The organism is Parasaccharibacter sp. TMW2.1882 (assembly GCF_023337635.1).
GTDB classification, from domain to species: domain Bacteria; phylum Pseudomonadota; class Alphaproteobacteria; order Acetobacterales; family Acetobacteraceae; genus Bombella; species Bombella apis.
This window is the reverse complement of the sequence record NZ_NWUT01000003.1, coordinates 1-111,900: the sequence shown is the minus strand read 5'-3', so window position 1 is coordinate 111,900 and position 111,900 is coordinate 1. Positions and strand designations below refer to the sequence as shown.

The 111,900-nt window shown below is 59.8% G+C and carries 112 protein-coding genes and 5 tRNA genes (1 of these 117 only partly in view); 64 read left to right on the top strand and 53 right to left on the bottom strand.

Features of this window, described 5'->3' with window-relative positions:
* A protein-coding gene (locus tag CO583_RS08105) for an energy transducer TonB (RefSeq protein ID WP_227449735.1) crosses the window boundary here: on the bottom strand, positions 1 to 567 show its start. Its footprint begins 597 nt before the window's first position; only the first 567 of its 1,164 coding nucleotides appear in the window; its start codon is at positions 565 to 567; the stop codon falls past the left edge of the window.
* On the opposite strand from CO583_RS08105, the gene CO583_RS08100 reads away from it, so the two are divergent.
* From CO583_RS08100 to CO583_RS08070, 7 genes are all read left to right on the top strand, one after another.
* A complete protein-coding gene (locus tag CO583_RS08100) occupies positions 566 to 1,225 on the top strand; it encodes a DNA-3-methyladenine glycosylase (RefSeq protein WP_248630737.1) in 660 nt (219 codons plus the stop codon). The genes CO583_RS08105 and CO583_RS08100 overlap by 2 nt on opposite strands.
* 116 nt (positions 1,226 to 1,341) lie before the next feature.
* The gene (infA, locus tag CO583_RS08095) at positions 1,342 to 1,560 is read left to right on the top strand and encodes a translation initiation factor IF-1 (protein WP_043559458.1); all 219 of its coding nucleotides are present in this window, start codon (positions 1,342 to 1,344) and stop codon (positions 1,558 to 1,560) included.
* Positions 1,561 to 1,591: 31 nt separating this feature from the next.
* Positions 1,592 to 2,212 (top strand): nucleoside triphosphate pyrophosphatase, encoded by a 621-nt coding sequence (locus tag CO583_RS08090; RefSeq protein ID WP_248630736.1) that lies wholly within the window; start codon positions 1,592 to 1,594, stop codon positions 2,210 to 2,212.
* Positions 2,213 to 2,218: 6 nt separating this feature from the next.
* Positions 2,219 to 3,277, top strand: a complete 1,059-nt coding sequence (locus CO583_RS08085) for a ribonuclease E/G (protein WP_103765658.1) — start codon at positions 2,219 to 2,221, stop codon at positions 3,275 to 3,277.
* Positions 3,274 to 3,471: a DNA gyrase inhibitor YacG gene (locus tag CO583_RS08080; protein WP_043559082.1), complete on the top strand. Its 198-nt coding sequence runs from the start codon at positions 3,274 to 3,276 to the stop codon at positions 3,469 to 3,471. Before CO583_RS08085 ends, CO583_RS08080 begins: the two co-directional genes overlap by 4 nt.
* A 131-nt stretch (positions 3,472 to 3,602) precedes the next feature.
* Positions 3,603 to 3,678, top strand: a tRNA-Phe gene (locus CO583_RS08075).
* 163 nt (positions 3,679 to 3,841) lie between these two features.
* Complete coding sequence (locus CO583_RS08070) at positions 3,842 to 4,702, top strand: aldo/keto reductase (RefSeq protein ID WP_192848685.1); 861 nt, start codon at positions 3,842 to 3,844, stop codon at positions 4,700 to 4,702.
* Between the two features lie 57 nt (positions 4,703 to 4,759).
* On the opposite strand, the gene CO583_RS08065 is transcribed toward CO583_RS08070, so the two are convergent.
* Positions 4,760 to 6,658, bottom strand: coding sequence for a glycoside hydrolase family 32 protein (locus CO583_RS08065; protein WP_081562421.1), 1,899 nt, complete (start codon positions 6,656 to 6,658; stop codon positions 4,760 to 4,762).
* A 243-nt stretch (positions 6,659 to 6,901) separates the two neighbouring features.
* Between CO583_RS08065 and CO583_RS08060 the strand changes: the two genes are divergently transcribed.
* Both CO583_RS08060 and CO583_RS08055 read left to right on the top strand, forming a co-directional pair.
* Positions 6,902 to 7,882, top strand: a complete 981-nt coding sequence (locus tag CO583_RS08060) for a bile acid:sodium symporter family protein (protein WP_043559087.1) — start codon at positions 6,902 to 6,904, stop codon at positions 7,880 to 7,882.
* A gap of 20 nt (positions 7,883 to 7,902) precedes the next feature.
* Positions 7,903 to 8,466, top strand: coding sequence for a DUF892 family protein (locus tag CO583_RS08055; RefSeq protein WP_249103348.1), 564 nt, complete (start codon positions 7,903 to 7,905; stop codon positions 8,464 to 8,466).
* Positions 8,467 to 8,537: 71 nt separating this feature from the next.
* Here CO583_RS08055 and htpG read toward each other — a convergent pair whose 3' ends face one another.
* The 6 genes from htpG to CO583_RS08025 form a co-directional block, all read right to left on the bottom strand.
* Positions 8,538 to 10,412 carry a molecular chaperone HtpG gene (gene htpG / locus CO583_RS08050; RefSeq protein WP_043559091.1) on the bottom strand — a complete coding sequence of 625 codons (1,875 nt, stop codon included), beginning with the start codon at positions 10,410 to 10,412 and terminating at the stop codon, positions 8,538 to 8,540.
* 173 nt (positions 10,413 to 10,585) lie between these two features.
* Complete coding sequence (locus CO583_RS08045; RefSeq protein ID WP_043559094.1) at positions 10,586 to 11,383, bottom strand: SDR family NAD(P)-dependent oxidoreductase; 798 nt, start codon at positions 11,381 to 11,383, stop codon at positions 10,586 to 10,588.
* 112 nt (positions 11,384 to 11,495) lie between these two features.
* Positions 11,496 to 13,241 (bottom strand): Hint domain-containing protein, encoded by a 1,746-nt coding sequence (locus CO583_RS08040; protein ID WP_248630734.1) that lies wholly within the window; start codon positions 13,239 to 13,241, stop codon positions 11,496 to 11,498.
* 282 nt (positions 13,242 to 13,523) lie between these two features.
* Positions 13,524 to 14,303 (bottom strand): copper resistance protein B, encoded by a 780-nt coding sequence (locus tag CO583_RS08035; RefSeq protein ID WP_408734682.1) that lies wholly within the window; start codon positions 14,301 to 14,303, stop codon positions 13,524 to 13,526.
* Between the two features lie 161 nt (positions 14,304 to 14,464).
* Positions 14,465 to 16,177 (bottom strand): copper resistance system multicopper oxidase, encoded by a 1,713-nt coding sequence (locus CO583_RS08030; RefSeq protein WP_248630732.1) that lies wholly within the window; start codon positions 16,175 to 16,177, stop codon positions 14,465 to 14,467.
* A 63-nt stretch (positions 16,178 to 16,240) separates the two neighbouring features.
* On the bottom strand, positions 16,241 to 16,627 hold the full coding sequence (locus tag CO583_RS08025) for a hypothetical protein (protein ID WP_152332651.1): 387 nt from the start codon (positions 16,625 to 16,627) through the stop codon (positions 16,241 to 16,243).
* 126 nt (positions 16,628 to 16,753) lie between these two features.
* Here CO583_RS08025 and CO583_RS08020 point away from each other — a divergent pair, with 126 nt between their 5' ends.
* Positions 16,754 to 16,963, top strand: a complete 210-nt coding sequence (locus CO583_RS08020; protein WP_043559101.1) for a heavy-metal-associated domain-containing protein — start codon at positions 16,754 to 16,756, stop codon at positions 16,961 to 16,963.
* Positions 16,964 to 17,049: 86 nt separating this feature from the next.
* Here CO583_RS08020 and CO583_RS08015 read toward each other — a convergent pair whose 3' ends face one another.
* Complete coding sequence (locus CO583_RS08015) at positions 17,050 to 17,352, bottom strand: hypothetical protein (RefSeq protein ID WP_152332652.1); 303 nt, start codon at positions 17,350 to 17,352, stop codon at positions 17,050 to 17,052.
* Positions 17,353 to 17,699: 347 nt separating this feature from the next.
* Here CO583_RS08015 and CO583_RS08010 point away from each other — a divergent pair, with 347 nt between their 5' ends.
* Positions 17,700 to 18,110 carry a hypothetical protein gene (locus CO583_RS08010; protein WP_193699497.1) on the top strand — a complete coding sequence of 137 codons (411 nt, stop codon included), beginning with the start codon at positions 17,700 to 17,702 and terminating at the stop codon, positions 18,108 to 18,110.
* A gap of 341 nt (positions 18,111 to 18,451) precedes the next feature.
* On the opposite strand, the gene CO583_RS09235 is transcribed toward CO583_RS08010, so the two are convergent.
* Both CO583_RS09235 and CO583_RS08000 read right to left on the bottom strand, forming a co-directional pair.
* Positions 18,452 to 20,641, bottom strand: a complete 2,190-nt coding sequence (locus tag CO583_RS09235) for a peptidase domain-containing ABC transporter (protein WP_103765666.1) — start codon at positions 20,639 to 20,641, stop codon at positions 18,452 to 18,454.
* Positions 20,638 to 22,038, bottom strand: a complete 1,401-nt coding sequence (locus CO583_RS08000) for an HlyD family efflux transporter periplasmic adaptor subunit (protein WP_081562429.1) — start codon at positions 22,036 to 22,038, stop codon at positions 20,638 to 20,640. The genes CO583_RS09235 and CO583_RS08000 overlap by 4 nt, the downstream gene beginning before the upstream one ends.
* Positions 22,039 to 22,252: 214 nt before the next feature.
* On the opposite strand from CO583_RS08000, the gene CO583_RS07995 reads away from it, so the two are divergent.
* A complete protein-coding gene (locus CO583_RS07995) occupies positions 22,253 to 23,596 on the top strand; it encodes a TolC family outer membrane protein (protein ID WP_043559475.1) in 1,344 nt (447 codons plus the stop codon).
* 87 nt (positions 23,597 to 23,683) lie between these two features.
* Positions 23,684 to 25,120, top strand: coding sequence for an MATE family efflux transporter (locus CO583_RS07990; protein ID WP_248630731.1), 1,437 nt, complete (start codon positions 23,684 to 23,686; stop codon positions 25,118 to 25,120).
* On the opposite strand, the gene CO583_RS07985 is transcribed toward CO583_RS07990, so the two are convergent.
* A complete protein-coding gene (locus CO583_RS07985) occupies positions 25,117 to 27,063 on the bottom strand; it encodes a prolyl oligopeptidase family serine peptidase (protein ID WP_248630730.1) in 1,947 nt (648 codons plus the stop codon). The two genes, CO583_RS07990 and CO583_RS07985, sit on opposite strands and share 4 nt — an antisense overlap.
* A 112-nt stretch (positions 27,064 to 27,175) precedes the next feature.
* Between CO583_RS07985 and CO583_RS07980 the strand changes: the two genes are divergently transcribed.
* Positions 27,176 to 27,880 (top strand): DedA family protein, encoded by a 705-nt coding sequence (locus CO583_RS07980; RefSeq protein WP_227449746.1) that lies wholly within the window; start codon positions 27,176 to 27,178, stop codon positions 27,878 to 27,880.
* Positions 27,881 to 28,028: 148 nt separating this feature from the next.
* Here CO583_RS07980 and hemJ read toward each other — a convergent pair whose 3' ends face one another.
* From hemJ to hemE, 3 genes are all read right to left on the bottom strand, one after another.
* Positions 28,029 to 28,475: a protoporphyrinogen oxidase HemJ gene (hemJ, locus tag CO583_RS07975; RefSeq protein WP_043559109.1), complete on the bottom strand. Its 447-nt coding sequence runs from the start codon at positions 28,473 to 28,475 to the stop codon at positions 28,029 to 28,031.
* An 80-nt stretch (positions 28,476 to 28,555) separates the two neighbouring features.
* Positions 28,556 to 29,245 carry an HAD family phosphatase gene (locus CO583_RS07970; protein ID WP_248630729.1) on the bottom strand — a complete coding sequence of 230 codons (690 nt, stop codon included), beginning with the start codon at positions 29,243 to 29,245 and terminating at the stop codon, positions 28,556 to 28,558.
* Positions 29,242 to 30,279: a uroporphyrinogen decarboxylase gene (gene hemE, locus CO583_RS07965; protein WP_154981108.1), complete on the bottom strand. Its 1,038-nt coding sequence runs from the start codon at positions 30,277 to 30,279 to the stop codon at positions 29,242 to 29,244. The genes CO583_RS07970 and hemE overlap by 4 nt, the downstream gene beginning before the upstream one ends.
* A 223-nt stretch (positions 30,280 to 30,502) precedes the next feature.
* On the opposite strand from hemE, the gene CO583_RS07960 reads away from it, so the two are divergent.
* The 8 genes from CO583_RS07960 (at position 30,503) to CO583_RS07925 (ending at position 37,103) form a co-directional block, all read left to right on the top strand.
* Positions 30,503 to 31,093 (top strand): nucleoside triphosphate pyrophosphatase, encoded by a 591-nt coding sequence (locus tag CO583_RS07960; protein WP_043559116.1) that lies wholly within the window; start codon positions 30,503 to 30,505, stop codon positions 31,091 to 31,093.
* A 120-nt stretch (positions 31,094 to 31,213) separates the two neighbouring features.
* Positions 31,214 to 31,289, top strand: a tRNA-Ala gene (locus CO583_RS07955).
* A 135-nt stretch (positions 31,290 to 31,424) separates the two neighbouring features.
* Positions 31,425 to 33,446 (top strand): FUSC family protein, encoded by a 2,022-nt coding sequence (locus CO583_RS07950; RefSeq protein ID WP_248630728.1) that lies wholly within the window; start codon positions 31,425 to 31,427, stop codon positions 33,444 to 33,446.
* Entirely contained in the window at positions 33,440 to 33,643 is a 204-nt protein-coding gene (locus CO583_RS07945) for a DUF1656 domain-containing protein (RefSeq protein ID WP_043559119.1), read from the top strand. Before CO583_RS07950 ends, CO583_RS07945 begins: the two co-directional genes overlap by 7 nt.
* 8 nt (positions 33,644 to 33,651) lie before the next feature.
* The gene (locus CO583_RS07940) at positions 33,652 to 34,602 is read left to right on the top strand and encodes an HlyD family secretion protein (RefSeq protein ID WP_043559122.1); all 951 of its coding nucleotides are present in this window, start codon (positions 33,652 to 33,654) and stop codon (positions 34,600 to 34,602) included.
* An 89-nt stretch (positions 34,603 to 34,691) separates the two neighbouring features.
* A complete protein-coding gene (locus tag CO583_RS07935) occupies positions 34,692 to 35,618 on the top strand; it encodes a metal ABC transporter solute-binding protein, Zn/Mn family (protein WP_248630727.1) in 927 nt (308 codons plus the stop codon).
* Positions 35,615 to 36,274 carry a metal ABC transporter ATP-binding protein gene (locus CO583_RS07930; protein WP_086431606.1) on the top strand — a complete coding sequence of 220 codons (660 nt, stop codon included), beginning with the start codon at positions 35,615 to 35,617 and terminating at the stop codon, positions 36,272 to 36,274. Before CO583_RS07935 ends, CO583_RS07930 begins: the two co-directional genes overlap by 4 nt.
* Entirely contained in the window at positions 36,267 to 37,103 is an 837-nt protein-coding gene (locus CO583_RS07925; RefSeq protein WP_043559127.1) for a metal ABC transporter permease, read from the top strand. Before CO583_RS07930 ends, CO583_RS07925 begins: the two co-directional genes overlap by 8 nt.
* On the opposite strand, the gene CO583_RS07920 is transcribed toward CO583_RS07925, so the two are convergent.
* Positions 37,090 to 37,275, bottom strand: coding sequence for a hypothetical protein (locus CO583_RS07920; RefSeq protein WP_043559129.1), 186 nt, complete (start codon positions 37,273 to 37,275; stop codon positions 37,090 to 37,092). The genes CO583_RS07925 and CO583_RS07920 overlap by 14 nt on opposite strands.
* 254 nt (positions 37,276 to 37,529) lie before the next feature.
* On the opposite strand from CO583_RS07920, the gene CO583_RS07915 reads away from it, so the two are divergent.
* Genes CO583_RS07915 through CO583_RS07905 form a run of 3 tightly spaced genes read left to right on the top strand, consistent with a single transcriptional unit; the run spans position 37,530 to position 40,481 of the window.
* On the top strand, positions 37,530 to 38,225 hold the full coding sequence (locus CO583_RS07915) for a histidine phosphatase family protein (RefSeq protein WP_333645380.1): 696 nt from the start codon (positions 37,530 to 37,532) through the stop codon (positions 38,223 to 38,225).
* The gene (locus CO583_RS07910; protein ID WP_052348979.1) at positions 38,222 to 39,589 is read left to right on the top strand and encodes a lipopolysaccharide biosynthesis protein; all 1,368 of its coding nucleotides are present in this window, start codon (positions 38,222 to 38,224) and stop codon (positions 39,587 to 39,589) included. Before CO583_RS07915 ends, CO583_RS07910 begins: the two co-directional genes overlap by 4 nt.
* Complete coding sequence (locus CO583_RS07905; RefSeq protein WP_227656487.1) at positions 39,537 to 40,481, top strand: hypothetical protein; 945 nt, start codon at positions 39,537 to 39,539, stop codon at positions 40,479 to 40,481. The genes CO583_RS07910 and CO583_RS07905 overlap by 53 nt, the downstream gene beginning before the upstream one ends.
* A gap of 54 nt (positions 40,482 to 40,535) precedes the next feature.
* Here CO583_RS07905 and CO583_RS07900 read toward each other — a convergent pair whose 3' ends face one another.
* From CO583_RS07900 to mnmE, 9 genes are all read right to left on the bottom strand, one after another.
* Entirely contained in the window at positions 40,536 to 41,963 is a 1,428-nt protein-coding gene (locus CO583_RS07900) for a hypothetical protein (RefSeq protein ID WP_219811865.1), read from the bottom strand.
* A 245-nt stretch (positions 41,964 to 42,208) separates the two neighbouring features.
* Positions 42,209 to 42,625 (bottom strand): DUF805 domain-containing protein, encoded by a 417-nt coding sequence (locus tag CO583_RS07895; protein WP_249103346.1) that lies wholly within the window; start codon positions 42,623 to 42,625, stop codon positions 42,209 to 42,211.
* Between the two features lie 163 nt (positions 42,626 to 42,788).
* Complete coding sequence (locus tag CO583_RS07890) at positions 42,789 to 43,139, bottom strand: DUF3147 family protein (RefSeq protein ID WP_283163488.1); 351 nt, start codon at positions 43,137 to 43,139, stop codon at positions 42,789 to 42,791.
* Between the two features lie 88 nt (positions 43,140 to 43,227).
* Positions 43,228 to 43,303: transfer RNA gene (locus CO583_RS07885), tRNA-Lys, on the bottom strand.
* An 80-nt stretch (positions 43,304 to 43,383) separates the two neighbouring features.
* A complete protein-coding gene (locus CO583_RS07880; RefSeq protein WP_103765673.1) occupies positions 43,384 to 44,283 on the bottom strand; it encodes a ParB/RepB/Spo0J family partition protein in 900 nt (299 codons plus the stop codon).
* A gap of 5 nt (positions 44,284 to 44,288) precedes the next feature.
* The gene (locus CO583_RS07875) at positions 44,289 to 45,089 is read right to left on the bottom strand and encodes a ParA family protein (protein ID WP_408887850.1); all 801 of its coding nucleotides are present in this window, start codon (positions 45,087 to 45,089) and stop codon (positions 44,289 to 44,291) included.
* Positions 45,073 to 45,651, bottom strand: coding sequence for a 16S rRNA (guanine(527)-N(7))-methyltransferase RsmG (gene rsmG / locus CO583_RS07870; protein ID WP_043559506.1), 579 nt, complete (start codon positions 45,649 to 45,651; stop codon positions 45,073 to 45,075). Before rsmG ends, CO583_RS07875 begins: the two co-directional genes overlap by 17 nt.
* A complete protein-coding gene (gene mnmG, locus CO583_RS07865; RefSeq protein WP_248630724.1) occupies positions 45,651 to 47,522 on the bottom strand; it encodes a tRNA uridine-5-carboxymethylaminomethyl(34) synthesis enzyme MnmG in 1,872 nt (623 codons plus the stop codon). The genes rsmG and mnmG overlap by 1 nt, the downstream gene beginning before the upstream one ends.
* Before the next feature lie 10 nt (positions 47,523 to 47,532).
* Positions 47,533 to 48,825, bottom strand: coding sequence for a tRNA uridine-5-carboxymethylaminomethyl(34) synthesis GTPase MnmE (gene mnmE / locus CO583_RS07860; RefSeq protein ID WP_248630777.1), 1,293 nt, complete (start codon positions 48,823 to 48,825; stop codon positions 47,533 to 47,535).
* An 88-nt stretch (positions 48,826 to 48,913) separates the two neighbouring features.
* Between mnmE and CO583_RS07855 the strand changes: the two genes are divergently transcribed.
* The 3 genes from CO583_RS07855 (at position 48,914) to cydB (ending at position 52,051) form a co-directional block, all read left to right on the top strand.
* The gene (locus CO583_RS07855; protein ID WP_081562444.1) at positions 48,914 to 49,375 is read left to right on the top strand and encodes a methylated-DNA--[protein]-cysteine S-methyltransferase; all 462 of its coding nucleotides are present in this window, start codon (positions 48,914 to 48,916) and stop codon (positions 49,373 to 49,375) included.
* A gap of 239 nt (positions 49,376 to 49,614) precedes the next feature.
* Positions 49,615 to 51,030, top strand: coding sequence for a cytochrome ubiquinol oxidase subunit I (locus CO583_RS07850; RefSeq protein ID WP_248630723.1), 1,416 nt, complete (start codon positions 49,615 to 49,617; stop codon positions 51,028 to 51,030).
* A gap of 1 nt (position 51,031) precedes the next feature.
* Entirely contained in the window at positions 51,032 to 52,051 is a 1,020-nt protein-coding gene (cydB, locus tag CO583_RS07845) for a cytochrome d ubiquinol oxidase subunit II (RefSeq protein WP_043559149.1), read from the top strand.
* A 228-nt stretch (positions 52,052 to 52,279) separates the two neighbouring features.
* Here cydB and rho read toward each other — a convergent pair whose 3' ends face one another.
* From rho to CO583_RS07830, 3 genes are all read right to left on the bottom strand, one after another.
* The gene (gene rho, locus CO583_RS07840; RefSeq protein ID WP_043559152.1) at positions 52,280 to 53,590 is read right to left on the bottom strand and encodes a transcription termination factor Rho; all 1,311 of its coding nucleotides are present in this window, start codon (positions 53,588 to 53,590) and stop codon (positions 52,280 to 52,282) included.
* A 289-nt stretch (positions 53,591 to 53,879) separates the two neighbouring features.
* Complete coding sequence (locus tag CO583_RS07835; protein ID WP_227431473.1) at positions 53,880 to 55,424, bottom strand: GMC family oxidoreductase; 1,545 nt, start codon at positions 55,422 to 55,424, stop codon at positions 53,880 to 53,882.
* A 437-nt stretch (positions 55,425 to 55,861) separates the two neighbouring features.
* Complete coding sequence (locus CO583_RS07830) at positions 55,862 to 56,488, bottom strand: gluconate 2-dehydrogenase subunit 3 family protein (RefSeq protein ID WP_248630722.1); 627 nt, start codon at positions 56,486 to 56,488, stop codon at positions 55,862 to 55,864.
* A gap of 151 nt (positions 56,489 to 56,639) precedes the next feature.
* On the opposite strand from CO583_RS07830, the gene sucB reads away from it, so the two are divergent.
* A complete protein-coding gene (gene sucB, locus CO583_RS07825; protein ID WP_248630721.1) occupies positions 56,640 to 57,758 on the top strand; it encodes a dihydrolipoyllysine-residue succinyltransferase in 1,119 nt (372 codons plus the stop codon).
* A 93-nt stretch (positions 57,759 to 57,851) separates the two neighbouring features.
* Here sucB and CO583_RS07820 read toward each other — a convergent pair whose 3' ends face one another.
* Positions 57,852 to 58,232: a DUF3597 domain-containing protein gene (locus CO583_RS07820; protein WP_086431613.1), complete on the bottom strand. Its 381-nt coding sequence runs from the start codon at positions 58,230 to 58,232 to the stop codon at positions 57,852 to 57,854.
* Between the two features lie 87 nt (positions 58,233 to 58,319).
* Entirely contained in the window at positions 58,320 to 59,618 is a 1,299-nt protein-coding gene (gene ahcY / locus CO583_RS07815) for an adenosylhomocysteinase (RefSeq protein ID WP_043559515.1), read from the bottom strand.
* 358 nt (positions 59,619 to 59,976) lie between these two features.
* Between ahcY and CO583_RS07810 the strand changes: the two genes are divergently transcribed.
* Both CO583_RS07810 and CO583_RS07805 read left to right on the top strand, forming a co-directional pair.
* A complete protein-coding gene (locus CO583_RS07810; RefSeq protein WP_154981076.1) occupies positions 59,977 to 60,990 on the top strand; it encodes a CorA family divalent cation transporter in 1,014 nt (337 codons plus the stop codon).
* A 292-nt stretch (positions 60,991 to 61,282) separates the two neighbouring features.
* The gene (locus CO583_RS07805; protein WP_043559164.1) at positions 61,283 to 62,722 is read left to right on the top strand and encodes a catalase; all 1,440 of its coding nucleotides are present in this window, start codon (positions 61,283 to 61,285) and stop codon (positions 62,720 to 62,722) included.
* A gap of 94 nt (positions 62,723 to 62,816) precedes the next feature.
* On the opposite strand, the gene CO583_RS07800 is transcribed toward CO583_RS07805, so the two are convergent.
* Together CO583_RS07800 and CO583_RS07795 are read right to left on the bottom strand one after the other, a co-directional pair.
* Positions 62,817 to 63,452, bottom strand: a complete 636-nt coding sequence (locus tag CO583_RS07800; protein ID WP_043559167.1) for a hypothetical protein — start codon at positions 63,450 to 63,452, stop codon at positions 62,817 to 62,819.
* Between the two features lie 98 nt (positions 63,453 to 63,550).
* On the bottom strand, positions 63,551 to 64,252 hold the full coding sequence (locus CO583_RS07795) for a pirin family protein (RefSeq protein WP_192848669.1): 702 nt from the start codon (positions 64,250 to 64,252) through the stop codon (positions 63,551 to 63,553).
* Positions 64,253 to 64,395: 143 nt separating this feature from the next.
* Here CO583_RS07795 and CO583_RS07790 point away from each other — a divergent pair, with 143 nt between their 5' ends.
* Both CO583_RS07790 and wrbA read left to right on the top strand, forming a co-directional pair.
* Positions 64,396 to 65,313, top strand: coding sequence for a LysR family transcriptional regulator (locus tag CO583_RS07790; RefSeq protein WP_248630719.1), 918 nt, complete (start codon positions 64,396 to 64,398; stop codon positions 65,311 to 65,313).
* A 134-nt stretch (positions 65,314 to 65,447) separates the two neighbouring features.
* Positions 65,448 to 66,044 (top strand): NAD(P)H:quinone oxidoreductase, encoded by a 597-nt coding sequence (gene wrbA / locus CO583_RS07785; protein WP_154981079.1) that lies wholly within the window; start codon positions 65,448 to 65,450, stop codon positions 66,042 to 66,044.
* Positions 66,045 to 66,141: 97 nt separating this feature from the next.
* Here wrbA and CO583_RS07780 read toward each other — a convergent pair whose 3' ends face one another.
* Positions 66,142 to 67,227, bottom strand: coding sequence for an A/G-specific adenine glycosylase (locus CO583_RS07780; protein WP_249103344.1), 1,086 nt, complete (start codon positions 67,225 to 67,227; stop codon positions 66,142 to 66,144).
* 137 nt (positions 67,228 to 67,364) lie between these two features.
* Here CO583_RS07780 and CO583_RS07775 point away from each other — a divergent pair, with 137 nt between their 5' ends.
* Positions 67,365 to 67,901 (top strand): DUF721 domain-containing protein, encoded by a 537-nt coding sequence (locus tag CO583_RS07775; RefSeq protein WP_249103343.1) that lies wholly within the window; start codon positions 67,365 to 67,367, stop codon positions 67,899 to 67,901.
* Positions 67,902 to 67,966: 65 nt separating this feature from the next.
* Here the strand turns inward: CO583_RS07775 and serB are convergent, their stop codons facing one another.
* Complete coding sequence (gene serB / locus CO583_RS07770) at positions 67,967 to 68,860, bottom strand: phosphoserine phosphatase SerB (protein WP_043559182.1); 894 nt, start codon at positions 68,858 to 68,860, stop codon at positions 67,967 to 67,969.
* Positions 68,861 to 68,904: 44 nt separating this feature from the next.
* Between serB and miaA the strand changes: the two genes are divergently transcribed.
* The 9 genes from miaA to CO583_RS07725 all read left to right on the top strand — a co-directional run bounded on the left by miaA (position 68,905) and on the right by CO583_RS07725 (position 78,196).
* Positions 68,905 to 69,888: a tRNA (adenosine(37)-N6)-dimethylallyltransferase MiaA gene (gene miaA, locus CO583_RS07765; RefSeq protein WP_248630715.1), complete on the top strand. Its 984-nt coding sequence runs from the start codon at positions 68,905 to 68,907 to the stop codon at positions 69,886 to 69,888.
* Positions 69,889 to 69,927: 39 nt separating this feature from the next.
* A complete protein-coding gene (ilvB, locus tag CO583_RS07760; protein WP_248630713.1) occupies positions 69,928 to 71,706 on the top strand; it encodes a biosynthetic-type acetolactate synthase large subunit in 1,779 nt (592 codons plus the stop codon).
* Positions 71,707 to 71,843: 137 nt separating this feature from the next.
* Positions 71,844 to 72,863, top strand: coding sequence for a ketol-acid reductoisomerase (gene ilvC / locus CO583_RS07755; RefSeq protein ID WP_043559191.1), 1,020 nt, complete (start codon positions 71,844 to 71,846; stop codon positions 72,861 to 72,863).
* A 188-nt stretch (positions 72,864 to 73,051) separates the two neighbouring features.
* Positions 73,052 to 73,531, top strand: a complete 480-nt coding sequence (gene speD / locus CO583_RS07750) for an adenosylmethionine decarboxylase (RefSeq protein WP_043559194.1) — start codon at positions 73,052 to 73,054, stop codon at positions 73,529 to 73,531.
* 178 nt (positions 73,532 to 73,709) lie between these two features.
* Entirely contained in the window at positions 73,710 to 74,585 is an 876-nt protein-coding gene (speE, locus tag CO583_RS07745; RefSeq protein ID WP_081562455.1) for a polyamine aminopropyltransferase, read from the top strand.
* A gap of 23 nt (positions 74,586 to 74,608) precedes the next feature.
* A complete protein-coding gene (panB, locus tag CO583_RS07740; RefSeq protein ID WP_043559201.1) occupies positions 74,609 to 75,442 on the top strand; it encodes a 3-methyl-2-oxobutanoate hydroxymethyltransferase in 834 nt (277 codons plus the stop codon).
* A gap of 112 nt (positions 75,443 to 75,554) precedes the next feature.
* Positions 75,555 to 76,697, top strand: coding sequence for a glycine cleavage T C-terminal barrel domain-containing protein (locus CO583_RS07735; protein WP_043559203.1), 1,143 nt, complete (start codon positions 75,555 to 75,557; stop codon positions 76,695 to 76,697).
* A 212-nt stretch (positions 76,698 to 76,909) separates the two neighbouring features.
* Positions 76,910 to 77,212: a putative quinol monooxygenase gene (locus CO583_RS07730; protein WP_043559206.1), complete on the top strand. Its 303-nt coding sequence runs from the start codon at positions 76,910 to 76,912 to the stop codon at positions 77,210 to 77,212.
* A gap of 24 nt (positions 77,213 to 77,236) precedes the next feature.
* Positions 77,237 to 78,196: an ROK family protein gene (locus tag CO583_RS07725; RefSeq protein ID WP_052348982.1), complete on the top strand. Its 960-nt coding sequence runs from the start codon at positions 77,237 to 77,239 to the stop codon at positions 78,194 to 78,196.
* Positions 78,197 to 78,376: 180 nt separating this feature from the next.
* On the opposite strand, the gene glnA is transcribed toward CO583_RS07725, so the two are convergent.
* Positions 78,377 to 79,837, bottom strand: coding sequence for a type I glutamate--ammonia ligase (gene glnA, locus CO583_RS07720; RefSeq protein WP_043559209.1), 1,461 nt, complete (start codon positions 79,835 to 79,837; stop codon positions 78,377 to 78,379).
* Between the two features lie 161 nt (positions 79,838 to 79,998).
* Between glnA and tldD the strand changes: the two genes are divergently transcribed.
* Complete coding sequence (tldD, locus tag CO583_RS07715; protein ID WP_248630711.1) at positions 79,999 to 81,486, top strand: metalloprotease TldD; 1,488 nt, start codon at positions 79,999 to 80,001, stop codon at positions 81,484 to 81,486.
* Between the two features lie 171 nt (positions 81,487 to 81,657).
* The gene (locus CO583_RS07710) at positions 81,658 to 82,797 is read left to right on the top strand and encodes a hypothetical protein (protein WP_373364559.1); all 1,140 of its coding nucleotides are present in this window, start codon (positions 81,658 to 81,660) and stop codon (positions 82,795 to 82,797) included.
* Positions 82,798 to 82,858: 61 nt separating this feature from the next.
* Here the strand turns inward: CO583_RS07710 and CO583_RS07705 are convergent, their stop codons facing one another.
* Positions 82,859 to 83,182, bottom strand: a complete 324-nt coding sequence (locus CO583_RS07705) for a YggT family protein (protein ID WP_227431471.1) — start codon at positions 83,180 to 83,182, stop codon at positions 82,859 to 82,861.
* A 140-nt stretch (positions 83,183 to 83,322) separates the two neighbouring features.
* On the opposite strand from CO583_RS07705, the gene CO583_RS07700 reads away from it, so the two are divergent.
* Positions 83,323 to 83,398, top strand: a tRNA-Ala gene (locus CO583_RS07700).
* A gap of 86 nt (positions 83,399 to 83,484) precedes the next feature.
* Here CO583_RS07700 and CO583_RS07695 read toward each other — a convergent pair.
* The 12 genes from CO583_RS07695 to CO583_RS07640 form a co-directional block, all read right to left on the bottom strand.
* Positions 83,485 to 84,075 carry a membrane integrity-associated transporter subunit PqiC gene (locus CO583_RS07695; RefSeq protein ID WP_086441836.1) on the bottom strand — a complete coding sequence of 197 codons (591 nt, stop codon included), beginning with the start codon at positions 84,073 to 84,075 and terminating at the stop codon, positions 83,485 to 83,487.
* Positions 84,072 to 85,028, bottom strand: coding sequence for an MlaD family protein (locus CO583_RS07690; RefSeq protein ID WP_043559217.1), 957 nt, complete (start codon positions 85,026 to 85,028; stop codon positions 84,072 to 84,074). The genes CO583_RS07695 and CO583_RS07690 overlap by 4 nt, the downstream gene beginning before the upstream one ends.
* Positions 85,021 to 85,815, bottom strand: a complete 795-nt coding sequence (locus CO583_RS07685) for an ABC transporter ATP-binding protein (RefSeq protein ID WP_373364560.1) — start codon at positions 85,813 to 85,815, stop codon at positions 85,021 to 85,023. The genes CO583_RS07690 and CO583_RS07685 overlap by 8 nt, the downstream gene beginning before the upstream one ends.
* 2 nt (positions 85,816 to 85,817) lie before the next feature.
* Positions 85,818 to 86,981 carry an ABC transporter permease gene (locus CO583_RS07680; RefSeq protein WP_081562456.1) on the bottom strand — a complete coding sequence of 388 codons (1,164 nt, stop codon included), beginning with the start codon at positions 86,979 to 86,981 and terminating at the stop codon, positions 85,818 to 85,820.
* A 160-nt stretch (positions 86,982 to 87,141) separates the two neighbouring features.
* Positions 87,142 to 88,815: a glycosyltransferase family 39 protein gene (locus CO583_RS07675; RefSeq protein ID WP_154981084.1), complete on the bottom strand. Its 1,674-nt coding sequence runs from the start codon at positions 88,813 to 88,815 to the stop codon at positions 87,142 to 87,144.
* 90 nt (positions 88,816 to 88,905) lie between these two features.
* On the bottom strand, positions 88,906 to 89,640 hold the full coding sequence (locus CO583_RS07670) for a glycosyltransferase family 2 protein (RefSeq protein WP_408902083.1): 735 nt from the start codon (positions 89,638 to 89,640) through the stop codon (positions 88,906 to 88,908).
* A 21-nt stretch (positions 89,641 to 89,661) separates the two neighbouring features.
* Positions 89,662 to 90,162: an ATP synthase F0 subunit B gene (locus CO583_RS07665; RefSeq protein WP_081562458.1), complete on the bottom strand. Its 501-nt coding sequence runs from the start codon at positions 90,160 to 90,162 to the stop codon at positions 89,662 to 89,664.
* A 2-nt stretch (positions 90,163 to 90,164) separates the two neighbouring features.
* The gene (locus CO583_RS07660; protein WP_081562459.1) at positions 90,165 to 90,737 is read right to left on the bottom strand and encodes a hypothetical protein; all 573 of its coding nucleotides are present in this window, start codon (positions 90,735 to 90,737) and stop codon (positions 90,165 to 90,167) included.
* A gap of 11 nt (positions 90,738 to 90,748) precedes the next feature.
* Positions 90,749 to 90,976: an ATP synthase subunit C family protein gene (locus CO583_RS07655; protein ID WP_018979931.1), complete on the bottom strand. Its 228-nt coding sequence runs from the start codon at positions 90,974 to 90,976 to the stop codon at positions 90,749 to 90,751.
* A gap of 54 nt (positions 90,977 to 91,030) precedes the next feature.
* Positions 91,031 to 91,780, bottom strand: coding sequence for a F0F1 ATP synthase subunit A (locus CO583_RS07650; protein ID WP_043559242.1), 750 nt, complete (start codon positions 91,778 to 91,780; stop codon positions 91,031 to 91,033).
* On the bottom strand, positions 91,758 to 92,117 hold the full coding sequence (locus CO583_RS07645; protein WP_043559245.1) for an AtpZ/AtpI family protein: 360 nt from the start codon (positions 92,115 to 92,117) through the stop codon (positions 91,758 to 91,760). Before CO583_RS07645 ends, CO583_RS07650 begins: the two co-directional genes overlap by 23 nt.
* Before the next feature lie 162 nt (positions 92,118 to 92,279).
* Positions 92,280 to 93,779, bottom strand: coding sequence for a vitamin B12-dependent ribonucleotide reductase (locus CO583_RS07640; protein ID WP_227656489.1), 1,500 nt, complete (start codon positions 93,777 to 93,779; stop codon positions 92,280 to 92,282).
* Positions 93,780 to 94,040: 261 nt separating this feature from the next.
* Between CO583_RS07640 and mlaD the strand changes: the two genes are divergently transcribed.
* The 6 genes from mlaD to CO583_RS07610 all read left to right on the top strand — a co-directional run bounded on the left by mlaD (position 94,041) and on the right by CO583_RS07610 (position 99,396).
* Positions 94,041 to 94,616 carry an outer membrane lipid asymmetry maintenance protein MlaD gene (mlaD, locus tag CO583_RS07635; RefSeq protein WP_249103339.1) on the top strand — a complete coding sequence of 192 codons (576 nt, stop codon included), beginning with the start codon at positions 94,041 to 94,043 and terminating at the stop codon, positions 94,614 to 94,616.
* Positions 94,613 to 94,861, top strand: coding sequence for a hypothetical protein (locus CO583_RS07630; protein ID WP_248461201.1), 249 nt, complete (start codon positions 94,613 to 94,615; stop codon positions 94,859 to 94,861). The genes mlaD and CO583_RS07630 overlap by 4 nt, the downstream gene beginning before the upstream one ends.
* Positions 94,858 to 95,514 carry a DUF2155 domain-containing protein gene (locus tag CO583_RS07625; RefSeq protein WP_249103337.1) on the top strand — a complete coding sequence of 219 codons (657 nt, stop codon included), beginning with the start codon at positions 94,858 to 94,860 and terminating at the stop codon, positions 95,512 to 95,514. The genes CO583_RS07630 and CO583_RS07625 overlap by 4 nt, the downstream gene beginning before the upstream one ends.
* 33 nt (positions 95,515 to 95,547) lie before the next feature.
* Positions 95,548 to 96,081 carry a disulfide bond formation protein B gene (locus CO583_RS07620; protein WP_043559250.1) on the top strand — a complete coding sequence of 178 codons (534 nt, stop codon included), beginning with the start codon at positions 95,548 to 95,550 and terminating at the stop codon, positions 96,079 to 96,081.
* A 47-nt stretch (positions 96,082 to 96,128) separates the two neighbouring features.
* The gene (locus tag CO583_RS07615) at positions 96,129 to 98,159 is read left to right on the top strand and encodes an NAD(+) synthase (RefSeq protein WP_249103363.1); all 2,031 of its coding nucleotides are present in this window, start codon (positions 96,129 to 96,131) and stop codon (positions 98,157 to 98,159) included.
* Positions 98,160 to 98,550: 391 nt separating this feature from the next.
* Positions 98,551 to 99,396, top strand: coding sequence for a hypothetical protein (locus tag CO583_RS07610; protein ID WP_052348986.1), 846 nt, complete (start codon positions 98,551 to 98,553; stop codon positions 99,394 to 99,396).
* 120 nt (positions 99,397 to 99,516) lie between these two features.
* On the opposite strand, the gene CO583_RS07605 is transcribed toward CO583_RS07610, so the two are convergent.
* From CO583_RS07605 to CO583_RS07590, 4 genes are all read right to left on the bottom strand, one after another.
* Positions 99,517 to 99,591 (bottom strand) — tRNA-Gln (locus tag CO583_RS07605).
* Between the two features lie 70 nt (positions 99,592 to 99,661).
* Positions 99,662 to 100,327: a TetR family transcriptional regulator gene (locus CO583_RS07600; protein WP_081562465.1), complete on the bottom strand. Its 666-nt coding sequence runs from the start codon at positions 100,325 to 100,327 to the stop codon at positions 99,662 to 99,664.
* Positions 100,328 to 100,392: 65 nt separating this feature from the next.
* Positions 100,393 to 101,205: a pyrroline-5-carboxylate reductase gene (gene proC, locus CO583_RS07595; protein ID WP_043559257.1), complete on the bottom strand. Its 813-nt coding sequence runs from the start codon at positions 101,203 to 101,205 to the stop codon at positions 100,393 to 100,395.
* Positions 101,206 to 101,238: 33 nt separating this feature from the next.
* Positions 101,239 to 101,523: an accessory factor UbiK family protein gene (locus tag CO583_RS07590; RefSeq protein ID WP_043559260.1), complete on the bottom strand. Its 285-nt coding sequence runs from the start codon at positions 101,521 to 101,523 to the stop codon at positions 101,239 to 101,241.
* A 147-nt stretch (positions 101,524 to 101,670) separates the two neighbouring features.
* Here CO583_RS07590 and rfaD point away from each other — a divergent pair, with 147 nt between their 5' ends.
* The 9 genes from rfaD (at position 101,671) to CO583_RS07545 (ending at position 108,299) form a co-directional block, all read left to right on the top strand.
* Positions 101,671 to 102,651, top strand: a complete 981-nt coding sequence (gene rfaD, locus CO583_RS07585) for an ADP-glyceromanno-heptose 6-epimerase (protein WP_043559263.1) — start codon at positions 101,671 to 101,673, stop codon at positions 102,649 to 102,651.
* A complete protein-coding gene (gene lgt / locus CO583_RS07580) occupies positions 102,648 to 103,475 on the top strand; it encodes a prolipoprotein diacylglyceryl transferase (RefSeq protein ID WP_181005229.1) in 828 nt (275 codons plus the stop codon). Before rfaD ends, lgt begins: the two co-directional genes overlap by 4 nt.
* Entirely contained in the window at positions 103,472 to 104,254 is a 783-nt protein-coding gene (pgeF, locus tag CO583_RS07575) for a peptidoglycan editing factor PgeF (RefSeq protein WP_249103334.1), read from the top strand. Before lgt ends, pgeF begins: the two co-directional genes overlap by 4 nt.
* 105 nt (positions 104,255 to 104,359) lie before the next feature.
* On the top strand, positions 104,360 to 104,974 hold the full coding sequence (locus CO583_RS07570) for a 50S ribosomal protein L25/general stress protein Ctc (protein WP_043559269.1): 615 nt from the start codon (positions 104,360 to 104,362) through the stop codon (positions 104,972 to 104,974).
* A gap of 14 nt (positions 104,975 to 104,988) precedes the next feature.
* Positions 104,989 to 105,558 carry an aminoacyl-tRNA hydrolase gene (pth, locus tag CO583_RS07565; protein WP_043559272.1) on the top strand — a complete coding sequence of 190 codons (570 nt, stop codon included), beginning with the start codon at positions 104,989 to 104,991 and terminating at the stop codon, positions 105,556 to 105,558.
* 75 nt (positions 105,559 to 105,633) lie between these two features.
* Positions 105,634 to 106,728 carry a redox-regulated ATPase YchF gene (gene ychF / locus CO583_RS07560; RefSeq protein ID WP_043559276.1) on the top strand — a complete coding sequence of 365 codons (1,095 nt, stop codon included), beginning with the start codon at positions 105,634 to 105,636 and terminating at the stop codon, positions 106,726 to 106,728.
* Between the two features lie 87 nt (positions 106,729 to 106,815).
* Complete coding sequence (locus CO583_RS07555; protein ID WP_043559278.1) at positions 106,816 to 107,406, top strand: nicotinate-nucleotide adenylyltransferase; 591 nt, start codon at positions 106,816 to 106,818, stop codon at positions 107,404 to 107,406.
* A 5-nt stretch (positions 107,407 to 107,411) separates the two neighbouring features.
* Positions 107,412 to 107,816 (top strand): ribosome silencing factor, encoded by a 405-nt coding sequence (gene rsfS / locus CO583_RS07550; RefSeq protein ID WP_408902068.1) that lies wholly within the window; start codon positions 107,412 to 107,414, stop codon positions 107,814 to 107,816.
* A 27-nt stretch (positions 107,817 to 107,843) separates the two neighbouring features.
* Entirely contained in the window at positions 107,844 to 108,299 is a 456-nt protein-coding gene (locus CO583_RS07545) for a 23S rRNA (pseudouridine(1915)-N(3))-methyltransferase RlmH (RefSeq protein WP_043559281.1), read from the top strand.
* A gap of 45 nt (positions 108,300 to 108,344) precedes the next feature.
* On the opposite strand, the gene CO583_RS07540 is transcribed toward CO583_RS07545, so the two are convergent.
* A complete protein-coding gene (locus CO583_RS07540) occupies positions 108,345 to 108,905 on the bottom strand; it encodes a CHAP domain-containing protein (protein ID WP_227449743.1) in 561 nt (186 codons plus the stop codon).
* A gap of 521 nt (positions 108,906 to 109,426) precedes the next feature.
* Here CO583_RS07540 and CO583_RS07535 point away from each other — a divergent pair.
* From CO583_RS07535 to CO583_RS07525, 3 genes are read left to right on the top strand one after another with little or no spacing between them, the layout of a single operon-like run.
* Complete coding sequence (locus CO583_RS07535; RefSeq protein ID WP_154980863.1) at positions 109,427 to 110,074, top strand: MBL fold metallo-hydrolase; 648 nt, start codon at positions 109,427 to 109,429, stop codon at positions 110,072 to 110,074.
* Between the two features lie 29 nt (positions 110,075 to 110,103).
* Entirely contained in the window at positions 110,104 to 110,613 is a 510-nt protein-coding gene (locus CO583_RS07530; RefSeq protein WP_052348988.1) for a DUF192 domain-containing protein, read from the top strand.
* 2 nt (positions 110,614 to 110,615) lie between these two features.
* Positions 110,616 to 111,596 (top strand): NAD-dependent epimerase/dehydratase family protein, encoded by a 981-nt coding sequence (locus CO583_RS07525; protein ID WP_248630703.1) that lies wholly within the window; start codon positions 110,616 to 110,618, stop codon positions 111,594 to 111,596.
* The last annotated feature ends 304 nt before the right edge of the window (positions 111,597 to 111,900 follow it).

The following is a 111,900-nucleotide window of genomic DNA, read 5'->3' as shown; positions in this document are numbered from 1 at the left end:
CGGCGGGGAAGACGGCGTGTGAGGCGTCGGCTCCATCGGGGCTGGGGTTGCCTCCTCCGGCGTGGTCGGCGCCGGAGCGCTGGCCGCACCACCAACCTCATGTGTCGGCTCCCCCTTCATGCTGTGCTTTGCCGGAGGGGCATCAAACACCATCTCCACCTGCGGCTGCTGTGCACCATTTGGCGTACCATGCACGGCAGCGCTGGTCTGCATCATCAGCCAGAGGGCAATGCCATGGACACTGGCCGCCAGAAACAGCGGCCCGAACAGTGGTGGATCGACCAGAACCTGCGTCCGCCGCATGGGGGTGCGCGCTTCAGTCCGCAACCCGGCCACGGGTTCGGCATGATCTCCCAGCCGCTCCCGGCGCCTCTGCAAAGGGGCGTCCTGCATCGTCACGGGCGGAAAACCCGCTGGCAAAAAGAGGGGCGCAGACTGATAAGGATCATGACCCCTCCCTTGTGCCTCAAAAAGGGCCATATTGTCATCACCGGAAAAGTGCCCCACCGCTACTTTTGTGTAACCCCCTTCCACCACCATCAGCCCCATGAAGAAAGTCCGTTCCATGCATCCACCTGCCTGCCTTGCCCGGGATGCCGATCTGGCAGCCTTCATCGCCACCGTCGGCCCCTGCCGCCTGCACGAACAGGCTGCGCCAGACCCGCAGACAGTCGATCCCTATGCCTCACTCATCAAGGCTGTGACGGGCCAGCAGCTCCACAATGCTGCGGCCAGGACCATCTTCAGGCGTCTCTGCACCCTTGGGGCCGACCATGACGAAAACGGGCCGCCCCCTGCACCACAGGAACTTCTGGCCCTTGATGATGCCACCCTGCGCCGCTGCGGCCTTTCCGCCACCAAGGCCGCCAGCCTGCGGGCCATCGCCCGGGGGCGGCTGGACGGGCTGGTACCCAGCCTCGCTGAAGCCCGCCAGCTGGATGACGCCACACTGATAAAACAGCTGACAGCCCTGCGTGGCGTGGGACAATGGACAGTCGAAATGCTGCTCATCTTCCATCTCAACAGACCGGATGTCCTGCCAGCGGGCGATCTTGGCGTTCAGGAAGGATGGAAGAGGCTGAAAAAACTGCCTGTCCGCCCCACACCCCGCCAGCTGCGGGACGCCACGATGGGCTTCAGTCCCCATCGCTCCACACTGGCATGGTACTGCTGGCAGGCCAAAGCCCGCCTGCCTGATCCCGCTCCACCCAGCAAAAAACCTTGACGTCCCACCTCCGTGCCCGCACATAATGCGCCGTCATGACGGAGCTGCAGGCCAGGCCTCTCCAGAGCTGGCCCGTGGCCCACACAGTTTCTACCCACTTCCTGCAAGGGATATTCATGCCTAAAGAAGACCTGATCGAATTTACCGGCACGGTGACTGAGCTTCTGCCCAATGCCATGTTCCGCGTCACGCTGGACAATGAGCACACCATTCTCGCCCATACGAGCGGCAAGATGCGCAAGAATCGCATCCGCGTGCTGGCCGGTGACCGGGTCAATGTCGAGATGACCCCTTACGACCTCAGCAAGGGTCGCATCACCTTCCGCTTCAAGTAAGACAGCGGAAGACAGGACCATCTCTTCCCTCATGGCTGATTCCTCCCGGCCCGCCCTCATCCTGGCCTCTGCCTCGCCCCGCCGCATCGCCCTGCTCCGCCAGATCGGGGTGGAGCCGGATGCTGTCTGCCCGGCAGACCTGGATGAAACCCCGCAGAAGGACGAACTTCCCCGTCCCCATGCGCTGCGGCTGGCCCGGGCCAAGGCGGCCCATGTCGCCGCCCGCCATGATGGTCCCGCCCTCATCATCGGGGCGGACACGGTCGTGGCGGCCGGGCGGCGCATCCTGCCCAAAGCAGAAGATGCCGAGACAGCCCGCCGCTGCCTCACCCTTCTCTCCGGCCGCCGCCACAAGGTTTTCACCGCCGTGGTCTGCCAGCCGACAGCAGACTGGACCGAAGGCCGCTACTGCGAGCGTGTGGTGGAAAGCCACGTCATCTTCAATCGCCTGACACCCCGGCAGATTGACGCCCTCATCGAAGGGGAAGACTGGCACGGCAAGGCTGGTGGCTATGGCCTTCAGGGGCAGGCGGCCGCCTTCATCCGACAGGTCGGGGGAAGCCCCTCTGGCGTGATCGGCCTGCCCCTGTTCGAGACCGCCCAGCTGCTCCGGGGTCAGCCCCTGCCCGCCGGACAGCACTGGCTGCGCTGACACGGCATGGAAATCCGTCTTGCCAGTGCGCCCGGAGAAATCCGCATCGCCCTGCTGAAGGACGATGCGCTGCTGGATGCTGCCCTCTGGCGGCCCGGTGCGCCGGATGGCTGGGGGGATGTCCATATCGTCCGCATCACCGCCCATGCGCCAGCCCTGGGCGGGGCTTTCGTCGAGCTGGCCAGTCCAGCCTGTACGGGCTTCATGAAAGGGCGCAAACTCCCTCCCGAAGGCAGTCTCGTCCGTGCCCAGGTGACCCGTTCGGCACAGAATGGCAAGGGCCTGCGCCTGCGTGCCCTCCCATGGCCGGAGGACATGGAGGCCGGAACCGCCCCCCGCCGTCTCACATCCGGTCCCACGCCACTGGATGAGATTCTGGGGCTGGCCCCATCAGACTGCCCCATCCTGACCGACAGTGCCGCCCTGGCGGCCCGGTTGCCGTCCCATCTTCATGCCCGCCTGCACCGGGTAAGCCGCAGCTTTGATGAGGTTCTGGAGGCCGACTGGGCCGCCCTGACCAGCCCGGATGCCCAGGTCGGACCGCTGACAGCCCATATCACGCCCACCCATGCCCTCACCGCCATTGATCTGGACGCCCATCAGACCCCGGACTTTGCCGCCAATCTGGCCTGTTTCGGCCCACTCCTGCGGGAAATCCGGCTGCGCAATCTCTCCGGTACCATCCTGATCGACCCGGCAGGTGTCCGCAGCAGCAAACGGCCCGCCCTTGTCCCGTTCCTCCGCAAGGCAGCGGACAGGGAGCAGGACCCGCTCCAGCCCCGCATCACCGGCATCACGCCCGGTGGCCTGCTGGAAATGACCCGCCCCCGCCATCGGGCCCCGCTGCATGAGCTGTACGCCTCACCCCACGGGCAAGGGCTGGCCATCCTCCAGCGCATCGCCAGTGAGGGGCTGAAGGGCGACCGGCTCCACGCACCACCAGCCATCATCCAGGCACTTGAAGCCGATTCCGGGGCGCTGGAAGACCTCTTCCATCTCACAGGCCATCGCCTTACCCTCCTCAGTCATCCCGTGTCTCCATCATCCTGCTGGAGTCTCTCATGAGCTGCCCGATCTGCCAGAAACCCACCATGCCCGCCTTCCGCCCGTTCTGCTCCCAGCACTGCGCTGATGTGGACCTTGGCCGTTGGTTCAAGGGGGATTACCGTGTGCCGTCCCTGCGGCAGGACAACGACCCGGAAGAACTGGAAGCCGAGGCCGCACGGCTGGCGGAGGAAACCTCCCGCCACAGGCCCTGATCCCGGGGGCCATAACCCGCTGAATCAGCCCGCTGATCCGTGCATTTTCTTCTGCAAAGAGGGTTGATAACCCGCCCTGCATAGGGTAAACCCCTCTCCATAGCCGGGTGGCCCTGCTGCCATGGCCCGGTGCCCAAGTAGCTCAGTTGGTAGAGCATGCGACTGAAAATCGCAGTGTCGGTGGTTCGATCCCGCCCTTGGGCACCATTTTTTTCCCCTGAAAAACTGGCTGACGTCCGCCACAAAGCGCCTCTTCTCCCATGGCGTGGCAGGACCTCCGTGCGAAATGCCTTTTCCTCCGTCCGGCACAGGCTTACCCTGTGCACACGGGGGCGAGTCCGCTCGTCCGTGCCCAAGGGAAGGATATCATATGACCACGACTCCCTATCCTACTGTCACACTCAGAAACGGCATCACGCTTCCAGCGCTCGGCATGGGCACATGGCGTATGGGCGATGATGCAGCCCTGCGGGCCCACGAAGTCCACAGCCTGCAGAGCGGGCTGGATTCTGGCCTCAGAATCATCGATACGGCAGAAATGTACGGCCATGGCCGCTCAGAAGAGGTGGTCGGCGAAGCCCTGCGGGGGCGAAGGGATCAGGCATTTCTCATCAGCAAGGTCCTGCCGGGCAATGCCACCTCCAGAGGAACGATAGAAGCCTGCGAACGCTCGCTGAGACATCTCAACACGGACCATCTGGACCTTTATCTCCTGCACTGGCCCGGTTCCACTCCCTTCACTGAAACACTCTACGCCTTTGAAACACTGAAGGAACGGGGGCTGATCCGGGACTGGGGGGTTTCCAATTTCGATACGGCCGACATGAACGATCTGGCTGAGCTGGGAGCCTATCCTCTCGTCAACCAGATTCTCTACAGCCTGGAATATCGTGGCACGGAGTATGACCTGCTGCCACGGGACGAACAGGCGCACATCACCAGCATGGCCTATTGCCCGATCGGCCAAGGGGGCGAGCTGCTGCATCACCCTGCCCTGCGGGCCATTGCCCACCAGCATGAAACCAGCCTCGGCCGCGCCACACCGGCGCAGATTGCCCTGGCATGGGTGCTGCGTCGCAGGAACATGATCGCCATTCCCAAAGCCGGCACGCCCCATCATCAGGCCCTCAACATCGCCGCTCAGGAAATCCGGCTCTCCCATGACGATCTGGCAGCCCTTGATGCAGCCTTCCCGCCACCTGATGGCAAGGAAACGCTGGCTGTCATCTGACAGAAACGGCGCCCCTCCCACCTTCGGGGCAGAGAGGGGCGCCAGAACAAAGGGCCGTTACCCCTGTTCCATGCGGTCCATCGTCTGCCGCAGGGGATACAGAGCCATCTGATGAATGACGGCTGCCGCATTGGTGACCTGGAAACTCAGCGTCTCCAGAGGGTTGGCCGGATAGATCAGAGCCGTGCCGACGGACATGCCCTCATTGGCGAAGACCTCCAGCGTACAGGCATCCAGCACGATCCGCAGGTTGAAACGGCGGCTGCCCGGGACAAGGGCAGAAGAGAAGGTGCCCGTGAAGAAGGGATGGGTAAAGCCATGCAGGTTGCTCCTGTCCAGCCAGAGCTGGCAGGAGAAACCATCAAAACCGATGCTCAGGCTCTCTCCCTGATGGTTGGAGAAGGCCACGACAAAACGTCCGGCACGCCCATGGTCTCCATCTGGCAGGGTACTGCCCCGGTCTTCCAGAGAGACATCCAGCAGCAGCTCCACGGCCTCGCCGGTAGGCAGAGACACCTGCCGACTGCTCTGGGGCTCCAGACGGGACAGGGTGAATGGGATGGCAGGACGCCGCAGGGCCTCCAGAGCATAAGGAGTCTGGGCGATACGCAGCCAGCCTGACGTGTCACGTCGCAGCACAACCTTGCGAGGAATGGTCATGACGCCACGCCAGCTTTTGTTGGGCAGCTCCTCACAATATTGCCAGTTGTCCAGCCAGGCGACATAGACCGTCTGGTTGCCCGGCATGTTCTCGTAAGTCTGGAGGGCGTAGCTGTCCTTGCCGAAATCTGTCAGATCCACGATCGTATCATCCGGCGTGAAGCGCTCACCATCGAACTGGCCGACAAAATACTGCGTGATGCTGCCCCCCTGCGGTCCACCGGGATTGATGGACACGAACAGGACCCAGCGTTTTTCACCGGGCGTCTCACCTTCCACCTCTACCTCGGCCAGCCCCGGACATTCATAATCCACGCCAGTAATGCCAGATGGGCCAAAATCGCTCAGATGCATCCAGTGTTTCAGGTCGAATGACCCATAAAAGGACACCTTGTGCTCCCGGGAGCGCACCACGACCATGACCCATTTTTCAGTCGGGGCATGCCAGAACACCTTGGGGTCACGGAAGGAATTGTGCCCGATATCCAGCACCGGGTTCCCTTCATAATCCTTCAGCGTCTGCCCTCCGTCAGGGCTCCAGGCGATATACTGTGTCTGCCGCTGCGGCGTTGCCCGTGTATAGATGGCGACCAGGCCACCCGCCATTGGCGGCAGGGCCGGAGACATGGGGACGGGTGACTGCTCGCGGGAGACAGGATCATCCCCCAGCTCCTTCAGCAGGCTGGGGGAGGAATTCGCCCCTTTCAGAAGATCGTGCGACTGCCTGTCCACAAGGCGCCGTGCCTGCTCATCCTCCGGCAGTGACGGAAAAAGCTGGGCGGCCTTCTGGGCAGCTGTCTCGACCGACCCCGGCTGAGGCTTGTCCTGCGTGCGGGGCGGAAACAGACCAGAACGGTTGTCCCTGTCCAGCACGGCACAGCCGCTGTAGGCCTCTCCGGCTTCCGTCTCCCGAATCGCAATCGGCAGATCCTGCCATGTGTAGAGGTCCGTGCTGACGGCATGGCCCCAGTGCACATGGCCTGCATAAGGCCCAAATGGATTGTACTGGTAATAGAGATGGTAATAGCGTCCATCAAAGATCAGCCCGTTCGGATCATTCATGAACCCGGTGGAGGGTGAAAAATGGATGCGGGGGCGGTACTGCTTGTCGGCCAGTGTCTCATGCACGGGCTGCGGAGCCGCCGCCGCCGCATTGCCCGGCTCGGCATGGGCATTGTTGGGCTGTGCCGGTGCGGCGCTGCCTCCACCCCCAACGGCTGCACGGGCTCTGCCATTGCCCAGAAGGGCACCTGCCGCCAGAAATGATCCCAGAACCATACGTCGATTGACGGTCATCCTCTGACCCCCCTCTCTACGATCTGATGGAGATGGCCCTGTCCGAAGGCCTGCCGGGAAAATGCCTCTTTCCAGCCCTCTCTGGCAAGCCATTCCTTGACCGTGACACGGAACGGACATCTTTCCCTGGTGCCACGCATTGGCAGCCCGAACCTTCTGTTTTACCGTCCCTCTGTACCAGCGGCCCCATACAGGGCACGCTTTCGCCACCATGATGCCACAGCCTTGCAGGGACACCGCCCGATGAAACGCCTTGATCCTTTCCTGATGTGCCTGATCGGCGCTGTTCTGCTGGCCTCCTTCCTGCCCTGCCCTGTTGTGTGGCAGCCCTGGCTCTCCCGCCTGACATCACTGCTCATCATGCTGATGTTCTTCTTCCAGGGGGCCAAGCTGAAACGCCGTGCATTGCTCGACAGCGTGAAAAACTGGCGGTTGCAGGGCTGCACGCTGCTCATCACCTTTGCCGTGTTCCCCCTGCTCGGGGCAGGCATGTACTGGCTTGCCTACCGGCTGTCCTCCACCGGTTTTCTGGGGCCGGACCTCTGGGCCGGGATGCTGTTCCTCTGCTGCCTGCCCTCCACCATACAGTCCTCCATTGCCCTGACCTCCATGGCCCGGGGCAACGTCCCGGCCGCCATCTGTGCGGCCACGGTCTCGAACATTCTGGGCATCCTCATCACCCCCCTGCTCTGTGGCCTTTTCTTTGATCACGGCAGCAGTGGCGGGTCTGGTCTTCAGACCATCCTGAACGTGGCAGAAGAACTGCTCCTGCCCTTCATTCTGGGCCAGTGCGTGCAACGCTGGCTGGGGCCGGTTGTCCACCGCCACAAGTTTCTCATCTCATGCAGTGACCGTGGCTCAATCATCGTGCTGGTCTATTCCGCCTTCAGTGCAGCGGTGCTTCAGGGGCTGTGGCATCGCATTCCGCTCATCCTGCTGGCCGGTGTCGGGGTGGCGGATGCCCTGCTGCTCGCCCTGGCCCTCGGGCTCACCTATCTGCTGGGCCGAATGATGGGCCAGAGCATCGAGGATGACATCACGTTACAGTTCTGCGGCTCCAAGAAGGCCCTGACATCCGGCGTGACCATGGCCAGCGTCATCTTTCCCGGTTCGGCCGGAATCATCGTCCTGCCGCTGATGATCTTCCACCAGCTCCAGCTCTTTGTCTGCACCGTCATTGCCCGCCATTATGCGCAACGCCCCCAGCAACCGCACGAAACCTGACCAGCTCCACTGGAACGGGCTTGCCTTCCGCCGAAGGACAGGGCACCCATGAAGGTTTCCTTCCCCTTTTCGTCATGGAGACAGACGTGCCACGTCATCCTGCCGAACAGCCCTCCATACGCCGTACTTACCGTGACCGCCTCCATGCCCATCTGGTCCTGACGGGCACGTTGCGGGAGAGCCTGCTGGAGCTGCTCAGCCGTCCGGCCGCTCCCCCCCCTCTCCAGCACTGGATCACCACCATCCTGGACCAGAACCGGGAGCAGGAGCGGCAGGTCGCCCACCTCCTCCGCACGCATGGGGAAAAACCCCGCAACGACTCCGACACGCTCTCCGGCCTGCTGGACACGGTGGTGACCTGCTTTCCCTCGGGGGATGTTCCCGTCCATCTTCTGGGCGTGATGCTGGACATTGCGGGCTGCATCGCCCGGCTGCGTACCTCCCTTGCCCTGCTCCTGCTGCTGGCGGAAAAACTCTCCCTGACAGAGGATGCCGCCATCCTCACGGGGCTGCGCCAAAACAGCCGGAATGCGTCCCGCAGCCTCAAGGAAGTCCTGCCTGCGCTGCTGACGGACGAAGACTGAGGCTCAACAGAAAAGGGGCTGCACGACCCGGCGTGCAGCCCCTTCCTTTTCATCAGACGATCTGCCTGAGATTACTTTTCGACAGTCCCGGCAAGCAGGCCTGCGAGCGTGCGGGCAAAGCCGCTGGGGTCGGGCAGGGCCTCACCTTCCTGAACACGGGCGAGGTCCAGAAGGATGCGGGCATGTTCTGCGACGCTCTCGCCCTTCTCCACACGTTCGGCCAGCGCACGGATGAGCGGATGGCGGGGGTTGATCTCCAGCACCGGCGGCAGGGCAGGCATCTCCTGACCGGAACGGCGCATGAGACGCTGCATGGCCAGGTCCGGCCCACCCTCGCTCGTCATCACCACGGCACTGCCTGTCAGACGTACGGTGCTGCGGACATCCTTCACGGCCTCACCAAGAGCGTCCTTCAGGGCGGGGGTCAGCTTCTCGACATTGGCTGCTTCACCCTGCTCCTCGGCTTCCGGTGCGAACTTCTCGAGATCACCATGCGCCTGGGCCACGGAACGGAAGGTCTTGTCCTTGTAGGAATGGAGACGGTCCGGCCAGAAGCTGTCCACGGCATCAGACAGCAGCAGGACTTCCAGCCCACGGGCACGGAACCCTTCCAGCTGGGCGGAGGCCCTGAGGGCCTTCAGATTGTCCCCGACCAGATAATAGATGGTCTCCTGCTCCGGCTTCATGCGGCTGATATAGTCGTCCAGCGTCGTCAGCTCATCATCATGTGTGGAGTGGAAGCGGGAGAACTCGGCGATTTCCTGCCGGTGTTCGGAATCTTCCCACAGCCCTTCCTTGATGACGAGGCCGAAATTGTTCCAGAAACCGGTGAAGGACTCGCCACCTTCCTGCGCCCGTTTCTTGATCTCGCTGATGACACGCTTGGTCACGGCCTTGCGGATGCGGGCCAGAACCGGAGTGGACTGGAGCATCTCGCGGGAGACGTTCAGCGGCAGGTCATCCGTATCGACCACACCCTGCACGAAACGCAGCCAGTTCGGCACCAGACTGGCTTCATCCGTGATGAACATGCGCTTCACATGCAGGTGCAGGCGGCTTTCACGGCTGCTCTGCTCCATGAAGTCGAACGGACGGGCACCGGGGAGGAACAGCAGGGAAGCGAACTCGACCGTGCCTTCGGCCTTCCAGTGCAGCGTGGCGTACGGCTCATCAAACGCACGGGCCACATGGCGGTAGAACTCGGTATATTCCTCGGACGTGATCTCGGATTTCGGACGCAGCCAGAGGGCCTTGCCCTCGTTGATGGTCTCTTCCTTCTCCTTGCCATCCTCGTCCGGCTCGTGCAGAACGACTGGCCAAGCAATATGATCGGCCCATTTGCGGATGATGCTACGCAGACGCCACGGATCAATGAATTCCTCAGCATCATCCTTCATGTGCAGGACGATGTCCGTGCCCGGACGGTCACGCTCGGCAGGGCCAAGGCTGTAGGAGCCCTTGCCTTCGGACACCCAGCGGGCGGCCACATCCTCACCGGCCCGGCGGGAGACGACATCCACCTTGTCCGCCACCATGAAGGCGGAATAGAAACCCACACCGAACTGACCGATCAGGTTCGGACGCTCCTCCGGCTTGGCATTGCTCAGCTTCTCACCAAACGCCTTGGTGCCGGAACGGGCGATGGTGCCAAGATTCTGGGTCAGCTCTTCCGGGCTCATCCCCAGTCCGTCATCGGACAGCGTGATGGTCTTTGCGTCCTTGTCGGTGGAAATATGGATGGACGGGACTTCCGGCAGGGACAGGGCCGGGTTGGTCAGGGCCTCGAACCGCCGCTTGTCCATGGCATCAGCCGCATTGGCGACCAGCTCACGCAGAAAGATTTCCCGATCGGAATAAAGGGAATGGACAACCAGATCGAGCAGCTGCCCGACCTCGGCACTGAAACTGTGCTGCTGCATCTCCGCTGCGTTTTTGCCATCACTCATGATGCGTTGCTCTCCTCCAAAATGGCAGGCTCCGTATGTGCTCCATCTTCGGCGGCCAGCCTGCCCCGCCGCTGAAAGATGGAGCAGATATGGGAGAGGCCTCCCCGGCTTTCAAGCATCCCCGCACCGGGGGAGACCTCAAGCTCCAGCATCATGATGACGGGCTGTATGGCCTAGACGAGGCCGAGCGATGTTCCTTCATCCACCACGATGGCCGAGCCGTGCAGGGCCACCGCCCCCGGGCTGGCAAGGAACTGCACCACGGCAGCGATGTCCTCCGGCGAGGAGAAGGTCCGCTTGCTGGGATTGGCCTCCGCCACGGCCCTGAGGGCATCCGCCTGTGAGGGATCGTTGATCAGTGCATCATGCATGGATGTCTTCACACGGCCCGGTTCCACGGCATTGATGTTGATGCCCAGCGGGCCGAGCTCGAGGGCCAGACTGCGGACCAGAGCCGTGGCCGCCGCCTTGCTGGCGGCATAGCCCGCATAGCCGGCAAAACTGTAAAATCCGCAGATGGACGAAATGGCCACGACCTTCCCGCCCGGCACGTCACCCTCTTTCCGCCGGATGAAAGGCAGGGCGGCCTGCACGATGTGCCACATGCCATTGACGTTGATGCGCATCACCCTGTCGAACGCATCGGGTGTTTCATCCGTGATGGGCGTGTTGAAGAAAACACCTGCGGAATGGACCAGCACGTCCAGCAGGCCCACCCTGTCGCTGATGGTCTTCAGCAGGGCCTTCACGGCATCAAAATCCGTGATGTTCACCCCATGAGCACAGACCTGCACGTCGTGCCCGGCCTCACGCCCGGCAGCCTGCACCGCCTGCACGGCCTTGGTGTAGTCACGCTCCGGGCTGCTGCCCAGCAGGATGAGGCTGTCCCCCGCCCGGGCGAACGTCTCCGCAATTGCCAGCCCGATACCGGACGTTCCCCCGGTTACCAGTACGGTTCTGCCCTGTGCCATGATCCAGCTCCTCCCCTATATCTCATCACGCATGGCCCTGAATGGCCATCGCACCCAGATAATGGGCAGGTCGGCATGGCTTGTCCATCATGCCGCCCCGGAGCCGGTCCTGTCAGAACATCCCTCCCCCCAGACGGATTCCTTCGGTCGGACGGGCTTTGGCAAGATACGGCCCTCCTGCCAGGACCTCGACCGACACGAACAGCGGCTGTTTCCTGCCCGGATGCACCGGCAGCACAAGACGGGCCGCCCCGTTTGTCCAGCGGCAGGGGGCAGCCTCCTGTACATCCCAGCCATCCTGCCGGGGTGCGGAGAGGAATTCCGTCACGTTTTTCCGTTCTCCATCCTCCCAGAAGAGCTGTATCTGGCTGACAAGCACCCCGAGCCAGCGTCTGTCATCCACAAACGGACCGATGACATCACAGGGGCGACTGACACGGGAGACAAGCAATATCTCGTTGCATCCTTCGGAAAGGCGGAACAGGTAACGCTGCCCCGCCTGCCGCACCAGCGGCAGGGTCTGACCGGAAGGAGTCAGGGCGATCAGATCCGGCTCATCCACCAGCTCGCCCGGCTTCTCCATCCGGCCTCCAGACCGCCGCCGGATCGCCTCATGCAGGGGCTCCACAAATGTCCGGCTGACCCCCAGCGGAGCGGCGGCATCCGTCTCCCAACAGCCCCGGGCCCCTTCCGCCCACTGCCCCGCCTGGGAGACAAATCCCTGCCGGTTGCCCGTATCCAGGTAACTTTCTGTCAAGGCTCCATCCGCCTCGACAATGGCGTGCGGCTCTACGGCGAAATGCCAGTACTCGTACTCCTCAAGACTCCGGTCATAGACAATGGAACTGCCGTTGACCAACATGCGGACCGGCACGAAGTGCCCTTCCAGCAGGAGGCAGTGCTCCGACGTCACCAGCATGTCCTTGTGGGGGATATTGGCCCCCAGGGCGCCACGACGGATGCGCACTGGCCAGCCAGCTTCATCATCTGGCAGAGCTGGCTGAACAGTCACACGGCCCTGGCCTACCCACTTTACCCGCCTAAAGCCCTGCGGCTGGCCATCCGGTGCAAAAACGGCCACGGCATCCCCCACCGTCAGCACCTCCACGGGCACGTCACCCGTCTCGGTCCGGATCAGGCTGCCAGCCAGATAGCAGGTAATGACACCATTCCTGCCATCATCATGACCGTTGTTGCGGCTGAACGTATAGCCATACCCCGTGAGCCCACCCAAAAAATCCGTCTGCGGTTTGCCATTGACCCTCAGATTGAACGGGTCCCCTTCCAGCGTGGTCGTCCGTCCGACGTTGATGAGGCCCAGTGCGCTCACGCCATCACCAATCACGGTCTGGTTCGTCGAAGGCTTATAGACAGCTCCCACCGACTGGGTGTTGGGGAAATCCATGACAAAATTGGGCGGAATTCTGGTTGTGGGATTGCCCTGCGCATCCACGAATTTCACGGGGAAATCGACACTCACGCCAAAGCCCTGTGACTCTATCCGCAGCTCGCCAGCATTGGGGCCTACCGTGATGGTCGAGCCCAGCGAAGCACTGAGCAGGGTGGACTGGATAACCAGCCGCCCCCCATTCAGGGTCAGCCCGTTCACCACCCCGACATTGACCAGGCCACCCCCGACATAGGCCGTGGCCCCGCCCTGGACGGTAATGGTACAGTCTCCCCGCAACTGACCCAGGACCGATGACAGATCAACCTTCACCGGGTCATTGGGCGGTGTTTGATCTGTTCGGGTTACGACAATGGAAGAAATGGCCCCCAAGCCCACCAGGCTGGAAAGAGACCCGCTGCTGTAAACGGTAGCCGTTCCGGCTGACACCCTGACCAACGCCGTTGCCATAAGATAACCTGACCTTCATCATGTTCGACGACAAGGCCGCCTTAAGGCAACAGGGGTTAAAAAAAGATTACAGGTAAGCTCCTGCTGATCACATAATGTTGAGATAAACCATTTTCCGCTCTCATATTATCGGAATATTTACAGCAACCTTTTCCTGAAACACCCCAGAAAGAACTTAATCTGGGAAAGAATCTGTCACAGTAACCTGTTTTTCTTTAAAAAAGGGGAGGGAACAGCCCGCCGGCCAAGCCAGAGCCGGCAGGGCAGGCTGTTACCATTATTTCAGAACCAGCTCCTGATTCCGAACGTGAAACGGGCCTCACTTGCCCGCTCGCCTCGCTTCCGGGCCATGTGGCGTCCCTGGGTGAGGGGGGAATCATATGTAACAGCCACATAGGGAGCCATCTTGCGCCAGACCTCATAACGCAGGCGCAACCCGGTATCGATGTCCGACAGGCCTGATCCGACCTGTCGCCGGGGATCAGCCCGGCTATACAGATTCAGCTCCACCTGTGGCTGGAGAATCAGCCTGTTGGTCAGCAGGATGTCGTAAGACCCTTCAAACCGTCCCGCCACGCCACGGTCACTGAAATAACCGGTCGCCTGCACCTCAAACTGGTACAGGGCCAGTCCCTCCACACCAACCGCTCCCCAGGCACGGGTCGGACCACTGTCCAGGTCCAGCCGGAGGCCCCCCTGAAGGTTGAAATAGGTGGATATGGCCCGGCTGTAGAGCAGTTCCTGGTCTCCGTCACGGACCCTGCCTTTCGTCATGGTGCCTTCACTCTTCAGCCAGAGGCGGTTGTAGTCGCCACCATACCAGGCCTCCCCATCCCAACGGAGTGAAGACCGGCCACCCGCCTGGTAGCGCCCCTCAAACTCATCCAGCACACCATGGAACCAGCGGCCCATGTCCATGGCCTGCATATGATGGCCAATATCCACGACAGGGCCGGGGGCATCAACAGCCCTGTAAACGACATGCGGTGTTTTCTTCCGCACCTGGTGAGGCGCTGGCGGGGCTTTCTGCACAGCCGGAGGCGCCGTGGTCGGCATCTCCATGTCTGCCATGTCCGACATATCCATATCATCCATGGCCATTCCGGACATGTCATGAGCCATCGTCTGGCCCGGTCGGGCCGATCCAGCCATGTCATCCATGGCCTGGGCTGGCAGGGCCAGAAAGCAGGCGACAAGCCCCAGGGGCAGCATGTCTTTTCCCATCATGAGATGACCACCTCCCGGAACATGCCTGTCTGCATGTGATACATGAGATGGCAGTGATAAGCCCACACGCCCGGCGCATCCGCCGTGACCAGAACACTCATCCGGGACCCCGGCTGTGAAATGACGGTATGTTTCAGGGGACGGTGCTGGTCATCCGCCCCATTTTCCAGCTCACTCCACAGGCCATGAAGGTGAAGGGGATGTTCCATCATCGTGTCATTGATGACCGTGAACCGGACCCGCTCACCACGGGCCAGATGGATCGGCCCGGATTCGGAATATTTCCGGCCATTGAACCCCCATATGTACCGTTCCATGTTGCCTGTGAGGTGCAGGATGATTTCTCGTGAAGGCGGTCGCTGGTCTGGCGGCGGACGCAACGCCACCAGATCACTGTAGGCCAGAACCCGGCGGCCCGTTCCCTCCAGCCCATCTCCCGGACTGCCGACACGCTCCACCGGATGGGTGGCGATGTTCTGGTTTTCCACATTCAGGGGAGGCGGGCCGGGATCATCAATTTCATCCGCCGGAGTCCGCTCCACGGGAGGGGACATGGGCATGCCCCCCATCGCCTTCATGCCCTTCATCATGGGAATGGCCATGCCCATGTCCACCATCCCCCGCACGGGCCGGGGGTCCATGGGAGGGACAGGCCCCAACAGGCCAGGGCGAGGTGTCAGCGTGCCACGGGCATGGCCGGTGCGGTCCTCGCTCTGGGCAAAGATCGTGTAAGGCTGTGCCTGCAACGGCGTCACCATCACGACATATGTTTCCCCTGGAGCAATGCGGAACTCATCCACCGGCACGGGCACGACAGGATTCCCGTCCGCCTCCACAACCTGCATCTCCAGCCCCGGGATGCGGACATCAAACAGCGTCATGGCCGCGGCATTGATGACCCGCAGGCAGACCCGCTCTCCCGGCCGGAACAGGCCGCTCCATCCCTGTGCCGGGGCCTCACCATTCATGAGATAGGTATAGATGGCACCGCTGACATCCGAGATGTCCGTTGCACTCATCCTCATGCGGGACCATTGCAGGCGACTCTTCAGAGCGGGTATCAGCCCTCCAGCCCGGCGGCTTTCCTCCGGCAGGGACGCAAGGCTGCGCTGCCGGAAATTGTAGTAATCATCCTGCATCTTGAGATTGTTGATGATCTGGCTGGCAGACACATCCGACCAATCCGACAGCAGGACCGTATGATCCCTGTCCGCCCTCGGCAGCAGCGAAGCAGCGGCTGGCTCGATAATCAGGGCACCATAGAGACCGGACGATTCCTGGTGCCCCATATGGCTGTGATACCAGTATGTCCCACTCTGAAGGACCGGAAAGGAATAGGTGAACCGTCCGCCTGCCGGAATCCCGGCAAAACTCAACCCCGGAACACCATCCTGATCACTTGGCAGGCGGACACCATGCCAGTGCAGGGATGTTGGCTCATCCATGTGATTATGAACGTGGATGCGGACGTCCCGCCCTTCCTGCCAACGCAGAACCGGGCCGGGCATCTGGCCATTGACGCAATATCCTACTCCGGTGCGGCCTGCGATACGGACATTGCGGCGGGTGATGTGCAGGTCCATCTCCAGCGGGGGCACTGCCCCGGCCGTGGCGGCCGCAGCCCGGCCCAGCCCTGGAAGGGCCATGAGCGGACCAGCTGCGCCCAGCCCGCCCAGAAACTGGCGGCGCAGCAAAACATGACGTGACATGACAAACTACCTGAAAAACGTGACACAGAAATGCCGCCCGGAAACAGGCAGCACAGAGACAGGTCAGACAGGCAGGATTGCTGGAGGGCGCCAGGGAAGCACGACAGCAGAACGCAGCAGCAGCCTGACATCGTGAAACGGGACCGCCCTCTGCCAGAGACCGGCCGGTTCCAGCCTCTGCCCCTCCGGCAACAGGCCGGCTTCACAGACAGCATGGTGACTCTGGCAGCAGGGAGCGATATCCTCTTCCGCATCCGGCCGGGAAGAAACAGCCGCCTCCATCACCATGCCCCCCCCCGGCGGAACCATCACGGCATCAGGAGAAGCGATGTCACGGGCAGGCAGAAGCTGATGCGCAGGCGCGGACATCATCATGCCGTCCACCATGGCCATGGGCATGACAAAAGACGGCAGCTGCATCATCAGGTACAGCACCACTCCCATCATCATGCAAAAAAACCGCCCAACAGACATGAAATGCCTTTTCTCGCTCCGGAACGGACACCAGATCAGGAAGGTTCCTCCCCTGTGGGAAGACAGTCCCCTGCCATCCCTTATCATGAAACGAAATTTTTTATGAGCGAAACCCTCGTCCTCCCTCTCACCGGCCTGAAATGTGATGGCTGTGTCCGCTCTCTGACCCGTGCCCTTGAAGCCTCTCCAGCCATCGAGACGGCCACCGTCACGCTCGACCCGCCACAGGCACACATCATTTTCACTGGCCCCGCCCTCTCCAGGGAAGACTGTGCGCTCCTCATCCAGAAGGCCGGTTTCGGGACGGTCTGAAGAAAAAACCACCGGGGTCCATGGCCCCCCGGTGGTTCTTCAATATCCATGTCACCGCCCTGGACAGGCGGTCATGTCATGGCGGATCAGAAAAGTCCGCCGCCCTTGGGCAACAGGCTGCCTGTCAGGAAGGCCTGCACCGCACCGTCGCGGTAGCCCTGCGTTCCGACATAACCACCGGACAGACCCAGCATTGCGCCCGTCAGGCCACCAACCGTCAGTCCCAAGATCACGCCGACAGCCTCGGCGATCACGCCGACACCGATGACACCGCCCGTACCGTTGGCACCACCATTGGCACCACCCGTGAGACCACCAACGGCTGCGCCGACGATACCATCCACGACGCCGCCAACGAGGCTGTCCGCAAAACCAAGCGAAGCGCGCACAGGAAAAAGACCAGTGCTGCTATTGCTGCTTCCTGAAGAAGCCGTCCCGTCGCGGTAGCCGAAAAGACCACCACCAGATACCGCGCCAAGCTCGTTAAAAGAAAGTTCACGCATCATCCAGAACCTTATCGAAATAACCCGCACCCAACAGCAGATGCGAGCGATACTTAAAAGCAATTAAATTATGTTATAATTATGGTCTAACACTGTAATAATTTTTTTTTATACAATTTTACCGCTTTTCATACTATTTTTCTTCTTTATTCACGTTTTTTTCAAAAAAATAGTACAAGAATACTCCCGGTTCATATCACAATGAACCACATTCTTTCTTTTTGAGGTACACAATGCGTGAATTGAGCGTTGCGGAACTGGATTCCGTTTCTGGTGGCGGCTTCCTGGGTAACCTTCTTGGTTTTGGCAACAATCAGGCTGCCAATCAGGCAGCTGGCCGCGGTACATCTTCCGGTCTCGGTGACTCCATCATCGGTGCTATTGCCGGGGCTGCCATTGGCGCAAACAGCGGTATGATCATCGGCGGTATCCATGGTGGTGACGGCGGTGGCGTTCTGGGCATTGGATCTATCGGTCAGGCTGTTGGTCTGGTCATTCCGACGATCATGGGGGCTATCGACGGTGGTATCCTTGGTGCGATCTATGGCTTCAGCAATGGCCAGACATGGATCAACCAGCTTATCCAGGGCACGGCCAATGGTACAATTGGCCAGGGTCCGAATGCAGCAGCAATCCGGATCTGATACCAAGTCTTCATCAATGTATCCTTGAAGTCTGAGGAACACCCGTCAAGCCTCCCGGGCTTGGCGGGTGTTTTTTATGACGCCCGCCACATTATGTCTGCAAAAGTAACTCACACTCCTCTCTCCATATCCAAGGTTCTTATTAGATCGTTCTGATGATCTGCAGACACTCCGGACGCAGATTCCTAAAAGAACGCGGCCATATTTTGCAATTGATCGCACCTCCCCTCACCAAAGACCAAAAACACAAATAACTTTATCCGCAATAATAAAAAGCGCCTGCCGACATGTGATCATGTCCAATCATCCATCCCCCCCTCCTGCTTCCCCCGGAACCAGCATCAGTCCGGGCTGGGGCTTGGCAGACCGGTCACGATGGCCGACGTTTCTTTCGCCAGAGTGTCCACGATCTCCTGCGGCAACCCCATGGCAAAAATCCTGTCTGCCCTCTCTGCCGTGCCAGGGCGATGCGTCACGATCACCCTCGTGATGGGCAGTTCATTCAGAACCGCTTCCACAGCCTGCTCGGAAGCAGGATCAAGGTTGCTGGTCGCTTCATCAAGGAAAAGGATGCGAGGGGCCTGATACAGCGCCCGGGCCAGAATCAGGCGCTGCCTCTGCCCACCAGAAAGCGTGCTGCCCATCTCGCCCACAATGGTTTCAAAGGTCATCGGCATTCGCTGGATGTCCTCATATATCTGTGCATTCCTTGCACAGTCGGCCACCCATTCCATATCCATCTCATCGTCAAAGCCGGAAATATTTTCCGCAATGCTGCCAGAGAAAAGAATGTCATCCTGAAGAACACCGGCAATCCGGGCGCGGTAAGCGTCCCTGTTGGCGGCCTTCAGCTCCATGCCTTTCCAGAATATCTGGCCCTCTTCCGGCTGGATGAGCCCCATCAGCAGCCCCAGGAGGGTGGATTTGCCACAGCCGGACGGACCGATGATCGCCAGGCTCTCTCCGGGATGGACCTTGAGATTCAGGTTGCGGAAAACCCACGCATCTTCCTTGCCATACCGGTAGCCAAGATTGCGACATTCCAGCATGGGAATGTCCGGATTCTCCATGCCGTCATCATCGGAAACACCCGCCGTTTCGCCCAGCGGACTGTCTGCCTCGGTTCCTTCAGCCTCGGCCAGAGCAATGTCGGACAGACGGTCACACTGGACCTTGAGGTTCTTGATCTTGAACACGACGCTGATCAGATTGCCCACCCGGCCACAGAACTGGTCACGATAGCTCATGAAGGCCATGAGCATACCGATGGACATGGCACCGGACATCACCATCCTGGCCCCCAGCACAAGGGTTGCCACCTTGTCCAGAGCGACCAGGAATTCCTGTGCACGGGCAAAAATGAGATCATACCGCTGGATACGCAGCCCGGCATTGATGTTGTCAATCATCCGGTTGGTCCAGACAACCGTCCGGCGCCGCTGCAACCCCATCAGCTTGATGCTGCGGATACCCCGCAGGGTTTCGATGAAATGCCCCTGCTGTGCAGCCGAATGAACCAGCGATTCCTCGGTCATTTCCTTGTACGGACCATACTGGATGAACCGCACGACCAGATCCACCAGCACGGTGATGGTCACCAGCGCTGCCAGCCATTTGCCGTACATGATGATCATCACCAGCATACCGATAGCCATGATGCCATCCAGAATGCTCTGCACCAGATCCGTCGTGAAGGTATGCTGGATGGCCCCGAGACTGCCAAAGCGGGACATGATGTCACCGGCCCCACGCTTGGCAAAAAAGTCCTGCGGAAGGCTGAGCAGGTGGGTGAACAGGCTGACATTCCACTGCAGGGAAATGCGGGTGGAGAAAATCATCACCAGCCATGTGCGGAAGGTAGAGATCACACCCTGCACGATGACGAGAATGAGCATCCCGGCAGCGATGGTCCAGAGAAGGGACTTGTCCCCCGTTGTCAGCACTTCATCAATGACGACCTGCCCCAGCATGGGGTTGATCAGGGCCAGGACTTCCAGCCCCAGGGACAGCCCTCCAAGGGTCCAGAGGACCGTCTTCAGCCCCACGATGTGGCGGAACATGTCCCCCACCTTCAACAGGCGGCGGTCATCCTTCTTCTCGAACTTCGTCTCAGGCGTCAGCTCCAGCGCCACACCCGTAAAGTGGCGGGACACTTCCTCAAGGGATATCTTCCGTTCACCACGGGCCGGGTCATTGATGACGATACCGGTATCCGTCACCTTCGTCATGACAACGAAATGATTGAAGTCCCAGTGCAGGATGCAGGGACGGGCCAGCTTGCCAAGGTCGTCCAGCTCCAGCCGGACAGGCCGGCAGTGCAGCCCGTAACGTCCGGCAATTGTCATCAGGGCCCGCAGGTTGAGCCCCGTACCGGAGACAGACGTCTCCCGCCTGATGGAAACAAGGTCAACCAGCCGCCCATAATGGCACAGCACCATGGCCAGACAGGCCAGTCCGCACTCTGCAATTTCTGTCTGAAGGATGACGGGAACCTTACGCCGGAAACCAGTATGGATAGTATGGAGATTCACGGCGTCCCCTTCGTGTCATTCTGTCTGGATGGAGCAGGTGAGGGCGTATCCGGCTGGGCGGCGCTATCGGCCAGGGACCGTGCCGGTGCACCACCACCCGATATGGAGCGGACCGTATCCACCATGGATACGACCGGGTCGAGCAGCCACTGGTAGAGTTTGCGCTGGTCGATGGCGATTTCGGCATCCACGGCCATGCCGGGCTTCAGTTTTTCATGCTTGCCATAAGCAATGACGAATTCCTGGTTCGGACGGACACGGATACGGTACACATCCGCCCCCGGCTGGGGCGCAGAAGCACTGCCACCCTGCTGCCCTGTCCGGGCAGCGTAGTTGCTCCGCTCCGGCAGAGGCGCCTTGGTAACCTCCACCACTTCGCCCTCATAAAGACCAAAACGCTGGTACGGATAGGCAGCATATTTCAGCAGAACATGCTGCCCGGGCCGAACAAACCCTATGGCCTGGCTGTTCACGTAAAGTTCTGCCTGCAGGGTCGCCCTGTCGGGCAGGATGCTCAGCAGGGACTGCCCCGGATTGACACGCTGGCCTACAACCGTGCGGATACCATCAACCGTACCGCTCACACGGGCATTGATGACCCCCATGCTCTGCCCATGCGCCTGGATGAGCTGCCTCTGCACGTCCGAAAGGCGGACAGCGAGATCATTCATGTCCTCGGCCACCTTGTACTGGTGCCGGTTGATCCGGTACTGAAGATCCGCCATATGCCCGTTCATCTCAACCAGCGTCCGCAATGTCTGGGACTGCGTGTCCATGAACTGCACATAGCTGAACAGCTGACTCTGAAACTGCGTTTCCGTCACGAGGTGGCGGTCCATGGCTGTCCGCATCTCATTCATGGCCCGCTCGATCAACGGCAGGGACTTCTTGTCCCGTCCTGACTGCTCCTGCAACATGCCATACTGCTGACGCAGGGACTCCAGCTCATCCTTCAGGGAGGAGAGCTCCACGGGCGCATCAGCAGCGAGCAGATTCTGGCGATGTTCCAGCAGGTCCTTCTGTCGGCGCAGCCCTTCGACAAGCTGTTGCCCGGTGGCCCCATCCTCCGACCAGCTGGAAACATCCACGCTGAAGAGCCGTTCCCCCGCCGCAACATGATCGCCCTCATGAATGTGGATGGCCGCAACGACACCACCCTGATCTGCCTCCGCAACGACCAGCCCCTCTGGTGGCAGCATGACACCATTGGCATGGATGCGCCGCGTATAAGACCCGAAAAAAACGTAAATCCCCACACAGATAACGAGCGCCACCGTACAGAGCGCTGCAATTTTACCCGAGAGAGGCTCGATCAACTGGACGGAGCCGATCCACGCCTCCTGCCGCCATTTCAGGGCCTCCCCCCTGAAAAGCGGGCTTGCTGAGTCTTCCGCCATACACCACACAGTACAGTTAAACAAAACGATAAGGAAATATTAATAATTTTCAGGAATAATACTATAGTGGTCCACAAAACAAGCAAGTCGTTAAATGGCTAATGCTTTATTAATTTAGGGTTAATGACTTATGTATCTTTTCTTTTGCTTGCCAGAGAAAAGACACGCCTTTCGTCTGATAGCGTCCATCGGGCTCTTTTCGCCGCTTCCTGCCATGGCGGCAGACCCGGACCCTGCTCCTGCGCCCGTCACGCATCTCTCCCTGCCGGAAGCCATGGCCATTGCCTATCGCTCCAACCCGCAGATACTCCGTGAGCAGGCCATATTGCGGCAGACTGATGAATCCATGCCGGAGGCCCTGTCCGGATGGCGGCCCACCGTGAGCGGAAGTGCGACCGCCAACTACAACGAGTCCAACTACGTCACCTTCCCGTATGGCGGGAGCTTCCGGTACAATCAGAAATTCAGGGCCCCCGGCTATGCAGCGGGCGTGACCATCACCGAGCCCATCTTCCGCGGGGGCAAGACATGGGCTTCCATGCACAAGGCCCGCAGCTCCATCCTCGGGGAACGGGCACACCTTGTGGACATCGAGCAGCAGCTCTTCGTCAATGTTGTTTCCGCCTATGTTGCCGTCACACAGGCCCGGGCCCTGCTGACCCTGACACGGGAAAATGAACACACGCTGGAAGGGCAGGTCCAGCTGACTACACGACAGCTTGCCCTGAACCAGGCCACCCGCACCGATGCCCTCCAGGCGGAATCACAGTTTGAGGCAGCACAGGCCTCCACCCGTCAGGCCGAGGGACAGGTCCGCGTGGCAGAGGCAACGTTCCAGCGTGTCATAGGTATCATTCCGCCAGAGAAACTGTCTCCAGCGGAGCGGCTTCCGTCCCCTTTCGTTTCGGAGGCGCAAATAAACCAGCTGGCCATCAATGACCTTCCCCAGGTCATGCAGGCCCAGTACCAGCTGGAATCAGCAAAACATGATGTCCGGCTGGCCATCGCCGACCTGCTGCCCCAGATATCCGCCCAGGCCTCCTACCAGAGGCAGGTGAACCAGGGGAACGGCAAATTCTCGGAAGACGCCACAGCCGTGATGCTTCAGGCCTCTCTTCCGCTCTATCAGGGCGGTGCGGAATATGCCCGCATCCGTGCCGCCAAGCAGGCCGTTGATGCAGCTCTCCACAATCTGGCCGAACAGCGGCGTGAGGCCCGCGAGAATGCCATGAGCGCCTGGCAGAAACTGACAGCCGACAGCGACCAGCTCGCCCGCAACCAGAAAGCCGTCGCCACCGGTGTGGAGGCCCTCCATGCCATCCAGCAGCAGGAACTGCTGGGCGTACGGACCACCTTTGAAGTTCTCCAGCAGCAGGAACTGCTCTTCGACCAGCAGAAAACCCTCGTCCAGAATGCAGCCAACCTGATTGAGGATTCCTACCATCTGGCCGCTGCGACAGGCCATCTGACAGCCAAAGAGCTCAACCTGCACGTCTCCCTGTATGACCCGCGCGCCCATTACCATCAGGTGAAATGGAAACTCATCGGAATGGAGTAAGTCTCCTCCCCCAGACATGGCAGACACGCTGCTTTCCTTTCATTCTGCACTGGCCCTGCCCCGGCAAACAGGGCAGAATGAAGAGCCATGCAGCCGAAGCCTGATCCTACCCTCACCCCGGTTTCTTCCCCCGTCACTCCTGCCGGGGGCAAGGAGTCCCCCTGCGCCCGGCAGAGAGCCAGACGGGCCAGATTCGTACATGGCAGCATCATGCGCCATGTCGTCACCATGGCCGGGACAGGCGCCATCGGGCTGATGGCCGTCTTTTTCGTGGACCTGCTCAATTTCTTCTACATCTCACACCTGCATGACCCGACGCTGACAGCGGCCATCGCCTTCGCCACCTCTCTGGGGTTCGTGCAGGTGGCCGTCTCTCTGGGCATGTCCATCGGGCTGGGAGCCAGCACCGGCCGGCTTATCGGGGCCTGCCGCCATTTCCGGGCCAGACGGCAGGCTTCCGCCTTTCTGGTACTCATGCTCGCTGTCACCAGCACGCTGGGATTGATCACGGCCTTTCTGGCCCGCCCCCTGCTGGCCCTGCTCGGCGCCCATGGTGCAGCGCTGGAACACGCCACGCATTTTCTCTACATCACCTCCCCCGCCCTGCCGCTGGTCTGCCTCGGCATGGCTCTCTCCTCCCTGCTGCGGGCCGTGGGGGATGCCAGAAGTGCCATGCGGGTCACCCTGACAGGGGCCGCCTGCACGGTCATCGTGGACCCCATCCTGATCTTTGGCCTGCATCTGGGGCTGGAAGGGGCGGCCATCAGCACGGTCCTGTCCCGCTGTGTCATCTCTCTCAGCGGGTTCCTCAATCTCCGGGGGCATGACATGCTGGAGCGTCCCCGCCTGAGGACGATCCCCAATGCCAGCCGGGCCATAGGGGCCATTGCCCTGCCCGCCATCGGCACCAACATGGCCACCCCTATCGGAAATCTCATCGTCACGCACGCCATGTCCCGTTTCGGGCTGGAGGCCGTCTCCGGGCAGGCCGTGGTGGACCGCATGGTGCCGGTCGCCTTTGCCTTCGTCTTTGCCCTGACAGGCTCCGTCGGCCCCATCATGGCCCAGAATCTGGGAGCACAGCAGCCGGACCGGGTAAAAGAGACCTTTCTCTGCGCCCTCAAGCTCACGGCCCTCTGTGTCGGGCTGGACTGGCTGGTCTTTGCCCTTGGCGAGCCGCTGATCCTCCAGATATTCCATGTCCAGGGCACGGGGGTGGAGCTGGTACGGCTCTTCTGCCACTGGGCCGTGGCCAGCTACATGTTTGTCGGGCTGCTCTTCGTCTCCAACACGGCTTTCAACAATCTGGGGCACCCCCTCTACTCCACAGCTTTCAACTGGAGCAGGGCCACAGTGGGGACCATTCCCTTCATAGCCATCGGCATCCATTACGGGCCCAAAGGGGTGATGATCGGTCAGGCCCTGGGCGTCACGCTTATCGGCTCACTGGCCCTTGTCGCTGCCCTCACCGTCATCCACCGCCTCGGCCAGACGCTGCCCCAGCGGAAGGGGAAAATGCGCTAGCCTCTCCTGCCAGCGAACACGTCCCGGTAGAAAGCCAGCTCCCGGGCAAGGGAATCCGCAATCACCCCAGCATCCCGGAAGCCGTGCCCTTCACCCGGATAGACATGCAGCGACGAGGCCGGAAGCTGCTTCTGCAAAGCCTGCCCCTGAGACAGCGGCACGACACGGTCTGCATCCCCATGAAGGAACAGGACGGGAGCCGTGATCTTCTCCGGCCATGACAGGGGAGACCGGGCCAGATACACGGCCTCCTCCTCCGGCCACGGCGCCACGAGACCATCCAGATACCGGGCCTCGAAACGGTGCGTCTCCTCGGCCAGTGCCCGAAGGTCCGTCACGCCATAGAGCGATGTGCCCGCCACGAACAGGTCGGACCGGGCCAGAGCGGAAAGGACCGTCAGCCCCCCGGCACTGCTGCCCCGGATGACACAGCGTTGCGGGTCCACCAGCCCCTGCTCGATCACCCCCTGAACGGCCCGGCAGCAGTCCTGCACGTCCAGCACGCCCCACTGGCCATCCAGTGCCGCCCGATAGGCCCGGCCAAAACCGGTGGACCCACGATAATTGACATCCAGCACCGCAAAGCCCCGGGATGTCCACCACTGGACCTTGAAGGACAGGTCCGTCCGGGCCTGCCCGGTCGGCCCTCCATGAACGATCACCACAAGAGGGGGCTTTCCCGCCACCTTTTCACAGTGCGACCCCCGGGCGGGAGGGTAGAACTGGGCATGGAGCGGCCCCGGCCCGTTCTCCACGGGAAAGGACAGCGTCTCCGGCAGGGCGATGTCCGCCGCGACCACATGAGGCGGCATCTCCCAGGCCCTGCGGATGACCTCCCGGTCTTCCGCAGCTCCGTCCAGCGTGCCGAGCATCAGGGCAGGGGGACCATCCGGCGGGCTGTTCAGCCATGCAAAGCGTGAGCCTCCCTCCAGCGGCACGGGAACATCATCCGGCACGGCCCCTGCCAGCACGTCCCGCCAGCCTGAAGCCGGTTCATGCAGCAGGGTTACCGGCACGCCCTGCCGCACACCACGGGCCAGCAGCCGCCCCCCCGGCAGGGCCGCACAGCAGGACTGCCCGAACACCCAGGCAGGCAGCCCCACCTCGGCCGGAGCCGGGGGCAGGGGACAGGCCCGCCATGCCGTGCCGCCCCCGGTGATGTCTTCCGGCTCGAAAGCAACCGGCGTCCAGTGCCGGTCAGACTCAGGCGAGGCACCAGCCGGAGCGGCATCGGACAGCGCATGAAGCCGCCGCCCATCCCAGAACGGCCCCATGACGCTACAGTCCTGCCCCGTTCCACCAGTCAGGCAGACCGTCCCGCCCGCACCGGACAGGTCCGTCACATACAGGCCCGTTTCCGTCCACGGCATATGCGGATTCTGCCATGCGATGAAGGCCAGAAACCGCCCATCAGGTGAAAGCCGGGGCGACATGTAAAAATCCGCCCCACTCTGGAGGGAGTGGAGCCGCCCCTGTGCATCAACCTCCACAAGGTCGGCCTTTTCCTCCCCGGAGGGCGTTTCCACTTCCCGCACGCAGACGAGCCGTCCGTCCTGAAGGGACAGGTCCGCATAACGGCATGTCACGCCATCATCACCGGCAGCCGGGCAGAGCGGTTGGGCGGCCTGACCGTTGCGGCTCCGCCAGAGGCCACCCTGCCTGCTGTCGCTGAACAGCACGACCATGTCCGACCCATGAAGTTCCGCAGCCCAGGCCCCACCACCATAGACATGCATGTCCGTACCCACCTGGGCCTCTGGTGGGGTGAGATCGTGCAGGGTACCATCCGGCGCACGCCCGACCACGACACTGCGGCCCTGTTCATCCGGCCGCCGCTCCAGCCAGAGCACCCATCCCGCCACGGCCCTGATCTCCGACAGACTGCGTGTCCGGCGTGTCATCAGCTCCGGCGTGACCCAGGGCAGGGAAGGGGCTGCTGTCATGATGTCTCTCCTGCAAAAAACGTTCTTGCCTTATTTCTGCCTACCCCAGTATTCTGACAGGAGAAAGCACTGGCAGGCCGTTGCTGGACCGGGTTTCTTCTGACTGGACTTGGTGCGGCGCAGTGCCCCCTTTCTAGAGGAAGCCCATCCCCTGATACAGCATCTCTCCGCCTTTCTTGAGCATCTCCCCCCGCTTTATGCCTATCTGACACTAGGGTTTATCATTCTGCTGGAAAGCACGGGGATTCCCCTGCCAGCCGAGAGCCTGCTCATCTTCGCCTCCCTCTATGCCTCCCACACGCACCACTTCACACCGGAGGGGCTGATCATCGCCGCTGTCAGCGGGGCCATCATCGGGGACAATGTCGGATACCTCATCGGCCATCAGCTCGGTTATCATCTGCTGGAAAAACACGGGCGCAAAATCGGCCTGCACAAGGACCGCCTCACCCTTGGCCGCTATCTCTTCCGCCGGTTTGGCGGAGCGGGCGTGCTGCTGGGCCGTTTCATCGCTTTCCTGCGCATTCTCATCGCCCTCCTCGCCGGGGCCTCCCGGATGCCCTGGCTGCCCTTCTCAATTTACAATGCCCTTGGCGGGCTGCTCTGGGGAACATGCTATGTTCTCGTCCCCTACGAACTGGGCAGCCAGATCGACAGCTTTACGGGGCCTCTCGGCATCGGGCTTGCCGTTGTCATGCTGGCAGTGCTGGGCGGGTCGTTCCTTTTTCTCCGCCACCACGAACATGCCCTCATCAGGAAAGCCCTTGCCGATGAGAAACGGCGTGAGGCCAGAAAGAAACGGGCGCATCAGCACTGATCGGGCAGGAGACGTTTCCTGCCCGTGACCATCGTGGGTCTCCTGCCGCTTTGCACTGTCTTCTGCCTGAAGAGCCAGCCGGAAGAGAACAGATACGGCTTCTGCCCTCATTCCCACTGAAGCCTGAGGGAGGGGAATCCCCCTCCCTTTATGGGCGCACCACGATCATGATGACGATGAGGACCATCAGGATGGTCGGAATCTCATTGGCAATGCGATAGAAACGCTCACCATGCCGGTTACGCCCGGCAGCAAAATCACGGCGCCAGACAGAGCAGGCCCCGTGGAACATGAACATGCCCAACAGGCAGAAAACCTTGACCCACCACCAGCCGGAGGACCAGCTCACCACCCCCGGGAGAGAGGCCATCAGAGCACCGGTAAAAAAGGTCACAATCATGGCCGGTGCCATGATCTGCTTCTGAAGGCGACGCTCCATCAGGCTGAAACGGGTACTTTCCTCAGAGCCTGCTTTTATCTGCGTATGATAGACGAACAGCCGGGGCAGATAGAACAGTCCTGCCATCCATGACACGAAAGCCATGATGTGCAGTGAGACAAACCAGTTCAGATGCTTCAGCAGAAACAGTGCCATAATCCCGTTACCTTCCGTTCTTCCCGCCTCCATCATGGGGCGGTCTTCCCGCACATCAGACAGCCTCTCCGGCTGTCATGTCATTTCCGGGCCAGAGCCGCCTCAAGAAGGGGCATGACCTCATCGAGATGCTCCACCCGCACGAATCCCTCCACGGGCCAGAAGCCCGGCAGGGGATGGGATGCCGGACGCAGCAGGATGCAGGACATGCCGGCCCGGCGGGCTGCTTCCGCCCCCGTGTCACTGTCCTCGATCACCACCGTTTCCTCCGGCCGGACACCTTCCACCTCGGCCCCATGCAGATAGACGGCCGGGTCCGGTTTGGGCTGCCCCATATCGGCAGCCGAATGGATGCGGGCCTCCGGCAGGAGGCGATCCATCCCGGTAAAACCGAATTTTGCCTCCATCTCCGCCATGGATGAGTTGGAGCCGACACGGACAGGAACATGCCGTGCCGCCAGAGCCTCCAGCAGGGGAACGGCCCCCGCCACGGGTTCCGTACCTTCCTTCATGAGCCTGACAAGATTGTCCCGCATTTTCGTGTGGGTGCCCGGGGGCAGGGGATGGCCCAGCTCCGCCTCCAGCTCCTTCACTACCTGCGGCAGGGCCTTGCCCGCAAAGCGGGCCAGCCCTTCCTCATCGGAAATGTTCAGGCCCAGCGAGCGGGCAAACCCCGCCGTCGCCCGGCAGGATGGCCCTTCACTGTCAATCAGCACGCCATCACAATCAAAAATGACCAGCTTCAGCCCTGGCCGTAATGCGTTTTTCATGACTGGATGTCCCTGATCGTCTCAACCAGCGTGGCCACATGTTCCGGCGGCGTGGTCTTGATGACACCATGTCCCAGATTGAACACATGTGGCCGCCCCCTGAGGCTGTCCCGGATGCGGCGGGCTTCTGCCTTCAGGGCCTCGCCACCATTCAGCAGGATCATCGGGTCGAGATTGCCCTGGAGGGTCACTGTCTCGGGCACCATTTCAGCCACCTTGGCCATGTCCGCCACCGTATCGAGGGCCAGGGCATTGATGCCGGTCTTCTCGGCATATTCCGCCACCATGACACCGCCCAGACGGGGGAAGCCGATCAGCGGCACGTCAGGATGGCGGGCACGGATATGGGCGACGATCTGCCGTGTCGGCTCGATCACATGACGGCGGAAAGCCTCCGGCGGCAGGATACCCCCCCAGGAATCGAACAGCATGACTGCTTCCGCTCCGGCCTCGATCTGGCCGCACAGCATCTCTGCCGTATTGCGGGTCAGACTCTCCATCAGCCTGTCGAACAGGGCCGGGTTCTTCTGCATCATCGCCCGGATATGGGCGAAATCACGGGAGCTGCCTCCTTCGACCATGTAGCAGGCCACCGTAAAGGGGCTGCCCGCAAAGCCGAGCAGGGTCGTCTCCTCCGGCAGTTCCACACGCAGGCGGCGCAGGGCCTCCCGCACGGGGGCCACCGCTTCCATCATCCGGCCTTCATCCAGCCGGGCAAGGTCAGACTCGCTGCGGATGGGCGTCATCACCGGGCCACGCCCTTCCTCAAAGCGCAGGTCCTGCCCCATGGCCCAGGGGAGGATGAGGATGTCCGAAAACAGGATCGCTCCATCCATGCCATAGCGACGGATGGGTTGCAGGGTCAGCTCCACAGCGATATCGGGCGTCATGCAGCGTGTGATGAAGTCCGCCTGCTCCCGCATGGCCCGGAACTCCGGCAGGTAACGCCCTGCCTGTCGCATCAGCCAGACAGGCGGCGGCCAGACGGCCTCGCCCCGCAAGGCCCGCAGAAGCGGCTTGCCCTGTTTGTCCATCCCTGAAGGAACTGCTCTGTCCTGCTGTGTCATGCCTGCGCCTTGTCCAACATCCCGAAAAAAGGGAAGGGAAGATACCCCCTCCCACGGCCATAGCCATGATGGCATCCATACGGCTATCCTTGCCCCGCTGGGGCGGAAGGCGTCAACTATGGAATGAAGCTCTGTCATGCGATGGCATGATATGATAGCGGCTGCCCGATCATTTACACGGAGGGTCCCCATGCCTGTTCTTGCCAGCGGTTCTGCCATCCGGCTTCAGCTTCTTCATGCCGCCGGAGTCCCTGTCACGGCCAGCCCGGTTGATGTGGATGAAGACGCCCTGCGTCGGCAGGCCGAAGCGCAAGGTCTCTCCCTGCGGGACACGGCCCTTGCCCTGGCCCAGGCCAAGGCAGAAGCAGCCTCCGGCCAGCACCCCGGACGGTTCATCATCGCTGCGGACCAGATTCTGGAGCTGGAAGGCCGGGCCTTCGCCAAACCGGCTGACCTGACCGAGGCCCGCACCCATCTTCTGGCCCTGCGGGGCCGGACCCATGCCCTCCATGCCGCCGTGACCCTCTGGAGGGACGGTCAGCCCCTCTGGTCCCACATCAGCAGCCCGACCCTGACCATGCGCTCCTTTTCGGAGGTGTTTCTGGACGATTATCTCCAGAAGGAAGGGAACGTTCTGCTCTCCTGCGTAGGGTGCTACCGGATCGAAGGGCTGGGCATCCAGCTTTTTGACACTGTAACCGGGAGCAGTGATGCCATTGCCGGGCTGCCGCTCATCCCGCTGCTGGCTGCCCTGCGACAGCATGGTATCCTGCCTGGCTGACAGGCAGCAGGAAGCCCGTGCAATAATTTATGGAAAAAATTGCATCTTCCCCCTTGCCTTTTCCTCCCATGTGGGGATATATGCTCCCCACACGGTGCGTCATCGACACACCGCAAAAGTGGGGCCATAGCTCAGTTGGGAGAGCGCTTGAATGGCATTCAAGAGGTCGTCGGTTCGATCCCGATTGGCTCCACCAGATATCCTCTTACAAATTGTTCCATGTGAAACATCAGCCAGCTTACCTGCCTGATGGCAGGGCCTGTCCCGGCCTTGGCTGCTCTGCTGTTTCATGCCCGGTCGTGCGTTTTTCCTGATGCAGGCACCCCTTGCCATGATGTCCCGTCTCCGGGTGGCCGCAGGCAGCATCTTTCCACCGGGCTGGTGGGGCTTCACCCTGCGCATCTGGGCAGCGCTCGTGCTGGCCCTGCTGGTTGCCTTCTGGGCGCAGATTGATTCTCCCGCCAGTGCTGCCGTGACCGTCATGCTGCTGGCACAACCCCTGCGGGGGCAGGCCCTGAGCAAAGCCTTCTACCGGGTGGTCGGCACTCTGGTTGGTGGTGTCGTAGCCCTCTGCCTTGTCTCCATGTTCGGGCAGGAACGCCAGCTTCTGCTGGGTGGTTGTGCTGTCTGGATGGCCATATGCGCCTATGCTGGCACGTTGCGCCGAGGATTCCGGGCCTATGGGGCCGTCCTTTCAGGCTATGTCGTGGCCCTGATCGCCATTTCCCACATTGATGCCCCCCAGAATGCCTTTGATGTCACGGTGGCCCGTGTCTCCACCGTGATGATCGGCGTTGCCGCCATTGCCACGGTCGCCCTGCTTTCCGGTACACCGCATGTCTGGCAAAGACTCGTGCGCAGTCTGCAAAAAACGGCAGCCGAAGTACGCCATGAAACCCGTCTCGCCCTTGATGACACCGTGCCAACCCTTTCCCCGCTGGAAACCATAGCGCTTTCCAGCACGGTCTTTGCCCTGACCCACCAGGTGCATGATACACGCACGGAACTGACCCGAGGTCGGCTGCGCGCAAAAGGGGCACAGGTCTGTCTCATTGGCATGGTGACGGCCCTGTCCTGCTGCCGCAGCCTGCTGGCTCTCATGCGCCAGGCCACCATCGCCCCCGCCGTGCTGGCCCTGACACGCTTCGACATACACGCCCCTTCTGGCACGGACAGAGAAACCATCCTGGCAGACCTGCTCGGCCGCCTGCCGCCAGAGGCCCCCCGGCTGACCCTGGCCGATGCCTGGCGTCTGGAACGCACGGCCAGCCTGATTGCCAGCCGTCACATCAGCCGCAAAGGTCTCAACACGCTGCTGAAGGCAGCCCCACTGGGCCAGGTAAAAACCATGAGCCGGTTCGCCTTCCACCCGGACAGGATCGCAGCTCTCGTCAATGCCATCAGGGTGCTGCTCTGTTTCAGTGCGGCAGCGGCCCTCTTCATCGGCAGCGGCCTGCCCAATGCCGCCACGGCACTCTCTCAATGCGCCATGCTACTCTGCCTGGGCATCACCCAGCCCAACAGTGCCGCTTTCGGCCGGGGTATCCTGATCGGAACACCGCTGGGCATCCTGACGGCGGGGCTGACCTCGTTCTTCATCCTGCCGCATGTCAACACCATGATGGGCATGGCCATTGTCATGCTCTTCCAGGTCATGTTCAGCTGCCTGCTCATCATCAATCCCGCAACGGCGGCCGCAGGCTCACATTACGGCGCCTTTTTCTTCGTCTTTCTGGGGCTGAACAATCACCATGACTACAACCTTCTTGCCTTTGTGGACCGCAACACCTTCTATCTCTGTGCGGCTGGCATCACCGCCTTCTTCCTCATCCTGTTCCTGCCGCCACGGCCACGGCGGACCCGCTTCCGCATCACTCTCTCCATCGCCAGGGAGCTGGAACGCCAGTTTGCCGCCCGGTCACCATCCTTCACACCAGCCCTGCTGAGCCGCAAATATGACCGGCTCCACCAGCTCTACATGCTGAGCCAGACCATCAGCCAGGAGAAGAAAGGCAAGGCAGCCTGGAGGGTCTGCCAGCGTTTCATCAGTCTGGCAGACCTCACCACAGCCCTGGCCCGGCTGGAGCTGGACCTCAAGACGGCCCGCCAGTACACGGAACTGGCACCACTGGCGGACACCATGCAGATGAGCCTGACCCGCATGAAGCTCTTTTCACTGGCAGACCATCTGCCCCTCATGGCAGAGAAGATGCTCTCCCGGGCGCCAGCCTCCAGCGGGCCTGCCCATGTTGCAGCGGTTCTATGTGCTGCAGGGCTGGAGGAAGTCCGCTTCCTCCTCCAGCAGAACGGATCCGCGCTCCGCCATTACGGAATAGGGCGCAGGCGATGGTAACACGTCACCTTGTCATCAATCTGGATGGGCTGTTCGTGTCCTCCTTCATCATCGACCTGGCCCTGGCCCTGCTGGGGACCTTCCTGCTCCGCCTCATGCTCCAGTGGATGAGGCTCTGGCGTTTCTTCGCCAACCCGCCTCTGGCACAGTTTGCCATCATGATCTGCCTGCTCGGCCTGTTCACCATCCTGCTATAAGGCTGCCAGTGTTTACCCGTGCCTACCGCCTCATCCGTTTTGCTGTCACGGCTTCCATCCTCTGCGTGGCCGGGTTCGTGGCTGTTGTCCTCTGGGACTATTACACCGCCGCCCCGTGGACCCGTAACGGGCAGGTGCGTGTACAGGTGGCCAATATTGCTCCCCGTGTCTCCGGGCAGATCATCACCGTTCCTGTCCATGACAACCAGCAAGTCCATGCTGGAGACGTGCTGTATGTCATCGACCCGTTCGACTATCAGGTCGCCCTCGAAAAAGCCGATGCCGATGTGAACAAGGCCAAGGCAGACCTGGAGTTCCGCCTGAATCAGGCCCGGTGGCGCCATGCCATCCCGGGAGCGGCCGTCTCGCAGGAAGAAAAGACGCAGTATGAGGCTCTGGCACAGCAGGCCCGGGCCATCTACAGCACAGCCCTTGCCCAGCGCAGACAGGCCCAGATCAATCTGGACCGCACGACCGTCCGCAGCTCCATAGACGGCATCATCACAAACCTGACCATGAGGCCGGGGGACTATGCCTCCGCCGGGCAGGTGAACATTCATGTCATCGACACGAATTCATTCTGGGTGGATGGGTATTTCGAGGAAGTGAAGGTCCATGACCTCAGCGTGGGAGACCCTGTCCGCATGGATCTGATGGGCTATCACACCCCGCTTTATGGGCATGTCCACAGCATCACCCGTGGCATTGCAAGCAGGAACGCCCTGACCAATGCCCTCGGCCTGCCCACCGTGGACCCTGTTTATACATGGGTGCGGCTGGCCCAGCGTATTCCCGTCCGCATCAGCCTGGATTCCATCCCGCCGGACCTCAACCTCGCTGCCGGCATGACCGTCACCGTTACAGCCATTTCCGAGAAAGGGAACAGGCGGCGGCGCAGCAACGAGGATGCCTTCCAGCATCTCAGTGACGATCTCCGCCATCTGTTCGGGCACAAATGAGAGAAGGGGAGGGGAGGACCGTGCCTTTTCAGACAAACGAAATGTTATTATATAACATCCACGTCTGCTGATGGCCCTGAAAGGCTTCCATGTTCACGGTGCGTTTTCTCCCCTGCCTGCCGCTTTTTCTGACATTGCTGACAGGCCTGCTGCCCCTTCCTTCCCGGGCCAGCACGGAAACGGGACCGGACCGACCAGCCCCCCTGCTGAGCTGCGTGGAACCCGTCTGGTGCGATATCGCCCAGCAGATTGGTGGCCCAGCGCTACGGACACGCTCGCTCATCACCAGCGAGGGGCTGGACCCGCACCATCTCCAGCCTTCACCCATCATGGCCCGCCAGCTGGCAGCCAGTGATGCCGTGCTGCTCAATGGAGCCACCTATGATGACTGGGCCATGAAGCTGCTTCCCGCCTCTGTGAAGCTCTTCCTTGCTGCCAGTCAGGGGGGCTGGCAGACCGGAGAAGACCCGCATCTCTTTTTTGATCTCCCTACGGTCCGGAATACGGCCCGACAGATCGCCGTCTGGCTTGCCGGGCTTCGCCCCCAGGCCCAGCAGGACATCGACAGGCGCCTCGCCCTGTTCGAACAGCAGATCGACCAGATCGCCACCCGCCAGCAGGCCATCCAGCAGAGAGACCATGGCGCCCCCTTCGCCATGACCGAACCAGCCGGGGAACGTCTCCTGCTGGCGGCTGGGCTGGTCATGACAGACCAGAGCTGGGCCCGTGCCCTGATGAACGAATCCGGTCTGTCCCCCCGTGACACCGCCATGCTGGAAACAGCCCTGCACGAGAAGACCATCCGCTTTCTGGTCAGCAATCCGGCCATCAGCGCCCCACAGGCGAGCAGAATGGAGGACATGGCCCGTCAGTCCGGCATTCCAGTCCTTGCCATCGGGGAAAGCCTGCCCACCGGGCAACACTGGCAGGACTGGCTGAACGGCATCCTCACATCGCTCGAACAGGCCCTGTACCAGACAGCGCCCCGCAACACCCCGCTACCCCCCCATCCATGAAGGAAGCCCGCCTTACCTGCCGGGATGTCAGCCTCCAGGTAGGGGGCCATCCTGTCCTGCATCATGCCACTCTTGATGTTCCCCTGGAGGGCCTGACCATCCTGCGTGGACAGAATGGAGCCGGAAAAACCTGTTTTCTCCGAGCCCTCATGGGGCTGCTTCCCCTACAGGGGGGAGAGCTTCTCATCAATGGCCACCCACCCGCCAGAGCCCGCCGCCATTGTGGGTACATGCCGCAGAAGGCTGACGACACGGCGCCCATGCTGCCAGTCATCAGCCATGTCATGGCCTGTCTGGATGGCACGCACTGGGGCTTTCCTGCCCCTCGCAAAACCCGCAGGAAAGCCAGGGCCCTTCTGGCTGAAGTCGGGGCCCTGCCTCTGGCCTCACGCCCGCTCGGAGCGCTTTCTGGCGGCGAAAGACAGCGTGTTGCCCTTGCACAGGCCCTTGCCGGCTCCCCGAGGTTGCTCATTCTTGACGAACCCTTTGCCGCCCTGGATCGTGCCAGCCATGAAGCGTTGCTCCAGCTTTTCAGCCAGCTTCACCAGCAGAAAAAGGTCAGTCTGTTCATCACGGTTCATGGGCCGCTACAGACCACTGGCCTTGACCTGCCCATGAGAGAGATCACTCTGTCAAAGGGGGCGCTGCATGTCTGAGACCAATCCCTTTTCTTTCCCCTTCATGCAGCATGCCTTTCTGGGCTGTTTTCTCGTTTCGCTGCTGGCTGGCACGCTGGGCTGGCTCATGCTGCTGCGGCGACAGGCTTTTGCAGCCCATGCCCTGCCGCATATCGGCTTCAGTGGAGCAGCAGCGGCCGTGTGGCTGCATCTCCCCCCACTGGCAGGCATGATGGCCGCCAGCATGGTGGGCGGTCTCTTCATGGGGCAGGAACAGCGGGGCAGACAGCATCCCACCCAGCGGGACACGATGACCGGCCTCATTCTGGCCGCCAGCCTGGGGATTGGTGTCTGGTGTCTTCATGAAGCGAATGAAGCGTCTTCCCAGACAACGACCCTGCTTTTTGGCGATGTTCTGGGGCTGGATGGCCCAACCCTTGGCATGCTGGCAGGGCTGGTCTCTGTCTGTCTTGGAGGAGTGGCCATCCTCTGGCGCCCCCTGCTTTTCAGCAGCCTTTGCCCCAGCCTGGCAGAGGCACAGGGCCTCTCGCCAACCCGGCTGGGCCAGCTCTTCCTCCTGCTTGCCGCCCTCGCTGCGGCGGCCTGTGCGGAAATCGCCGGAGCACTGCTCTGTTTCAGCCTGATGGTCGGCCCCGCTGCCGCTGCCCTGAAGCTGGAGCTCCCTCCCTTCCGGGGCATGGTCTGCTCCGTTCTGGGGGCGCTTCTGCTCTCATGGGGCGGGCTGCTCCTCGCCTGGTACAGCGACATTCCCCTGCCATTCTGGATCAGTCTGGGCGGTGTCGGCCTCTACCTGCTGGCTGGAACCGTCATGACCCGGAAAGCCTTGCGTCCTGTCAGAAATCCTTGAGGTTCATCAGGATCAGATGGACGCCGATAAGGATGGCAACAATGACGACATGAAACAGGATCACCCATTTGCCATCCAGCACGAATACTTCATTGTCGCTCTTCGGCCAGACCGTGCGGAACAGCCTGACCCAGAAACCCGGAGCCATGACCGGCCCTGCTGAAAGTTTCATGTCCGTCTCTCTCCTTCGTGGCTTTCTGGCCTGTTCCCCGCCTGACGGGGCCATGCCTATCAGATAGCTGTCCCGGCGTCAGAACGGAATGAAAAACCGCATCCAGGACCGCAACAGTTTTCACAAATTATGAAACTTCTCCTTGAGAGCTGTTTCTTTCCCCGCTATGCGCCTTATCATGAATCTGTGATCAGCCTGTCAGCCCTCCCCCGGCAAACCGACACAGCTGTCTGACCCATTCGAGAGGTTTTTTTGTGACGCAGCCCGCCATGCCAGACCCTCAGGAGCATTTTCTGGATGGACCGGACCTCCCCGCCGGTGTGACACGTTTCTGGCTGGTGCGTCATGCCATCGTGGAAGAAGCAGCACGACAGACCATGTACGGCACGCTGGACGTGCCCCTCTGTCCCCAGCATCTCCGCAGCCAGAAGCCCGCCTACGAGGCCTTGGCCCGGCGCCTGCCCCGCAAGGCGACATGGTTTTCCTCCCCCCTCCAGCGGGCCCGCGACACCGGCCTGACCATTCAGAAAGCCGGCAATTTCTCCACTCCCATGAGGATTGACCCCGCCTTCATTGAACAGTCCATCGGGCAATGGAACGGTACCCCCCACGACACGTTTCCATCCCTGCTCAGAAAACCGGCTCCCCCTTTCTGGTCCATCGCAGCAGATGAACGTCCACCAGAGGGTGAAAGCATGGTGGATGTCCGCCAGCGCATCGGCCTGGCGCTGGAAAGCCATGCCCGACAGAATGCCGGAAAAGACATGGTCATTCTTAGCCATGGCGGTGCCATTCGCATGGCTCTTGCCCACTGTCTGGACATCCCCGTGGAAACGGCCCTGCGCTTCTGCATCCAGAATCTTTCCCTGAGCATCATCGAACATATTGCCGGGCATTGGCGGGTTGTCGCCATCAATGAACTTCCTGCCTTCCACGAGCCCGCAGAATGAAAGGGTGGTTCAAGGATGATCTTTTCCGCGTTGTTCTGAAAAATGCGGGAAAGCTGGGATCGACCAAACTCATCGGGGCTGTCATGGGCCTCGTCGCACTGGTCGTGACCGGGCGAACACTGCGCCCGCATGATTTCGGCGTTCTGACACTGATAGCCTCCTACATCGAGACGATTGCCGCCATCGGCCAGTTCCAGAGCTGGCAGATTGTCCTGCATTATGCTGCTGTTCCCTGGCAGAAGGGAGAGCGCAAGACTGTTCAGACCAGCATCAGCCTGGCCATGGGGCTGGATATCTGTGCGGGGCTTCTCTCCATGGTGTTCGGCATGGTGGCCTTCCTCTGTCTGGGCAAAGTGCTGGGTGTCCATGACAAGCCAACCCTGCTGATCCTGCTCTACTGCACACTGATCCCCGGCATGGGCAGCACGGCCGCCTACGGCATCCTCCGCCTTTTCGACCGCATAGACCTCGTCTCCCGGCAGCAGCTCATCACACCAGCTGTCCGGGCTGTCTGCTGCCTGCTGGCATGGGGCAGTGGCATGAAGCTGGCCGGTTTCGTCATCGCCTGGTACCTGGCTCTTCTGGCTGGCCAGATATATCTCTGGGCCACGGCCCTGCTGGAACTGAAACGCCATGACCTGCTGAAAGGGCTGCGCCCCAGCATCCTGAAGGCAGCCCGGCAGATGCCAAAGGGCATGTGGGGCTTCGTCTGGACCGCCAACATCACCACCCTGCTGGAAACGGTCTGGGAGCCGATCAGCAAGCTGCTGGTCGGCAAGATCGTCAGCACATCGGCAGCCGGCCTCTATTCCCTCGCCATGGAGTTTCTGGATGCTGTCCAGCGGCCTGCAAAACTGCTGGAGAAAAGCTACTACCCCGAAGTCGTTCTCATGGATCCACGGACCTCCGCCCCATGGAAGCTGGCCCTGCGGACCAGCGTCCTTTCCGGCGCACTGGGCATGCTGGCCATGCTGGTTGTCTATATCGGGGGGAAACCCGTCATCAGCATGTTCGGTCACCGCTTTGGCGATGCCGCAACCCTGATGATGTGGATGTCTCCGGCTCTGGTCTTCTTCACCGCCGGGCTGCCAATGGAAGGCGTGCTCTACACGGCGGGACGCTCCCATTACATCATGCTGGCCCAGCTCGTTTCCGTGATTCTTTACGTCCCGCTGCTTGTCTACATGGGCCATCACTACGGCCTGAACGGCGCCGGGCTCGCCTATGCCCTGGGCATGTTCTTTGCTACCATGACCACGTTCGCCATAATGGGTATAACCTATCTGCGCCGCAACAGGATCATCCTCCCTCATGAAAGGGAGATCCGCCAGACCGACAGCCTGCCCGCCTCGCCCGGCAGCTGATACCTTGCCAGGAGATGCCAGCCCAGCCATGCCCATTTTCCCTTTCCGCCCTTCTGCCAGCCGCCGCAGCACACCGGCTTTCCCTCAGAAGATGCTGGATACCGTCTTTGAGCATGTTCTCCTTGATGACGTTCCCCACCCTGACACCCCCCTGCCCGAGGATGTCCTGCCCGCCTGTGAGAAGACTGAAATCCGGGATGGCTACAATCTCTGCTGGCAGCTTCTCGAACATGGCGTGGACCGCAAGGCCTTCCGTCGCCTGATCCTGAAGATTGCCCTCTCTGGCACAGCCAGCAAGGACGAACAGCTGGCCTTCAAATACGCACGGGCCAAATTCAAGCACATGCGCTTTGCCTGTGCCAATTTCACCAGGCAGCACCGTTATCCGCTCCTGCTGCATGTTGTCACCATCATCATGGGCAACATGCAGGATGCCTTCAAAAACCACCAGCGGCGGGCTACGCTGATCAACGGCCTCATCCTCTGGGTCGTGCTCTCACCGGTCTATTACTGGCTGATCGCCGCCCCCATCGCCCTCTGGAAAGAAGACAGTACGGCAGGCATCATCGCTTACCAGAAGAAAGAAAATGCCAGACTGGCAAAACTGATACGCACGCTGGATGCCACAACCGGCCATGAATTCCATGTCATGCGCAAGATCGTCAGCCGCCGGGTGGCCTTCAATGACACACTGCGCACGATCCGCCCCTCCAGAGCGCTGGACCAGCTTTCAGAATATCTCGCCACGATCAACGGCATGATGGGCGATTTCCATGACGGGCTGATCGAGAAAAAACTGGAGGGAACGCAGGATTACCGGCGGGACCGCTTCCAATCCCCGGAGGGAATTCCCCAGCGCATCCGGGCCTTCCTGGAACGCAGCCCACACTGAACGCCCGCCCCTTGCGGCAAGGCCCATCCAGAAAAACGGATGGGCCTTCCTGCTTCAGACAAGCCCGTGCCGTGCCAGAATATCCAGCACGTCCTGCCGCACAGCTTCGTAAGACTGGCGGGCATCGACCTCAACCAGCGGAGCATGATTGAAATTCAGCTGCGGCATCAGCTCCGCCTTGATCCGCAGGGCCTCGAGGTCATGGTCCGGTTTGCGGCCATGGGCTGTTTCCGCATCCACATTCAGCCGGATGACCAGATCAGGCCGGAAGGCCACGATCCGGCGATAGATGCCACGTTCCAGCCAGGCCAGAAACCGGATCAGCGGATTGCTGCTATAAGCCGCTGAAAGACCAGGACCATCACACTGGCCAGGAATTTCCATTTGCGGGTAACGGTCCGTCACCACCAGAAATCCCTTCTCGACCGCCCGCCTGACCCGTAGAAAGCGCTTCAGCCGCACCAGAGAAAAGACAAACAGAACAAGACCCGTCATCAGGCCCGGCATTTTTTCACCCTTGGTCCGGGCCTTCTTGGCCTTGCCGTTCAGCTTCTTCTCCAACGCTGGACCAATAAGGGGCAGAGCCCCGATCCGCCGCCCAAGATCACCCGAACCAAGACCAAGATACCCATAAACGGTTGGACGTGTTTCAGAAAAATGCTGGACCAGAGACTGGCTGATACTGGACTTGCCAGACCCATCACACCCAACCAGCGAAACCAAACAGCCTGCCCGGGGCTGCGCAGCCAATCCCTGGCCGGAACGGGGATAGAGTGCCAGCACCTTGCGGACTGTTTCTTCTGCCTGTGCCAGCACCTGCGCCAGCGGCTCGGTGGCATCGATATCAACGATGGGAGCACCAGAAAAATCCAGCCGGGCAAGGTCTTCAATCTTGCGGGCCAGCTTGAAAGAAACATGATCCGGCTTGCGTTGCAGGGCTGTCTCCAGGTCAACATTCAGCCGTATGACGACATCTGGCCGGAAACGGGCCATCCGTGCATAGAGCGCCCGCTCCACCCGGCTGAAAATCCGCAGCAGGACGCCATCCCGGTTCAGATTGGCCAGAGTGGGGCCATCCATGGGGCCGGGCACACTGTTCTGCGGATAACGATCCGTCAGCACGGCCATGCCCCGTTCATGTTTGCACCGCATGAGTGCGAAACGAAACACACGCCGCATGGACAGAACGAAACCCGACACGGCCGCCAGCACGCCTGCTTTTTTGCCGGTCTGTATCCGGCTGTTTTCTTTCCTGGCCTTGCCTGTCACATACGGGCCAATGAAGGGCAGGGGGGCAAGCGTACGCTCCAGATTGCCTGCCTGCTTGCCGAGATGGCAGAAAGCCGTCGGCCGCTCGGCCTGCAACAGCGCCAGCAGGGCCGTCCCCACGGTGGACTTCCCACTTCCATCACACCCGACCAGGGCTATCACCGGCTGATGCCGCCCTGCGACTGGCCGAGGCTTGAAATCGCTTACACGCATAGCACTCTCATCTTCTCTGACGCTGCCATCCTATCCTGTCCTGCCTGTCCATAACAGACTTATGGCCGGCCTGCCCGCATAAAGTGCCCTGATCCAGCCATATATCCTTAACATGAGGAAACACGTCATCATCATGAAACGGTCTGCCCATAAAAAATGGCTGGCAACCTCCATGAGGATGCCAGCCATCGAAACTTGCTGAATATCGCTTATGCCTTTCTCAGGACATGAAACAGATTTTACTCTCAGCCTCTGCCGTTACCAGGCGGAGGACCAAACCTGTTGTTCCCCGGCGTCCCCGGCTGACACAAAAAAATGAGAGTAGCGATCGGGCAAAGCAGGAATGGGATAATGGGAAGGAAAACGAGTGGGGACAGATGTCCCCCTGACGGATTTAATTTATACAGGAACGCAACATAGTAAACGACGATCACTGAGAAGGATGCTGACGGCAGCCATACCCACCAACCGGACCGACCAGTATCATGTAACCGTCGCATCCCAACAGCTATACCCGGTAAAAACATTAAAATAGAAAAAACAATCCATGGAAATATACTACCAAATATATAATAGATTATTTCAATAACAAAATAAAAAATACATTCAAAAAGCCTAAAATACCAGTATTCAGGAAAAGTTGCCCGTCCGCTGAATGTCACCTAATTTTTTATACCTTTTATGCAATAGCCGAACGGACTGGCACTCTTCACGTTTCATCCTCCAGAAAGAAAGAGTAATTTTTCAAAAAAATAAATGAAAAGTCAACGCAGGGTAACGTCAGTCAAGACGCAGAATAATCATGAGCATGTCCTGTCTGACCATTTACAGAGCCATGCCATAACGTCGGGCGCACCAGACCACGACAAGATAAAGCAGAACCGTCAATACACAGCCAACCGCCAGACTGCCCCAGAAAGGCCAGCCTCGCCGCAGGAGGGCGGGAATGAGCAGAAACATGGGCAGGGATGGCAGAACGTACCAGAAAGTCGCCTCACTATGAGTGGCCATCAGCTCACGGTCCGGTTTCTCAGCCCAGAGAAAAATCATCCCCAGAACAGACACAAGCGGCAGGGACGCAATGAGCGCACCCAAAGCAGGAAGGCGACGGGCCACCGTGGCAATGGAGGCCACGAGCACGGCGGACAGAGCGGTTTTTAGGAGAAAGGGGATCATCTTCTTTCCAGCAGAAAACGCAGAGCGGGTGTCCTGCCGCTGGCATCCGGAAAGTTTTCGACATCTTTTCAGGGGAACCGGCCGATTGTGGTGGGCACACTAGGGCTCGAACCTAGGACCCGCTGATTAAGAGTCAGCTGCTCTACCAACTGAGCTATGTGCCCACAATCGGTAACCGATGGATGGTTATCTATCAGCCTTCATGAAGGCTGACAAGGGGATTTTAAATATTTTCTCAAAAAAATCAGCTCTGTCCGGTCAGACGGGCCATGAGGGCCTCAAACTGCTCCAGAGAGGAATAGTTGATCTTCAGCGATCCACTTTTCCCATTGAAGCGTATCTGCGTCTTCAGCCCGAAACGGGCTGAGAGGTCTTCCTCCAGCCGGGTGATCTCCGGAGCCGGGGCAGCCGTGGTCTTCTCCTCACTGGCCGCCTTGTTCAGCCGGGCCACAAGGTCTTCCGTCTGGCGAACATTCAGCCCCTTTGCCAGCACCTCAGCCATACCGGCCACCGGGTCGGGATGGCCCAGCAGGGCACGGGCGTGACCGGCACTCAACCCACCATCCCGCAGCTGGACCAGAACAGCCTCCGGCAGGTTCAGCAGGCGCATGGTATTGGTGATGTGAGAGCGGGACTTGCCAATCGCCCCGGCCAGTTCCTCCTGCGTCAGGCTATAATCCTGCAGCAGCCGTTGCAGCCCCATTGCTTCCTCAACAGGGTTGAGATCCGACCGCTGGAGATTCTCGACCATGGCCGCCGCCATGGCATCCGTATCATCAAGCTGACGGATATAGACGGGCACCTCATGCAGGCCCGCCTTCTGCGAAGCCCGCCAGCGGCGTTCACCAGCAATGATCTGATACCGCCCCTTCTGCTCGGGGTCCGGTCTCACAAGAATGGGCTGAATCACCCCGCGGGAGCGGATGGAATCAGCAAGCTCGGCCAGCCGGTCTTCATTCATGTCCCGACGCGGCTGGAACGGACTGGGAGCGAGCAGATCCACCCCCAGACTTCCTGGCTGGGACGGAGCCTGAACCTCACCCTGCGGGGCCCCAACACGGGCCAGATTGGGCGCCTGATCCCCCAGGAGAGCAGCCAGACCCCGGCCAAGTTTGCGGGAGGAGGGGGATGCCTTCTTTGCCATGGTGCTCAGCCTTTCTTCTTCAGCCGTTTCAGCAGCTCGGCCCCCAGAGCCTCATAGGCCAGTGCCCCGGTGGAACTGCGGGCATAATCCATGACAGGCCGCCCATGACTCTGTGCTTCGGAAATACGGATATTACGGGGAATCATCGTTTTGAAGACCTGATCACCAAAGAAGCCACGGGCATCCTCCGCCACCAGAGCAGAGAGATTGTTGCGGGTATCGAACATTGTCAGCACGATCCCTTCCAGATGCAGGTCCGCATTGAAGGCAAGACGCACCCGCTCGATGGAACGGACCAGCTGGCTGATCCCCTCCAGAGCGAAGAACTCGCACTGCAACGGCACCAGAACGCTCTGGGCCACGACAAGCGCATTGAGGGTCAACAGCCCCAGGCTGGGCGGGCAGTCGATCAGAATGATGTCATACCGGTTAAGCAATGGTTCCAGGGCATCCCGCAGCCGGTATTCCCGCCGGTCCTGGTCGATCATCTCCAGCTCGGCTCCGGCCAGGTCGCCATTGGCAGGCATGACATCCAGCTTCGGCACCACGCTGGAACGGAGAAGCGTCTCCGCCGGGGCATCCTCCAGCAAGGCGCCATAGGTGCCACGGCCACGCTCATCATAATCCAGCCCGAGGCCTGTTGACGCATTGCCCTGCGGGTCAAGGTCCACCAGCAGGACACGCTTGCGCTGCGCCAGAGCTGCCGCCAGATTCAGGCTGGTCGTCGTTTTGCCGACACCCCCCTTCTGGTTGGCAATGGCGATGATGTGCGGTGTATGTGAAGCAGCTTTAGACACGTCTGAAATCACTGATCCTGAGAAGGACCCCGTCTGGGTCTGTTCGGCTTGGGAGACTTTCATATCTCATGTGCCAGTCAGAACGGGCACTGGTCAACTCATCTGACGCTTTTCTTCCCTTGAGGAAAAGACAATACCCTTCCTCCTTCAGCAGAGGCCGTGCCCAGTCGAGCAACTGGGGCAAGGGGGCCAGCGCACGGGCTGTCACAATGTCCGCCGGTTCCACCTCTGCCTGCTCGATCCGTTTTGCCAGCACGGTGACACGGGCACCACATTCCCGTGCCGCTTCCCGCAGGAAGGCGCACTTCCGCTGGTCGGACTCAATCAGCGTGACCGGGTTTCCTGTTGCAATCGCCACGATCAGCCCGGGGAAACCACCGCCAGAACCAAGGTCCGTTATCCGCACACCAGCCGCAACATGCGGGACGAGCTGGAGACTGTCCTCAATGTGACGCTGGCGGAGGTGGGCGATATCCTTCGGGCTGACAAGATTGATCTTCTCATTCCAGCGGGTCAGCAGGCTGGCAAAATGGGCGAGCTTCTTTTCTGTTTCATGTGAAACATGCGTCATCATGTACGGCTCCTGACATGGGCAAGCAGGGCAATGAGGGCAGCGGGCGTCACACCCCGGACACGCCCCGCAGCGGCGAAATCGACCGGACGGGCAGCCCCCAGCCGCTCCTGCATTTCCTGGCTCAGCCCCCCGATCGCCCCGTAATCCAGATCATCCGGCAGGCGCAGGGCCGCCTCACTCTTCAGCTGCTGGATTTCCCGCTCCTGCCTGCGCAGATAGCCACCATAGCGGGCCTCTGTCTGTACATGCCGCCCGATACGGACCGGCAGAGCGGCAAACCATGGAGAGAGACTGGCAATCCGTGTCTCATCGGCCTGTGTCGCCAGTACGTCCAGCAGGCTGCGCCGCCGTCCATCCTGCGAGACCTCGATGCCATGCTCCCGCAGGTGCTGGGGCAGGAAGGCCGGTTTCCGGGCTTCCTCCATCGCTTCATCAATCTGGCGCACCGTCTCACGGAAGGCCGCCTCACGTTCTGTGCCAACACATCCGGCCTCGATGGCCTTTGGTGTCAGGCGCAGGTCCGCATTGTCCGCCCGCAGAAGAAGGCGATATTCCGCCCGTGAGGTGAACATGCGATAGGGTTCGCTGATACCATGCAGAGTCAGGTCATCAATCAGCACGCCAAGGTAGGATTCCTCCCGTCCCAGCGTCAGGGGCTCGCTGCCTGCCACGGCCCGGGCAGCGTTCAGACCGGCCAGAAGACCCTGTGCGCCCGCTTCCTCATACCCTGTCGTGCCATTGATCTGCCCGGCGAGATACAGGCCGGGCAAGGCCCGCAGCTCCAGAGACGGACGCAGCTCCCGTGGGTCAACATAATCATACTCAACGGCATAACCGGGGGTGACAATGCGGGCCGTCTCCAGCCCCGGCATGGAAGCGATCATCTGCGCCTGCACCTCGGCAGGCAGGGAGGTGCTGATGCCGTTGGGGTAGACCAGCTCCCCACCCGGATTGCCCGGCAAGGCCTCCGGCTCCAGAAACACCTGATGACTGTCCCGCCCTACGAAACGGACGATCTTGTCCTCGATGGACGGGCAGTAGCGGGGACCCCGCCCGGTGATCTCACCGCCATACATGGCCGAAAGATGCAGGTTGTCCTCAATGATCCTGTGTGTCTGCGGGGTTGTCTGCGTGATGCGGCAGACGATCTGTCTATTGGGCAGGGAGGCTGTCAGCGTACTGAAGGCCTCCGGCTCGGCATCGCCCTCATCGGCAGGCAGGGCCTCCCAGTCGATGCTGTCACGGGCCAGACGGGGCGGGGTGCCTGTTTTCAGGCGGCCCATTTTCAGCCCCAGGGCTTCCAGCCGTTCCCCAAGCTGCGTGGCGGGCGCATCGCCAATGCGTCCGGCTGGCTGGCTGACCCGCCCCGTATGGATCACGCCCCGCAGGAAGGTGCCGCTTGTCAGCACGACCGCCCCGGCGGAAAAACGGCGGCCATCCTCGCAGATCACACCCCGGACATGGCCCTTCTCGACAATCAGGTCGCCCACGGCCCCGGCCAGCATGGTCAGGTTTGGTGTGGCCGCCAGAAGGTCCTGTATGGCGGCCCGGTAAAGCGAGCGGTCCGCCTGCGCCCGTGGCCCATGTACCGCTGGCCCTTTGGAACGGTTCAGCAGCTTGAAATGAATTCCCGCCCGGTCTGCCGCCTTGCCCATGAGACCATCAAAGGCATCAATCTCCCGCACGAGATGGCCCTTGCCGATGCCTCCGATGGCCGGATTGCAGGACATGCTGCCTACGGTGTCCAGCCTGTGCGTCAGCAGCAATGTCCGGGCCCCGAAGCGGGCAGCGGCAGCGGCGGCTTCCGTCCCGGCATGACCGCCCCCCACCACGATGACATCATAGGTTTGCGCAGGTGATGTGCTCATTGAGGTAACGTCACTTTCCTATACAGAACTGGCCAAAAATCGTATCAAGCAGGGCTTCCACATCCACATGGCCCGTCAACCGGCCAAGGGCCTGCATGGCCAGGCGCAGCTCCTCTCCTCGCACCTCCGGCCATGGGGCTTCCAGCGCACGGGTCAGATGTTCCTGTGCCTCCTTCAGCCCTGCCCGATGGCGGGCACGGGTCAGGGGCGGGGTGCCACGCTGAGCCATGAGACGGGCCAGATGGGCTTTCAGCCATGCCTTCAGGGGAGCCAGACCGGCTTCATCCTTCGTATGGATGCCAAGCTCACCCTCCCGTGCCGGGGCGAGGTCCGTCTTCGTCCGCAGCCTTATGGCGTGATCCGCCAGCAGGGGCGTCTCATCCCCCGGCCCGACAAGATGAAAGAGCAGATCGGCCTCTTTCACGTGCCGCATGGTCCGGCGGATGCCTTCCGCCTCGATCTCATCCTCCGTCTCCCGCACGCCTGCCGTATCAATCAGCCGGACACGGATGCCCTCTATCATCCAGTCCACGGCGATGGCATCCCGTGTCGTACCCGCTTTCTGCGTGACAATGGCAGCATCCTGACCACTCAACGCATTCAGCAGGCTGGATTTTCCCACATTCGGTGCCCCCGCCAGAACGATCTTCAGACCATCACGGACGATCTCGCCCCGTTCATCGGCCAGATGGGCCTGCATCTCTTCCGCCAGGGTCCGGCAGTCACCCAGCAGGGCGTCTTCCACCTCCAGGGGGAGTTCCTCATCCGGGAAATCGATCAGGGCTTCCTGCTGGGCTAGAACCTGCCGCAGGCGGGACGCCCATTCTGTGTAAAGCTGGCTCAGGGCACCATCAGCCTGTTTCAGGGCCTGATGCCGCTGGGCCTGCGTATCGGCTTCAATCAGATCGGCTATGGCCTCGGCCTGCAACAGGTCCATCCGTCCTGCCTGCACGGCCCGACGGGTGAACTCTCCCGGTTCGGCAGGGCGGGCACCAAGGGAAACAAGGGCCTGCGCCACTGCCTCCACGATGGCCGGACCGGCATGAAGATGCAGCTCGAAGCTGTCTTCCCCCGTATAGGACCGAGGCCCCGGCAGCCAGAGGACGAGAGCGTGATCCAGCACGTCACCTTCATGCCGCAAGGCCCGCAGGCTGGCATGACGGGGAGCTGGCAGGGCACCACAGAGAGCTGCCAGCAGGGCCGCACTCTCCGGCCCGCTGACCCGCATGACCGCAATCGCCCCCTGCACCGGGCCTGTCGCCAACGCAAAAACCGTCTTGGTGGAAATGCTGGATGATGTCATGCCGCCTTTCATACAGCACTCATGCCCGAAAAGCAGCGGGCCAAAGAAAGAATTGACGCTCTCCCGCAAAAGGGGCAGCCTGACAGCCATGCCACAGCTTTCTTTCCATTCTCCCCTCGGTGCCCTGACCCTCAGCGAAGAAGAGGGGCAGATCGTCTCCCTTGATGAAGGCTGGGGCCGGGACCAGAGTGAGACGCCCCTCCTGCTGAAAGTGCGGGACATGATGCAGGATTATTTTGATGGAGAGCCGGTGGATTTCCAGTCCATTCCACTGATGCTTGATGGCACGGCCTATCAGAAACGTGTCTGGGCGGCCCTGCGTGCCATTCCGCACGGGCAGACCCGGACCTATGGCGACCTGGCCAAAACTGTCGGTGGAAGCCCGCAGTCCATCGGTCAGGCCGTGGCCCGCAACCCGCTACTCATTCTCATCCCCTGCCACCGTGTCCTGCCCTCCCACGGCAGGGGCCATGGTGACTATAGCGGGTTTGAAGGCGCAGAGAGCAAGGCCTTCCTACTGGGGTTGGAACAAGAAGCATCCAGTTCCTGAAACACGGGATCATCCAGCCTTACCTTATTGCCAAAGCTGATCATCACATGATCTTACAAAAATATGATGGCAAATTTTCATCACCTGCCATCGGCCTGACCCCGCAAAAAATGACGGGAATTTTTTATTTAAAAAATATTTATAAGAAGAAAAATAAAATCAATTGTTGAAAACTCGCCAAAATCAATAATGAAAAAATGTCAAATTCCTCCCATTCCAACGAAAAGGAATGATTATATATGGTTAATGACCATGAGTTACCTCTCACAATCGCACGAATACAATTCGCCTTTACCGTTGGCGTACATATAATATTCCCAGCATTTTCGATCGGTCTATCTGTATTCCTCACCTTTCTTGAAGGCATGTGGTTAAAAACGAATGATAACCGTTATTTGAATCTCTTTAAATACTGGTTGAAAATCTTCTCCATCGTCTTCGGCATGGGGGTCGTCTCTGGCATCGTGATGGCCTACGAGTTCGGTACCAACTGGGCAGGCTTCTCTGCCAAGGCAGGGCCCATCACAGGCGTGCTTCTCTCTTACGAAGTCATGACGGCCTTCTTTATGGAGGCTGGTTTCCTTGGTGTCATGCTGTTCGGGCTGAACCGTGTCGGCCGCAGAATGCATTTCTTTGCAACCTGTGCTGTCACTACAGGAACGCTGATCTCCATGACATGGATCCTTGCATCCAACTCATGGATGCAAACCCCACAAGGCTATGTCATTGACCAAAAGACAGGCCATTTCCTGCCCCATGACTGGCTGGCCATCATCTTCAATCCATCCTTTCCCTACCGGATCACCCATATGGGGCTGGCTGCCATGCTTTCAGTGGCCTTCACGGTAGCTGCCGCAGGTGCATGGCATCTGCTCAAGGCCAAAAAGGAAGGTACACAGGCAGACAGTACGATCCGCCTCATGTTCTCCCTGTCCCTCTGGATGATTGTCATCACAGCCCCTCTCCAGATCATAGCGGGCGACATGCATGGGCTGAACACCCTGAAATATCAGCCCGCCAAGATTGCCGCCATGGAAGGCGACTGGACAAGCGAAACACGAGCCCCTGAACTGTTGTTCGGCATCCCGAACATGAAGACAGAACGTACGGATTACGCCATAGGGATTCCGCTACTGGGCTCCTTCATCCTGACCCATGATATCAACGGCAAGGTACCCGGCCTGAAAGATTATCCGGCAGACCAGCGGGCCCCAGCACCAATCGTGTTCTTTTCTTTCCGCATCATGATTGCCCTAGGGGGGCTTATGCTGCTCTGCGGCCTCTGGTCACTCTGGCTGCGGCGCCGACAGCGTTTGTTCGACCATCCTCTTTTCCTGCGGGTGATACTCACCATGGCACCAGCTGGGTTTCTGGCTCTGCTCTGTGGCTGGGTTACGACAGAAGTCGGGCGGCAACCATGGACGGTCTATGGCCTGCTTCGCACGAAAGACAGCGCCTCACCGCTGGCACTCTCCAGCCTGTCTTTCTCCATGCTGTTTTTTGTTGCGGTCTATCTCTTTGTTTTCGGCTCAGGCCTCCTGATGCTCATCCGCCTGCTACGGGCCACCCCAGAAGCTGCTGACAACACCAGCGATGACATCATGATCCTAGGTAGCCATCATCATACGATCTCTCAGAACAAGGATGCGTCATAACATGTCCGGCCTTGCATTCTATCTTCCCTTCATCTGGGCGTTCATCGTCATTCTGGCCATTTCGGTCTACGTCATCCTTGATGGCTTTGACTTGGGAATTGGCATGCTCTTTGCTTTCGAGAAAAAACCGGAGCATCGTGACATCATGATCAACACGATTGCCCCCGTCTGGGATGGTAATGAAACATGGATGGTTCTGGGTGGAGCAACCCTGTTCGGTGTTTTCCCCGGTGCTTACAGCACGCTGCTGCCTGCCTTCTATATCCCCATCATCATCATGCTGGGGGCTTTGATCTTCCGTGGTGTTGCATTCGAGTTCCGCATCATGGCGCACTCACCCAACCATCGGGCCTTCTGGAATACGGGCTTCATGGCAGGGTCCACACTTGCCGCTTTCTGTCAGGGCTGCATTCTTGGCGGGTACGTTCAGGGGGTGCATACAAGCCACGGTGCCTTTGCCGGAGGAGCCATGGACTGGCTGACACCGTTCAGCGTTCTTTGTGGCCTGTCCGTTGTTACAGGTTATGCTCTTCTTGGTACGACCTGGCTCGTTTGGCGCACATCCGATGAACTGGAAGCACGATGCCGCCGCTGGTCCAAGAGATTATCCATTCTGATGATTCTCTGCATCATTGCTGTTAGCTGCTGGACGCCGTTTCTCCATGCGCCCTATCTCCATCACTGGATTGCCTTTCCGAACATTCTGTTCGGCCTGCCTGTTCCTCTACTGGTGGCACTGGCCGGTTTCCTGATGTGGCGGACCCTAGACAAGGAACACGCCATCACGCCTTTCCTGTGCGCCATTGGATGGTTCCTGCTCAGCCTGGTTGGCCTGGCCATTACCATCTGGCCCTACGCTGTACCACCAACCCTGACCCTGTGGGATGTAGCATCTCCAGTTCCCAGCCAGCTTTTCCAGCTCGTCGGGACCGTCATCCTGCTCCCCATCATCACGGGATATTCGATCTATTCCTACTATCTTTTCCGTGGAAAGGTCACAAAAGCCGATGGATATCACTAAGTTCACCACATACGATAAGAAGAAGGTGCCAGCCTCCTTCTCCAAACGTCTAGCGTGGTTCTTGGCCCTCTGGGGAATAGGCACTCTTGCCATCATCTTGATGGCAAGCTTCCTTCACCTTCTGATCCCCCATGGCTGATGGTCTGACATGGACTTCACCTACAGAAAAGGCAGGGCCATATGCATGGCCCCGCCTTTTCTTTCATGGACAACAGACCAGGCTGTTAATCAGTTGTTCATCGCATCGAAGAAGTCCTGATTGGTCTTGCTGTAACGCAGCTTGTCCAGCAGGAAGTCCATGGCATCCATCGTGCCCATCGGAGCAAGGATACGGCGCAGGACCCACATCTTGGAGAGGGAAGCCCGGTCCACCAGCAGCTCTTCCTTGCGGGTGCCGGACTTGGTGATGTCGATGGCCGGGAAGGTGCGCTTGTCTGCCAGCTTGCGGTCCAGCATCAGCTCGGAGTTGCCCGTGCCCTTGAACTCTTCAAAGATGACCTCATCCATGCGGGAACCTGTATCAATCAGGGCCGTGGCAATGATGGTCAGCGAGCCACCTTCCTCGATGTTACGGGCCGCACCGAAGAAACGCTTCGGCCGCTGAAGGGCGTTGGCATCCACACCACCGGTCAGCACCTTGCCGGATGAGGGCACGACCGTGTTATAGGCCCGGGCCAGACGGGTAATGGAATCCAGCAGGATGACCACATCACGCTTGTGCTCGACAAGGCGTTTCGCCTTTTCCAGCACCATTTCCGTCACCTGCACATGGCGGTGGGCCGGTTCATCAAAGGTGGAGGAAACGACCTCACCACGAACAGACCGGGCCATGTCCGTCACTTCCTCAGGCCGTTCATCAATCAGCAGAACGATAAGGAACACATCCGGGTGATTGGCAGAAATGGAAGCAGCAATGCTCTGAAGCATCACCGTCTTACCCGTTCTCGGCGGTGCAACGATCAGGGCACGCTGCCCCATGCCGATGGGAGAGACCAGATCAATCACACGGGAGGTGTAATCCTTCTGGTCCTTGCGATCACGCCCCTTGCCCTTGGCAGGAGCCGGAGCAGCGCAAGCTTCCCCTGTCGGCTCGGTTTCCATGCGGAGACGGCGCTCGGGGAAGAGGGGGGTCAGGTTGTCGAAATTGATACGGGCACGGACCTGCTCCGGTGCCTCAAAATTGATGGTATTGACCTTCTGGAGGGCAAAATAGCGCTCTCCATCCCGGGGCGCCCGGATCTCACCCTCCACCGTATCACCAGGCCGCAGGGCAAAGCGGCGCACCTGGGCCGGAGACACATAGATATCATCCGGGCCGGGCAGATAATTGGCTTCCGGGCTGCGCAGAAAGCCGAAACCATCCGGCAGGATCTCGAGCGTTCCTTCGCCATAAATGGCCTGCTCACGCTCGGCGAGAGTCTTGAGGATGGCAAACATCATGTCCTGCTTGCGCAGGGATGATGCATTTTCGACCTCCAGCTCTTCAGCAAAAGCCAGCAGATCAGCAGGGGATTTCTTCTTCAGTTCGGCGAGATGCATGAAATGATGCGCCTTGATATGCCCCGGTGGGGTAACTAATCGGAATAGACGAAAAACCAGAATACAGGCCGGGTACCCGCACGGCAGGACCATGCGCCACGGGGCATGCCGGACCTCAGGGACAGTCAGGGCTGCCGCCCCACAGGGAACTGGCAAAACTGCCTTCCGGTGCGAAGGAGATGACCCGGAAGGCAAAGCAGGACGCCGCCACCATCAGGTCGGCTTTCTTCCTAGGTGAAAGAGGGCCGCACTGTCAAGCGGGCCCTCCTTGCGGGGCAGGGCCAGCCTTTCAGACCACTTTCAGCATGGCATCCGCCGTACGCAGGGCAAGGGCCATGATTGTCAGGGCCGGATTGGCCGCACCGGAACTCGGGAAGGTGGAGTGGTCGCTGATCCACAGATTGTCGATGTCGAAACTGCGCCCATATGGATTGACCACGGCCGCTCCTGCATCGGTTCCCATCCGGCAGGTGCCGATCATGTGTGCGGCCCGGCTGATGACACGGATGTCCTTCGCCCCGATGGACTCCCACATCTTCACCATCAGGCGGGATGCATGGCGATGCATGGCGTCCTCATTGGGGCCGTATGTATGGTCGATCCGTGGTTTGGGCAGACCGAAAGCGTCTTTTTCATCAGACAGGGTCACACGGTTTTCATCCCGTGGCAGGCTTTCCCCGTGCATCCCGATACCCGCACTGTAATTGTAGGCTGCCAGCGTGCGGCTGAGGGCCTCACCACGGCGCCCATCCGCCCGGACCAGATTGGCAGCCCATGTGAGCGGCATCATGCCCAGGGACTGGAGCAGATACCCTCCCGCAAAGTCGGCATCCTTTGGCCTCAGCATGTCTTCGGAAATGGTCAGGGATGGGTAACCCTTGTTGGGCCGGGTTTCTTCATCAAACACACCCCAGACCTGCGTGGATACATGCGTCATGTAATTGCGTCCCACCTGCCCGGAACTGTTCGCCAGACCGTTGTTCAGCAGCAGGCGGGCCGTTTCCACCGCTCCGGCAGACAGGACAACAGCCCGGCATTTCTGCCGTTCCTCCCGTCCGTCACGGACATAGATGACCGCCGTGATCCGCCCCTGGCTGTCCCGCTCAAATCCCGTCGCCATGCAGCCAGGACGCAGTTCAGCCCCATGGGCACAGGCCAGTGGCAGATAGGTGTTGTCCACGCCCGATTTCGCCCCGTTCCGGCAGCCCTGATGACAGGCACCGCAATTCACGCAGGCTTCCCGTCGGCCAAAATGAGGCTGGTCATGAGCTTTCGTGATGACAGCCAGAGGACCATCTGCATGACGCAGCCCTACATTGTCACAGGCCTGACGCATCTTCAGGGCGGCATTGTTGGGTGCTGCGGGCGGATAGGCATAATGGCGGCTCTCATCCCAGGGATAAGACGCTGGGCCACTCACACCTATGAAGCGTTCCACCTCTTCCACGTAAGGCTGAAGCTCTTCGGCTCCGAAAGGCCAGTCCACCCCTTTCCCGCTCTCACTGTACAGGCGGTAATCCCGGGGATCCATGCGCGGCAGGAAAGCCCCGTAATGAAGCAGGGACCCCCCAATCCCTGTTCCACTGTTATTACCCCCAAAGGCCTGCGGTGTTCCCCCACCAGACAGACGCTCATGCAGCCAGTACAGTTCCTGTGCTGTCGGCTCATCCGGCGTGTGGGACCTGGCCTTGAAAGAAGGGCCGGCTTCCAGCGCCACGACCTTCCGCCCTGCCATGGCAAGCCGCGCAATGAGCGGTGCGCCGCCAGCGCCCGTCCCGATGACGACAACATCGGCAGTTTCCTGTGAAAAATCATTATGCGTTTTCTGCATCATGCAACTGTTTCCATCACTTATGGATCAAAGATGTTCGTACTGGGGTACATGGGGACAGTACGGCCCGAAGCGGGAGAGGTACCGAGTACCGGGGACGGTACTGTACCCCCTTATGAAACGGGGATTGTACACAGCCTCATTGTGGAAAAAGAGGGATAACGTTCTGCACCCCTTGCTCTAACTTGCCTTCAGAGGTTGTACACACTGTGAGTAAGCTGGGGTACATTTTTCGAAAGCCGGGTACCCCGGTTTCCACAAGGTCTTTCAACAACATCTAAATCTAAGATTTGTAAATTCATATGTTGTGTTGTCTGGCTGTCCTTTCTTCCATTCCAGCTCCAGACTGGCTTGCCGCCATGAAGAAAGACCTTGGTTCATGTCCCTACGATCCCTTTTTCCTGTTTCTTCCAGAGGCGGAAAAGCCCTGAAATTCTCCTTCATCCCATTTTTGAAAAACGGCGCTCATTTTCCGGCTCAAAAGCCTCTTTTTTTGTCAGTGATTCAGCCGAAAACCCTTGAATTTCCTTGTCTCCACCAGTCAGGCTGGAGGAAATTCCAAGCCGGTCCTGTGCAATCGGATGCGCCAGAAACGCTGCAACGATCTGGTTGCGGAGATCACCACTCCACAACTTCATCTGTGAGGCTGAAAAAGGCGCCTGAGCATTGACCGGCAGGGAGCCATCAAAAGCCCTGTCCAGCAGCGTACCACGCTGATCCGTGTCAAGAGAGGCATAATCCTGTCCAAAAAGGCCCCGGGCATACAGTTCCAGAGAGGCAAGACCATCTTCCCAGGCGGCCATATCTGTCGGCAGATCGGCAAAACGCCATCCATCTCCAGGCCCGGCGAGAGCCTGATCGATCATGACTGCCAGATTGAGATGCAGCTCACCCAGAAGTGGTGCCTGTGGCAGAATGTCATCACAGACCAGCTCAAGAAGCTGAAAAGCCTCTGGGGAAAGATGTTTCCTCTGGCCCTGTTCCTGTTCCATTCTTTCGAGCAGGGCAGTGCGTGTCCGAGAGGATATGTGGTCTGACTGAAGAAAAGCGGGCAGGGTTCTGGTCATGAAAGGTTTCCTGCTGGAAAAGTGAAAAGACAAAGAGAAGGCTTTACCCTATAGCCTCATAGGGAGATATAAGGCTAATGAGAGGCCGGGTCTCTTCCGGGAGGTGGGAGGCCGGGACCATGTTTCAAGTTCTGGAAGGACAGGAGTCACGATGACGGTTGAGATTAAAGTCCCTGTGCTTGGTGAAAGCCTGAAACAGGCAACCGTGATGCGTTGGCTCAGACAGTCTGGCGATTACGTGAAGGCTGGTGAGATGGTTCTTGAGCTGGAAACGGACAAGGTCACGCTGGATGTGCCGGCTCCGGCAGCCGGGGCACTGAGCCATGATCTGCCGGAAGGAACGGATGTTGAGGTCGGGCAGGTCATTGCATTCGTGGATGATCAGGCAGCAGCCCCTGCGGTTGAGGAAAACAGGCAGCAGGACAGCCAGGACGTGGTGCAGGATGTGACGGACCATGGTCCAGCTGCTTCAGCAGAGGGAGAGCAGCCCGTGGTGACGGGAGGAGCTGTCACTCATCCGGCTCCTGCTGTGGCTGAACCGGTGGCCTCCCTTCCCGAAGACAGGGGAACGGGGGAGCGGCGTGTGCCGATGAGCCGCCTGCGTCAGACCATTGCCCGGAATCTCAAGGCAGCCCAGAACAGTGCCGCCATTCTGACAACGTTCAATGAAATTGACATGAGTGCCGTCAAGGCGCTGCGGAGCCAGTATCGGGAGCTGTTCGAGAAGAAGCATGAGGGGGCCCGTCTGGGGTTCATGTCGTTCTTTGCCCGTGCTGTCGTAGGGGCCCTGAAGGATTTTCCGGTGCTGAATGCCCGGATTGAAGGACATGAGATCGTTTATCAGGATCATGTCAATCTGGGCATTGCCGTGGGGACGGAACGGGGACTGGTCGTGCCCGTGCTGCGGAAGGCCGAGACACTTGGTTTTGCCGAGCTGGAGCGCCGCATTGCCGATTATGGCAAACGGGCTCGTAAGGGTGGCCTTGCCCTGAAAGAACTGGAAGGTGGCAGCTTTACCATCACCAATGGCGGGATTTTCGGGTCCCTGCTGTCCACGCCCATTCTCAATGCACCGCAGTCCGGTGTGCTGGGGATGCACGCCATCCAGGACCGGCCCGTGGCCCGGGATGGGCAGGTTGTCATCCGGCCCATGATGTATGTGGCCCTGTCCTATGATCATCGTCTGGTGGATGGACGGGAAGCGGTCAGTTTTCTTGTGAGGCTCAAGGAGCTGATCGAGGACCCCCGTCGTCTGCTGCTGGATATCTGACAGGTATCAGGTACGAAAAAACCCCTCCGCCCATGATTTGGACGGAGGGGTTTTTCATCTGGTCAGTTACAGGGATACCGACCAGATATGGACTCAGTGGCCCCAGCCAGCAGGGATTTTGCCGCCATTGTTGGCAAGCTCGGTATAGACCTGTTTGATGAGCCAGACATTCATCGTGGCCGTGTCGTTCTTGTCCCCGGTATAGTGCAGATCGTCAGCAAGACTCTGACGGGCCTGCAGGGAGCTGTCGAGGCCCAGGAGCTTGAGCAGATCGACGATGGATTCCTTGTAGTTCAGAGGCTGGCCAGCCTTGGCGGCCAGTTCCTTCAGAACGGCATCCACATCCACCTGTGCGATGGACGGAGCCGCAGCACCGGCAGCTGGCTGTGCCGTATCCGCCGCCTTGGCAGAAGAGCCGAACAGGCTCGTGGCGAAGCTGGAAACCTTGGAAACGATGTCGTTGAAAAGACCCATGATATGTTCCTTCCCTGAAAGCAGGAATGACTGGTCGGTTATGACCCTGCCATCGGAAATGATGGCAGGGAACAGTGACAGAAAGGATCAGTAACGGTACAGGTCGTGCTTGAACGGCCCGTTGGGGGACACCCCGATATAATCCGCCTGAGCCTGTGTCATTCTGGAGAGCGTGGCGCCCACCTTTGCAAGATGGAGAGCGGCAACCTTTTCATCAAGGATTTTTGGCAGAGTATAAACTTTTCCTGCCTCATACTGGCCCGGTTTTGCATTCCAGAGTTCGATCTGTGCCAGCGTCTGGTTGGTGAAGGAGGCGGACATCACGAAGGACGGATGGCCTGTGGCGTTGCCCAGATTGACCAGACGGCCTTCGGAGAGAAGGATGAGGCGGCGGTTCGGGGCCAGCTCGATCTCATCAACCTGCGGCTTGATGTTGGTCCATTTGTGGTTGCGCAGGGCGGAGACCTGAATCTCGCTGTCAAAATGCCCGATATTGCAGACGATGGCCCGGTCCTTCATCTCACGCATATGTTCGATGGTGATGATGTCCTCGTTGCCGGTACAGGTCACGAAGATGTCGCCACGGGGAGCGGCATTTTCCATCGTGACGACCTCATAACCTTCCATGGCAGCCTGAAGGGCGCAGATCGGGTCAACTTCCGTCACCAGCACGCGGCAGCCTGCGCTGCGGAGGGAAGCGGCAGAGCCTTTGCCCACGTCACCATAACCGGCCACAACAGCCACCTTGCCGGCCATCATGACATCGGTGCCACGGCGGATGGCATCCACGAGGCTCTCACGGCAGCCATAGAGGTTGTCGAACTTGGACTTGGTCACGCTGTCATTGACATTGATGGCCGGAACCTTGAGCAGCCCCTTGCGCTCCATGTCCCAGAGGCGATGCACGCCCGTCGTGGTTTCCTCGGAAATGCCACGGACCTCCTTGAGGAGCTCGGGGTATTTCTCATGCATGAGGGTTGTCAGGTCACCACCATCATCAAGGATCATGTTGGGGGTCCAGCCATCCGGCCCCTTGATGGTCTGCTCGATGCACCAGATGAATTCTTCCTCGTTCATGCCCTTCCAGGCGAAAACGGGAATGTTGGCGGCGGCAATGGCGGCAGCTGCCTGGTCCTGGGTGGAGAATACGTTGCAGGAGGACCAGCGGACTGTGGCACCGAGGGCGATCAGCGTCTCGATCAGCACGGCGGTCTGGATGGTCATGTGCAGGCAGCCGGCAATCCGGGCGCCCTTCAGCGGCTGGCTGGCGCCATATTCCTCGCGGAGGGCCATCAGGCCCGGCATTTCGCCCTCGGCAATGGAGATTTCCTTGCGGCCCCAGTCGGCCAGGGACATGTCACGAACCTTGTAGTCCTGCGTAGCCATATGTGTTTCCTTGGTTTTTGGCAGTTGATGATCATGGATGGAACAGCAGGCAGGCGAGGCCTCCATGCGGTTCCTGCACCGGGAAACTATAGAGCCTTGCCGTAAGGCTGGAAAGAAGAACGGACCAACAGTTTTCCGTTACAAAATGGTGTCATCCATATTGCGTCCCATCGGGCAACGTGTCAGAGAACGGGCGGTATTCATGTGTCTGGAGCCTTGGCTCTTCCCGGTGCAAAGGGATGTCCTGCCGCCTTCAGTCCGGGCAGGAAAACTGTAATGGGGGGTGGCTGTGCCCGACAATACTGTTCCGAATTTTCCTTTTACAGTGCTTGACCCGTCCCTGAAGGAGGCCCACCCCATGGCCCGGATCAAGGGCCTTGTCTGGGCTGTCCGTGCCGTGCCGGGGCAGGGGATCATGCCGCTGGATGCCGAGGACGTGCAGCGTATCCTCCAGTCTCCCGGGGAAGAAGGCTATGAGGCGGCGTCCGGAGAGAATGGCTGGTGCTGGCTGCATTTCGATACGGTTCACAGTTCTGCCCGTACCCATGTGGGGCGGCTGCCGGGGATGCCGGAAGATGTGGGGACCATGCTGGCGGAAACGGATTACGGCATTGCCCTTGAAGCTGCCGATGATACGGTCTGGGGGGCCCTGCCCGCCTTTGACGATGCCCTGGCGGAGGAAGACCGGGAGATTTGTGCCTGGCGCTTTGCCATGCGGCAGAATATCCTGATCACGACACGGCGCACGCCCATTCCCGTACTGGGGTCGGCCTACCGGTCTCTCCAGACACAGGGGGTACCCCGCAATCCGGCTGGGGTGATAGACCGTGTCCTGCGGGATTTTACCGGGACGGTCCGCCGCCAGCTGGCCCAGCTTGATGACGAGCTGGACAGGGCGGAAGATGTTCTGCTGGCCATTGTCCACGGGTCCGATCTTGGGCATCTTGGTGGTATCGTGGGTAAGGTGAGGCGCCGCTCGACAGAGCTGCGGCGTGTTGTCATGCCGATCGACCGTGTCCTGCGGGATGAAGACCTCGAGCTGCCGGAATGGGCCGAGGATGATCTGCGGGACCGGGCTGAACGGCAGATTCACGCAGCCCTTGATGATCTCATTGCCTTGCAGGATCGGGCCCGTTCCCTACAGGATGAGCTGGCTTCCAGCCAGGCGGAAGAAACAAACCGCCGTCTGTGCATCGTGTCCATCGTGACGACCCTCATGCTGCCGGCCACGCTGGTCACGGGGTTCTTCGGCATGAATACGGGGGGCATGTTTCTGGCCTCTGGTGGGTTGGGGACCATTTTTGCTGGTGGGCTGTGTGTGGTTGCCATGGCCGTGACCTTCATTTTCATGAAAATGGCCCGACTGTTCTGAGGAAGCTGACTGGTCCTGCTGATGACTGAAATAAACAGGAATACGTTATTGCATATCATTCTCATAAACTGAGGTGATGTCTCTGTTCAATGACATTGATCAAATAGAACTTCACATTATTTTTGAAGAAAGAGGGGATGGACACTGTTCGAAAACCTGCCTACTTTCCCTAATCGAGGGTTGATATCGGACTGGATCAGGACTGTTTATTAGTGAAACAGGATCAATCATTTTCCTTTTCCTCCGGATGTTACCTATTTTCCATGGTCAGATAAAAGGTAGGAGTCCTTGAATGTCTGATAAGAATATCATTCGCACGACCGCTGGTGCCCCTTGGGTCAGCAACCAGGACAGCAAGTCTGCCGGTCCTCGCGGACCGCTTCTGCTGGAAAACTATCAGCTGATCGAGAAGCTCGCTCATCAGAACCGTGAGCGCATCCCGGAGCGTACCGTGCACGCCAAGGGCGTTGGTGCTCATGGAACGCTGACCATCACCAAGGACATCACGAAGTACAGCTGCGCATCCATCTTCTCCGAGGTCGGCAAGAAGACGGACATGTTCCTGCGTGCATCCACCGTGGCCGGTGAGCGTGGTGCTGCCGATGCCGAGCGTGACGTGCGTGGCTGGGCCCTGAAATTCTACACGGATGACGGCAACTGGGACCTGGTGGGCAACAACACCCCGGTCTTCTTCATCCGTGATCCCATCAAGTTCCCGGACTTCATCCATACGCAGAAGCGTCATCCCCGCACAAACCTGCGTTCCGCCACGGCAGCCTGGGACTTCTGGTCCCTCAGCCCGGAGAGCCTGCATCAGGTGACGATCCTGATGTCCGATCGTGGCATCCCCAAGGGCATCCGCAACATGAACGGGTATGGCAGCCACACCTATTCACTGTGGAATGCCAAGGGTGAGCGCTTCTGGGTGAAGTTCCACTTCAAGACCCAGCAGGGCCATGAGTTCTATACGACCGAGGAAGCTGCTGAGGTCGTGGCCAAAACCCGTGAGTCCACCCAGGAAGACCTGTACGAGAACATCGAGAAGGGGAACTTCCCCAAATGGACGTTCTACATCCAGGTGATGGAAGAGGAAGAGGCCGAGCGCGTCAACTTCAACCCGTTTGACGTGACCAAGGTCTGGTCCCACAAGGACTATCCGCTGATCGAAGTCGGTGAGCTGGAACTGAACCGCAACCCGGATGATTATTTCTCCGAGGTTGAGCAGGCTTCCTTCTCCCCGTCCAACATCGTGCCGGGCATCGGTTTCTCTCCGGACAAGATGCTTCAGGGCCGTATCTTCGCCTATGCGGATGCTCACCGCTACCGTGTCGGCACACATTACGAGTCCCTGCCGATCAACCGTCCGAAGTTCAAGGTGAAGAACTATCATCTTGATGGTGCCATGCGCTTTGATGAGCCGAAGCGTGGCGATGGCGACTTCTACGAGCCGAACTCCTTCGGTGGTCCGGTTGAAGACAAGGCTGCGATGGAGCCGCCGCTGCGCGTGAGCGGGGACGCCACCTACTACGATCACCGTAGCGATGGTGATGACTTTGCACAGCCGCGTGCTCTGTATCATCTCTTCGATGATGCCCAGAAACAGCGCCTGTACAACAACATTGCCGGTGCCATGGCTGGCGTGCCGCAGAACATCGTCGAGCGTCAGCTGGGTCTCTTCGAAAAGGTTGACCCGGCCTATGCTGAAGGTGTCCGCAAGGCACTGAAGGGCTGAAACCGCTTTTCGCTTCCTCTTCCGGTATGACCGGAAGGGGAACAGTTAAAAGGCTCTCCGGATATCATGCCGGAGAGCCTTTTTTCATGTCGGATCAGTCTGCCCGGCGGAAGGTGAGATGGTCCTGCCCGAAGGAATGGGAGAGTTCCTGCCCCGGCGGAAGCCTGCCAAGCTGGATGAGCGTCTCCAGATGGTCAGCCAGACATGTCGTGATGGGGCCGAGTGCCAGCCCGTGAGGTTTTTCCGAAAGGAAGGAGGCCGGGCCGATCATCGTGCCATCAGCTGTCCGGACGCTGGCCAGGCCCCGGTCAAAGAGCATGGCAAGTCCGAGCAGGGCCTCACCTGTCAGAGGCAGGAAATACCCCAGTGGGGTCATCTTCGGTGCATCGAAATGAATCTCATGGAGATCGGTGCCAATGCTGATCCAACCCTGGTTGCCGTCTACGCAACGCAGGGCGATGCTGTCCTGCAATGTGGAGAAAACGTCAATTTCCGGCAGGGGAAAGGGCAGGGATGCCTGTTTCCTGAAACGGGCCCGGATGGGGGAGGAAGCATAATTGCGCCGTGTCAGGGGGGACTGTAGATGGAGGCTCAATCCTGGCACGGCCCGGGTATCAAAAAGCTGCCGGATGATCCTGTCATTGAGGGTATCATGGCCCAGCATCTGCCCTGTTGCATCCAGCAGCCACAGGGGCGGAGAGGTGGTCTGGTCCGTGTGATCAGTGTTCATGCAATGTGGCTCCCTGCCCGGATTCCCTACAGGCTTATATGTTTCACGGGAAACATGCCAGATGGAACATCCTTCTTTCCGGGCAGGGAGCTGTCAGATCATGATGTCGTATCTACCAGAATTATTTCCGAATCTTCCAGTGCTTCAAGCGTGATGGTGTCTTCCCCTGCAATGGCCGCCCCACTGCGTGCCGTGATGGTCTGCCCATTCAGCAGCAGGGTGCCTTTTGCAGGAACAAGATAACCCAGTCGGCCAGGTATGAAGGCGTAACTGGCCTGCTGTCCTTTCTGGAGGGAAAGCCCCAGAACACGGGCATCAGTATGGATGGGCAGGGCATCTTTGTCATCGGCATGACCAGACGCCAGAACGGTGAACTGGCCTGTCTGCTCTCCTTTGGGGAAACGCCGTGTCGCCCAGGATGGTCCGTGCCCTTTGTCTGTCGGGATGATCCATATCTGGAATATCTGTGTGGGGATGGGTTCATTGTTGTATTCGCTGTGGAAAATGCCCGTTCCAGCGGACATGACCTGCACATCTCCAGCCTCGGTCCGCCCCGTGTTGCCGAGACTGTCCCGGTGCGTGATGGCGCCCTGGCGGACATAGGTGATGATCTCCATGTCCCGGTGGGGATGGGTGTCAAACCCGGTGCCGGGGGCGATGGTATCATCATTCCAGACACGCAGGCGCCCCCAGCCCATGCGGTCATGATCCAGATAATGGGCGAAAGAGAAATGGTGCCGGGCATCCAGCCACCCATGTGAGGCATGGCCGAGCTGGTCAAAGGGGCGAATATCAATCATGGTGTCATTCCTTGCTGGTTCAGCTCACCCACCATGTAAGGCGTGAAGAGAGCGGATCACACAGGCATGAAAGAAAGACATTCTTTCCATATTTTGCATCATGACCTGTCAGCAGCCAGAGGCTGGCAGGAGGGGACGGAATTATGAAATTGCCGGATTTCGAGGCGTGGGCCATTTTTGCCAGGGTGGCCGAGCATGGGTCTTTCTCGCAGGCTGCCAGGGAACTTCATCTTTCACCCCCCACTGTCTCAAAAGCGATCAGTCGGTTGGAGCAGTCTCTTGGTGTCGCCCTGTTCAGCCGCAATTCCCGGCATATGTCCCTTACACAGACAGGGCAGCTTGCGCTGGAGCGGGCCAATCGCATGTTCATGGAGGCGGAAGCGGCAGAGAATGAGGTGCGGGGTGGCCGTATCCGTCCTTCCGGTCTGATCCGGATGACGGCTCCAACTACCTTCGGGCTTCGGTATGTTTCCGCAGCTCTGCCATCTTTCCTGAGGGCCTACCCGGAGATTGATATTGCCATCACGTTTACGGACAGTTTCGTGGATCTCGTTTCAGAAGGTTATGATGTGGCGATCCGCATTGCGGCTCTGGAGGATTCGGCGCTCAGGGCCCGCAGGGTATGTACGGTACGACGCCTGCTTGTGGCCTCCCCGGACTATCTGGCCCAGCAGGGTGAGCCTGCCCATCCGCGGGAACTGGAGGGGAGGAAGAGCTTTGTCTATGTCAACGGGGCATCATGCGGGGCCATCCGGCTGATGGAAAAAGCGACAGGGGCAGTCCATACATTGTCCCAGACGGCACGACTCCAGTCCGACAATGCGGAAGGATTCCTGCCAGCGCTGGAGGCCGGGCTTGGCTTCGGACTGATGCCGGATTTCATGGTGAGTGAAGCCATGCAGGAGGGGCGGTTGCAGGAAATGATGCCGGGCTGGAAGGCGGACGACATTGCCCTTTATCTCGTCACATCCGCCACAAAGCTGCGGCCTCAGAGGGTGAGCCTGCTCATGGAGCATCTCATCCGCCAGTTCAGCACACCGCCATGGCGGCTGTCCGACTGAAAGCGGACTGATGAAATCCGAAAAGCATCCTTTCCCGATTTTCTATATCCAGTCTGGAAAGGTGGCGTTACCTCTTGTGAAGGTTTCAGTGTTCCCGGTAGCGGGAAAGACCGACAGATCAAGGATGTATCGTCATGTCAAAAGTGCTCGTGCTTTATTATTCATCTTACGGTCACGTGGAGACCATGGCCCACAGCATTGCCGAAGGTGTACGTGCAACGGGCGTAGAGGCCGTTGTGAAGCGTGTGCCAGAGCTGGTGCCGGAGGAGGCTGCCAGAGCGCATCACTTCAAGCTGGAACAGGACGCACCTGTTGCAACGCCGGCTGAGCTGGTCGAGTATGATGGTATCATCATCGGGGCTCCGACCCGTTTCGGGCGTCTGCCGGCACAGATGGCCAATTTCTGGGATCAGACCGGTGGTCTCTGGGCCAAAGGGGAGCTGATCGGCAAGGTGGGGGCTGTCTTCACCTCCACGGCAACCCAGCATGGTGGGCAGGAAACGACACTCTATTCCCTGATGTCCAACCTGCTGCATCATGGCATGGTCATCAGCGGTCTGCCCTACAGTTTCCAGGGGCAGATGCGTAATGACGAGATCGTAGGTGGCGCTCCTTATGGGGCCACAACCATTGCCAATGGTGACGGCTCCCGCCAGCCGAGCGAGACAGACCTAGAGGGGGCCCGTTTCCTTGGCAGGCATGTGGCCGGACTGGTCAGGAAGCTGGCCTGAGTTTTTCCGAAAGCCTTTATTCACGCACAGAAGAGACGGACATGGGGGCCGGGTTGCGGCCCCCATGTCTGTTTTCAGTGTTTCATGTGAAACATGATCAGCCCGGGACAGGCCTGTGCCGGTCGCCAACCAGCAGGCATTTCTTCATCACGCTGGAGAGAACTGCCTCCTTCAGGAAGCGGAACCGGCCATGCTTCGGAGGAATCGGATAATTGCTCTGTGCTGGTATCGTGCAGCCATAGATGCGGACAAGCAGCGTAAAATGGCTGAAGATGTGTCTGACCTCTCCACAATCTTCCCACTGTGCCTGCAAGGGGGCGTAGCGGGTAAAGGCCGTTTCGGCCAGTCGTGCAGGCGAAGGCGTGCTTTGGCTTTCGGACCATGGTGTGCCGGGAAGGTCGTCCGTTCCTCCCAGCAGGCCTTTCGGCGGTCGTGAGCGGAGCAGGACACGGCCTTCCGGATCGATGACACGGAAAAGAATGGCATGACGGGTCGGGCGGGCTTTCTTCTTCTGTCGGGCAGGGAGAGCTTCAGCCATGTTGCGGGCTCGGGCGAGGCAACCGTCCCGCCATGGGCACGTCAGACAGGAGGGTGAGCGGGGCGAGCAGAGGCTCGCCCCAAGGTCGAACAGGGCCTGAGCAAAATCGGAAGGGCGGGCCTGTGCTGCCGGATCGTCATTCAGATGGCTGGCAAGACGGGCCAGCAGGGGGCGGGCAGCGGGCAGCGGGTCTTCCACGGCATTGAGGCGGGCCGTGATGCGCTCCACATTGCCATCAACCGGAACGGTCGGAATATTGAAGGCAATGGCGGCAATGGCCCGGGATGTATAGGCCCCGATTCCGGGGAGTGTCTGCAATCCTTCGACCGTACGGGGAAAGGCTCCCAGCTTATGAACGGCCTGAGCACAGGCATGAAGATTTCGTGCCCGTGCGTAATAGCCCAGCCCGGCCCAGAGCTGGAGCACCTCTTCCTGCGGCGCTTCCGCCAGAGCATCAACTGTCGGAAAGCGGGCTAGAAACCGCTGGTAATAGGGAATGACCGTCTGCACGACTGTCTGCTGGAGCATGATCTCGCTCAGCCAGACATGGTACGGGTCCGCCTGCTGTCCGGGTGCGGCACGCCAGGGCAGGGTACGGCGATGATGGTCATACCAATGGAGAAGGAGGGAAGCATCAGGTGTCACGCCGGTGTCTATGACGAAGAAACAGCATCGGGGCAAGGGCTGGCCTTGCTGAAACGTTTCCGTCTGCTCCCGTGATGATGGTATGGAGAGTCCGTACGCAGCATACTGGGATGGGTCGGATGGCAGATGAAACAGGAATGAAAAAAACTGCCCGTTCATCAGCATCGGGGCAGGACCGGAAAGCGGATGGCAAGGGCTGGGGCGATTACCGTCGGGGCAAGGGCCGGATGATCGGGGCCCTGCTGCCCCCCCTGACAAAACCCATTTTCCGCAAGAAATCACCGCTGTTCGTGCGTCTGCTCATGGAGTGGGAGACGCTGGTCGGTCCAGCGCTGGCGGAGGTGAGCGAACCCTGCCGCCTGCGGCCCGGCGTGTTGACCATACGCTGCTGTGGTCCGGCAGCGGTGGAGATGCAGTACGCAGCGCCCCGTCTTCTGGCCAACATCAACACAGCCTGTGGTCTTTATGGAGATGAAGCGCTGAAACAGATCAAGCTGTTACAGGATCGGCCTGTCCAGCGTAAACCGTCCCACAGGCCCCAGAAGAAATGGAAGGATGCGGCGCCAGTTCCCGTAAATGGTATCGAGGATGCCGGGTTGAAAGAAACGCTGGAGCGTCTTGGTGGGCATATCCGGGCCAAAAAACAGGGGACAAAAAAAGCCCGCCGCTTTTGAGGGCGGCAGGCCATGCCCGTGTCATTGGCCCGAGGCCGAAGACACGGGGACAATGGGAGGATATGTCAGTCGGTCACGATATCGGCAGCCGTGTAGCCCTGCGCAAAGAGGTGCGTCCGCATCCCGGTAAAGTTGACCTGCTGTTCAATCACCTGCCGGACATTCGGCTTGGCGTGATAGGCAATGCCAAGACCTGCTGCCTTGAGCATGGGGATGTCGTTGGCACCATCACCTGTTGTCAGGCTGGCAGAGAGCTTGACGCCCCGCTCGGCACAGATGGTCTCCAGATGTTCTTTCTTGGCATCCGGGCCGAGGATTTTGCCGATCAGCTGGCCGGTGATGATGCCGTCCCTGATCTCAAGCTGGTTGCCGTAATGTTCATCAAAGCCGAGCTTCCTGGCAGCCCGCTCGGTGAACCAGTCGAACCCACCGGAGATGAGGGCCGTGCGTGCGCCATTGGCCTTCATGGTCTGCACCAGCTCCCTGATACCATCAGTGAAAGGCAGATGTTCCAGAACATCCTTCAGCAGGGATTCAGGATGGCCCTTCAGGCCGATGGTGCGCTTGCGGAGGGATTCATCAAACTCCATCTCGCCATTCATGGCACGCTTGGTGATTTCGGCTACATAGTCGCCCGTGCCTGTTGCCTTGGCCAGATCATCCAGCGTTTCGCCATCGAAGATGGTGCTGTCCATGTCGGACACCAGCACGGCTTTGCGGCGGCCACGGGTCTTGGTGAGAATGGCATCAACCTTGTAGGGAGCCAGGGCGGCACGGATTGTTGCAGGCGTGGCATCGCCGGGCCCGGGTGTCGGGCAGAAAATGTCAACGGCCTCGCCTTCGGACAGAACGACCGGCGGCTCACCTTTGACAAGATTGCGGGCAATGTCGATCGCCTCTTTGGGAAGGGTCCCATGGCGGCGATTGGCAACAAGAGTCAGAACACAGGGAAGGGACATGACATCTCTCGCTAAAAGATCAGAAGATATGGCAGGATAGGTGTATGAACTCTTCTGAAAACGCCCTCATTGTGGCGGGACCGACCTGTTCGGGCAAGTCGGCTTTGGCCTTTCATTTGGCAGACCTGTATTGTGGTACGGTCATCAATGCGGATTCCATGCAGGTTTACAGGGAGCTGCGCATCCTCACTGCCCGCCCCGGGGAGGAAGAGGAAGCAGCCATTCCCCATCGTCTTTACGGGGTATTGCCCGCAGCCATACCCGGCAGTGTGGCCTGGTGGCGGGAGCAGGCTCTGGCAGAAATCGCCGCCTGCCGTAGCGCCGGGCGGCTGCCCATCCTCTGTGGTGGCACGGGCATGTATCTCCGTGCCCTGACGGATGGCCTCGTGGAGGTCCCCGACCCCGGAGAAGCAGCCCGGCAGGAGGCCCGGACCCTGCTGGAGGCGATCGGCCCGGAGGCACTGCACGAAAAATTGATGCAGGCCGACCCACAGACGGCCTCCCGCCTGCACCCGCAGGATTCCCAGCGCATCAGCCGGGCCTGGGAGGTTCTGGCAGGAACCGGGCGAGGGCTGGCCTCATGGCAGGAGGATAGGGCACTGCCAGCGGCACCCTGCCGTTTCATCTCACTTCAGCTTGATCCCCCCCGGGACGAGCTGCGGGCTTCCATTGTCCGGCGTTTTGATGACATGGTGGCCGCTGGTGCGCTGGAGGAGGTGGCGGCCCTGCGGGAGCAGAACCTGCCCTCCAGCCTTCCTGCCATGCGTGCCCATGGTGTGCCGGAGCTGGGACAGGTGCTGGAGGGGCAGTGCAGCCTGGAGGACGCCCGGCTGGCTGCTACCCGTGCCATTGGCCGCTATACCCGCCGGCAGGCTACATGGTTCCGGCACCATAGGCTGAGCCGGGAGGGAGATGACGAAATAATATTTCAAAGAACCAGTGGAAGAGAGTTCTTTTCGAGTAAAAAAATGCGCGAAATTGAATATTTTATATCATCCAGAATTGACGGACCCGCTCCGGAACGATAGAGCAGAAGCGTTGCGTTAAACGGCGAAAGGACAGACGCCATGCCTGCCAGCGAGACAGCTCCCATGATGGCAACAGGTGCTGAAGTCATTCTGCGTGTTCTTGAGGAAGAAGGCGTGGATGTCATTTTCGGTTATCCCGGCGGTGCGGTCCTTCCCATTTACGATGCTCTCTTCAAACAGAAGAAGATCCGGCACATTCTGGTCCGGCACGAGCAGGCGGCAACCCATGCGGCCGAGGCCTATGCCCGTTCCACCGGCAAGGTCGGTGTGGTGCTGGTGACATCCGGCCCTGGTGCGACCAATGCCGTGACCGGCCTGATGGATGCGAAGATGGATTCCATCCCGCTGGTCTGTCTGGCCGGACAGGTGCCCGTGCCGCTGATCGGCAAGGATGCGTTTCAGGAAGCGGACATGGTGGGCATCACCCGGCCTGCGACCAAGAAGAGTGTTCAGGTGCGGGAGGCCGAGGCTCTGGCCCCAACAATCCGGGAGGCTTTTGCTCTGGCCCGTTCCGGCCGTCCCGGCCCGGTTCTGGTGGACCTGCCCAAGAACATCACGGTGTCCGAAGCACCCCTGCCGCCCCGTCCGGCGGAAGCAGCAGAGGGAAAGGCGACTCCGGCTCTGGATGCTCAGGCGGTCAGCCAGGCCGTCGAGGCCATGAAGAAGGCCCGCAAGCCTCTGCTTTATGTTGGTGGTGGTGTCATCAATGCCGGGCCGGAGGCGGCAAAGCTGCTGCGCCAGCTGGCAGAGAAGACCGGTTTCCCCGTGACATCCACCCTGATGGGGTTGGGGGCCTATCCGTCTTCCAGTGATCATTTTCTGGGGATGCTGGGCATGCATGGTGCCGTGGAAGCCAACATGGCGGCCCATGACTGCGACGTACTGGTCGCCTTGGGTGCCCGGTTTGATGACCGGGTGACGGGCCGTGTTGACGGGTTCTCTCCCCATTCCTTCAAGATACAGGCGGACATTGATCCCCGGGAATTCGGCAAGATCATCAAGGTTGATGTGGCTCTGAAGGGGGACCTGAAGGCCACGCTGCACGCTCTTCTGGAAGGCTGGGGAGACAGTGCAGCCCCGGACCTGTCCGGCTGGTGGCAGGAGATCGACCAGTGGCGGGCTGTTGACGGTTTCGGGTTCGAGCAGGACGGGGCCGCCACGGCCACCATCAAGCCGCAATATGCCATCAGCCGCCTGTATGAGCAGGTGAAGGCCAGCGGGCGGGACTGCTTCGTTTCCACCGAGGTGGGGCAGCATCAGATGTGGGCCGCCCAGCATTTCGGGTTTGATGAGCCCAATCACTGGCTGACATCCGGTGGTCTGGGCACGATGGGTTACGGTCTGCCTGCTGCCGTGGGGGCACAGATCGCCCACCCTGACGGGCTGGTGATTGATATTGCCGGCGAGGCATCCACCCTGATGAATATTCAGGAGCTGGGAACCATTGCCCAGTACCGCTTGCCGGTGAAGATCTTCATCCTGAACAACCAGTATATGGGCATGGTGCGGCAGTGGCAGGAGCTGGTGCATGATTCCCGCTATTCCCAGTCCTACAGTGCAGCCCTGCCGGATTTCGTGAAGCTGGCGGAATCGTTCGGCATCCGTGGTCTGCGGGTCGAGACGCTGGGCGGGCTGGATGAGGCCATCGAGACCATGCTGACCCATGAGGGACCGGTGCTGGTGGATGTGCATGTGGAGCAGGAAGAATGCTGCTTCCCGATGATCCCGTCCGGGGCCAGCCATGACCAGATGCTTCTGGGGCCGGGGCGTGTTTTCGGTGGGGCCGAGCTGACAGAAGAAGGCAAACGCCTCGTCTGAATGAAGTTTTGCCGGTCATCCTGCTCCTGTTCCGGGGCGGGAAGGCTGGATGGAGTGTTTCATGTCCGGGGAGTGTCTCCCCATCTGGGGCAGGATGATTGAGGGGCCTGCACCCGTTGTGAGGAAGGAAAAAAGTCATGCGTGTTTATTATGATCGTGATGCAGACATCAATCTGATCTGTGAAAAGAAGGTCGCCATCATCGGGTATGGCAGCCAGGGTCATGCCCATGCCAACAACCTGCGTGACAGCGGTGTGAAGGATATCGTTGTGGCGCTGCGCCCGGAATCCAAGGCAAAGGCCAAGGCGGAGGCAGCGGGTTTCCGTGTCGTTACCCCGGCCGAAGCCGCAGCCTGGGCTGATGTCGTGATGATCCTGACACCGGATGAAGGCCAGGCCGCCCTGTACAAGGAACAGCTGGCCCCGAACCTGAAGCCCGGCACGGCTCTGGTGTTTGCTCATGGTCTGGCCATCCATTTCCGTCTGATCGAGCCGAGCCCCGAGATGGACGTGTTCCTGATCGCTCCGAAGGGCCCTGGCCACACTGTGCGTTCTGAATACCAGCGTGGCGGTGGTGTGCCCTGCCTGGTGGCCGTGCATCAGGATGCTTCCGGCCAGGCCAAGGATGTAGCTCTGGCTTACGCTTCCGCTGTTGGCGGCGGCCGTGCTGGCGTGATTGAGACCAGCTTCCGTGAGGAAGTGGAAACAGACCTGTTTGGTGAGCAGGCTGTGCTGTGTGGTGGTACGATCGAGCTGATCAAGGCCGGGTTTGAGACACTGGTGGAAGCAGGCTACGCACCGGAGATGGCCTATTTCGAGTGTCTGCATGAGATGAAGCTGATTGTGGACCTGCTGTATGAGGGCGGCATTTCCAACGTCAACTACTCCATCTCCAATACGGCGGAGTATGGTGAGTATGTCAGCGGGCCGCGCGTTGTGACCCCGGCCGCCAAGGAGGCCATGCGTGAGGTGCTGAAGGACATCCAGAATGGAACCTTCGTGCGCAACTTCATTCTGGAGAACCAGTCCGGTAATGTGGGCTTCAAGGCGTCCCGTGCCCGTGATGAACAGCATCAGATTGAGCAGGTTGGCGCAAAACTGCGTGAGATGATGCCGTGGATCGCCAAGAACAAGCTGGTTGACAAGACCCGCAACTGAGGTCCGATGACCGGTCTTTACGAATGGGGAGGATTTTCCTCCCCATTTTTTATTGTGGCTTCATTTGGGCATTTTCTGTTCAGAAAGAAAGAATAGAGTTGCGTTGAGGGTTATATTCCCCTAGAGGTCAACCCTTCCGCTCCTTCATTGGGGGAGGATGCGGCAATCTGCTGGTTCAGGGGTACGTTATGGACGCACTTGCTCGACTGGGGATGGAATCGGACCTTCCGAGAGATATCCAGAATACTGAGGCAATCGATACAATCGCTGATTGTAAGGACTTTTTCATCAAGCGTGATGGGATCACCTACGCAGGGAACCATCTCCTCATCGATTTCTGGAATGCCAGAAATCTGGATGACCCCGATCAGATTGACGCCACTCTGAGGCGTGCTGCCGAGGCAGCCGGGGCGACCATTCTGCATGGTCATTTCCACCATTTCACACCCAATGGCGGTGTATCTGGTGTGCTGGTACTGGCCGAAAGCCATATTTCCATCCATACATGGCCCGAGCGTCATTTCGCCGCTGTCGACATTTTCATGTGCGGTGTGTGCGATCCCAACATGTCCGTCCCTGTCATGCAGGAGCTGTTTCAGGCAGGACGTGTGGAGATTGATGCTTTCAGGCGTGGACGTGTCAGCTCGACACGGCATACGGGCCGGTAAACCGGATAGGGAAAGGCCAGGGGGTTTTTCCCTCAATTTCCAATGGATTCCATGGAGTGTTCCTGTTCGCTGGCCAGCGTCCATGCTGGAGGGGGAGCAGGGGTAAGGAGCGGCGTCTGTGCCGGCCTCCCCGTGATGGAGGGCGGCAGGCGTCGTTGATTGAAGAAAGGATGCCGCCATGACATCTGGCACGTCTTCCGGGACCTGGTTCAACGAGGCCCTCTATCCCGATTGGGGCCAGCGTTTCAGGGTTGTGAAAGAACTGGCCTACAGGAAGTCCCCGTTTCAGGACATCCGCATTTTCGAGAGCAGCAGCCATGGCCGTGTGCTGGTGCTGGACGGTATCGTGCAGATCACGGAGCGGGATGAGTTCATCTATCAGGAGATGCTGGCTCATGTGCCGCTCTTCATGCATCCGAACCCAAAACGTGTTCTCATCATCGGGGCCGGTGATGGTGGTGTGCTGCGTCGTGTTCTCCAGCACAGGACGGTCGAGAAAGCCGTCATGGTGGAAATTGATGGCGACGTGATCGAACTCTCCAAGCAGCACCTGCCGATGTTTGGCAAGGATGCGTGGAATGACCCGAGGGCTGAGGTCATCGTTGGGGACGGGATCGATTACGTCAAGAAATCTGGTGATGCAGCCTTTGATGTCATCATCGTGGATAGCACGGACCCGATCGGCGTGGGTGATGTGCTTTTCACAGATGATTTCTATGAGAACTGCGCCCGCATCCTTTCGGATGAAGGGATCATCGTCAATCAGTGTGGCGTGCCGTTCCAGCAGGCAGATGAGCTGCGGGAGACAACGGCCCGTCGTGCGAAATTCTTCCCGCATGTCACGGCCTATCTGGCTGCCGTGCCAACCTATGTTGGTGGGTTCATGACACTGGGCATGGCCAAGAAGGGGGCTCCGCCGCACCGTCCGGACGTGGTCGAGCTGGCCCGTCGTGCACAGGGCATTGCGGAAGGCTGCCAGTACTGGACGCCAGAGGTGCATGTTGCCTCTTTCAGCCTGCCCCCCTATATCGCCCAGAACCTCCCTCGTTCATGAGGCCATAGAGAAGGATCCCCACCATGCGCCGGACTACAATCGCAGACTTCCAGACCATGAAGGATGAGGGTCGGCGGATCGCCATGCTCACGGTCTATGATTACGCTTCGGCCCTGATTGCCGAGCAGGCGGGCGTGCCGGTCATTCTGGTGGGGGATTCTCTGGGCATGGTCATGCAGGGGCGGGATACGACCCTGCCCGTGCGTGTGGAGGACATGATCTATCATGCACGGATGGTCCGCCAGGGCAGCCATAAAGCCCTTATTGTGGTCGACCTGCCCTTCCTTTCCTATGCTACCGAGCAGGATGCCGTGGATGCAGCCCGCCGTGTGATGCAGGAGGGTGGTGGACAGGCCCTGAAGCTGGAAGGCGGCCGGGAGATTGCCCCGGTCGTGCGTCGGCTGACGGAAATGGGTGTACCCGTCATGGGGCATCTGGGTCTGACACCGCAGTCCCAGCATCAGATCGGCCTGCGGGCGCAGGCAAAGCAGGTCGAGGCCGCCCGTAAACTTCTGGATGATGCCCGTGCGCTGGAGGAGGCCGGAGCTTTCGGTATTGTGCTGGAGGTCATTCCCGCCGAGCTGGCCGAGCTGGTTTCCAGAACCCTGACCATTCCGACCATCGGGATCGGAGCCGGGCCGGGTTGTGATGGGCAGGTCCAGGTCTGGCATGACGTGCTGGGTCTTTTCGAAGGCAAATCCCCTCGTCATGCCCATCGGTTTGCTGAAATCGGAGAGCAGATGGTTGGAGCCTTGTCCCATTATGTCCGGCAGGTTGAGGAAGGCTCTTTCCCGACACAGGCACAGAGCGTGAGCATGAAGTCGGATGTACTGGCCAGCCTGAAGGCGGGGGAATGACCAGCTCCCCCAGGTGGGGAACGTGGTGAAGCCTTGCCCGGGCCCGGATTGTCAGACGGGGATGAAGCTGGCAGAGTGGTGAACTTCCCCTGTATTTACAGGATAAAACAGAATGACGGATGAAACATTGAAGTCCAGCCCCCTTCAGGCGCTGCATGAAGAGCTGAAGGCCACGATGGGATGCTATGCAGGCTATGCCCTGCCCGAGCATTACCCTCTCGGCATGGAGGTGGAGCATCTTCATACCCGCAAGCAGGCGGGGCTGTTTGACATCTCCTTTCTGGGGCAGGTCCGTATCCGTGCAAAAGAGGATAATGCCGCTGTTGTTGCTGAGGCGCTCGAAGCTCTGATGCCTCTGGACATCATGGGGCTTGAGAAGAACCGGGTCCGTTATGGCCTGTTGACGACTGATCAGGGCGGCATCCGGGATGATCTGGCCATTTCCCGTCAGGAAGAAGAGTTCATCCTGACACTCAATGGCCAGAACAGGGAAGACAATGCTGATTATCTCGAAAATGCCATTGGCAATGATTGCAGGCTGATCCGGGAATTTGACCGGGCCATGCTGTCCCTTCAGGGCCCTCTGTCGGCCGAGGTTCTGGCCCGTGTGCTGGACCAGACGACCATCATGGGGATGCGGTATCGGGACAGTCTGGCCATGCAGTGGGAGGGTGGCAGCCTCATTGTATCCCGTTTCGGTTATACGGGTATGGAAGGGTTCGATCTTTCTCTGGAGGCCAGTCAGGCTGAAGCCTTTGCCCGCCGTCTGCTGGACGATCCCGATGTGGCTCCGGCCGGGCTGGAGACACGGAACAGCCTGCGGATGGAAGCCGGGCTGTGTCTGTATGGGGCGGACATCGACAAAACCACATCTCCGGTGGAGGCCGCTCTGGTCAGCAGCATAGCTGCCTGTCGCCGGGCCGGCGGAGCACGGGCGGGGGGGTACCCTGGTGCCGGGACGATCGAAGGGCAGATGGAACATGGCGTATACCGCCAGCGCGTTGGTCTGCGTCCGGAAGGGGACGTGCTGCTGGGTGGCGGTGTGGAACTCTTCTCGGATGAAGGAAGGACAGACCGGGTCGGGCGCATTACGTCTGGCTGTTTCAGTCCGACCCTGCGGGCCATGATTGCCATGGCGTATGTCACACCATCCCATGCAGCAGAGGGTACGGTGCTTTACGCCGCCGATGCGGACGGGCAGCTCCACAAGGTTTCTGTCACGGCTTTGCCCTTCGTCCCGCAGACGGCCCGCTGAGCAGAAGACACCTGAGTGAAAGTTTGTGAACAGGGCTTTACACGGCCCTGTTTTTTGGTGAGGCTCGCATTCATGCAGGGCTTGAGGCAGGCCTTGTCCGCCTTCTCCCACAGTGGGAGAGGACTGACAGGAATGTGTGTTGCCTCCGGCCATTTTTTTTGCTCAGCGTGGTTCCATCGGCAGCTGGGCGGGGCAACTCAGGGAGAGTCGAAATGAGCGAGAGCATCCATATTCTGGCACTGGTCACCATTGCTGAAGAGAAAGCCGCCCAGCTTGAGAAAGCCGTGCAGGTCTGTGCTGGTCATTCGCTGAAGGAAGAAGCCTGCCAGCGTTACGAAATTTCCCGTGATGCTGAGAAGAAGGGGCGTTTCATGGTCAGCGAGATCTGGGCCAGCAAGGACGGGTTCGAAACCCACCTTGCCAGCAAGCATTTTGGCGCTCTGGCCGGTTTCATCAAGGAGCATGGAGCCGAGCTGGAGGTCATCCGACAGCAGCCTCTGCATCCCGCATCGTAAGCTGGATTAAGGGAGAATCATCACATGGCTGATTATCGTCTTGGAATTGATTTTGGCGGCACGAAAATCGAAATTCTTGCTCTGGACCGCAGTGGCAAGGAAGTGCTGCGCGAGCGTATTCCCAACCCCGGGGTTTATGACAAGGCCATCGAGGCCATCCGGGACCTGGTGCTGAAGGCTGAGGACCAGATCGGCTGTGTGCCTGCCCATCGCATCACGGGGACTCAGCTGACATCCACTCTGGGCATCGGCATCCCCGGGTCCCTGTCCCCCGAGACAGGCCTGGTCCGCAACTCCAACGCTACATGGCTGAACAACAATGCCTTCAAGCGTGATGTGGAGGAGAGTCTTGGCCGTCCCGTGCGTGTTGAAAATGATGCCAACTGCTTCGCTTTGTCCGAAGCTGCTGATGGCGCTGGTGCCGGTTATTCCGTCGTTTTGGGCGTGATCATCGGGACAGGCATGGGCGGTGGCATCGTGGCCAATGCTCGGGTGCTCTCCGGTCATCATCACATCGCCGGTGAATGGGGTCATATCCCTCTGCCGTGGGCAAAGCCGGAAGACATGCCCATGCGGAAGTGTTTCTGTGGCAATGAGGGCTGTCAGGAGCGCTATCTCTGTGGCCCGGCACTGGCTGCGGAATGGAAGGGTGAAGGCAACCGCTCCCCGAACGGAATTGAAGAGGCGGCCCGTAATGGGGATGAAGCTGCCATCCGTGCGCTGGACCTCTACATGGACCGTTTCGCCCGGGCCTGTGCGCAGGCTGTCAATTTCCTCGATCCTGATGTGATCGTGCTGGGTGGTGGCGTGTCCAATCTTCCCAGCATCTACGAGCGTGTGCCCAAGCTGCTGCCCCGTTATGTAATTACATCGCCTTGCACGACACCGATCGTGCAGAACCGTCATGGTGACAGTTCTGGTGTGCGTGGGGCTGCCTGGCTGTGGGATGTAGCCGAAAATGGTATTTCCAAGAAAAATGCCTGATCCGGCATTGCCAGCAGCATGAGGCAAGGGCCTGCTCCTTCAGGGGGCAGGCCCTTTTTTCATGGGGCGGCCATCATGAAAAAAAACCGCCTGCCCCTCATGGAAAGGCAGACGGTCTGTTCCGATGGTGCGCTGGCCAGCCCTTCCTGCCCCGGCAAGGAGCAGGAAGAACGGGGTGGCTCAGACGGAGTAGTACATCTCAAACTCAACCGGATGCGGTGTGTGCTCAAAGCGGTATACGTCCTGCATCTTCAGCGTGATGTAGCTTTCGATCTGGTCCTTGGTGAAGACATCACCTTCCAGAAGGAAGGCATGATCGGTCTTCAGGGCCTCCAGAGCTTCACGCAGGGAGCCGCAGACGGTTGGAATCATGTTCAGCTCTTCCTGCGGCAGCTCGTACAGGTCCTTGTCCATGGCTTCGCCCGGGTGGATCTTGTTGCGGATGCCGTCCAGACCAGCCATCAGCATGGCACTGAAGGCAAGGTAGGGGTTGGCTGTCGGGTCGGGGAAGCGGACCTCAACACGCTTTGCCTTCGGGCTTGTAGCGTAGGGGATACGACAGGATGCAGAGCGGTTGGCGGAGGAATAAGCCAGCAGCACAGGGGCTTCAAACCCCGGAATCAGCCGCTTGTAGGAGTTGGTGGAGGGATTGGTGAAGGCATTCAGTGCCTTGGCGTGTTTGATGATCCCGCCAATGTAGTACAGGGCCTCATCGGAAAGGTCAGCATAGCGCTTGCCAGCAAAGAGCGGCTTGCCGTCCTTCCAGACGGACTGATGTACATGCATGCCGGTGCCGTTGTCGCCATAGATGGGCTTCGGCATGAAGGTGGCCGTCTTGCCGTAGGAATGGGCGACATTGTGCACGCAGTATTTGTAGATCTGCATGAAGTCGGCTGACTTCACCAGTGTGGCGAAGGCCGTGCCCAGCTCGTGCTGGCTGCGGGCCACTTCATGGTGATGCTTCTCGATCGGCAGACCCATCTCGCCCATGGTAGCCAGCATCTCGGCGCGCAGGTCATGTTCGCTGTCCACCGGCGGAACAGGGAAATACCCACCCTTGCGGGCCGGGCGATGGCCCATGTTGCCTTCCGGGTAGTCCTTCAGGGCAGCTTCCGGCCCTTCGATGCTGTCGAGGTGGTAGGTGCCGTAATTCTCACCCGTGCCGAAGCGGACACTGTCGAAAATGAAGAACTCGGCTTCCGGCCCGAAGAACGCCGTATCACCCAGGCCACTCTTCTTCAGGTAGGCTTCGGCCTGTTTGGCTGTCGCACGGGGGTCACGATTGTAATAGCCGCCCGTTCTGGGGTCGATGATGTCGCAGATCAGGATGAGCTGCGGGCGGGCGGAGAAGGGGTCGACCACGGCTGTTTCCGGGTCCGGCAGCAGGACCATGTCGGACTCGTTGATGGCCTTCCACCCCTGGATGGAGGAGCCGTCAAACATGAAGCCTTCCGTGAAGGTGTCCTCTTCAATGGTGCGGACCGTCTGCGTGGTGTGCTGCCATTTGCCCTTCGTGTCGGTGAAGCGGAGATCAACGAACTCGATGCCGTGCTCTTCGATCAGCTCAAAAACGCGCTGGATGGCGGCTTTCTGAGGGGAAGGGCGTTGTGCGGAAGGAGAGGAAACTGCTTTTTTCGCCATGGCTGCGTGCCTCGCAATTTTTGGACTGATACCAAAACGATTAGGGGACAATTGGCCATCTGTCGAGTGCTTGCTCATAAACTTCATTTTATGAGACAGTGCTGCCTCAGTTTTTTATAATCCCCGGCATCTGTGCCGTATGGAAAATCCATCTGGTGGTCATGTCTGCGCCTTCCCCTGTAAAAATATCCGACGCCCTTTTTTTTCATGAGACCCTGCCATGGACGCCTGATGACGTGAACCGTCAGCTTGCCAGCAGTCTTGCTGGCATGGATGACGGGGAGCTGTTTCTGGAATACCGGGAAGAAGAGACGCTGGGGCTGGAAAATGGCCTGCTGCGGACGGCTGGTTTCAACCGCTCTTCAGGGTTTGGCCTGCGGGGTGTCACGGGCAGCCAGACCATCTTTGCCCACTCGGATCTTCTGGGGATGGGGGCGTTGCGGCGTGCCGCCGAAGGGCTGGGCAGTGTAGAGCGCATGGCTCTCCGACCGGACCAGCAGGCCCCTTCCCGCCTGCAGGAGGCTGCGGCGGCAGATGGACGGGCCTCTCTTTATGGTGCAGCACATCCGCTTGAGGGGGGGGATTTCTCACAGCGTGCGGCGTTGCTGGGAGAGATTGAGGCCTATGGGCGAGGGTTGGACCACCGTGTCGTGCAGGTGAATGTGACCCTCAACACGCAGTGGCAGGTCGTGCGGATCATGCGTCCTGCGTTTCTTCAGGAGGGGCATGCAGGGCCGCTGGTGGATGTCCGTCCGCTGGTCCGGCTCGATGTTTCCGTGGTGGTGGAACAGGGCGGACGGCGGGAGAGTGGCCGTGCCGGACAGGGAGGGCGGTATGCTCTGTCCCGCCTTATGGAGCCGTCCTGCTGGCAGGCCATGACACAAGAGGCCCTGCGGCAGGCCCTGGTGACGCTGGAGGCCGTGGCGGCTCCGGCAGGGGACATGCCGGTTGTGCTGGGGGCCGGCTGGCCCGGGATTCTGTTGCATGAGGCTGTCGGGCACGGGCTTGAGGGTGATTTCAACCGCAAGGGTACGTCTGTTTTTTCCGGGTGCGTGGGCCAGCGTATTGCTGCCCCGGGGGTGACTGTTCTGGATGACGGCACCTTGCCGGAGCGGCGTGGCTCCCTGAACATGGATGATGAGGGAACTCCCACCAGCCGGACCGTGCTGATTGAAGACGGGATATTGCAGGGATACATGCAGGACCGGCTGAATGCCCGCCTGACATCAGTAACGCCAACAGGGAATGGCCGCCGTCAGTCCTATGCCCATGCGCCGATGCCGCGCATGACCAATACCATCATGGCGGGGGGACAGGCCTCGGAGGAGGAAATGATCCGCTCCACGAAGAAGGGCCTGTATGCCTGCAATTTTGGTGGCGGGCAGGTTGATATCACCTCTGGCAAATTCGTGTTTGCTGCTTCGGAAGCCTATCTGATTGAAGATGGCCGGGTTACGGCACCAGTGCGTGGGGCGACGCTGATTGGCAGTGGAGCAGCGGTGATGGAGCAGATCAGCATGATCGGCCCCGCCATGGAGCTGGACCCGGGCATAGGGACATGTGGCAAGGCCGGGCAGGGTGTGCCTGTTGGTGTGGGGCAGCCCATGCTGAAGGTGAGTGGCCTGACAGTTGGAGGGACAGCGTCCTGATGACTATCTGGAAACAGACCATTGGTCTGGTTTTCCCCGGGGCTGTCCCGGATAGATAAAACAAATGGAATATGTTTCAGATATAAATAATTTTTCATTTCTCTATTGCAAACTATCTTTTTGCTGTCGTAATGTTTTCTCATCACAACAATGGGATGATGGTTTATCGTGATGAAGACGTCCGTGCGTTACGCAGCCCTTCTGTCCAGTCTCTTTGCAGGTACTTTCGGTGCCTGTGCAGATGTGCATGCTGCGGAGACGGCTGTGGCGGCCAGTAACGGTAACGGAGCAGGTGACAGCTCGGCCCAGAAAACGGGCAAAGCTACCCAGCCGGCCAGCGCAGCTGCGGGGACGACTGTTGCGGCTTCTTCCCATGAGGCTGCTGCCCAGAAGCCGGTCGTGTCCATTGCGGAGAAACCAGCCTCCAAGCCGTTGCCGGAGCAGTGGTATACGGGGTCCCTCTATTCTCCCTCACCAGCTCTGCCTGTCCCGGGCATGATTGCTGTGGAGCCTTATGTAGCGGCTGGCCTGCCTGCCGGTGCGTTTGATTCCAACGGGCATCTCAATACCCGGAAGGGAGCCGGGGGGCAGCATTCCATTTCCCAGTTTTCGCTGGCGAAATATGGTATTACGGACCATCTGTCCATCTATCTGCTGCCGACATACAGCTATAGCTGGGGGAATCATACCAAACACTCCGGCCTGAAGTTTAATGATCTGCCGGTGGAGTTCCAGTACCGTCTGACACCGCATTATACGCCGTCCATCACGCTTTATTTTGGTGTGAATACCCCGACAGGTGATTACAAGAACCTTTCCAATGCGTCAGAGGGGGTTGGCCAGGGTGTCTGGGCACTTCGCTATGGTGTGCACAGCCAGTTTGCCCTGCCGTTTTTTGACCATGCAATGCGTGTGCGTCTTTGGGCGCAGGTCCGCCATCCGGTGGCCAGTACGAAACTGCGCAACATCACCAGTTATGGGACAGAGAAAGGTTTCACCGGGCGTGGTCATGCCGGTCCCTATGGGAATGAGGGTGGTTCAGTCGAGCTGGGTATCACCAAGAAGTGGGTGTTTGCGCTGGACCTGTACCATACCTGGGCTACATCCAGTTCGGTCAATGGGTACAATGTTTATTCAAAGAAATACATCAACTCTCGGACGGGTTGGTCTGGTGCCTTCAATGTCGGGCCTGGGATTGAATATAACTGGACGTCGAGTGTTGGTGGGATTGTCGGTGTGATCCTGCCGGTGGCCGGGCACAATACGTCCCGGTCCATCTCACCGGAAGCCGCTGTGTTTGCCGTGTTCTGATCAGCTCTTCATCGGACAGGAAAAACCCCCACCTGATTTTCAGGCGGGGGTTTTTTTCGTTTCAGCCTTGTGGGAGGAAGAAGATTCTGAAAATGCTCTTCAGGATGAAGGGAATGCCATACTGAATGGCCAGGAGCAGGATGAGGGGGGAGAAGTCCATCATGCCTGTGTCTGGTAGAATATTGCGGATGGGTTGCAGAACGGGTTCCACAAGCCTTGCCAGTATCTCAAGAAGGCTACTCACGAAGCGGTTGGTCTGAGGGTTTATGACGCCAAAACCGATGGCCATGGAGGCAAGGCAGTAGGCAAGGATGATCCATGTATAAACATCCAGCACCACCATGAGGAGATTGATGACCTGGAGATAGATGATGGCAGCATGCACAGGCGGATATCCTTCCTGATGGCGTGAGGAGATGCAGACCCACACATGTAACAATCTTCTGCATGGCTGGCGAGACCAATTGCTGGGCAGTCACGACTTGACAGTTCATGGCGTGCATGGTGTCTTGAACGGCAGATTGTGGGGCTATAGCTCAGTTGGGAGAGCGCCTCGTTCGCAATGAGGAGGCCAGGGGTTCGACTCCCCTTAGCTCCACCACGATTTTCCTGAAAAACAGCTTGGGATGGCATCGGGGAAGAGGGCTGGGACTGGTTCACTGTTTCAGTCCCGGGGGCCGTCTTGCTTTACGGTGTTGCTGGGATGGATCTGGAGATATGCTCCGCCAGCTGTATTACGAGTTTCCGCATCAGTGCGGCCGTATCGGCATCTGTCCTGACAGGCCCGTTGGCAGCGAGATGCGCAATGTTGCGGACCATCGGTTTGTGGCGATCATGCGGAACAATGGCCCAATGGGCGTTCAGTATGGCATGACCACTCACATCCACATCGAATTCGGAAATGGCAACCATGATCTGCATGTCAGCTGCCTGGGCCAGGGGCTGGTCCGTCACCAGGATGTCATGCTGGGAGGCAGCCACTTCGTTGGTGATCAGGTCCGTAATGCCAAGGGACAGGCGGGATGCCCAGCGGGAGTTGGGGCTGCGGCGGATTTCCTCCCCCTGACGGGTGATGATCTCCTGGCTGTCCAGATAGTCCGGCATGATGATCCGGCTGATCTGCACGATGGTTGTTTGCGGAGACACCTGGAGGGATTTCGTATCGGTATGGACAGGAATGCCGAGCGTATAGATGTGCAGCTGGGGAGATGCACAGCCTGCAAGCAGGGTGCAGCTTCCCAGAAGGGCAAGAACAGTACGGCGTGATGGAAACATCATGGGTGGCGTCCCATAAGCAGAAGTTGCGGATTGCGTTCCACATCGTTGGCGAACCCACGGAGAGAGGAAGCCGTTGCGGCAATATCCCGCAGCGCAGCATCCAGATTGGCTCGGTCCACGGAACGGGCGGAGAGAATGTCCTGCAGGGCCTCCAGCGTGGCTGTGGCGGAGAGGAGTGTCCTGTGGATATCCTTGCCACGCATTTCAAGCTGGTTGGTACCTGTATCAAACAGTCGGTCCAGTTTTGCCAGTGATCCATCCAGCTGGGTATGCAGGTCCCTGATGGTGGCAGTGGCAACCTGCATGGTTTCCTGCGACTGGTCGGATGTTCTCTTCAGGCTGGCAATGAGGCCGGGCAGGTCCTGGCGCAGGCCCTCGCTCAGCTCCGTGACGGATAGCAGGGCGGAATCAGCATGCTGGCTGATATCCTTGATGGGAATCTGCTCCAGTGTGTTTTTCAGCTTCTCCATGGTGGAGAGCCGGACAGGAATCTCCGGCAGTTTTGTGATGCGGGGATGCAGCGTGGCGGGAACGGATTTGTCGAAGTCCAGTTCGATGTTGGATTGTCCCGTCACGAGGCTCTGCAGGTTCAGCCCGGCGCGCAGGCCATTGTCAATCATTGTCTGGAAATTGACCTGCTTGCCCCCCGCATCGTCCTGGACAACATGCATCTGCCCGGTCTCCAGAGTAATGATGACCGGGATATAGGCTTTGTGGTCCTGTGGGTCGAAATGCAGGGTGATGCTCTGGACGGATCCGACCTTCACACCACGGAAATTGACTGGGGCCCCGACAGACAGGCCAGCAATGGAGTTCTGGAACACCACGGCAACGTCCCGTGTTTTGGAGAAGAGGCGGAGATGCCCGAATGTCATGATGATGAACAGTAGCAGCACGCCCCCAAGGACGACAAAGATGCCGATCTGGGTTTTTCTGTTGGTGGTTTCAGACATGCTGTTCGGCCTTCTGTTCTGTCTGGGAAGGGATGGAAGCAGAGCGGTGCATGAAGGCCGTCACCTCCGGGAGGGTACAGCTGTCATGCAGGGCACGGGGTGAGCCACTGGCAATGGGCCTGTGCGTGACAGCATCCAGAAAGATGCCATCATCAGCAATGGTGAAAAGGCTGGGCAGTTCGTGGCTGACAATGACGATCGTAGCCCCAAGTCCGTCACGCAGGGTGAGGATGAGGTCATCCAGCCGGGCGGAGGTGATCGGGTCCAGCCCGGCGGAGGGTTCGTCAAAAAAGAGGATGTCCGGCTCCAGCGCAATGGCCCGGGCCAGTCCAGCCCGTTTTTTCATGCCGCCGGAAATCTCGTAGGGGAAGAGATCGATGGCATGCTCCATCCCCACCAGCCCCAGTTTCAGGCGGACGAGATGGTCTATGGCATCAGGCTTGAGGTCCGTGAACATCTCCAGCGGCAGGGCGACATTCTCGCCCACGGTCATGGAGCTCCACAGCGCACCACTCTGGAAGAGAACGCCATAACGGCGGTTGATGGCCGTGCGGTGGGCGTCATCCTGCTCCCAGTAATTTTCCCCACCCACCATGATGTGCCCTGCCGTGGGGCGCAGAAGACCGATCATGCTCCTCAGCAGGGTGCTTTTGCCGCAGCCGGAGCCCCCCATGACAGCAAAGATGGAGCCTTTTTTCAGGTCGAATGACACATTCTGCTGGATGATCTTGGGCCCGAAAGAGAGTTGCAGATCACGGACGGAAATGAGAGTTTCTCTATCAGACATCATCAGATTCCAGCGGCGTTGGCGAGGACGGCAAAAACGGCATCCAGAGCGATGACCCCGACAATCCCGATGACGACAGCCCGTGTGGCGGCAATGCCGACATCCGCAGCACTGCGGCCGGCTTTCAGGCCGATCCGGCAGGCAGCCAGAGCGATGAAGCCAGCAAAAAAGAGTGCCTTGATGAACCCGAAGGCAAACTGGCTCAGTTCCACGCCGTTGAAGGTGGAGAGCCAGTATCCGGTGGGAGAAATGTCCATCATGGTCATGGAGACGACAAAACCGCCGAAAATCGAGACCAGCGTGCCATAGAGATACAGCAGCGGCATCATGAGGATCAGCGAGAGAATGGAGGGGAGCAGGATATAGCCCGCCACGGAGATGCCAGTCACCTGAAGAGCGTCAATCTCTTCATTGCCCTGCATGGTGGAGATGCGGGCTGCATAGGCTCCGCCCGTACGTCCGGCCATGATGATGGCTGTCATGATGGCGGAGATTTCACGGGCGGAGGCAATGCCCACCAGATTGGTCACATAGATTTCAGCTGCGAATTTGCGTAATTCCAGCAGCCCCACGAAGGCCAGGATGGCCCCGATCAGAAAATTGACAATGCTGACGATGAGCAGTGCCGAGGGGCCAGCATTCCAGACATCCACAAGCAGGTCCTTGAGACGCATGGAGTTTTTGCCACGCAACGTCCCGACAGCTCCCCGCATGACTTCCAGCAGCAGGGCGCTGGATGTGGCTGTCTCATGCAGGATGTCCAGCGTCTTTCCGCCAACACGGGCAAAGAAGCTTTCCCGGTCCTGCTGGTGGGGGGCGGGTTGTTCCACTTTTTCTGGCAGAAGAGCCAGAAGGCGCTGGGCGGAAGACGGCAGGGCGTGATCATCAAATGTCAGGGAGGCCTGGCAGGCGGCCTGCTTGACGGTCCACAGGAACATGATGAAGCAGGAATCCCAGCTGCCCAGTCCGTCCGGGTTGATGGACAATGTCTTCCCGCTCCCTGGGTGGGAGGAGGTGAGAGCAGTTGCCGGGAACTGCACCACATCATCCTGCAGGGCCTTCCAGTCCCCCCGGATGGTCAGGGACAGCCCGTTGGCCGTATCGTCAATGGACCATGAAGGCGGGGTGCTGTCTTTGGTGGGGGAGGGAACAGCCTGTTGTGTCATGAGGAGACGGTATGCCCTGCCACAGGCACGGGGGAAGTGAAATTCTGCAACATGGCCCTGCCCACAAAATGTTCTGTCCGTTCATTCTATGTCAGTTTTTTAATGAAAGCGAGCCGCTTCTCTTCAGGGCTGCCATCAGGTCAAGGCATGAGTTTCCTTTTCAGCGGGTGGGTTTTTCACTGCTGGCATAGAGCCGCAGATGAAGCCTGTGACCGTTGGAGTAATTCAGTCCGTCAAACTGGTCATACAGAATGCTCTCCGTGCCAAGGCGGGCCAGTTCCTGCTGGAAGGCTGGGTCATCCTTCCTGTCCAGGAGAGCCAGATCGCAGCGTGCGTGGTCATGCAGTTCATGGGCTGCTTGCGATGGTGGCAGCAGTCTGGCCCGGCCCCCGGTAAGGAAGACAAGGCTGGGTTCCCTGTAGGAGGGGGAAATCAGGGCGCTGTCGGGACAGGGGCGGAGCTCCCGGAAGCTCTCGGCAATGCGGGGAGCAAGCTGGATGCTGGTCAGATGGGGAATGACGCAGAGGAAGATGCCCGTTTCGGTCAGCAGGGCGGCACCCATGGCGCAGAGTGCCCCGCCGGACCAGTTCTGTTTCCAGATGAGCCGGAGGCCTGCCAGAAGGAGTGGCAGGCTGCCCAGGGCAGGTATGAGCGCATCCGCAAAGAGGTGGCCTTCCATCCTGTAGAGCAGGACTGGCCCGGCCAGGCAGAAGAGGAGTCCGGCCAATCCCCAGGCGAGGGCGTAGAGGGACACCCCCAGTTTCGTCCAGAGAGAACGTAGCGGTACGAGGGGCCAGACCGTCAGGCTGGCAGCCACCAGAATGGCAATGGCCGGGTAGGTTGGCAGGACATAATGAGGGAGCTTGGTGGCCAGACACTCAAAGATGAGCCAGTGTGGGATGATCCAGCAGAGAAGAAACAGGGTCTCTGGTTTGGCACGTCGCTGCCAGAGGGCTGGGAGAGAGCGTATGGCTGCCAGAGCCCCTGGCCAGAAAGCGAGCAGGAACAGGAGGAGATAATAGCCGGGGGGGAAGCCGTGTGTTTCCTGCGGGTGGGCAATTTTGCCAAGTAGATTGTGGCCTACGGCACGGCGGAAGAACTCACCATGACTGACCAGAGCAATGCCAAGACACCAGGGAAGGACGATGAGTACGCTGAGCAGCCAGCCCCACCCGGCCCGCAACTGTCGGATGAGTGCCGTACTGCGCAGACAGATGGAGAGTGAGATCAGGGTGCCCAGGGCGGGGATGAGAACAATGGGGCCTTTCAGCATCATCCCTACCCCGAGAGCGCTCCAGTAGAGGATGCTGGAACGGCATGGTGTCGTTCTGCCCTTCTGCATGTCGGTGAAATGGCAGAGCAGCAGGGCCTGAAGGCACAGAATATCCAGCAGCAGGGTGCTGTCGATGGTGGCCATCCGGCTCTCTGCGGCAAATAGCGGTGCCACCATGAGCAGGCCTGCCGCCAGCAGGCCTGTAGAAAATCCGAACAGACGGGTTCCGATCCAGGCTGTCAGGAGGATGCTGCAGACTGATGCCAGAAGGCTGGGGATACGGTAGGGCCAGCTTTCATGGCGTAGCGTTTCATCCTGTGTGATGATTTCGGAGGCCTTTACCGCTCCGGCTTCCAGCCAGTAGATGCCTGCTGGTTGCAGATAGCGGGGTTGGTCCTGGAAGCGTATGTCCAGGAAATTGCCGGAAGAGAGCATCTGGGCTGTGGCCTGCATGTAGCGTGGTTCATCCCTGTCCAGCGGGGGCAGGCTCATGCGCCCCGGCAAGGCAGCCAGAAACGCCAGAACGGCAAGCAGAGCGTAATGACGGAATTTTGGAGGCATGAAAACTCCGGTTCGCACTGGATGAACGGGCATGATGCCCGGATCGTCAGAAGGGTCGTCCGGTGCCGGGCGGGGAGAAAGGCTGCTGTCTTACAGTTCGTTCAGTGGTGGTGGCCGACGGGTGCGGTTCTGTAGCCAGAGAACCCCCAGCATGTCACGCACCCCCACGAGAGCCCGGTGCAGATTGGTATATTTGGAATGGCCATGAAGCCTGGCCCTGTGTCGTGTCTCGATGCAGATGAGGGGGGCGCCGTAGCTTTTCATCAAGGCGGGGATGAAACGGTGCAGCCCTTCAAACTGGGGCAGGGAGAGGAACAGGTCGCGTGGGAAGAGCTTGAGCGGCCCGCCCGTATCAGGGCAGTCATCCTTGAGCAGATGCTGGCGCAGACCATTGGCGAAACGGGTGGCAAACCTGCGGGAGAGCCTGTCCTGACGCTTGCGGCGGACGCCAACAACCAGAGGGCCGACAGCCCCTTCACCATGGTTCCATGCGGCTTCGACCATTGTTTTGATGAAGGCAGGGTCGTCCTGTCCGTCTCCATCCATTGTGGCGATCCATGGGGCACGGGCGGCCCTGATGGCCGTGCGCAGGGCCGTAGATTTACCCAGACAGGAGGGATGGGACAGAATACGCAACCCGGGCAGGATAGTGCTGCGGGCTTCCTGCAATTTCTGGAGGGTGTCGTCCGTACTGCCATCATCCACGAAGATGATCTCTGCCGATGGCAGGCTCTCAAGAGCCGTGCGGATTTCCGTACAGACGGGAAGGATATTCTCGCCCTCATTGAGGACGGTAATCACGACAGCCAGCAAGGGACTGGTCATCTCACTGGCTGTCATGATGTCTTACGCAGCTTTGTCACCAAAGGCTTGCGGGAGTGCTTTGAGGCCATCATTGATGAGCCTGTTGGCAAGGTCGGGGTCTTCAGCCAGCTTTTTACCAAGAACGTCCTTTGTAGCTGCCAAGGCCAAGGCGGCCGCCTCACGGCGGATGTCGCGCAGGGCGATTTTTTCGGCAGCTTCAATACGCTCACGGGCCATTTTTTCGTGGCGGGCAACAATCTCTGCCGCATCACTTTCGGCCTGGGCACGCAGCTGCTGGGCCTCAGCATTGGACTTGGCAATCAGTGCCTGAGCCTCTTCCTGAGCCTGCTTGTGGTCACGTCTGGAATCTTCGAGCATCTGCTCGGCCTCACGGCGGAGACGTGTGGCCTCATCCAGATTTTTGCGGACCTCATCAGCCCGGTCATCCAGCTTGGATGTGACAACAGCCCATATCTTGCGACCGAAGATGACGAAGAACAGGACAAAAGCAAGTGCTGTCCAGAAGCGGGGTTCATGAAACATGCTTAGCTCCTCGCAGCATGGGCGTGTTCAACAGCAGCGGCAATGGCCTGCTGGTCGGCTGTGCCAACAAGGCGCTCTGTCAGAACCGTAGCAGTGCTGGATGCGATCTCATTGATGCTGCCCAGCGCATTGCTGCGGGACAGAGCAATCTGCGCTTCAGCCTTCTTGATCTCTGCTTCCAGGCGGGCTGCTGTTTCTTCTGCCTGAACCCGGATTTTCTCCTTGGCCGTATCGCGGATGCCCTGGATGGTGGCGCGGGCCTCTTCCATGGCTTTCTCGCGGGCCTCGCAGAGTTCCTTCTGGGCCTGGTCGGCATCCTTGCGGGCGCGGCGGGCAACGTCCAGATCGTTCCGGACGCGGACTTCACGGGCCTTGATGACATCCGCCACCTTAGGCAGGGCGGAACGGCTCAGAAGCAGGTAGAAGACGATGAAAATGATGGCACCCCAGACCACCTGCCCCTGCAACAGGGGATCCTTGAAGTGGAGCTGGGGCATGCCTTCCGCCACGGCCCGGCCCGGTAAGGCCGCAAGGGGGGCGGCGGCAGACAGGAGGAAACGAGGCGTAAGGCGCATGGGTCCTGCCCTCAGACGAAGAGAATAAGGAAGGCAATCAGCAGGGCGAAGAGGGCAATGGCCTCCGTCAGGGCGAAGCCAAGCATGCCCAGACCGAACACATGCGGGCGGGAAGCCGGGTTGCGGGCGATGGAGTTCACCAGGGCGGCAAAGATGTTGCCGATACCAGCACCGACACCGGCGAGAGCAATCACGGCAAGACCAGCACCAATCTCACGGGCGGGATGAAGAAGATCCATGGTTCAGGTTCCTTTAAGACAGGGCGAAGGAAAACACGTGGAGGTATCGGTCACTCAGTGATCGACAGCCTCACGCAGGTAAATGCAGGTAAGGATGGCAAAGACATAGGCCTGTAGCAGCCCTACCAGCAGCTCAAGTGCCGTCAGTGCGATGTTGAGCACAAGCGGAGTGACAGCCAGCACATCGCCGACAACTCCGAGACCGGCAAGCATGATCGTGAAACTTGCGAAGACTTCCAGCAGCACATGCCCGGCCACCATGTTGGCAAACAGACGGATGGACAGGCTGATGGGGCGGGAGATGTAGGAAAGAATCTCGATGGGGATCAGGATGGGGCACAGGGCCACCGGAGCCCCCTCCGGCATGAAATGTTTCAGGAAGGCGATGCCCTGGAACCGCAGCGAGGTCAGGATGCAGAGAATGAATACCGTGATCGCCAGGGCGAAGGTCACGGCGATGTGGCTGGTGAATGTATAGGAGAATGGCAGCAGACCGATATAGTTGCCGGCCAGGATGAAGAAAAACAGGGCAAAGACGAAGGGAAAGAAGGCCGTGCCCTTCTCACCGATGGTATCGACAGCCAGGCCGTGCACGAACTCGTAACTGACCTCCGCCGCAGCCTGGAGACGACCGGGCACAACAGCCTTCGGCTTCATGCCGAGATAGAGGAACGCCAGCACGACAGCCACACTGATGACCATGTACAGCGGGGCCTGGGAGAGGCACAGGGCCTCACCAAAAGAACCAAAAATCGGATGCAGCTCAAACTGCCCGAGCGCGTCAATCGTCGATCCGCTGGCCACGCTGGCTTCTCCCGTTTTTCTGCGTCCCACTTTCGGGGACATCCATCACATTCACAACACGCCAGACATTCCGCAGGCCGGCTCCCATGCCAAGCATGGCGAACACAATTATAAACACAGGCCTGTATCCTGTCCATCGGTCAAGCTCATAGCCAATGCCCAGACCAACAGCAATACCGGCAATCATGTCACTGGCGATGCGGAAGGCCATGCCGAGGGAGGACTGTTCTGAGAGGGCTGACGGCTTCGCTTTCCCGGTCCGGGGAGCCACCTTCTGCTCCAGCCGGGCGAGACGGTCATCGAACGGCTCACGTCTGGCTGTATCGTGATCGATCATGCGCGATCCCCCATAACTCCCCGCCGTATCTGGCGGGGCAGCGCTCCGTTCCTTTCGTGGCGTGGCGCCATCGGAAAGGAAGCCCGTGCTGGACAGGTCTAGCTAGACAGGCTGTTCAGTCACTGTCAATGATTTCCCGCCCTGCATTTCTGGCATGGCGCCTCAGCCGACGAGGCGCAGCTTCCTGTTCCGGGGGCGGGAGGATGGACCGTCCTGCTCCGGCCCAAAGGGCAGCATGGGGGCTTCATGCTGTTTTTCGCCGGACTCGGCAGGGGCATCAGGCATGCGCTGGCCCAGATAGGCCTCCGAAAGGGCGCGGAAGGCATAATCCAGCATGGATGTCGCATAGCTGGCCATTTCGTCCCCTTCCACCGTGCCGCAGGCTCCGAAGCGGGAATAGGCGAACTGCTCGACAAACACCTCCAGCGGCACGCCGAACTGGAGGCCGATGCTGACGGCCTGGCTGAAACATTCCATCAGCCCACGGGCCATGGGGCTTTCCCGAGGAGGGGTGAGGGACAGGGATGCCAGACTGCCATCTTCAAATTCACCGGTCCGCATGAAGAGACGGTGCCCGCCAATGGAGGTCCGCTGGCTGAAGCCCCCCTGACGCATGGGCAGGGGACGACGGACGCCACGGCCCAGCTTCTCCTTGAGGTCGTCCGTTTCCGGCTCGGGCAGGGCCGGCAGATGGTCGCAGAAGGGCAGGACAGCGTCATGCATCAGGGCGTGTGCCTTGGCACCAGCTGGCTGGAGGGGTGTTTGTCCGTCCAGTGTCAGGGCGAGGGCGGCTTCCGGTGAGAGGCCCTTGTGGGCCAGACGCTCCAGAGTGGAAGGACGCAGCCCACCCTGACTGTTGACCAGCGAGAAAATTGGGCCGAGCCCGCAGGATTCCACATCCAGCAGGGCATCGACCGGCCCGGGGGAGGAGAACCCGGTCTCGATCGTGGCAAGGCCGGACAGGGACTGTGTGGCGGCGCTGATGGCAATGCTGGCCTGCTCCAGGTCTGGTGCCTGCGGGCAGGAGAAGGCTTTTTCCGGCGTTGCAGTACCGGCGTGGGCAACAAGCCGTGTGAAACGGGTGATGGCTGTGGCAATGGCCCGGCCTTCGTCACTGTCATAATCCAGCCCGAGGCCCGCCAGGCAGGCGTCCAGGTCTGTCAGCAGGACAATGCCGGCGGGACCGTCACTGTCGCCACGGGGGGCAGGGTCATCAAAAAGCGGAAGGTCGCCGCTGCGGTAGGGGCGCCGTGCGGCATCCAGCCGACGCAGGCTGTCGCAGGCCAGCTTCAGGCAGGCTGCGAAATGTTCCGTGGCGAAAATGCCATCCTGCACGAAACCGGAAAGCCGGATGATGAAGCCGGGCTGCCCGTCCGGCTCATTGCGCCAGAGAGCCGCGTTGGGTGCCATCTGCTGCATCAGAAGCAGGCAGGACAGGCCACGGCCGACCGGCGGAGCATCCTGCGGGCTGTGTGGCAGGTGGGGGGTGGTGTCGATCATCTCCACCCAGCGGGCGGATTCACTGGCAAGGCGGACAGGCCCACCTTCTGCCGGGGCCAGCTGGACAAGCGCCTGGGCGGCGTCATCACTCCAGACAGAAGGAAGGGTGACCGCACGCAGGGCTGTGCTGTCGGGGTCGATGCTCGTCTGAAGCGTTCTCATGTGAACGCCATTCCAGTGAAGATGCGCTTTCATGCTGACGAGTCTAGTACTGAAGGGGGAATGATGAAACCATGACCGCAGGGGGAAAACGGGCATAAGCGGGCAGAAAAATGGGGATATGGGGGATAACTGCCAGCCTTGGGAGGAAAAAGAAAAAATGGCGTCCATCATGCAGGATGTTGGACGTGAAGGGCTGAGTCCGCTAGAGCGGTACGGCGTGACTGCATGATGGGTCAACAATGCTTGAATGAGGATGTGTTCATGGCTTCGGACAATGCCGGATATATCGCAGCAAGGCGGGCTGGCCGGGAGCGGATGGAATTGCTGGTCGGGCTGGTGGCGGCTGCTGCACTGGTGGTGCTTGTCGTGCTGGCTCTTGTCGGGCGGCAGCATCCGCAGGACAGTGGCTATCCCCTTCATGCGGCCTTTGGCCATGTTGACGGGCTGAGTGTGGGCTCGGATGTCCGGCTGGCAGGCGTAACTGTCGGGCATGTGCGGAGCATGCAGGTGGACCCACACACCTTCCAGGCCAATGTCGTTTTTTCCGTTGCTTCGGACATACACCTGCCAGTGGATAGCGGGGCCATCATCACGTCGGATTCCCTTCTTGGCGGGAAATATGTGGCGCTGACGCCGGGTGGCGATACGGCCATGCTGGCGCCTGACGGGACCATTGGTGAAACGCAGGGGGCCATCAGCCTTGAGCAGCTGCTGAGCAAGTTCATTTTTTCGGTCACGGACTCCCTTCAGAAGAAGGCTGCTCCGGCAGCGCAGTCGGCCGCCGCTTCTGCGGCCGTTCCGGAGCCGGCGCCTGGTGCAGGGCAGACATCACCGTGAGCCACGCCTCTGATGAGCAGACCTGGCTGGACAGGGAGGGGCAGCCCATAAGCTGCACGGGAAAGCTGCGTGTCCTGCGGGACAATGAAGTGGAACTGAGGCAGGTGCTGCGCGATGCCTGCGCCGATGCTTTGCTCATGGAGGTTGGGCCTGTCTTTCTGCGGCACCGCATGGAGCGGCTTCTGGCCGATGTGATGGTGGAAAGTGGTGTCGTCGAGGTGGTGGAAAAGGAAGGTGTGGAGTGAGGATCAGGAAGACAGTTCTGGCCCTGTCCTGTCTGGCGGGGCTGCTGGCCACGGTGCCGGAGAACCTGCGGGCGGAAGGAGTCCGGGGTGTGGCCGCTCCGGCTGTTTATCCGGCCACGGCGTGGCAGGGGCGCAATGGAGCCGTGCTGCGGATCATGCGGCGCCTGGATTCCCATGTGGAACTCGTACCGCTGCATGTGGGGGATGATGCTGTTTATGGGCCTCTGTCCCTCCGGCTGGAGCGGTGCCTTCAGAGGCCGGATGGTCTCCCGGCGCAGACGGCCATCCTGCTGAAGATTGAAGAGAAACAGGAATCCGGCAGTCCGCCCTTCGAGGGATGGATGTTCACGGACGATCCGGCCCTGGGAGCGTATGCAGGTGCCCTGTATGATGTGCAGGTCGTGTCCTGTGATGGGGACAGGGTAGACCCCATGGTTGGGCCGTTGCCAGCGCCTGTGCAGCCGCAGCTGCCCATGGCCATTGCCCCGCATGTGGAGGCGGATGAAGGACGGGGGGCGACCGTGCTGGCACCGCCTTCTTCTGGTGGTAGTGGTGGGCAGGGAGCCGCCTCATCCGGGCCGACATCCCTGTTGCCACCGGCGGCTCCATTGCTACCGCCGCAACCGGCGCAGGGTGTGGGCACCCAGCATTGAGGCTGGATGGATGAGACTGGGAGGATGAGGGGAATGCTGTTTACCGACAAGCGGCAGATCAGGGCCGTCTGGCATATTGGTGGGCTGTATGTCCTGGCCGCCCTGCTCGTGTTCCTGATCGTTTTCGTGGCGGAAACATTCCTGCACATGGTGCCGTGTGAGCTGTGCCTTTGGGAGCGGGGACCTTGGCGCGTGCTGCTGGGGCTGGGTGTGCTGGCTCTGGTCCTGTCCCCCCGTTATGCCCGCTGGGCGGCCGTGGCCGGGCTGGTCTGCCTGGCGGTCAGCGTCGGTCTGGGGGTTCTTCATGTCGGGGTGGAGCATGGGTTGTGGCCGAGCCCTGCGGCGGAATGTCACGTTGGCCTTGTGGAAGGGCATGATTTTGCGGACTGGATGGCCCATCTTCCTGCACGGCCCACGAAACCCTGTGACCTGCCGGATTATCCTTTCGGTCTGCCTGTCTCCATGACGACGCTTTCTGCCCTGTATGCCGTGCTGGTCTTTGGTCTGGCTGTCATGGAGACGCACCGTCTGTTCCGTTTTGTGCGGAATGGTCGGCTGGATGTGTGAGCTGTCAGGCTGAGAGGAGTCTCCAACGGGAGGAAGCCGCCATGACCATGGCTGATTTTCTGTGTCTTTACCGGCAGGGCTTTGCCCGTGTTGCGGCCTGTACCACGCCCATCACTCTGGGCGACCCCCGGCAGAATGGGAGGATCGTGCAGGAGTGGCTGGAGCGCTGCCATGAGCAGGGTGTTGCCGTGGCGGTTTTCCCGGAGCTGGGGCTGACAGGCTACACGCTGGAGGACCTTTTCTTCCAGCAGGTGGTGCTGGATGGGGCGCTGGAAGCTCTGCTGGCTCTGGTTGAGGCGACGGCAGGATGCATGACGGTTGGCATCGTTGGTCTGCCCGTTCGGCGGGGAGATGCCCTGTACAACTGTGCGGCCATTTTCCACCGGGGACGGATTCTCGGCACTGTCCCCAAAACGATGCTGCCCCGGTACCGGGAGTTTTATGAACCCCGGCATTTCACCAGTGGTCAGGGCTGCTCCGGAACCATCATGCTGGGAGGGTGTGCCGTGCCATTTGGGACGGACATCCTGTTTGAAGCAGAGGATGTTTCCGGTCTGGTGCTGGGGGTGGAAATATGTGAGGACCTCTGGGCTCCCCAGCCTCCCAGCGGAGCCCTGGCTGTGGCCGGGGCCACGGTGCTGGCCAATCTTTCAGCCTCGCCGGTGACGGTTGGACGGGCAGAGCACAGAACCCTGCTCTGCCGGGCACAGTCCATGCGGACCGTCAGCGCCTATCTTTATGCAGCAGCCAGCGAGGGCGAATCCACGACTGATCTGGCCTGGGATGGTCAGCTTCTCATCCATGAGGCCGGGGACTGCCTGGCCCGGTCGGAGCGTTTCCTCCAGCAGGGTGCCATGATCATGGCGGATATCGATCTCGACAGGTTGCGGCAGGAACGGCTTCAGATGGGCTATTTCGTCCCGGCCGATGATGATGGAATCCGTCATGTCCGTTTCACTCTGGCACCGGAGGTGAAGGACCGTGGGCTGATGAGGGATGTGCCCCGTTTTCCTTTCGTGCCCTCCCGCCCGGAGCAGTGCGAGCAGGATTGCCGGGAAGCGTGGAACATTCAGGTTCAGGCGCTGTGCCAGCGGCTGAAGGCAGCTCATGCCCGGACCATGGTCATTGGCGTGTCGGGCGGACTGGACAGTGCTTTGGCCCTTCTGGTGGCGGTCAAGGCGGCGGATTGCCTTGGCTGGGAGCGGAGCCGCATTCTGGCCAGAACCATGCCGGGCTTTGCGACGGGCAGTGCATCCCTTGCCATGGCCCATGGGTTGATGGAGAGCCTTGGTGTCAGCGCCGGGGAGCTGGACATCCGCCCCACGGCGAAAGCCATGCTGGTGGCCATCGACCATCCCTATGGGCGTGGGGAGCCTGTCCATGATGTGACCTTTGAGAATGTGCAGGCAGGTTTGCGGACGGATTTCCTTTTCCGTCTGGCCAACCATCATCAGGGGCTGGTGATCGGTACGGGAGACATGTCCGAGCTGGCGCTGGGCTGGTGCACCTATGGCGTCGGGGACCAGATGGCGCATTACAATGTCAATGCCGGGTTGCCAAAGACACTCATCCAGCATGTCATACGCTGGGCCGTGGGGCATGATGGGAGCTTCTCGGCATCGGTCCGTACTGTTCTGGAGAAGATTGTCTCGGCAGAGATTTCACCGGAGCTGGTGCCCGATCAGGGGCAGGGGGTGCAGAGTACCCAACAGATGATAGGCCCGTATCCCTTGCAGGATTTCACTCTCTATCATGTGCTGCGGTATGGCTTCCCGCCTGAAAAGATAGCGTTTCTCCAGTTTCATGCATGGCGGGATGCGGGAAGGGGCGATTGGCCCCTGAACTATCCGCAGCAGGACCGGGTCGCCTATGACCTGCCGGCCATCATTCACTGGATGCGCCTGTTCATGCGGCGTTTTTTTGCAACCAGCCAGTTCAAGAGGTCGGCCATGCCCAATGGGCCGAAAGTGGTGGCTGGGGGGAGTCTTTCCCCCCGTGGGGACTGGCGGGCGCCATCTGATGGGACAGCCACGCTCTGGCTGGCTGCTCTGGAGCGGCTCGAGTCCCGGTTGCAGTAAGGCTGGCTGTTCCGCAAATCCAGATTCGTAGTCTCGGCAGTTGATGGACGCCTTCCATGTGATTCTCATGGAAGGCGTCGTGCGGTTTGCACCTGATGGACGATTTGTTTAATCAAAAATAAATAAATCTGTTGTAATTCAGAAGCCAGATGTTTACTACTCATGAGTGAAAAGAGAGTCCTTGTCAGGCAGCTCCTGAATTCGTGCTGAAGCGTAGGGTTTTGAGGGGGGTGTCACAGATATTCCTTAATTTGGACCCGAGGAGGCCATGAAAAATGTTGACCCTCAGAGCTCAAGGGGGAGGTGAGAAGGGCCGGTCGTTCCGTTTGTGGCGGCAGTTCTGCCTGTTGGCCCAGTTGAGTGTGACAACGCTGCATTGAGGTGAAGTTTCGTGGCTATTGTAACCGTCCCGGGAGGGCAGCAGCATCAGTATCCTGTAAGCATCCCCACGCAGGGGGCAGAGGACCTGAACAGACTGTTTTCAACCTCCTTTGCATCTCTGGTGTCTTCTTCAGGCTCTGGTGATGGCACGCCGCTGGCCCCGTCTGATGTCGTGGGCAATGGTTCAATTGATTTCCGCATGGGGAATGATGCGACCAGTCTGCCGCAGGCAACTGTGCTGGGTGGTCAGGATACTATCTCCGCTGCCGGGGATGGGACGCGGCTTTCCCTTGGTGGAACGCTGAGCTTCCTTGGTGGTGTGGGGTCCGGTACCCACTCTGTTGGTAACAATGCGACCATCTTCGGGACGGCCAATAGTGTCTATCACTATGCCCGCCAGGGAAGTGCTGGTCAGAGCGTCTTCAAGACGGATCATCAGAGTGATGCCCTGCATCCGGACAACATCCTGTTTGATGCATCCAAGTCCCATCAGTCTCTTCAGGCTTTTGCCGGAATTGGTGATACCATCAAGGGTGGTACGGCGTCCGACACGATCACCGTGCACAATACGGTCAGTGGTGGCACTGATGCCGGTGCTACGTTGAGTGGTGGCAGCGGGTCTGCCAATCTCTTCCAGTTCCTGAACAACAAGGGCGGTCATTACACGATTACCGACTTTGGCAAGGCTGCGGGCAACAAGGTTGGCCTCAAGGCGACGGACGAGCAGATCGGCCAGATGCTTGAGCATCAGACCGTCAAGGGTGGCAACACGACCATCGAGCTGCCGAATGATCAGGGCCAGATCACCTTCCTTGATCAGAACCAGCTTCACCCGAAGGACTTCCAGAAGTTCTGATGGGGTGTCTGCCCTTTCGTCAGGGAGGGCAGACAGCATCTGAGTGCAGCTACGGATGAAACGCCGTTTCCGAAGAGGGAGCGGCGTTTTTTCATGCTCTGATTTTCAGGGATGAAATACTGGCTGGGGCGGGAGGATTCGAACCTCCGCATGGCGGAATCAAAATCCGCTGCCTTACCGCTTGGCTACGCCCCAACGCAGACTCTTCTCTTATCCCGAACGGCCAGAAGGGTAAAGAGAGGGCCGCCATTTTTTGTAGGAGGGATCAGTCCAACACGTTGTTATTACTGTTTTCCTCAGGGGCAACATGGTCGGGCAGTCCACCCTCTTCTGTAACCATGTCAGCCTGCCCAGAGGCGGAAGATTCCTTCAACAGGCCCATCCGTTCGGCACGGGCGAGCGTGCTGTCCAACACCTGCATCGTATCGGCAAGGTCTGGGGTTGAGTCTTTCTCCCAGCGTGCCAGCGTTCTGGACCATATGGCCAGCAGGCTGTTGAGGCGGATCATGCCACCAAGGCCGTGACGGTCCAGTGCTGCGGCATCAGCGACCCAGCGCAGGCTTTCCATCGTGGTTCCGGCGAGAAGCGCTGCCAGGGCAGGGTCTCGGGGGAGGGTGTGCATGATGGCGCAGATGCCGGAGCGGTAATCCTGCATGGCATCAAAACGCCGCATGAGCAGATCAAACAGCCGTTCACGAACAGTCGCACCGTAACTTTCCCCGCAGAGTGCGGCATCATCAATCTGGCTGTTCAGCCGGATCAGAATCATGGACTTGAACGGGAAACGCTGCCGGACCTGCTGGAGGGGCAGCCCCGCTTCACGTGAAGCATCAACAAGAGAGACACGCTGCCAGCCATGGCTCTGGGCGAGCTGGAGGGTGGCCTCAATCATGGTCCTGTCGAAAAGCGGGTCGTGATGGTCAAGAGTCATGATGGTTTTCCCTGTCCGTGCGGCTATGGTGATGCAGGCAGAGTGGTGTCTGCCTGCATCCGATGTCAGTCATCCAGCTCACGGGACCGTTTGATGGCGGCTTCGGCTGCCAGCGGGATCAGGCGGGGCCAGTTTTCTTCAGCCATGAAGACATTCAGGGCTGCGGCCGTTGTCCCGTTGGGGCTGGTGACGTTCCTGCGCAGGGTTTCGGCATCGTCCGGCAGTTCATGCAGCATCTTGCCCACACCGTAGATCATGCTGCGGACCAGCGTACGGGCGGCCTGTTGTTCCAGCCCCAGGTCCTGCCCTGCTTTTTCCAGCAGTTCGGCCAGCAGGAAGACATAGGCGGGAGCAGAGCCGGCAATGGCGATGACAGACCGCAGGTCTTCCTCATGTGGAACGGGGACGACCGTACCAACCTGCTCCATCAGGCGGATGGCCAGCTCTTTCTGTTCCCTGCTGACATGCGGTGAGGCGTATAGCCCCGTGCTGCCTGCTCCAACGCTGGAAGGTGTGTTGGGCATGGTGCGGATGATGGGCATGTCCGCCCGGCCACACCATTCAGCCAGCTTTTCGCAGTTCTTGCCTGCCATGACGGACAGCAGGGCGGCCTTGTCCATGCGGGCACCGAGGCTCTGTCGCAGGGCTTTGAGCACGGTTTCCGCACCGGCTGGTTTGACAGCCAGGACGATGATGTCCGGTGTCACGTCCGTAGTGATTTCTTCCGGTGTACGGAAGACGGTGCTGCCTGCCGGGGCGTCCTGGAGCTTCCTGTCCAGGATGAAGAGGCGTGGCGGGTTCGGGCTGTTGACCCAGCCCCGCATGAGGGCGCCGCCCATTTTGCCGCAACCGACGAGAAGAAGGGTGGGAGCTGTCATGATGGGAAGTCTCCGTTCATGTCCTGTGAAAAATCAGTGCTGTGAGGGTGGGGCTGTCAGGGCCTGTTCCAGCTCGTCCAGTCGTGCTTCGAGCTCCCTGAGGCGCTGTTCGGTCCGTTCCTGCTCGGCCCGGGTGCGGCTGGCCATTTCCTGCACGGCCTCGAATTCGTCCCGGCGGACAAGGTTGAGGGAGAACAGCATCTCGTTGATCTGGCTGCGGATCAGCGTATGGACCTCCTCCCGCAGGCCGGATGCGGCAGAAAACGCCGTTCCGGCAAGGCCGGTCAGATCATCGAGAAAACGGGGGCGAGAGACCATGGTGCTACTCCTGGACATTCAGCATTGAAAACGGACCGTCTTTTCCGCCACGACTCTTTCAGAACAGGAAGCCGGTCTGTCAACCGTCATCCCTGTTTCTGCGTTCTTTCTGTTGGAAGCCGCATCTGGCCAGACTATACAGGAAGAATGATTATCGTCACCGGCGGAGCCGGATTTATTGGTTCATGCGTGCAGCAGGCCCTGTTCCGGCAGGGGCGGCGGACTGTCATTGTGGATTATCTGCATGATCAGGGGAAGTGGCACAATCTTGCCAGCCATCCTCCCCACCAGATCATTCCCCCCCATGAATTTTCCGCTTTTCTGGCAACGGTGAGAGGGGTGGAGGCCGTCATCCACCTGGGGGCCATCAGTGAAACGACGGCCCGGGATGGAGACCTGGTCTGGCAGAGCAATGTCACCCTGTCCCAGCAGCTCTGGCGGTGGTGTGTGGAGCATGAGGTGCCGTTCCTTTATGCTTCTTCGGCAGCAACCTATGGGGCGGCAGACCGGCCAGAGCTGTTTGCAGACGGGTTGGACAGCATCGAGGGATTGCAGCCGCTCAATCTTTATGGCTGGTCCAAACAGGCGTTCGACCTCTGGGTGAAGCGGACGGTAGAGGCTGGGGAACCGACCCCACCACAATGGGCCGGTCTGAAGTTCTTCAATGTTTATGGCCCTAATGAGTATCACAAGGGGCGGATGATTTCGGTCATCAAGGTAAAATATGATGAGTTGATGGCCGGTAATCCCATCCGTCTGTTCCAGTCCGACCGGACGGATATTGCGGATGGGCAGCAGAAGCGTGATTTCATCTGGATCGGGGACGTGGTGAATGTCCTGCTCTGGCTGTTGGAACACCCTGCCGTCAGCGGGCTGTTCAATTGCGGGACAGGACAGGCCTGTACATACGAGGCTCTGGCCCGGGCTGTCTGTGCTGCGGCGGGACGGGCAGCAGAGATCGATTATGTTCCGATGCCAGAGAGCCTGAGGGGGCAGTACCAGTCCTTCACGCAGGCTGACATGAGGGCACTGCGGGCGGCTGGATATACGGCTCCTTTCACAACACCGGAGGACGGGATCAGCCATTACATCAAGGGGTATCTGGCATCAGGAAGGCCGTATCTGTGACACATCCGCTTATCTTCCCGGGGCTGGACCCCGTTGCTTTCCAGATCGGGCCGCTGGTGGTGCGCTGGTATGCTCTGGCTTATATTCTGGCTTTCATCATTGCCCTGCCCCTGGCCCGCAGGCTGGTCCAGCTTGGGCCGAAGGTGGCAACGAAGGTAGCCGTGGATGATTTCCTTGCCTATGCGGTGCTGGGTGTGCTGCTGGGGGGGCGGCTGGGTTATGTCCTGTTCTACCGGCCGCTTTTCTTTCTGTCCCATCCTCTGGAAATCTTCGCCACATGGAAGGGCGGCATGTCCTTTCATGGGGGAGCGGCAGGGGTCATCATTGCACTGGCCCTGTTCACATGGCGGCGGGGCCTGAACTTTCTGGCCTTTGCGGACCGGATCGTCGTGGTGGTGCCCATCGGGCTGGCTCTGGGGCGGTGTGCCAATTTCATCAACGGGGAACTCTGGGGACGGCCAGTGGCGAGTGCCGTGCCGTGGGCCATGATCTTTCCCGCTGTCGGGCCGGAGCCACGGCATCCGTCCGAACTTTATGAAGCCCTGACGGAGGGTGTCCTGCTGCTGGTCGTGATGCTGCTGGCTGTCAGCCGCCCAGCCTTGCGGGCACGGGCCGGGTTCCTGTCCGGGCTGTTCCTGTTTGGCTATGCCTGTGCCCGGGCCTTCTGTGAGCTGTTCCGCCAGCCGGATGACAATATCGGCTTTCTGGCTGGTGGAATCACGATGGGGCAGCTCCTGTGCCTGCCCATGGCACTGGCCGGGATTGGCCTGATGGTTCATGCCTTCAGCCGTCCCGCCCGGCAGACGGACTGGATTGCAGAATGACACAGCCTGTCTTCTTACGGTCGCCGCTTCTGCCTGTCCGGCATGGCTTCTTTACCCGGGAGGGGGGCGTGTCTGTGGCTCCCCATGATACCCTCAATGGCGGGTTGGGGACGCAGGACCGGCTGGACAACGTGCAGGAGAACAGGCGGCGGATGGCGGCTGTCGTGGGTGTGGAGCTGGAGCGGTTTGCTGCGCTCCGGCAGGTTCACGGAGCGGATGTGCATGTGCTGCGCCAGGTTGATGAGGTCTGGTCTCATACGCAGGGCCACGAGGCCCTTCCGGCGGGTGATGCGCTGGTGACGGACTGCCCGGAGATTGCCCTGGGCGTAGCCACGGCGGACTGTGCCCCTGTGCTGCTGTCGTCGGACGATGGGCGGATTGTTGGTGCAGCCCATGCAGGTTGGCGTGGAGCTGTGGGAGGTGTGCTGGAAGAGACAGTCCGGCAGATGCGCCTGTTGGGGGCGGAGGGACTCCGTGCCGTGGTGGGGCCCTGCATCGGCCCTGTCTCCTATGAAGTGGGTGAGGACATGCGCCGGGCCGTTCTGGAACGGCACCCGGAGGGCGAGCGGTTTTTCAGCCAGGCAGCAAGAGCTGGGCATTATCAGTTTGATCTGCCCGCTTTCTGCCTGTTCCGTCTGGCAGAAGAGGGCGTGCAGGCAGAATGGACAGGCCATGATACGCTGGCGGAGGAGCGTTTTTTCAGCCATCGCCGGGCAACAGTGCATGGTGACGGGCGGACGGGCCGCCAGATTGCTGTCATCCGTGCGGGGCTGGACTGATAAAAAAATTGTCTTTTTCGCTTTTTTCCGCTAGGGCGGGGCAACCATCCGGCACCCCTGGAGGCCGGTTGGGCATGACAATTTCAGAACGCAGGAGCGTATAACGTGGCGAAAGTAACGACACTGGAGATCTCCCAGCGCGCCAAAGCAGGTAAGGGGGCAGCGCGCGCAACACGTCGTGAGGGCATGGTCCCGGGCGTGGTGTACGGTGGCAAGAAGGAGCCGGCTCTGGTCTCCATCGACCCCCGCATCATCATGAAAGAGCTGCACCGTGGTGCCTGGCAGTCCCGCCTGTACCAGTTCAGCATCGGTGGTGAGCAGGTCCATGCCCTGATCCGTGACATCCAGTTCCATCCGGTGTCCGATGCGCCGATCCATATCGACTTCCTGCGTCTGGTTCCTGGCCAGAGCGTGCATGTTCAGGTGGGCATCACCTTCACGGGTGAAGATGAGGCTCCGGGCATCAAGCGTGGCGGCGTGCTGAACATTGCCCGTCACTCCGTTGACGTGGAAGTTCCGGTCGAGAACATCCCTGAGCACTTCACGGTTGACCTCAGCAAGCTGGACATCAACGACAACGTGCGTTGGGACGACCTCCAGGGGACGGAGCACTCCACACCGACCCTGCATATCCCCAACTTCGTGATTGCCTCCATCGCTCCGCCGACGGTTGACGAGGAGCCGGAAGAGGCTTCTGAGGAAGCAGCTGAAGCCAAGTAAGGGGTATTGCGGTTGTGAAGCTCTGGGTCGGACTCGGTAATCCGGGCGCATCAATGAGCCGCAACCGGCACAATATCGGCTTCATGGCGGTCGATGCGATCGCTGCGCGCCACGGGTTCGGCCCGTGGCGCAAGCGCTTCCGTGGGGAAACGGCGGAAGGCATGGTCGGGCGGCAGAAGGTTCTTCTGCTCAAGCCGCTGACCTACATGAACCTGTCTGGTGACAGCGTGCAGCAGGCAGCGCGTTTCTATAAAATCCCACAGGATGAGATTACCGTCTTTCACGATGAGCTGGACCTGGCCTTCGGAAAGATGCGGGTCAAACGGGGCGGGGGAGCGGCCGGGCATAATGGCCTGCGCTCCATGGACAAGGCCCTGCCCGGCCCTGATTACTGGCGTGTGCGGCTGGGGATCGGCCATCCGGGCAGCCGGGAAAAGGTGCATGGCCATGTACTGGGGGATTTCTCCAGCACGGAACGGTCTGAGCTGGAGCTGTGGCTGGATGACATGGCCGATGCCACGCCACTTCTGGCGCAGGGTGAGCATGAGGCCTTCATGACGAAAACAGCCTTGCGGCGGAACTGAAAACAGAGAATCTAACAGGCCTGCGGTGGCGAGAGATGAGCCAGACCGGCAGGGCACAGAAAGGGGAGAGAGCGAATGGGGTTCAACTGCGGGATCGTCGGCCTCCCCAATGTCGGCAAATCCACCCTGTTCAATGCGTTGACACAGACAGCGTCGGCACAGTCTGCCAATTATCCGTTCTGCACCATCGAGCCGAACACGGGGCGGGTGGCCGTGCCGGATGAACGGCTGGAGGTTCTGGCCAAGGCTGGCAATTCCCAGCGCATCGTGCCGACAAGCCTCGAGTTCGTGGATATTGCCGGGCTGGTCCGTGGGGCTTCCAAGGGGGAAGGGCTGGGCAACCAGTTTCTCGCCAACATCCGTGAGGTGGATGCCATCATCCACGTCCTGCGCTGCTTTGATGATGATGACATCACCCATGTCGAGGGCGGTGTGGATCCCGTGCGGGATGCGGACATCATCGAGACGGAACTGATGCTGGCCGATCTGGACAGTCTGGAGCGCCGCAAGGTCGGGCTGGAAAAGCGTGCCCGTGGCAATGACCGTGAGGCCAAGGAACAGCTGGAACTCATGGAGCCGCTGCTGGCCGCCCTGCGTGAGGGCAAACCGGCCCGTACGGCCGTTCCTGAGGGGAAAGAAGTAGAGGCTGCCCGCCTCCAGCTGATGACGACCAAGCCCGTCCTTTATGTCTGCAACGTGGAAGAATCGGCGGCTTCGACCGGCAATGCCTATTCCGAGCAGGTGCGGAAGAGGGCCGAGGCGGAAGGTGCCGGGGCTGTCATTGTCTCTGCGGCCATCGAGGCGGAGGTCAGCCAGCTTGAGGCTGAGGAACGGACCGAGTTTCTGGATGGCCTCGGCCTGAAGGACAGCGGTCTGGACCGTGTGATTGCTGCTGGTTATCGCCTTCTGGGCCTTCAGACTTACTTCACGGTAGGGCCGAAGGAGACCCGGGCCTGGACGATCACGGCAGGTACGAAGGCCCCGCAGGCGGCAGCCGTCATTCATAATGACTTTGAGCGTGGCTTCATCGCCTGCGAAACCATCGCCTATGATGATTACGTCACCTACAAGGGCGAGGCGGGTGCCCGTGAGGCCGGCAAGCTGCGTGTCGAGGGCAAGAATTACGTCGTGCAGGATGGTGATGTCCTGCTGTTCCGCTTCAACGTGTAAGACAGCCTCATGAAGGGGCCTCGTCCCGAAAGGCTCCCGGCGACTCCGCTGGGGGCTGCTGCATCCCGTTTCGGGGATGGCCGCCGGATGCGCATCGGCCTGCTGGGAGGGTCGTTCAATCCGGCGCATGAGGGGCACATCCAGCTGGCCCGCAAGGCTCTGGCAAGTCTGAAGCTGGATCAGGTCTGGCTGATGGTGTCTCCGGGGAATCCCCTCAAGCCCCGCAAGGGAATGGCGCCGTTCTCCCGGCGGCTGGCAACGGCACAGGCTCTGGCAGATGGACGGCGCATCATCGCCACGGACATAGAGCAGAAGCTGGGGCAGCGTTACACGGTCCGGACCGTGGCCATGCTCCGGCAGCGTTTCCCACAGTGCCGTTTTGTCTGGCTCATGGGGTCAGACGGGCTGGCCCAGTTTTCCCGCTGGCGGTCATGGCGGCGGCTGGCGCAGATGGTGCCGATTGCTGTCCTGCCTCGTCCCGGAAGCATCATACCGGCCCTCAAGGGGCGGGCCAGTTCCGTCCTGCGGCATCATCGTCGTGATGGAAGGGCGGCGTCTCTTCTGCTAGAAAAAGGAAGTGGGCCGGGCTGGACATTCCTTTCGGCACCTCAGAATGACATATCTTCGACCGCTTTGCGTCAAAAGGGGCTGTTCTGCCCGTCTGTCGATCAGGAGTGAGAACCATCATCAACGCGACTGAAACCCCCGCTTCCGCCCCTCATAGTGATGAGGAAGGGCTGGCCCGTCTTCTGTCTGTCATTACGGACAGTCTGGATGAAGACAAGGCCGAGAACATTGTCGTGCTGGACCTGACAGGTCGTGCCGGATTCGCTGAGCGCATGGTCATTGCTTCCGGTCTTTCCGAGCGTCAGATTTCTGCCATGGCCCAGCATCTGGAACGTCGCCTGAAGGAAGAAAATCTTGCCCGCCCGCAGATTGAAGGGGACCAGGGCAGTGACTGGGTTCTGATGGATGCAGGAGATGTGGTTGTCCATCTCTTCATGCCGGAAAGCCGTGAGCTTTATGCGCTGGAACGCATGTGGGGTGGTGACTTTGATGCGGCTGTGGAAGAAATTGCCGTTGAATGAGGTGGTGGCTGGCGAGAGGGTTTTCTGATGAAGCTCATCGCCGTAGGAAAGCTGAAGGCCGGCCCGGAACGGGAGCTGCTGGAGCGGTACTGCGCCCGGTTGCGCCCGAAGCTGGAGATTGTGGAAGTGGCCCAGGGCCGGGGTGCTCCTGCCGAACTGAAACGGCGGGAGGCCGATTCCCTTCTGGCTGCCTGTCCTGACAATGCGTTTCTTGTGGCGATGGATGAAGGGGGCCGTCTGCTGGATAGCCCGGCCTTTTCGTCCCGATTGCAGACGTGGCAGGAGAGTGGCCGCCCTGTCTGTTTCATGATTGGGGGAGCCGAAGGGTTTGATGCCGCCATTCTTCAGCGGGCGGATGCTGTTTTTTCGCTGGGGAAGTTGACATGGCCACACATGCTGGTGCGGGTCATGCTGGCGGAGCAGCTCTTCCGGGCACAGTCCATCCAGACAGGTCATCCATACCACAAAGCCGGACGTCCCTGAGGGAACGGTCCGGCTTTGTGGGATTACGGTCGTGAGGTCCAGTTCTTACTGGAGAGACCGGCTGGGAGCCTCGTCTCCGAAGAAGCTGGCATCAGCCGGAACGGAGGCTGTTTCCATGTCACTGGCCGTTCCTTTGGCAATGACATTGCGGTACCGTGTGGAAACAGGGGCAGAACCGTCCTGACGGTTGTAGATGAAGCCATGCGTCGGATAGATGCTGCCGAGACGTTCCCCATTGCCCGGGAGAGCCACACGGACAGCTGTCCAGTCATTCTCAGGAGACACGTCTACCACTTTCGTGTTGTGGCTGATGCCGTTGGAGGCCCAGTGTGCCTGGTCGATCATGATGGTCCGGCTGTCGATCTGCCGACGGACAACGGCAACATGCCCAAGTGGCATACGGCGTGTGGGACGGAAGCTGAGGACAGCACCGGGCTCGGGCTGCTGGCCACGGGCGTACATGCCTTCAGCATTGCGCCACCAGTCCCGTGCATTGCCACGGATGTGGAAGTCCGTGCTCTGGTGCACATAGGCAACGCACTGGATGACATGGGCATGACCATAGTGGCGGTAATGCCTGTGCAGGAAGTGGCTGCTTCTGATCAAACGGCTTGAATGGCGGACATGGTGCCTCGCTTCGGCCTTGGGAGCGCAGAATGCTGCCGCAGATAATACCAGACATGATAAAAATAACCGTTTCCCGGCACGGCGCATGATACCTCTTCCCGTTCTGTTTGACCGAAGTGGACCTCACTCTTTCAGTAGTTCCGGGAAACTATCAGAAGAAGCCTGTGAATGACAAGACAAATAATGGCATGAAATGGGCAGAGAAACCTGAATAAGATTTAACATTAGGAAATATATACCAATTAGAAATATGTTTCAGGCTGATCATACTCATTTGGCAAGGCAAAGCCTGCAAGAGGCATGGCCCTCCGGAAAGGTAAAGGAGAAATGGCTCCAGAAACTGTATTTAGATCCGAATCTTCTATTCGTCTACTCTGCTTTTCTTGCTGCAGTATTTTATTTCATGGGTGTGGAGTGTGGGGAAGTGGTGGTTTCTTGTCGGGTAGGGGTATGACGTTGTAGATCATTTCTTGTTTGATGCCCGGAAATGGAAGCCCGTCATGAAATTAACCTTGCGGAAAGTGACCGTGACACCGATTCGTCAGAACTGCACGATTCTGTCGGACCAGATGGGGCGGGCGATTGTTGTCGACCCTGGCGGAGAAAGTGTGCGGCTGGCCCGGGAAGCCGAGGGGCTGCATGTCGAGGCCATCCTGCTGACACATGGTCATCTTGATCATGCCGGAGGTGCTGCCGACCTCAAGAAACTGCTGACGGACCGGCAGGGGGGTGACGTGCCTGTCATCGGGCCGTTGCGGGAGGACCTGTTTCTGCTGTCGAGAATCGAGCAGCAGGCGGCTGCTTTCGGGCTGGATGGCATGAAAAGCGTCACACCGGACCGTTTTTCCAGCGACGGGGATATACTGTCCTTTCTTGGGCATGACATTGAGGTTGCTCATGTTCCCGGTCATACGCCCGGTCATGTCGTGTTCATCCTGCGGCAGGCAGGGCTGGTGATTGCCGGTGATACGCTGTTCCGTGGTACGGTGGGGCGGACAGACTTCCCCTATGGCAATGAAAGACAGCTGCTGGAGGGGATCCGCAGCAGACTGTTCACTCTTCCGGCCGATACCATCGTCCTGCCGGGTCATGGCCTGCCGACCACGATAGGGGAAGAGCGGCAGCATAATCCGGCATTTCAGCACTGATCGGCATGGTGGTGCAGATAAGGAGAGGGATGATGAAAAGAGTTTATCAGTGGGGTCTTTTGGCAGGTGGACTCGTCCTGGCGGGTCTGGCTGCTGCTGGTGGCATGGTTCGGGCTGAAGAAACGGTTACGGAGGCACAGCCACCATTACCCGAAGTTGCCTTGACCATTACCGATCAGACCGGGCGCAGCCATGCCTTCAGGGTGGAAGTGGCCAGCACGCCACGCCAGCAGGAAGTGGGTGAGATGTTCCGCAAGGAGATAAAGCCGGATCATGGCATGCTGTTTGTCTGGCCTGCCCCGCAGGAATCCGCCATGTGGATGCGCAACACCTTCATCTCGCTGGACATGATCTTCATTGATGATCAGAACCGCATTCACGCCATTGAGGAACATACAACACCCCTGAGTGAGGGAATCATCAGCAGTCATGGGCCTGTCCGGGCTGTTCTGGAGCTTCCTGCCGGAACGGCGGAAAGGCTGGGGCTGGTGGTGGGGAACCGCATCGTGTCCGATGCTCTGCCTGGTGGGGCACACTGAATGTGTCCCGCACGGTTTTCATAACAGGGGTTGCTGGGTTCATCGGGTCCCATGTGGCCCGTGTCCTGCTGGCTCGTGGATGGCGTGTCATCGGGCTTGATAGTGAGCAGTCCACTCCGGCCATGGCGCCTTTGCGGCTTGCTGCACTGCATGGGCAGTCTGGCTTTCATTATGTCAGGGCCAATGTGCGTGATCAGGCTGCCCTGGCAGGTCTGTTCGCACAGTATCCTGACATTGATACGGTTCTGCATCTCGCTGCCCGGGCGGGGGTCAGGCAGTCTCGGCTCAAGCCCCATGCCTATATAGAGGACAACATTGCTGGTCAGGTCAGTCTGTTGGAAGCCTGCCGGACCCTGTCCCGGTTGCGGCAGATTCTCTATGCCTCGTCCTCCGCCGTGTATGGGCCTTCGGCGGCCCTTCCTTTCTCCGAATCCGTTCCTGTTGGGGCGCAGGCATCTTTTTATGCCACGACCAAAAGGATGAACGAGCTTACGGCGCAGACCTACAGTCATCTTTACGGGTTTGCCCAGACCGGTCTGCGTTTCTTTACGGTATATGGCCCGATGGGGCGCCCGGACATGGCCTGTTATGGTTTTGCCAGAGCGATTCAGGCGGGGCATCCTTTGACCCTCTGGGATGCCGAAGGGCTGGCAAGGGATTTCACGTATATTGATGATGTCGTAGAGGCGATTCTGCATCTGATGGATGCGCCGCCGAGTGCAGGAGAAAGCCGACTCTTCAACGTGGGATATGGGCAGCCCCGTCTTGTGAGGGATCTGATCCGGTGTCTTGAAACATCTCTGGAACGACAGGCCATTATCCAGAAAGCTCCCAGACCTGCGGAGGATATGCTGGAGACATGGGCTGATACGACCGCTCTGAAGGCAGCGATTCCATGGGAACCGCAGGTGTCTCTGGAGGAAGGAATCAGCCGGTTTGTGGCGTGGCTCTGCGGAAATTCAGAATATTTTAACTTTTTTTGAAGTTTTTTTGATTTTTTTGGTGTGATGGGGTTGTGCGGTGAGGGGGATCTGCGTATAAGCCCATTCACCGGCGGCGCTGGGGCGGGAGTTCTGGGGCGGCTGGGGTGGTCATTGACAAGAGAATATGGGTTATAAAGTAGAGACTGGAAGGGATATGTTGGCGGCGTTTTCGTTGGCGAAGGCTGATGGAAGACGGAAGCTGATGTATCTGACTTTAAGTTTGATGCGTTGAATTGAGCTAGATGTTTTATTCTGTTGGTCTGGATTGAACCTGAGAGTTTGATCCTGGCTCAGAGCGAACGCT

What these genes read in the sequence shown, in the direction of transcription:
- CO583_RS08100 (WP_248630737.1), top strand. Translation starts at nt 566, where the DNA reads ATGCATCCACCTGCCTGCCTTGCCCGGGATGCCGATCTGGCAGCCTTC.
- infA (WP_043559458.1), top strand. Translation starts at nt 1,342, where the DNA reads ATGCCTAAAGAAGACCTGATCGAATTTACCGGCACGGTGACTGAGCTT.
- CO583_RS08090 (WP_248630736.1), top strand. Translation starts at nt 1,592, where the DNA reads ATGGCTGATTCCTCCCGGCCCGCCCTCATCCTGGCCTCTGCCTCGCCC.
- CO583_RS08085 (WP_103765658.1), top strand. Translation starts at nt 2,219, where the DNA reads ATGGAAATCCGTCTTGCCAGTGCGCCCGGAGAAATCCGCATCGCCCTG.
- CO583_RS08080 (WP_043559082.1), top strand. Translation starts at nt 3,274, where the DNA reads ATGAGCTGCCCGATCTGCCAGAAACCCACCATGCCCGCCTTCCGCCCG.
- CO583_RS08070 (WP_192848685.1), top strand. Translation starts at nt 3,842, where the DNA reads ATGACCACGACTCCCTATCCTACTGTCACACTCAGAAACGGCATCACG.
- CO583_RS08065 (WP_081562421.1), bottom strand. Translation starts at nt 6,658, where the DNA reads ATGACCGTCAATCGACGTATGGTTCTGGGATCATTTCTGGCGGCAGGT.
- CO583_RS08060 (WP_043559087.1), top strand. Translation starts at nt 6,902, where the DNA reads ATGAAACGCCTTGATCCTTTCCTGATGTGCCTGATCGGCGCTGTTCTG.
- htpG (WP_043559091.1), bottom strand. Translation starts at nt 10,412, where the DNA reads ATGAGTGATGGCAAAAACGCAGCGGAGATGCAGCAGCACAGTTTCAGT.
- CO583_RS08045 (WP_043559094.1), bottom strand. Translation starts at nt 11,383, where the DNA reads ATGGCACAGGGCAGAACCGTACTGGTAACCGGGGGAACGTCCGGTATC.
- CO583_RS08040 (WP_248630734.1), bottom strand. Translation starts at nt 13,241, where the DNA reads ATGGCAACGGCGTTGGTCAGGGTGTCAGCCGGAACGGCTACCGTTTAC.
- CO583_RS08035 (WP_408734682.1), bottom strand. Translation starts at nt 14,303, where the DNA reads ATGGAGATGCCGACCACGGCGCCTCCGGCTGTGCAGAAAGCCCCGCCA.
- CO583_RS08030 (WP_248630732.1), bottom strand. Translation starts at nt 16,177, where the DNA reads ATGTCACGTCATGTTTTGCTGCGCCGCCAGTTTCTGGGCGGGCTGGGC.
- CO583_RS08025 (WP_152332651.1), bottom strand. Translation starts at nt 16,627, where the DNA reads ATGATGATGGGAGTGGTGCTGTACCTGATGATGCAGCTGCCGTCTTTT.
- CO583_RS08020 (WP_043559101.1), top strand. Translation starts at nt 16,754, where the DNA reads ATGAGCGAAACCCTCGTCCTCCCTCTCACCGGCCTGAAATGTGATGGC.
- CO583_RS08010 (WP_193699497.1), top strand. Translation starts at nt 17,700, where the DNA reads ATGCGTGAATTGAGCGTTGCGGAACTGGATTCCGTTTCTGGTGGCGGC.
- CO583_RS08000 (WP_081562429.1), bottom strand. Translation starts at nt 22,038, where the DNA reads ATGGCGGAAGACTCAGCAAGCCCGCTTTTCAGGGGGGAGGCCCTGAAA.
- CO583_RS07995 (WP_043559475.1), top strand. Translation starts at nt 22,253, where the DNA reads ATGGCGGCAGACCCGGACCCTGCTCCTGCGCCCGTCACGCATCTCTCC.
- CO583_RS07990 (WP_248630731.1), top strand. Translation starts at nt 23,684, where the DNA reads ATGCAGCCGAAGCCTGATCCTACCCTCACCCCGGTTTCTTCCCCCGTC.
- CO583_RS07985 (WP_248630730.1), bottom strand. Translation starts at nt 27,063, where the DNA reads ATGACAGCAGCCCCTTCCCTGCCCTGGGTCACGCCGGAGCTGATGACA.
- hemJ (WP_043559109.1), bottom strand. Translation starts at nt 28,475, where the DNA reads ATGGCACTGTTTCTGCTGAAGCATCTGAACTGGTTTGTCTCACTGCAC.
- CO583_RS07970 (WP_248630729.1), bottom strand. Translation starts at nt 29,245, where the DNA reads ATGAAAAACGCATTACGGCCAGGGCTGAAGCTGGTCATTTTTGATTGT.
- hemE (WP_154981108.1), bottom strand. Translation starts at nt 30,279, where the DNA reads ATGGACAAACAGGGCAAGCCGCTTCTGCGGGCCTTGCGGGGCGAGGCC.
- CO583_RS07960 (WP_043559116.1), top strand. Translation starts at nt 30,503, where the DNA reads ATGCCTGTTCTTGCCAGCGGTTCTGCCATCCGGCTTCAGCTTCTTCAT.
- CO583_RS07950 (WP_248630728.1), top strand. Translation starts at nt 31,425, where the DNA reads ATGATGTCCCGTCTCCGGGTGGCCGCAGGCAGCATCTTTCCACCGGGC.
- CO583_RS07945 (WP_043559119.1), top strand. Translation starts at nt 33,440, where the DNA reads ATGGTAACACGTCACCTTGTCATCAATCTGGATGGGCTGTTCGTGTCC.
- CO583_RS07935 (WP_248630727.1), top strand. Translation starts at nt 34,692, where the DNA reads ATGTTCACGGTGCGTTTTCTCCCCTGCCTGCCGCTTTTTCTGACATTG.
- CO583_RS07930 (WP_086431606.1), top strand. Translation starts at nt 35,615, where the DNA reads ATGAAGGAAGCCCGCCTTACCTGCCGGGATGTCAGCCTCCAGGTAGGG.
- CO583_RS07925 (WP_043559127.1), top strand. Translation starts at nt 36,267, where the DNA reads ATGTCTGAGACCAATCCCTTTTCTTTCCCCTTCATGCAGCATGCCTTT.
- CO583_RS07920 (WP_043559129.1), bottom strand. Translation starts at nt 37,275, where the DNA reads ATGAAACTTTCAGCAGGGCCGGTCATGGCTCCGGGTTTCTGGGTCAGG.
- CO583_RS07910 (WP_052348979.1), top strand. Translation starts at nt 38,222, where the DNA reads ATGAAAGGGTGGTTCAAGGATGATCTTTTCCGCGTTGTTCTGAAAAAT.
- CO583_RS07905 (WP_227656487.1), top strand. Translation starts at nt 39,537, where the DNA reads ATGAAAGGGAGATCCGCCAGACCGACAGCCTGCCCGCCTCGCCCGGCA.
- CO583_RS07900 (WP_219811865.1), bottom strand. Translation starts at nt 41,963, where the DNA reads ATGCGTGTAAGCGATTTCAAGCCTCGGCCAGTCGCAGGGCGGCATCAG.
- CO583_RS07890 (WP_283163488.1), bottom strand. Translation starts at nt 43,139, where the DNA reads ATGATCCCCTTTCTCCTAAAAACCGCTCTGTCCGCCGTGCTCGTGGCC.
- CO583_RS07880 (WP_103765673.1), bottom strand. Translation starts at nt 44,283, where the DNA reads ATGGCAAAGAAGGCATCCCCCTCCTCCCGCAAACTTGGCCGGGGTCTG.
- rsmG (WP_043559506.1), bottom strand. Translation starts at nt 45,651, where the DNA reads ATGACGCATGTTTCACATGAAACAGAAAAGAAGCTCGCCCATTTTGCC.
- mnmG (WP_248630724.1), bottom strand. Translation starts at nt 47,522, where the DNA reads ATGAGCACATCACCTGCGCAAACCTATGATGTCATCGTGGTGGGGGGC.
- mnmE (WP_248630777.1), bottom strand. Translation starts at nt 48,825, where the DNA reads ATGACATCATCCAGCATTTCCACCAAGACGGTTTTTGCGTTGGCGACA.
- CO583_RS07855 (WP_081562444.1), top strand. Translation starts at nt 48,914, where the DNA reads ATGCCACAGCTTTCTTTCCATTCTCCCCTCGGTGCCCTGACCCTCAGC.
- CO583_RS07850 (WP_248630723.1), top strand. Translation starts at nt 49,615, where the DNA reads ATGGTTAATGACCATGAGTTACCTCTCACAATCGCACGAATACAATTC.
- cydB (WP_043559149.1), top strand. Translation starts at nt 51,032, where the DNA reads ATGTCCGGCCTTGCATTCTATCTTCCCTTCATCTGGGCGTTCATCGTC.
- rho (WP_043559152.1), bottom strand. Translation starts at nt 53,590, where the DNA reads ATGCATCTCGCCGAACTGAAGAAGAAATCCCCTGCTGATCTGCTGGCT.
- CO583_RS07835 (WP_227431473.1), bottom strand. Translation starts at nt 55,424, where the DNA reads ATGATGCAGAAAACGCATAATGATTTTTCACAGGAAACTGCCGATGTT.
- CO583_RS07830 (WP_248630722.1), bottom strand. Translation starts at nt 56,488, where the DNA reads ATGACCAGAACCCTGCCCGCTTTTCTTCAGTCAGACCACATATCCTCT.
- sucB (WP_248630721.1), top strand. Translation starts at nt 56,640, where the DNA reads ATGACGGTTGAGATTAAAGTCCCTGTGCTTGGTGAAAGCCTGAAACAG.
- CO583_RS07820 (WP_086431613.1), bottom strand. Translation starts at nt 58,232, where the DNA reads ATGGGTCTTTTCAACGACATCGTTTCCAAGGTTTCCAGCTTCGCCACG.
- ahcY (WP_043559515.1), bottom strand. Translation starts at nt 59,618, where the DNA reads ATGGCTACGCAGGACTACAAGGTTCGTGACATGTCCCTGGCCGACTGG.
- CO583_RS07810 (WP_154981076.1), top strand. Translation starts at nt 59,977, where the DNA reads ATGGCCCGGATCAAGGGCCTTGTCTGGGCTGTCCGTGCCGTGCCGGGG.
- CO583_RS07805 (WP_043559164.1), top strand. Translation starts at nt 61,283, where the DNA reads ATGTCTGATAAGAATATCATTCGCACGACCGCTGGTGCCCCTTGGGTC.
- CO583_RS07800 (WP_043559167.1), bottom strand. Translation starts at nt 63,452, where the DNA reads ATGAACACTGATCACACGGACCAGACCACCTCTCCGCCCCTGTGGCTG.
- CO583_RS07795 (WP_192848669.1), bottom strand. Translation starts at nt 64,252, where the DNA reads ATGATTGATATTCGCCCCTTTGACCAGCTCGGCCATGCCTCACATGGG.
- CO583_RS07790 (WP_248630719.1), top strand. Translation starts at nt 64,396, where the DNA reads ATGAAATTGCCGGATTTCGAGGCGTGGGCCATTTTTGCCAGGGTGGCC.
- wrbA (WP_154981079.1), top strand. Translation starts at nt 65,448, where the DNA reads ATGTCAAAAGTGCTCGTGCTTTATTATTCATCTTACGGTCACGTGGAG.
- CO583_RS07775 (WP_249103343.1), top strand. Translation starts at nt 67,365, where the DNA reads ATGAAAAAAACTGCCCGTTCATCAGCATCGGGGCAGGACCGGAAAGCG.
- serB (WP_043559182.1), bottom strand. Translation starts at nt 68,860, where the DNA reads ATGTCCCTTCCCTGTGTTCTGACTCTTGTTGCCAATCGCCGCCATGGG.
- miaA (WP_248630715.1), top strand. Translation starts at nt 68,905, where the DNA reads ATGAACTCTTCTGAAAACGCCCTCATTGTGGCGGGACCGACCTGTTCG.
- ilvB (WP_248630713.1), top strand. Translation starts at nt 69,928, where the DNA reads ATGCCTGCCAGCGAGACAGCTCCCATGATGGCAACAGGTGCTGAAGTC.
- ilvC (WP_043559191.1), top strand. Translation starts at nt 71,844, where the DNA reads ATGCGTGTTTATTATGATCGTGATGCAGACATCAATCTGATCTGTGAA.
- speD (WP_043559194.1), top strand. Translation starts at nt 73,052, where the DNA reads ATGGACGCACTTGCTCGACTGGGGATGGAATCGGACCTTCCGAGAGAT.
- speE (WP_081562455.1), top strand. Translation starts at nt 73,710, where the DNA reads ATGACATCTGGCACGTCTTCCGGGACCTGGTTCAACGAGGCCCTCTAT.
- panB (WP_043559201.1), top strand. Translation starts at nt 74,609, where the DNA reads ATGCGCCGGACTACAATCGCAGACTTCCAGACCATGAAGGATGAGGGT.
- CO583_RS07735 (WP_043559203.1), top strand. Translation starts at nt 75,555, where the DNA reads ATGACGGATGAAACATTGAAGTCCAGCCCCCTTCAGGCGCTGCATGAA.
- CO583_RS07730 (WP_043559206.1), top strand. Translation starts at nt 76,910, where the DNA reads ATGAGCGAGAGCATCCATATTCTGGCACTGGTCACCATTGCTGAAGAG.
- CO583_RS07725 (WP_052348982.1), top strand. Translation starts at nt 77,237, where the DNA reads ATGGCTGATTATCGTCTTGGAATTGATTTTGGCGGCACGAAAATCGAA.
- glnA (WP_043559209.1), bottom strand. Translation starts at nt 79,837, where the DNA reads ATGGCGAAAAAAGCAGTTTCCTCTCCTTCCGCACAACGCCCTTCCCCT.
- tldD (WP_248630711.1), top strand. Translation starts at nt 79,999, where the DNA reads ATGTCTGCGCCTTCCCCTGTAAAAATATCCGACGCCCTTTTTTTTCAT.
- CO583_RS07710 (WP_373364559.1), top strand. Translation starts at nt 81,658, where the DNA reads ATGAAGACGTCCGTGCGTTACGCAGCCCTTCTGTCCAGTCTCTTTGCA.
- CO583_RS07695 (WP_086441836.1), bottom strand. Translation starts at nt 84,075, where the DNA reads ATGATGTTTCCATCACGCCGTACTGTTCTTGCCCTTCTGGGAAGCTGC.
- CO583_RS07690 (WP_043559217.1), bottom strand. Translation starts at nt 85,028, where the DNA reads ATGTCTGAAACCACCAACAGAAAAACCCAGATCGGCATCTTTGTCGTC.
- CO583_RS07685 (WP_373364560.1), bottom strand. Translation starts at nt 85,815, where the DNA reads ATGTCTGATAGAGAAACTCTCATTTCCGTCCGTGATCTGCAACTCTCT.
- CO583_RS07680 (WP_081562456.1), bottom strand. Translation starts at nt 86,981, where the DNA reads ATGACACAACAGGCTGTTCCCTCCCCCACCAAAGACAGCACCCCGCCT.
- CO583_RS07675 (WP_154981084.1), bottom strand. Translation starts at nt 88,815, where the DNA reads ATGCCTCCAAAATTCCGTCATTACGCTCTGCTTGCCGTTCTGGCGTTT.
- CO583_RS07670 (WP_408902083.1), bottom strand. Translation starts at nt 89,640, where the DNA reads ATGACCAGTCCCTTGCTGGCTGTCGTGATTACCGTCCTCAATGAGGGC.
- CO583_RS07665 (WP_081562458.1), bottom strand. Translation starts at nt 90,162, where the DNA reads ATGTTTCATGAACCCCGCTTCTGGACAGCACTTGCTTTTGTCCTGTTC.
- CO583_RS07660 (WP_081562459.1), bottom strand. Translation starts at nt 90,737, where the DNA reads ATGCGCCTTACGCCTCGTTTCCTCCTGTCTGCCGCCGCCCCCCTTGCG.
- CO583_RS07655 (WP_018979931.1), bottom strand. Translation starts at nt 90,976, where the DNA reads ATGGATCTTCTTCATCCCGCCCGTGAGATTGGTGCTGGTCTTGCCGTG.
- CO583_RS07645 (WP_043559245.1), bottom strand. Translation starts at nt 92,117, where the DNA reads ATGATCGATCACGATACAGCCAGACGTGAGCCGTTCGATGACCGTCTC.
- CO583_RS07640 (WP_227656489.1), bottom strand. Translation starts at nt 93,779, where the DNA reads ATGAGAACGCTTCAGACGAGCATCGACCCCGACAGCACAGCCCTGCGT.
- mlaD (WP_249103339.1), top strand. Translation starts at nt 94,041, where the DNA reads ATGGCTTCGGACAATGCCGGATATATCGCAGCAAGGCGGGCTGGCCGG.
- CO583_RS07620 (WP_043559250.1), top strand. Translation starts at nt 95,548, where the DNA reads ATGCTGTTTACCGACAAGCGGCAGATCAGGGCCGTCTGGCATATTGGT.
- CO583_RS07615 (WP_249103363.1), top strand. Translation starts at nt 96,129, where the DNA reads ATGGCTGATTTTCTGTGTCTTTACCGGCAGGGCTTTGCCCGTGTTGCG.
- CO583_RS07600 (WP_081562465.1), bottom strand. Translation starts at nt 100,327, where the DNA reads ATGACTCTTGACCATCACGACCCGCTTTTCGACAGGACCATGATTGAG.
- proC (WP_043559257.1), bottom strand. Translation starts at nt 101,205, where the DNA reads ATGACAGCTCCCACCCTTCTTCTCGTCGGTTGCGGCAAAATGGGCGGC.
- CO583_RS07590 (WP_043559260.1), bottom strand. Translation starts at nt 101,523, where the DNA reads ATGGTCTCTCGCCCCCGTTTTCTCGATGATCTGACCGGCCTTGCCGGA.
- rfaD (WP_043559263.1), top strand. Translation starts at nt 101,671, where the DNA reads ATGATTATCGTCACCGGCGGAGCCGGATTTATTGGTTCATGCGTGCAG.
- pgeF (WP_249103334.1), top strand. Translation starts at nt 103,472, where the DNA reads ATGACACAGCCTGTCTTCTTACGGTCGCCGCTTCTGCCTGTCCGGCAT.
- ychF (WP_043559276.1), top strand. Translation starts at nt 105,634, where the DNA reads ATGGGGTTCAACTGCGGGATCGTCGGCCTCCCCAATGTCGGCAAATCC.
- CO583_RS07555 (WP_043559278.1), top strand. Translation starts at nt 106,816, where the DNA reads ATGCGCATCGGCCTGCTGGGAGGGTCGTTCAATCCGGCGCATGAGGGG.
- CO583_RS07545 (WP_043559281.1), top strand. Translation starts at nt 107,844, where the DNA reads ATGAAGCTCATCGCCGTAGGAAAGCTGAAGGCCGGCCCGGAACGGGAG.
- CO583_RS07535 (WP_154980863.1), top strand. Translation starts at nt 109,427, where the DNA reads ATGAAATTAACCTTGCGGAAAGTGACCGTGACACCGATTCGTCAGAAC.
- CO583_RS07530 (WP_052348988.1), top strand. Translation starts at nt 110,104, where the DNA reads ATGATGAAAAGAGTTTATCAGTGGGGTCTTTTGGCAGGTGGACTCGTC.